The organism is Streptomyces sp. NBC_00986, from assembly GCF_045162565.1.
Lineage (GTDB): Bacteria > Actinomycetota > Actinomycetes > Streptomycetales > Streptomycetaceae > Streptomyces.
In genome coordinates this window covers 5974293-6086910 of record NZ_CP108733.1, presented here as the reverse complement: position 1 = coordinate 6086910, position 112618 = coordinate 5974293, and the positions used below count along the sequence as shown (strand labels likewise).

115 protein-coding genes and 3 tRNA genes (2 of these 118 only partly in view) are annotated in these 112618 nt (G+C 69.4%); 60 read left to right on the top strand and 58 right to left on the bottom strand.

Going from position 1 to position 112618, the window contains the following annotated elements; genetic code table 11:
- From recF to OG504_RS27040, 6 genes are all read left to right on the top strand, one after another.
- Positions 1–241 carry the final stretch of a DNA replication/repair protein RecF gene (recF, locus tag OG504_RS27065; protein ID WP_405992153.1) on the top strand. It extends 881 nt beyond the left edge of the window, so only the last 241 of its 1122 coding nucleotides appear in the window; the start codon falls outside the window, past its left edge; it ends in the stop codon at positions 239–241.
- Positions 238–786, top strand: a complete 549-nt coding sequence (locus tag OG504_RS27060; RefSeq protein ID WP_405992152.1) for a DUF721 domain-containing protein — start codon at positions 238–240, stop codon at positions 784–786. Before recF ends, OG504_RS27060 begins: the two co-directional genes overlap by 4 nt.
- A gap of 353 nt (positions 787–1139) precedes the next feature.
- Complete coding sequence (gene gyrB / locus OG504_RS27055) at positions 1140–3200, top strand: DNA topoisomerase (ATP-hydrolyzing) subunit B (RefSeq protein ID WP_405992151.1); 2061 nt, start codon at positions 1140–1142, stop codon at positions 3198–3200.
- Positions 3201–3242: 42 nt separating this feature from the next.
- Positions 3243–5834, top strand: a complete 2592-nt coding sequence (gene gyrA / locus OG504_RS27050; RefSeq protein ID WP_405992150.1) for a DNA gyrase subunit A — start codon at positions 3243–3245, stop codon at positions 5832–5834.
- 18 nt (positions 5835–5852) lie between these two features.
- A complete protein-coding gene (locus OG504_RS27045; protein WP_405992149.1) occupies positions 5853–6653 on the top strand; it encodes a DUF3566 domain-containing protein in 801 nt (266 codons plus the stop codon).
- 123 nt (positions 6654–6776) lie between these two features.
- Positions 6777–6853: transfer RNA gene (locus OG504_RS27040), tRNA-Ile, on the top strand.
- A 68-nt stretch (positions 6854–6921) separates the two neighbouring features.
- Here the strand turns inward: OG504_RS27040 and OG504_RS27035 are convergent.
- The 15 genes from OG504_RS27035 to OG504_RS26965 form a co-directional block, all read right to left on the bottom strand.
- Positions 6922–8079, bottom strand: coding sequence for a tyrosine-type recombinase/integrase (locus OG504_RS27035; protein WP_405992148.1), 1158 nt, complete (start codon positions 8077–8079; stop codon positions 6922–6924).
- Positions 8079–8267, bottom strand: a complete 189-nt coding sequence (locus OG504_RS27030) for a helix-turn-helix domain-containing protein (RefSeq protein ID WP_398845961.1) — start codon at positions 8265–8267, stop codon at positions 8079–8081. The genes OG504_RS27035 and OG504_RS27030 overlap by 1 nt, the downstream gene beginning before the upstream one ends.
- Positions 8264–9658, bottom strand: coding sequence for a replication initiator protein RepSA (gene repSA / locus OG504_RS27025; protein ID WP_405992147.1), 1395 nt, complete (start codon positions 9656–9658; stop codon positions 8264–8266). The genes OG504_RS27030 and repSA overlap by 4 nt, the downstream gene beginning before the upstream one ends.
- A complete protein-coding gene (locus tag OG504_RS27020) occupies positions 9655–10365 on the bottom strand; it encodes a DNA methylase (protein WP_405992146.1) in 711 nt (236 codons plus the stop codon). The genes repSA and OG504_RS27020 overlap by 4 nt, the downstream gene beginning before the upstream one ends.
- On the bottom strand, positions 10362–10610 hold the full coding sequence (locus OG504_RS27015) for a hypothetical protein (protein ID WP_405992145.1): 249 nt from the start codon (positions 10608–10610) through the stop codon (positions 10362–10364). The genes OG504_RS27020 and OG504_RS27015 overlap by 4 nt, the downstream gene beginning before the upstream one ends.
- 5 nt (positions 10611–10615) lie before the next feature.
- Positions 10616–10801, bottom strand: coding sequence for a hypothetical protein (locus OG504_RS27010; RefSeq protein WP_405992144.1), 186 nt, complete (start codon positions 10799–10801; stop codon positions 10616–10618).
- 93 nt (positions 10802–10894) lie between these two features.
- Positions 10895–11176 carry a hypothetical protein gene (locus tag OG504_RS27005; RefSeq protein ID WP_405992143.1) on the bottom strand — a complete coding sequence of 94 codons (282 nt, stop codon included), beginning with the start codon at positions 11174–11176 and terminating at the stop codon, positions 10895–10897.
- Positions 11177–11193: 17 nt separating this feature from the next.
- Positions 11194–11379 (bottom strand): mobile element transfer protein, encoded by a 186-nt coding sequence (locus OG504_RS27000; RefSeq protein ID WP_384870044.1) that lies wholly within the window; start codon positions 11377–11379, stop codon positions 11194–11196.
- A gap of 19 nt (positions 11380–11398) precedes the next feature.
- Entirely contained in the window at positions 11399–12037 is a 639-nt protein-coding gene (locus tag OG504_RS26995; RefSeq protein WP_405992142.1) for a DUF2637 domain-containing protein, read from the bottom strand.
- 76 nt (positions 12038–12113) lie between these two features.
- A complete protein-coding gene (locus OG504_RS26990) occupies positions 12114–12284 on the bottom strand; it encodes a hypothetical protein (protein ID WP_405992141.1) in 171 nt (56 codons plus the stop codon).
- 82 nt (positions 12285–12366) lie between these two features.
- On the bottom strand, positions 12367–13713 hold the full coding sequence (locus OG504_RS26985) for an FtsK/SpoIIIE domain-containing protein (RefSeq protein WP_405992140.1): 1347 nt from the start codon (positions 13711–13713) through the stop codon (positions 12367–12369).
- Between the two features lie 2 nt (positions 13714–13715).
- Positions 13716–14045, bottom strand: coding sequence for a hypothetical protein (locus OG504_RS26980; protein ID WP_405992139.1), 330 nt, complete (start codon positions 14043–14045; stop codon positions 13716–13718).
- Between the two features lie 165 nt (positions 14046–14210).
- The gene (locus OG504_RS26975) at positions 14211–14981 is read right to left on the bottom strand and encodes a GntR family transcriptional regulator (RefSeq protein ID WP_405992138.1); all 771 of its coding nucleotides are present in this window, start codon (positions 14979–14981) and stop codon (positions 14211–14213) included.
- A gap of 55 nt (positions 14982–15036) precedes the next feature.
- Positions 15037–15510 carry a TIGR03668 family PPOX class F420-dependent oxidoreductase gene (locus OG504_RS26970; RefSeq protein WP_405992137.1) on the bottom strand — a complete coding sequence of 158 codons (474 nt, stop codon included), beginning with the start codon at positions 15508–15510 and terminating at the stop codon, positions 15037–15039.
- Complete coding sequence (locus OG504_RS26965) at positions 15507–16118, bottom strand: nuclease-related domain-containing protein (RefSeq protein WP_405992136.1); 612 nt, start codon at positions 16116–16118, stop codon at positions 15507–15509. The genes OG504_RS26970 and OG504_RS26965 overlap by 4 nt, the downstream gene beginning before the upstream one ends.
- Before the next feature lie 1714 nt (positions 16119–17832).
- On the opposite strand from OG504_RS26965, the gene OG504_RS26960 reads away from it, so the two are divergent.
- Complete coding sequence (locus OG504_RS26960) at positions 17833–18246, top strand: hypothetical protein (protein WP_405992135.1); 414 nt, start codon at positions 17833–17835, stop codon at positions 18244–18246.
- A 295-nt stretch (positions 18247–18541) separates the two neighbouring features.
- Here OG504_RS26960 and OG504_RS26955 read toward each other — a convergent pair whose 3' ends face one another.
- Positions 18542–18889, bottom strand: a complete 348-nt coding sequence (locus OG504_RS26955; RefSeq protein ID WP_405992134.1) for a DUF6344 domain-containing protein — start codon at positions 18887–18889, stop codon at positions 18542–18544.
- 337 nt (positions 18890–19226) lie between these two features.
- On the opposite strand from OG504_RS26955, the gene OG504_RS26950 reads away from it, so the two are divergent.
- The gene (locus tag OG504_RS26950) at positions 19227–19355 is read left to right on the top strand and encodes a DLW-39 family protein (protein ID WP_003999697.1); all 129 of its coding nucleotides are present in this window, start codon (positions 19227–19229) and stop codon (positions 19353–19355) included.
- Between the two features lie 191 nt (positions 19356–19546).
- On the top strand, positions 19547–20884 hold the full coding sequence (locus tag OG504_RS26945; RefSeq protein ID WP_405992133.1) for a hypothetical protein: 1338 nt from the start codon (positions 19547–19549) through the stop codon (positions 20882–20884).
- Between the two features lie 35 nt (positions 20885–20919).
- On the opposite strand, the gene OG504_RS26940 is transcribed toward OG504_RS26945, so the two are convergent.
- Together OG504_RS26940 and OG504_RS26935 are read right to left on the bottom strand one after the other, a co-directional pair.
- Entirely contained in the window at positions 20920–22494 is a 1575-nt protein-coding gene (locus tag OG504_RS26940; RefSeq protein ID WP_405992132.1) for a protein kinase domain-containing protein, read from the bottom strand.
- Positions 22495–22698: 204 nt separating this feature from the next.
- Complete coding sequence (locus OG504_RS26935) at positions 22699–23247, bottom strand: DNA-binding protein (protein WP_289920986.1); 549 nt, start codon at positions 23245–23247, stop codon at positions 22699–22701.
- Between the two features lie 180 nt (positions 23248–23427).
- Here OG504_RS26935 and OG504_RS26930 point away from each other — a divergent pair.
- Positions 23428–23500: transfer RNA gene (locus tag OG504_RS26930), tRNA-Ala, on the top strand.
- A 437-nt stretch (positions 23501–23937) separates the two neighbouring features.
- On the opposite strand, the gene OG504_RS26925 is transcribed toward OG504_RS26930, so the two are convergent.
- Positions 23938–24639 carry a DUF5324 family protein gene (locus OG504_RS26925; protein ID WP_405992131.1) on the bottom strand — a complete coding sequence of 234 codons (702 nt, stop codon included), beginning with the start codon at positions 24637–24639 and terminating at the stop codon, positions 23938–23940.
- A gap of 317 nt (positions 24640–24956) precedes the next feature.
- Between OG504_RS26925 and OG504_RS26920 the strand changes: the two genes are divergently transcribed.
- Both OG504_RS26920 and OG504_RS26915 read left to right on the top strand, forming a co-directional pair.
- Positions 24957–25484, top strand: a complete 528-nt coding sequence (locus tag OG504_RS26920; protein ID WP_405992130.1) for a peptidylprolyl isomerase — start codon at positions 24957–24959, stop codon at positions 25482–25484.
- Positions 25485–25627: 143 nt separating this feature from the next.
- Entirely contained in the window at positions 25628–26539 is a 912-nt protein-coding gene (locus tag OG504_RS26915; RefSeq protein WP_405992129.1) for a rhomboid family intramembrane serine protease, read from the top strand.
- A gap of 294 nt (positions 26540–26833) precedes the next feature.
- On the opposite strand, the gene crgA is transcribed toward OG504_RS26915, so the two are convergent.
- A complete protein-coding gene (gene crgA / locus OG504_RS26910; protein WP_033285718.1) occupies positions 26834–27088 on the bottom strand; it encodes a cell division protein CrgA in 255 nt (84 codons plus the stop codon).
- 142 nt (positions 27089–27230) lie between these two features.
- On the opposite strand from crgA, the gene OG504_RS26905 reads away from it, so the two are divergent.
- From OG504_RS26905 to OG504_RS26880, 6 genes are read left to right on the top strand one after another with little or no spacing between them, the layout of a single operon-like run.
- Positions 27231–28010, top strand: coding sequence for a DUF881 domain-containing protein (locus OG504_RS26905; protein WP_405992128.1), 780 nt, complete (start codon positions 27231–27233; stop codon positions 28008–28010).
- 21 nt (positions 28011–28031) lie between these two features.
- The gene (locus OG504_RS26900; protein ID WP_405992127.1) at positions 28032–28724 is read left to right on the top strand and encodes a class E sortase; all 693 of its coding nucleotides are present in this window, start codon (positions 28032–28034) and stop codon (positions 28722–28724) included.
- Between the two features lie 4 nt (positions 28725–28728).
- A complete protein-coding gene (locus OG504_RS26895; RefSeq protein ID WP_405996647.1) occupies positions 28729–28938 on the top strand; it encodes a hypothetical protein in 210 nt (69 codons plus the stop codon).
- Positions 28935–29573 carry an aminodeoxychorismate/anthranilate synthase component II gene (locus OG504_RS26890; RefSeq protein WP_366494766.1) on the top strand — a complete coding sequence of 213 codons (639 nt, stop codon included), beginning with the start codon at positions 28935–28937 and terminating at the stop codon, positions 29571–29573. The genes OG504_RS26895 and OG504_RS26890 overlap by 4 nt, the downstream gene beginning before the upstream one ends.
- Positions 29570–30682, top strand: coding sequence for a class E sortase (locus OG504_RS26885; protein WP_405992126.1), 1113 nt, complete (start codon positions 29570–29572; stop codon positions 30680–30682). The genes OG504_RS26890 and OG504_RS26885 overlap by 4 nt, the downstream gene beginning before the upstream one ends.
- 6 nt (positions 30683–30688) lie before the next feature.
- Complete coding sequence (locus OG504_RS26880; protein ID WP_405992125.1) at positions 30689–31444, top strand: class E sortase; 756 nt, start codon at positions 30689–30691, stop codon at positions 31442–31444.
- Between the two features lie 102 nt (positions 31445–31546).
- On the opposite strand, the gene pknB is transcribed toward OG504_RS26880, so the two are convergent.
- From pknB to OG504_RS26850, 6 genes are all read right to left on the bottom strand, one after another.
- Positions 31547–33535 (bottom strand): Stk1 family PASTA domain-containing Ser/Thr kinase, encoded by a 1989-nt coding sequence (pknB, locus tag OG504_RS26875; protein WP_405992124.1) that lies wholly within the window; start codon positions 33533–33535, stop codon positions 31547–31549.
- A 170-nt stretch (positions 33536–33705) separates the two neighbouring features.
- The gene (locus tag OG504_RS26870) at positions 33706–35193 is read right to left on the bottom strand and encodes a peptidoglycan D,D-transpeptidase FtsI family protein (RefSeq protein ID WP_405992123.1); all 1488 of its coding nucleotides are present in this window, start codon (positions 35191–35193) and stop codon (positions 33706–33708) included.
- Positions 35190–36626 (bottom strand): FtsW/RodA/SpoVE family cell cycle protein, encoded by a 1437-nt coding sequence (locus tag OG504_RS26865; RefSeq protein ID WP_405992122.1) that lies wholly within the window; start codon positions 36624–36626, stop codon positions 35190–35192. The genes OG504_RS26870 and OG504_RS26865 overlap by 4 nt, the downstream gene beginning before the upstream one ends.
- Before the next feature lie 30 nt (positions 36627–36656).
- Positions 36657–38195 (bottom strand): Stp1/IreP family PP2C-type Ser/Thr phosphatase, encoded by a 1539-nt coding sequence (locus OG504_RS26860; RefSeq protein ID WP_405996438.1) that lies wholly within the window; start codon positions 38193–38195, stop codon positions 36657–36659.
- Between the two features lie 90 nt (positions 38196–38285).
- Positions 38286–38804 (bottom strand): FHA domain-containing protein, encoded by a 519-nt coding sequence (locus OG504_RS26855; RefSeq protein WP_405992121.1) that lies wholly within the window; start codon positions 38802–38804, stop codon positions 38286–38288.
- 10 nt (positions 38805–38814) lie between these two features.
- Positions 38815–39663 carry an FhaA domain-containing protein gene (locus tag OG504_RS26850; RefSeq protein WP_405992120.1) on the bottom strand — a complete coding sequence of 283 codons (849 nt, stop codon included), beginning with the start codon at positions 39661–39663 and terminating at the stop codon, positions 38815–38817.
- 559 nt (positions 39664–40222) lie between these two features.
- Between OG504_RS26850 and OG504_RS26845 the strand changes: the two genes are divergently transcribed.
- A tRNA-Leu gene (locus OG504_RS26845) sits at positions 40223–40306 on the top strand.
- Positions 40307–40445: 139 nt separating this feature from the next.
- Here the strand turns inward: OG504_RS26845 and OG504_RS26840 are convergent.
- A complete protein-coding gene (locus OG504_RS26840; protein WP_366494759.1) occupies positions 40446–41099 on the bottom strand; it encodes an NAD(P)H-dependent oxidoreductase in 654 nt (217 codons plus the stop codon).
- Between the two features lie 191 nt (positions 41100–41290).
- Between OG504_RS26840 and OG504_RS26835 the strand changes: the two genes are divergently transcribed.
- From OG504_RS26835 to OG504_RS26820, 4 genes are all read left to right on the top strand, one after another.
- Positions 41291–41653 carry a helix-turn-helix domain-containing protein gene (locus OG504_RS26835; RefSeq protein WP_365301254.1) on the top strand — a complete coding sequence of 121 codons (363 nt, stop codon included), beginning with the start codon at positions 41291–41293 and terminating at the stop codon, positions 41651–41653.
- 252 nt (positions 41654–41905) lie between these two features.
- The gene (locus OG504_RS26830) at positions 41906–43324 is read left to right on the top strand and encodes a DUF2252 domain-containing protein (protein WP_405992119.1); all 1419 of its coding nucleotides are present in this window, start codon (positions 41906–41908) and stop codon (positions 43322–43324) included.
- Positions 43325–43625: 301 nt separating this feature from the next.
- On the top strand, positions 43626–44672 hold the full coding sequence (locus OG504_RS26825; RefSeq protein ID WP_405992118.1) for a hypothetical protein: 1047 nt from the start codon (positions 43626–43628) through the stop codon (positions 44670–44672).
- Between the two features lie 14 nt (positions 44673–44686).
- Positions 44687–45016 carry a rhodanese-like domain-containing protein gene (locus OG504_RS26820; RefSeq protein ID WP_356061327.1) on the top strand — a complete coding sequence of 110 codons (330 nt, stop codon included), beginning with the start codon at positions 44687–44689 and terminating at the stop codon, positions 45014–45016.
- A gap of 52 nt (positions 45017–45068) precedes the next feature.
- Here the strand turns inward: OG504_RS26820 and OG504_RS26815 are convergent, their stop codons facing one another.
- Positions 45069–46202, bottom strand: a complete 1134-nt coding sequence (locus OG504_RS26815; RefSeq protein WP_405992117.1) for an acyl-CoA dehydrogenase family protein — start codon at positions 46200–46202, stop codon at positions 45069–45071.
- 439 nt (positions 46203–46641) lie between these two features.
- Here OG504_RS26815 and OG504_RS26810 point away from each other — a divergent pair, with 439 nt between their 5' ends.
- The 3 genes from OG504_RS26810 to OG504_RS26800 all read left to right on the top strand — a co-directional run bounded on the left by OG504_RS26810 (position 46642) and on the right by OG504_RS26800 (position 49937).
- Positions 46642–47634 carry a DUF5819 family protein gene (locus OG504_RS26810; protein WP_405992116.1) on the top strand — a complete coding sequence of 331 codons (993 nt, stop codon included), beginning with the start codon at positions 46642–46644 and terminating at the stop codon, positions 47632–47634.
- Positions 47631–49040, top strand: coding sequence for an HTTM domain-containing protein (locus OG504_RS26805; RefSeq protein ID WP_405992115.1), 1410 nt, complete (start codon positions 47631–47633; stop codon positions 49038–49040). The genes OG504_RS26810 and OG504_RS26805 overlap by 4 nt, the downstream gene beginning before the upstream one ends.
- Before the next feature lie 144 nt (positions 49041–49184).
- Positions 49185–49937: a TrmH family RNA methyltransferase gene (locus tag OG504_RS26800; protein WP_405992114.1), complete on the top strand. Its 753-nt coding sequence runs from the start codon at positions 49185–49187 to the stop codon at positions 49935–49937.
- A gap of 68 nt (positions 49938–50005) precedes the next feature.
- Here the strand turns inward: OG504_RS26800 and paaN are convergent, their stop codons facing one another.
- The gene (paaN, locus tag OG504_RS26795) at positions 50006–51697 is read right to left on the bottom strand and encodes a phenylacetic acid degradation protein PaaN (protein ID WP_405992113.1); all 1692 of its coding nucleotides are present in this window, start codon (positions 51695–51697) and stop codon (positions 50006–50008) included.
- Between the two features lie 160 nt (positions 51698–51857).
- Between paaN and OG504_RS26790 the strand changes: the two genes are divergently transcribed.
- Entirely contained in the window at positions 51858–53372 is a 1515-nt protein-coding gene (locus tag OG504_RS26790) for a 3-hydroxyacyl-CoA dehydrogenase (RefSeq protein WP_405992112.1), read from the top strand.
- Positions 53369–53959: a TetR/AcrR family transcriptional regulator gene (locus OG504_RS26785; protein WP_405992111.1), complete on the top strand. Its 591-nt coding sequence runs from the start codon at positions 53369–53371 to the stop codon at positions 53957–53959. Before OG504_RS26790 ends, OG504_RS26785 begins: the two co-directional genes overlap by 4 nt.
- 4 nt (positions 53960–53963) lie before the next feature.
- Here the strand turns inward: OG504_RS26785 and OG504_RS26780 are convergent, their stop codons facing one another.
- Positions 53964–54464, bottom strand: a complete 501-nt coding sequence (locus tag OG504_RS26780) for an Lrp/AsnC family transcriptional regulator (protein WP_405992110.1) — start codon at positions 54462–54464, stop codon at positions 53964–53966.
- Between the two features lie 174 nt (positions 54465–54638).
- Here OG504_RS26780 and pdhA (OG504_RS26775) point away from each other — a divergent pair, with 174 nt between their 5' ends.
- From pdhA (OG504_RS26775) to OG504_RS26745, 7 genes are all read left to right on the top strand, one after another.
- Positions 54639–55772: a pyruvate dehydrogenase (acetyl-transferring) E1 component subunit alpha gene (pdhA, locus tag OG504_RS26775; protein WP_405992109.1), complete on the top strand. Its 1134-nt coding sequence runs from the start codon at positions 54639–54641 to the stop codon at positions 55770–55772.
- On the top strand, positions 55772–56776 hold the full coding sequence (locus OG504_RS26770; RefSeq protein WP_266770371.1) for an alpha-ketoacid dehydrogenase subunit beta: 1005 nt from the start codon (positions 55772–55774) through the stop codon (positions 56774–56776). Before pdhA (OG504_RS26775) ends, OG504_RS26770 begins: the two co-directional genes overlap by 1 nt.
- Positions 56776–58128 (top strand): dihydrolipoamide acetyltransferase family protein, encoded by a 1353-nt coding sequence (locus tag OG504_RS26765; RefSeq protein ID WP_405992108.1) that lies wholly within the window; start codon positions 56776–56778, stop codon positions 58126–58128. Before OG504_RS26770 ends, OG504_RS26765 begins: the two co-directional genes overlap by 1 nt.
- A gap of 54 nt (positions 58129–58182) precedes the next feature.
- Entirely contained in the window at positions 58183–59112 is a 930-nt protein-coding gene (locus tag OG504_RS26760) for an NTP transferase domain-containing protein (RefSeq protein ID WP_405992107.1), read from the top strand.
- Entirely contained in the window at positions 59109–60494 is a 1386-nt protein-coding gene (locus OG504_RS26755) for a molybdopterin molybdotransferase MoeA (protein ID WP_405992106.1), read from the top strand. The genes OG504_RS26760 and OG504_RS26755 overlap by 4 nt, the downstream gene beginning before the upstream one ends.
- A complete protein-coding gene (locus tag OG504_RS26750; protein WP_405992105.1) occupies positions 60491–61585 on the top strand; it encodes a potassium channel family protein in 1095 nt (364 codons plus the stop codon). The genes OG504_RS26755 and OG504_RS26750 overlap by 4 nt, the downstream gene beginning before the upstream one ends.
- A gap of 72 nt (positions 61586–61657) precedes the next feature.
- On the top strand, positions 61658–62638 hold the full coding sequence (locus OG504_RS26745) for an NAD(P)H-quinone oxidoreductase (RefSeq protein WP_405992104.1): 981 nt from the start codon (positions 61658–61660) through the stop codon (positions 62636–62638).
- A 12-nt stretch (positions 62639–62650) separates the two neighbouring features.
- On the opposite strand, the gene OG504_RS26740 is transcribed toward OG504_RS26745, so the two are convergent.
- Positions 62651–63256 (bottom strand): hypothetical protein, encoded by a 606-nt coding sequence (locus OG504_RS26740; RefSeq protein ID WP_405992103.1) that lies wholly within the window; start codon positions 63254–63256, stop codon positions 62651–62653.
- A gap of 161 nt (positions 63257–63417) precedes the next feature.
- Here OG504_RS26740 and OG504_RS26735 point away from each other — a divergent pair, with 161 nt between their 5' ends.
- Positions 63418–63957: a bacterial proteasome activator family protein gene (locus OG504_RS26735; protein ID WP_366433202.1), complete on the top strand. Its 540-nt coding sequence runs from the start codon at positions 63418–63420 to the stop codon at positions 63955–63957.
- Positions 63958–64031: 74 nt separating this feature from the next.
- Here OG504_RS26735 and OG504_RS26730 read toward each other — a convergent pair whose 3' ends face one another.
- Positions 64032–65660 (bottom strand): protein kinase domain-containing protein, encoded by a 1629-nt coding sequence (locus tag OG504_RS26730; protein ID WP_405992102.1) that lies wholly within the window; start codon positions 65658–65660, stop codon positions 64032–64034.
- A gap of 375 nt (positions 65661–66035) precedes the next feature.
- Between OG504_RS26730 and OG504_RS26725 the strand changes: the two genes are divergently transcribed.
- Positions 66036–67553, top strand: coding sequence for a protein kinase domain-containing protein (locus tag OG504_RS26725; protein ID WP_405996437.1), 1518 nt, complete (start codon positions 66036–66038; stop codon positions 67551–67553).
- A gap of 89 nt (positions 67554–67642) precedes the next feature.
- On the opposite strand, the gene OG504_RS26720 is transcribed toward OG504_RS26725, so the two are convergent.
- The 3 genes from OG504_RS26720 to OG504_RS26710 form a co-directional block, all read right to left on the bottom strand.
- Positions 67643–68647 (bottom strand): phosphotransferase, encoded by a 1005-nt coding sequence (locus OG504_RS26720; protein ID WP_405992101.1) that lies wholly within the window; start codon positions 68645–68647, stop codon positions 67643–67645.
- Positions 68648–68760: 113 nt separating this feature from the next.
- The gene (locus OG504_RS26715; RefSeq protein ID WP_405992100.1) at positions 68761–69162 is read right to left on the bottom strand and encodes a pyridoxamine 5'-phosphate oxidase family protein; all 402 of its coding nucleotides are present in this window, start codon (positions 69160–69162) and stop codon (positions 68761–68763) included.
- Between the two features lie 80 nt (positions 69163–69242).
- Positions 69243–69905 carry a response regulator gene (locus OG504_RS26710; RefSeq protein ID WP_405992099.1) on the bottom strand — a complete coding sequence of 221 codons (663 nt, stop codon included), beginning with the start codon at positions 69903–69905 and terminating at the stop codon, positions 69243–69245.
- Positions 69906–70226: 321 nt separating this feature from the next.
- Between OG504_RS26710 and pdhA (OG504_RS26705) the strand changes: the two genes are divergently transcribed.
- From pdhA (OG504_RS26705) to OG504_RS26695, 3 genes are read left to right on the top strand one after another with little or no spacing between them, the layout of a single operon-like run.
- On the top strand, positions 70227–71384 hold the full coding sequence (gene pdhA, locus OG504_RS26705; protein WP_033285353.1) for a pyruvate dehydrogenase (acetyl-transferring) E1 component subunit alpha: 1158 nt from the start codon (positions 70227–70229) through the stop codon (positions 71382–71384).
- 1 nt (position 71385) lies between these two features.
- Positions 71386–72378: an alpha-ketoacid dehydrogenase subunit beta gene (locus OG504_RS26700; RefSeq protein WP_405992098.1), complete on the top strand. Its 993-nt coding sequence runs from the start codon at positions 71386–71388 to the stop codon at positions 72376–72378.
- An 11-nt stretch (positions 72379–72389) separates the two neighbouring features.
- A complete protein-coding gene (locus OG504_RS26695) occupies positions 72390–73811 on the top strand; it encodes a dihydrolipoamide acetyltransferase family protein (protein ID WP_405992097.1) in 1422 nt (473 codons plus the stop codon).
- Positions 73812–73860: 49 nt separating this feature from the next.
- Here the strand turns inward: OG504_RS26695 and OG504_RS26690 are convergent, their stop codons facing one another.
- The 7 genes from OG504_RS26690 to OG504_RS26660 form a co-directional block, all read right to left on the bottom strand.
- Positions 73861–74550, bottom strand: coding sequence for a contact-dependent growth inhibition system immunity protein (locus OG504_RS26690; RefSeq protein ID WP_405992096.1), 690 nt, complete (start codon positions 74548–74550; stop codon positions 73861–73863).
- Between the two features lie 62 nt (positions 74551–74612).
- Positions 74613–74912, bottom strand: a complete 300-nt coding sequence (locus OG504_RS26685; RefSeq protein WP_405992095.1) for an RNase A-like domain-containing protein — start codon at positions 74910–74912, stop codon at positions 74613–74615.
- A gap of 25 nt (positions 74913–74937) precedes the next feature.
- On the bottom strand, positions 74938–75453 hold the full coding sequence (locus OG504_RS26680; RefSeq protein WP_405992094.1) for a hypothetical protein: 516 nt from the start codon (positions 75451–75453) through the stop codon (positions 74938–74940).
- A gap of 21 nt (positions 75454–75474) precedes the next feature.
- Positions 75475–77337, bottom strand: a complete 1863-nt coding sequence (locus OG504_RS26675; protein WP_405992093.1) for an RNase A-like domain-containing protein — start codon at positions 77335–77337, stop codon at positions 75475–75477.
- Entirely contained in the window at positions 77337–77654 is a 318-nt protein-coding gene (locus OG504_RS26670; protein ID WP_405992092.1) for a WXG100 family type VII secretion target, read from the bottom strand. The genes OG504_RS26675 and OG504_RS26670 overlap by 1 nt, the downstream gene beginning before the upstream one ends.
- Before the next feature lie 108 nt (positions 77655–77762).
- The gene (locus OG504_RS26665) at positions 77763–78194 is read right to left on the bottom strand and encodes a WXG100 family type VII secretion target (protein ID WP_405992091.1); all 432 of its coding nucleotides are present in this window, start codon (positions 78192–78194) and stop codon (positions 77763–77765) included.
- 123 nt (positions 78195–78317) lie between these two features.
- Complete coding sequence (locus tag OG504_RS26660) at positions 78318–78773, bottom strand: ATP-binding protein (protein WP_405992090.1); 456 nt, start codon at positions 78771–78773, stop codon at positions 78318–78320.
- 258 nt (positions 78774–79031) lie between these two features.
- On the opposite strand from OG504_RS26660, the gene OG504_RS26655 reads away from it, so the two are divergent.
- The 3 genes from OG504_RS26655 to OG504_RS26645 are packed head-to-tail and all read left to right on the top strand — an operon-like array spanning position 79032 to position 80273.
- Positions 79032–79895, top strand: a complete 864-nt coding sequence (locus tag OG504_RS26655; RefSeq protein WP_405996436.1) for a DUF5753 domain-containing protein — start codon at positions 79032–79034, stop codon at positions 79893–79895.
- Positions 79896–79898: 3 nt separating this feature from the next.
- Positions 79899–80069 carry a DUF397 domain-containing protein gene (locus OG504_RS26650; RefSeq protein ID WP_405992089.1) on the top strand — a complete coding sequence of 57 codons (171 nt, stop codon included), beginning with the start codon at positions 79899–79901 and terminating at the stop codon, positions 80067–80069.
- Between the two features lie 3 nt (positions 80070–80072).
- A complete protein-coding gene (locus OG504_RS26645) occupies positions 80073–80273 on the top strand; it encodes a DUF397 domain-containing protein (protein WP_405992088.1) in 201 nt (66 codons plus the stop codon).
- Here OG504_RS26645 and OG504_RS26640 read toward each other — a convergent pair.
- Together OG504_RS26640 and OG504_RS26635 are read right to left on the bottom strand one after the other, a co-directional pair.
- Positions 80270–81007: a hypothetical protein gene (locus OG504_RS26640; RefSeq protein WP_405992087.1), complete on the bottom strand. Its 738-nt coding sequence runs from the start codon at positions 81005–81007 to the stop codon at positions 80270–80272. The two genes, OG504_RS26645 and OG504_RS26640, sit on opposite strands and share 4 nt — an antisense overlap.
- A 128-nt stretch (positions 81008–81135) precedes the next feature.
- A complete protein-coding gene (locus OG504_RS26635; protein ID WP_405992086.1) occupies positions 81136–82047 on the bottom strand; it encodes a D-alanyl-D-alanine carboxypeptidase family protein in 912 nt (303 codons plus the stop codon).
- Positions 82048–82306: 259 nt separating this feature from the next.
- Between OG504_RS26635 and OG504_RS26630 the strand changes: the two genes are divergently transcribed.
- Complete coding sequence (locus tag OG504_RS26630; RefSeq protein ID WP_405992085.1) at positions 82307–83002, top strand: GntR family transcriptional regulator; 696 nt, start codon at positions 82307–82309, stop codon at positions 83000–83002.
- Positions 82999–84318, top strand: coding sequence for a nitrate/nitrite transporter (locus OG504_RS26625; protein WP_405992084.1), 1320 nt, complete (start codon positions 82999–83001; stop codon positions 84316–84318). Before OG504_RS26630 ends, OG504_RS26625 begins: the two co-directional genes overlap by 4 nt.
- A 36-nt stretch (positions 84319–84354) precedes the next feature.
- On the opposite strand, the gene OG504_RS26620 is transcribed toward OG504_RS26625, so the two are convergent.
- Both OG504_RS26620 and OG504_RS26615 read right to left on the bottom strand, forming a co-directional pair.
- Positions 84355–85179, bottom strand: coding sequence for an SAM-dependent methyltransferase (locus OG504_RS26620; protein ID WP_405992083.1), 825 nt, complete (start codon positions 85177–85179; stop codon positions 84355–84357).
- A gap of 104 nt (positions 85180–85283) precedes the next feature.
- A complete protein-coding gene (locus OG504_RS26615; protein ID WP_405992082.1) occupies positions 85284–86108 on the bottom strand; it encodes a maleylpyruvate isomerase family mycothiol-dependent enzyme in 825 nt (274 codons plus the stop codon).
- A gap of 179 nt (positions 86109–86287) precedes the next feature.
- Between OG504_RS26615 and OG504_RS26610 the strand changes: the two genes are divergently transcribed.
- Positions 86288–87112 carry a carbon-nitrogen family hydrolase gene (locus OG504_RS26610; RefSeq protein WP_405992081.1) on the top strand — a complete coding sequence of 275 codons (825 nt, stop codon included), beginning with the start codon at positions 86288–86290 and terminating at the stop codon, positions 87110–87112.
- A 21-nt stretch (positions 87113–87133) separates the two neighbouring features.
- Here OG504_RS26610 and OG504_RS26605 read toward each other — a convergent pair whose 3' ends face one another.
- Entirely contained in the window at positions 87134–87625 is a 492-nt protein-coding gene (locus OG504_RS26605; protein ID WP_405992080.1) for an LURP-one-related/scramblase family protein, read from the bottom strand.
- The gene (locus tag OG504_RS26600) at positions 87622–88632 is read right to left on the bottom strand and encodes a GlxA family transcriptional regulator (RefSeq protein ID WP_405992079.1); all 1011 of its coding nucleotides are present in this window, start codon (positions 88630–88632) and stop codon (positions 87622–87624) included. Before OG504_RS26600 ends, OG504_RS26605 begins: the two co-directional genes overlap by 4 nt.
- Before the next feature lie 52 nt (positions 88633–88684).
- On the opposite strand from OG504_RS26600, the gene OG504_RS26595 reads away from it, so the two are divergent.
- A complete protein-coding gene (locus OG504_RS26595) occupies positions 88685–89092 on the top strand; it encodes a cupin domain-containing protein (RefSeq protein ID WP_405992078.1) in 408 nt (135 codons plus the stop codon).
- On the opposite strand, the gene OG504_RS26590 is transcribed toward OG504_RS26595, so the two are convergent.
- Together OG504_RS26590 and OG504_RS26585 are read right to left on the bottom strand one after the other, a co-directional pair.
- Positions 89077–89268 carry a DUF397 domain-containing protein gene (locus tag OG504_RS26590; protein ID WP_405992077.1) on the bottom strand — a complete coding sequence of 64 codons (192 nt, stop codon included), beginning with the start codon at positions 89266–89268 and terminating at the stop codon, positions 89077–89079. The genes OG504_RS26595 and OG504_RS26590 overlap by 16 nt on opposite strands.
- A gap of 10 nt (positions 89269–89278) precedes the next feature.
- Positions 89279–90124 (bottom strand): helix-turn-helix domain-containing protein, encoded by an 846-nt coding sequence (locus OG504_RS26585; RefSeq protein ID WP_405992076.1) that lies wholly within the window; start codon positions 90122–90124, stop codon positions 89279–89281.
- Positions 90125–90343: 219 nt separating this feature from the next.
- Here OG504_RS26585 and OG504_RS26580 point away from each other — a divergent pair, with 219 nt between their 5' ends.
- The 6 genes from OG504_RS26580 to OG504_RS26555 are packed head-to-tail and all read left to right on the top strand — an operon-like array spanning position 90344 to position 96214.
- On the top strand, positions 90344–90799 hold the full coding sequence (locus OG504_RS26580) for an ATP-binding protein (RefSeq protein WP_405992075.1): 456 nt from the start codon (positions 90344–90346) through the stop codon (positions 90797–90799).
- Positions 90796–91032: a hypothetical protein gene (locus OG504_RS26575; RefSeq protein ID WP_405992074.1), complete on the top strand. Its 237-nt coding sequence runs from the start codon at positions 90796–90798 to the stop codon at positions 91030–91032. The genes OG504_RS26580 and OG504_RS26575 overlap by 4 nt, the downstream gene beginning before the upstream one ends.
- A gap of 10 nt (positions 91033–91042) precedes the next feature.
- Positions 91043–92215, top strand: coding sequence for a DUF262 domain-containing protein (locus tag OG504_RS26570; RefSeq protein WP_390166991.1), 1173 nt, complete (start codon positions 91043–91045; stop codon positions 92213–92215).
- Positions 92212–93345: a DUF3696 domain-containing protein gene (locus OG504_RS26565; RefSeq protein WP_405992073.1), complete on the top strand. Its 1134-nt coding sequence runs from the start codon at positions 92212–92214 to the stop codon at positions 93343–93345. The genes OG504_RS26570 and OG504_RS26565 overlap by 4 nt, the downstream gene beginning before the upstream one ends.
- Entirely contained in the window at positions 93326–94321 is a 996-nt protein-coding gene (locus tag OG504_RS26560; RefSeq protein ID WP_405992072.1) for a hypothetical protein, read from the top strand. Before OG504_RS26565 ends, OG504_RS26560 begins: the two co-directional genes overlap by 20 nt.
- A gap of 45 nt (positions 94322–94366) precedes the next feature.
- Positions 94367–96214, top strand: a complete 1848-nt coding sequence (locus tag OG504_RS26555; protein ID WP_405992071.1) for a thioredoxin-like domain-containing protein — start codon at positions 94367–94369, stop codon at positions 96212–96214.
- A gap of 31 nt (positions 96215–96245) precedes the next feature.
- Here the strand turns inward: OG504_RS26555 and OG504_RS26550 are convergent, their stop codons facing one another.
- The 4 genes from OG504_RS26550 to OG504_RS26535 all read right to left on the bottom strand — a co-directional run bounded on the left by OG504_RS26550 (position 96246) and on the right by OG504_RS26535 (position 100606).
- Complete coding sequence (locus OG504_RS26550) at positions 96246–96410, bottom strand: hypothetical protein (protein WP_405992070.1); 165 nt, start codon at positions 96408–96410, stop codon at positions 96246–96248.
- 615 nt (positions 96411–97025) lie between these two features.
- Positions 97026–97265, bottom strand: coding sequence for a DUF6458 family protein (locus tag OG504_RS26545; protein WP_033285325.1), 240 nt, complete (start codon positions 97263–97265; stop codon positions 97026–97028).
- An 87-nt stretch (positions 97266–97352) separates the two neighbouring features.
- Entirely contained in the window at positions 97353–98648 is a 1296-nt protein-coding gene (locus OG504_RS26540) for a M18 family aminopeptidase (protein WP_405992069.1), read from the bottom strand.
- 131 nt (positions 98649–98779) lie between these two features.
- Positions 98780–100606 (bottom strand): acyl-CoA dehydrogenase, encoded by a 1827-nt coding sequence (locus OG504_RS26535; protein ID WP_405992068.1) that lies wholly within the window; start codon positions 100604–100606, stop codon positions 98780–98782.
- A 126-nt stretch (positions 100607–100732) separates the two neighbouring features.
- Between OG504_RS26535 and OG504_RS26530 the strand changes: the two genes are divergently transcribed.
- The 3 genes from OG504_RS26530 to OG504_RS26520 all read left to right on the top strand — a co-directional run bounded on the left by OG504_RS26530 (position 100733) and on the right by OG504_RS26520 (position 102948).
- Positions 100733–101206 (top strand): SseB family protein, encoded by a 474-nt coding sequence (locus OG504_RS26530; RefSeq protein ID WP_019073480.1) that lies wholly within the window; start codon positions 100733–100735, stop codon positions 101204–101206.
- A gap of 127 nt (positions 101207–101333) precedes the next feature.
- Positions 101334–102305, top strand: a complete 972-nt coding sequence (locus OG504_RS26525; RefSeq protein ID WP_078622785.1) for a pirin family protein — start codon at positions 101334–101336, stop codon at positions 102303–102305.
- Positions 102306–102507: 202 nt separating this feature from the next.
- Positions 102508–102948, top strand: coding sequence for a VOC family protein (locus OG504_RS26520; protein ID WP_405992067.1), 441 nt, complete (start codon positions 102508–102510; stop codon positions 102946–102948).
- A 39-nt stretch (positions 102949–102987) separates the two neighbouring features.
- Here OG504_RS26520 and OG504_RS26515 read toward each other — a convergent pair whose 3' ends face one another.
- The 3 genes from OG504_RS26515 to OG504_RS26505 form a co-directional block, all read right to left on the bottom strand.
- Positions 102988–103878, bottom strand: coding sequence for an aldo/keto reductase (locus OG504_RS26515; protein WP_405992066.1), 891 nt, complete (start codon positions 103876–103878; stop codon positions 102988–102990).
- Between the two features lie 52 nt (positions 103879–103930).
- Positions 103931–104710, bottom strand: coding sequence for an SDR family NAD(P)-dependent oxidoreductase (locus OG504_RS26510; RefSeq protein WP_405992065.1), 780 nt, complete (start codon positions 104708–104710; stop codon positions 103931–103933).
- 258 nt (positions 104711–104968) lie between these two features.
- Entirely contained in the window at positions 104969–106123 is a 1155-nt protein-coding gene (locus OG504_RS26505) for an MFS transporter (RefSeq protein WP_405996435.1), read from the bottom strand.
- A 120-nt stretch (positions 106124–106243) separates the two neighbouring features.
- Between OG504_RS26505 and OG504_RS26500 the strand changes: the two genes are divergently transcribed.
- Complete coding sequence (locus OG504_RS26500) at positions 106244–107014, top strand: AraC family transcriptional regulator (RefSeq protein ID WP_405992064.1); 771 nt, start codon at positions 106244–106246, stop codon at positions 107012–107014.
- A 73-nt stretch (positions 107015–107087) separates the two neighbouring features.
- Positions 107088–108182 (top strand): AI-2E family transporter, encoded by a 1095-nt coding sequence (locus OG504_RS26495; protein ID WP_405992063.1) that lies wholly within the window; start codon positions 107088–107090, stop codon positions 108180–108182.
- On the opposite strand, the gene OG504_RS26490 is transcribed toward OG504_RS26495, so the two are convergent.
- A complete protein-coding gene (locus tag OG504_RS26490) occupies positions 108104–110296 on the bottom strand; it encodes a SpoIIE family protein phosphatase (RefSeq protein ID WP_405992062.1) in 2193 nt (730 codons plus the stop codon). The genes OG504_RS26495 and OG504_RS26490 overlap by 79 nt on opposite strands.
- A 165-nt stretch (positions 110297–110461) precedes the next feature.
- On the opposite strand from OG504_RS26490, the gene aspS reads away from it, so the two are divergent.
- Positions 110462–112225 carry an aspartate--tRNA ligase gene (gene aspS / locus OG504_RS26485; protein ID WP_393033343.1) on the top strand — a complete coding sequence of 588 codons (1764 nt, stop codon included), beginning with the start codon at positions 110462–110464 and terminating at the stop codon, positions 112223–112225.
- A 154-nt stretch (positions 112226–112379) separates the two neighbouring features.
- On the top strand, positions 112380–112618 hold the 5' end (the start) of the coding sequence (locus OG504_RS26480) for an intradiol ring-cleavage dioxygenase (RefSeq protein ID WP_405992061.1). It continues 724 nt past the right edge of the window; 239 of the gene's 963 nt are visible here — the first part of the coding sequence; it begins with the start codon at positions 112380–112382; its stop codon lies beyond the right edge, outside the window.

Sequence of the window (112618 nt, the reverse complement as noted above, 5' to 3'; positions counted from 1 at the left end):
GTCGTACGCGCTGGCGTTGCGGCTCGCGTCGTACGACCTCCTCCGGGGCGAGGGGAATGAGCCGGTGCTCGTCCTCGACGATGTGTTCGCCGAGCTGGACACGCGCCGCCGGGAGCGGCTGGCGGAGCTGGTGGCGCCCGGTGAGCAGGTGCTGGTGACGGCCGCGGTCGACGACGACGTACCGCACGTCCTGGCGGGGACGCGGTACAGCGTGGCGGAGGGAGCGGTGGAGCGCGTATGACGACGGATCAGCCCGCGGGCGGGGAACCCGCGCCCAAGAAGGCCGCCGAGCCCTCCGGCGTCGACCTCGCGCGCGTGGCGTTGCGCGCCGCGAAGGAACAGGCACGCGCGCGTGGGGACGCGGCGCAGCAGAAGAAGCAGGCGCGGCGCGGCGGCCTGCGCTCCGGCGCGCGCGCCGACGGCCGCGACCCGATGGCCCTCGGCGCTGCGATCAACCGGCTGCTGAACGAGCGCGGCTGGGAGACGCCGGCCGCGGTGGGCGGTGTGATGGGCCGCTGGCCGCAGATCGTCGGCGAGGACCTGGCCAACCACTGCGTACCGGAGAAGTACGACGAGGACGAGCGGGTCCTGGTCGTGCGCTGCGACTCGACGGCCTGGGCGACGAACCTGCGCCTCCTCGCCCCGCAGCTGGTGGCCCGGCTGAACGAGGACCTGGGGCACGGCACGGTGAAGCTCCTCAAGGTGAACGGCCCAGCTGGGCCGCCCCGCCGCTACGGTCCCCTGCGCGCTCCCGGCAGCACGGGTCCCGGCGACACCTATGGGTGACTGACATCACAGCGCGGGCTCCGGCGGGTGAACGGACGCGGTTGCGAATACCGACCTGACCCCGGAGTAGCAAAGGGTTGACACCCGGAAGCGCTGAGTGCCTCCGTGAGCCTCTTTGAGCCCCGTTCCGCATATGGGGAGTCGGGAGAGACCGGTTGAGGGCGGCACATGAGGACTCAGGTACCGGCAAACCCCCATCCATGTCGGCGCTACCGGTAGACTGGAAGCAATCCCGCCCCACTTGTGGGACACACACCGAGCAACGCTGACTAAGGCTTACCAACGCAACACGCCGCAGCCGCTCCGGCCAACCGCCGGGAGCCTGGCTTGTGCTGTGCCAGAAAGGGCGCTTCGTGGCCGATTCCGGCAACCCCAACGAGAACATCCCGTCCACCGACGCCGGCGCCAACGGCGGGGCTCACACCTCGAACGGCGAGGTCACCGCCTCGTACGACGCCAGCGCCATCACCGTCCTCGAGGGTCTGGACGCGGTCCGCAAGCGACCCGGTATGTACATCGGCTCGACCGGCGAGCGCGGCCTGCACCACCTCGTGCAGGAAGTCGTCGACAACTCCGTCGACGAGGCGCTGGCCGGGCACGCGGACACGATCGACGTCACGATCCTTCACGACGGCGGCGTCCGCGTCATCGACAACGGCCGAGGCATCCCGGTGGGCATCGTCCCGTCCGAGGGCAAGCCGGCCGTCGAGGTCGTGCTGACGGTGCTGCACGCGGGCGGCAAGTTCGGGGGCGGCGGTTACGCGGTCTCCGGCGGTCTGCACGGCGTGGGCGTGTCCGTGGTGAACGCGCTGTCCAGCAAGGTCGCCGTCGAGGTCAGGACCGACGGATACCGCTGGACGCAGGACTACAAGCTGGGCGTTCCGACCGCCCCGCTCGCGCAGCACGAGGCCACGAGCGAGACCGGCACCTCGGTCACCTTCTGGGCCGACCCGGACATCTTCGAGACCACCGAGTACTCCTTCGAGACGCTGTCGCGGCGCTTCCAGGAGATGGCGTTCCTCAACAAGGGTTTGACGATCAAACTCACTGACGAGCGCGAGCTGGCGAAGGCCACGGCCGGTGCCGACGAGGCGGGTGCGGACGAGAAGGACGACGTCAAGACCGTCACGTACCACTACGAGGGCGGCATCGTCGACTACGTGACGTACCTCAACTCCCGCAAGGGGGACGTGGTGCACCCGACCGTCATCGACCTGGAGGCGGAGGACAAGGACAAGAGCCTGTCCCTCGAGGTCGCGATGCAGTGGAACAGTGGTTACAGCGAGGGTGTCTACTCCTTCGCCAACATCATCCACACGCATGAGGGCGGCACGCACGAAGAGGGCTTCCGGGCCGCGCTGACGTCGCTGATCAACAAGTACGCGCGCGACAAGAAGCTGCTCCGCGAGAAGGACGACAACCTCACGGGTGACGACATCCGCGAGGGTCTGACCGCGATCATCTCGGTGAAGCTGGCCGAGCCGCAGTTCGAGGGCCAGACCAAGACCAAGCTCGGCAACACCGAAGCGAAGACCTTCGTACAGAAGGCGGTCTACGAGCACCTCAACGACTGGCTCGACCGCAACCCGAACGAGGCCTCGGACATCATCCGCAAGGGCATCCAGGCGGCCACCGCGCGCGTGGCGGCCCGCAAGGCCCGTGACCTCACCCGTCGCAAGGGTCTGCTGGAGACGGCTTCGCTGCCGGGCAAGCTGTCCGACTGCCAGTCGAACGACCCCACCAAGTGCGAGATCTTCATCGTCGAGGGTGACTCCGCCGGCGGCTCGGCCAAGTCCGGCCGGAACCCGCAGTACCAGGCGATCCTCCCGATCCGGGGAAAGATCCTCAACGTCGAGAAGGCCAGGATCGACAAGATCCTGCAGAACCAGGAGATCCAGGCACTGATCTCCGCCTTCGGCACCGGAGTCCACGAGGACTTCGACATCGCCAGGCTGCGCTATCACAAGATCATCCTGATGGCGGACGCCGACGTCGACGGTCAGCACATCAGCACCCTGCTGCTGACCTTCCTGTTCCGCTTCATGCGGCCGCTGGTCGAGGCCGGGCACGTGTTCCTGTCCCGTCCCCCGCTGTACAAGATCAAGTGGGGCCGTGACGACTTCGAGTACGCGTACTCGGACCGCGAGCGCGACGCCCTGATCGAGCTGGGCCGGCAGAGCGGCAAGCGCATCAAGGAAGACTCGATCCAGCGCTTCAAGGGTCTCGGCGAGATGAACGCCGAGGAGCTGCGCATCACCACGATGGACCAGGAGCACCGCGTCCTCGGCCAGGTCACCCTGGACGACGCCGCGCAGGCCGACGACCTGTTCTCGGTCCTCATGGGCGAGGACGTCGAGGCGCGCCGCCAGTTCATCCAGCGCAACGCCAAGGACGTCCGCTTCCTCGACATCTGAGTCGGTCTCAGCTGACCGCATCAGGAAGGATCTTCACCAGCAATGGCCGACGAGAACACTCCCAGTACGCCTGAAGAGGGCGTCATCGCCCAGCGCGTCGAGCCCGTCGGGCTCGAGACGGAGATGCAGCGCTCGTACCTCGACTACGCGATGTCCGTCATCGTGTCGCGAGCCCTGCCCGACGTCCGTGACGGCCTCAAGCCCGTCCACCGCCGCGTCCTGTACGCCATGTACGACGGCGGCTACCGGCCCGAGAAGGGCTTCTACAAGTGCGCCCGTGTCGTCGGCGACGTCATGGGCAACTACCACCCGCACGGCGACTCCTCGATCTACGACGCGCTGGTCCGCCTCGCGCAGCCGTGGTCGATGCGGATGCCGCTGGTGGACTCCAACGGCAACTTCGGCTCTCCGGGCAACGACCCCGCCGCCGCCATGCGCTACACCGAGTGCAAGCTGGCGCCGCTGTCCATGGAGATGGTCCGTGACATCGACGAGGAGACCGTCGACTTCACGGACAACTACGACGGCCGCTCCCAGGAGCCGACCGTCCTGCCGGCCCGCTTCCCGAACCTGCTGATCAACGGCTCGGCGGGCATCGCGGTCGGGATGGCCACCAACATCCCGCCGCACAACCTCCGTGAGGTCGCGGCGGGCGCCCAGTGGTGCCTGGAGAACCCCGAGGCCTCGCACGAGGAGCTGCTGGACGCGCTGATCGAGCGCATCAAGGGCCCCGACTTCCCGACCGGCGCGCTCGTCGTCGGCCGCAAGGGCATCGAGGAGGCGTACCGCACCGGACGCGGCTCGATCACCATGCGCGCGGTCGTCGAGGTCGAGGAGATCCAGAACCGCCAGTGCCTGGTGGTCACCGAACTCCCCTACCAGACCAACCCCGACAACCTCGCGCAGAAGATCGCCGACCTGGTGAAGGACGGCAAGGTCGGCGGCATCGCGGACGTCCGCGACGAGACGTCGTCCCGTACCGGCCAGCGCCTCGTCATCGTCCTGAAGAGGGACGCGGTCGCCAAGGTCGTACTGAACAACCTCTACAAGCACACGGACCTTCAGTCGAACTTCAGCGCCAACATGCTGGCCCTGGTCGACGGTGTGCCGCGCACGCTCTCGCTCGACGCGTTCATCCGGCACTGGGTGGCGCACCAGATCGAGGTCATCGTCCGCCGGACGAAGTTCCGGCTGCGCAAGGCCGAGGAGCGGGCGCACATCCTGCGCGGCCTCCTGAAGGCCCTGGACGCCATCGACGAGGTCATCGCGCTGATCCGGCGCAGCGACACCGTCGACATCGCGCGCACGGGCCTGATGGGCCTCCTGGAGATCGACGAGATCCAGGCGAACGCCATTCTGGAGATGCAGCTCCGCCGACTGGCCGCCCTGGAGCGTCAGAAGATCATCCAGGAGCACGACGAACTCCAGGCGAAGATCACCGAGTACAACGCGATCCTCGCCTCCCCGGTCCGCCAGCGCGGCATCGTCAGCGAGGAACTCGCCGCGATCGTCGAGAAGTTCGGCGACGACCGCAAGACGATGCTGGTGCCCTTCGACGGCGACATGTCCATGGAGGACCTGATCGCCGAAGAGGACATCGTCGTCACCATCTCGCGCGGCGGCTACGTCAAGCGCACCAAGGCGGACGACTACCGCTCCCAGAAGCGCGGCGGCAAGGGCGTACGCGGCACGAAGCTCAAGGAAGACGACATCGTCGACCACTTCTTCGTGTCGACGACCCACCACTGGCTGCTGTTCTTCACCAACAAGGGCCGCGTCTACCGCGCGAAGGCGTACGAACTCCCCGACGCCGGACGGGACGCGCGTGGGCAGCACGTGGCGAACCTGCTGGCCTTCCAGCCGGACGAGGCGATCGCGGAGATCCTCGCGATCCGCGACTACGAAGCGGCGCCCTACCTGGTCCTCGCCACCAAGGGAGGCTTGGTGAAGAAGACGCCTCTGAAGGATTACGATTCGCCTCGCTCCGGCGGTGTCATCGCGATCAACCTCCGTGAGACGGAGGACGGTTCCGACGACGAACTGATCGGCGCCGAACTCGTCTCGTCCGAGGACGATCTGCTGCTGATCAGCAAGAAGGCACAGTCGATCCGGTTCACCGCCACGGACGACGCGCTGCGCCCCATGGGGCGTGCCACCTCCGGTGTCAAGGGCATGAGTTTCCGCGAGGGCGACCAACTTCTCTCGATGAATGTTGTTCGACCCGGTACGTTCGTGTTCACTGCCACAGACGGCGGGTACGCGAAGCGGACCGCCGTCGACGAGTACCGCGTCCAGGGTCGCGGCGGCCTGGGTATCAAGGCCGCCAAGATCGTCGAGGACCGCGGTTCTCTCGTCGGCGCGCTGGTGGTCGAGGAGACCGACGAGATCCTCGCCATCACGCTGTCCGGCGGTGTGATTCGTACGCGAGTCAACGAGGTCAGGGAGACGGGCCGTGACACCATGGGCGTCCAACTGATCAACCTGGGCAAGCGCGATGCCGTCGTCGGTATCGCTCGTAACGCCGAGGCGGGACCCGAGGCGGAGGAAGTCGTCGGCGACGATGCCGGCGACGAGACCACCGAGGGTGTCGCGACCACCGGCACGGACGAGGGTGACGCACCCTCGGACGAGTAGCACGAGGAGAGAGTCATCGTGAGCGGAGCCACGGGCGCCGGATCGACCGGTACGGACACGGACGGCGGCGGCCGTGGCTCCGCCGCGAACGCGACAGATCCGCACACGACCCAACTGCGTGCGATCGACGTGAAGAAGACGGACGCGCACTCGCCCGACTCGCATGGATCCCAGGGGGGAACTGTGACGGACACCCGAGGTCCGCAGACCCAGCAGCAGTCCGCTGGGGCGGGCCCGGCCGCGCCGGGCGCCAAGGCTCCGGCCCAGGGCCAGGCGCCGGCCCAGCCCGCCGCACCGGCCGCGCCTCCCGGTTCCCCCTTGCCGGGCGAGCGTCAGCCGCAGCAGGCCGCAGGGCCGTACCACCCGCCGCAGGCCTATCCCACGCAGTCGCCCGCCGCCCAGAGCGGTGCCGTACGGCGGCCGCGTACGGGCGCGCGTACCGCGCCGCGCACCCGTAAGGCGCGGCTGCGGGTGGCCAAGGCCGACCCGTGGTCGGTGATGAAGGTCAGCTTCCTGCTCTCCATCGCGCTGGGCATCTGCACGGTCGTGGCGTCCGCGGTGCTGTGGATGGTCATGGACGCGATGGGGGTCTTCTCGACGGTCGGCGGCACGATCTCGGAGGCGACCGGCTCGAACGAGTCGAACGGCTTCGACCTGCAGTCCTTCCTGTCCCTCCCGCACGTCCTGACGTTCTCGGGGATCATCGCGGTCATCGACGTCGTCCTGGCCACGGCCCTCGCGACGCTCGGCGCGTTCATCTACAACCTCTCCGCCGGCTTCGTCGGCGGCATCGAGCTGACGCTCGCCGAGGACGAGTGAGAGTCGGGTGAACGGGGGTTGAAACCTCCCCGGGCGGTCCTGTGACTATCGATTTTGGGACTGCCCATGTCGTGCGCTAATCTTCAGGAGTCAGCGCGCGGGACACACTCCGCAGAGCGCGGCGGGGCTATAGCTCAGTTGGTTAGAGCGCATCCCTGATAAGGATGAGGCCACAGGTTCAAATCCTGTTAGCCCCACCAGCCAGAAGACCCCCAGCCGATCAGGCTGGGGGTCTTTTGACACCACCGGTTGACACCAACGGCAGCGATCAGCCGATGAACGGATCTTCCAGCAGCTCGGCAAGCATCGTGGTGGCTTCCCGTTGGTCGGAGCCGACCACGTGGGTGTAGACGTCCATGGTCATGCTGATCTGGCTGTGGCGGAGGATCGTCTGAGCGACCTTGGGATGCACCTTCAGGAAGGCCAGCAGGGTCCCGCAGGTGTGCCGCGCGAGCCGCACGGTGATGCGACGCACGCCGGCTCGCTTCACGAGGGCGTTGAAGGTCCGAGAGAAGCCCACCGGGTCGGTCAGCCCACCTCGTTCCGACGAGAAGATCACGTCATGGTCCGGCTCTTGTCGCCACTGGTCACCGACGATCTGCCGTTCCAGGTCTTGCAGTTGCCGGCGCTCTTCCAGGGCGCGAGCGCAGAACTCAGGCAGCGGCAGCACGGCCGTCGAGGACTCCGTCTTGAGATCCTTGAGGATCAGGCCCTTGCCCTTCTCGCGCTGCACTTGCTTGATCGGCGTGAACTGCCGGTTCTCGAAGTCGATGTCCTGCCAGCGCAGGCCCAGCACCTCGCTTCGGCGGAGGCCCAGGACGAGGACCAGGACGCAGGCCGCGTAGAAGCGGTGGGCGCGTGCGGCCCGCAGGAAGATGACCGCCTCACGAGCGCTCCAGGCCCTTCCCCTGTCCTTGCTGACCTTGGGCATGTCGACCAGGAGCGCGACGTTGCGGGTCAGCAGCTCTTCGCGGATGGCCCGGTTGAGGGCGTTCCGGAGCACACGGAGCACCTCGAAGCGAGTGGGCGCCGGCACCTTGTTCCGCTTCAACGTGGCCATGAGGGCACGTAGTTGGGCAGGAGTCAGCTTGACCAGCGACTTCTTTCCGAGGTGTGGCACCAGGTACAGCCTGACCTTGGACTCGTACTTGACGTACGTGTTGTGCTCGGAGTCCGGCTCAACGATGTGCTCCAGCCAGTACGCCAGCCACTCCCCGAGCGACCAGCTACGGGAAGGCACAGGGACGCCGTTGCGCTCCTGGTCTTGGAGCTTGCCGAGTTTCTCGTCAGTTTCGTCCCACGTGGCGCCATAGACGGTCTTGCGGGTGCGGTTGCCGTCCGTGTCGGTGACGTACGCGCGGCCCATGTAGCGGCCGTCTGCGCGCTTTGAGATTGTGCCCCCGCCGTTGGGGCGCTTCTTGGTCATCAGGCGCCCTCTCCGATACGACCGTTGATGAAGTCCCGCACGGCGTCAGCCGGGATACGGCGGCACCCGTCGATCTTGATCGAGACGAGGCGATGCGTACGGATCAGGTCGTAGACCTTGGTGCGGCCGACCTTGAGCCGGGTCATGACCTCCGGCACCTTGAGCAGTTCCGGCGCTGCGGTGGTCATGTGGCGGCTCCTTCCAGGCCGAGCAGGGCGGGTAGTTCCTCGCGGGCGGTCTCGCGGCTGCGTTGGATGTCCCGGCGGATGTTGGCGGCGAGCCAGGACTCACCGGGCGTGTAGCCGTGGCCGGCGTAGGTCCAGTGCGCGAGGGTGAGCGTGGTTGCCTCCGGGTTGTCGTCGGGGTCGGGCAGGCCGAGGGCTTCGCGGTGTTGGGCTGCGCGGTAGTCGGCGCGGACCTGGCGGAGGGCGCCCAGGGTGGTCGAGTAGCTGCGGGACTTGGTGGAGAAGTGGCCGCGGAAGCCGAGCATGTGGGCCCAGTCCCGGAGCTTGCGGTCCGGGTAGAGCGCGTGCAGGTCGAGGCACGCTTCGATGAGCCGGCGGGGGTGGTCGGGCACGCCGAGCAGCACGAGGGCTTCCTTGTTGCCGATCCGGCGGTCGACCGTGCCCGTGGTCTCAGCCGCTTTCGTCGCGTACTTGGCGACGTAGGAGGCGACAGCCGCTTCGGTGATCTCCTCGCCGTGGCCGAAGGCGCCGATCGGCTGGACATCGAGCTGCGTGCCCCACCGCAGCGTGCGAGCCGGCTCGTCTCCAGCCGAGTCGACGTCGACCGCGACACGGGCAGCGGCGGCACGGATCGCGTCGTCGAGCAGGTCGAGTGTGGCCCAAGCCGGCGGGGGACTGTCGGGCCCGTCCGGTCCGTCGAAGCGGATGACGGCGTGGAAGTGGACGGCTCCGCGCTTTTGGTATTCGGCGACCTTGCCGAAGGCGACGCGGGACTGTTCGCGGGCTTCCTTCTGGGTGAGGCCGGCGCGCTTGGCGATCTCGCGGCGCAGGTAGATCGTGAAGTAGCGCCACAGGTCGGAGGCGTGGTTGTTCCACAGCACGGCGCCCGCGTAGTCGTAGGTGTCAGGGTCGAGTGGGGTGCCGAGTTCGGGTGCGTCCTCACCGTGGCGTTGTCCGCAGCGGCAGGGCCGGTTGCCGGGTCGGTTGTGGACGGGTCCGAACGAGGGGGCGGTGAGGGTGGCGAAGACGCGGGGGTGGTCGCGGATCGTGTGTGGGGTGCCCTTGGCAGGGTCTCCGACGAGGCCGGCTCGGATGAGGTGGTAGGTGTCGCCGGCGTAGGTCCAGGCACAGGCCGGGCAGCGGGAGGCGCGGCGGTTGCCGCATGCGATGCGGAGCATGCCGCCGGGCTCGTTCTCGGTCGTGTAGGCGTACAGGATCGTCTTGGTGGTCGGGTCGATGGTCTTCGTGGCGCCGGCGAGCCGGATCGGGTCGGAGCAGCCTCCGGTGCGGCGGATCTGGTCTTGCCAGCGGTCGAAGTCAGCCGAACCGGCCACCCTCAGCACGTCGCCGAGGGTGGCCGAGTCGAGACCCGCCAAGGTGGCGGTGTCAGTCACGCGAACACCTCCTGACGCACGGTCAGGAAAGCGGTGCCGAGCCACTGCGCGTAGGCGGGCGGGATCGCTTCCGTCAGCTCTTCGTGGACGTCGGTCCAGGTGATGCCCATGGCGTGCTGCATCTCGGGAGCGGTGGCCTTGCCGCCGCCCTTGCCGTACGCGGCGAGGTAGGGGCCCTCCCGGTAGACGCCGTGGCGGTAGCCGCGCACGTAGCCCTCGTGCTTGACGTGCCGGGGCTTGGGGGTGGACCAGCGGCCCAACTCGAAGTTGCGGTGCCGGAAGACGCCCAGGCCGAACATCACGCCGCACAGGGTGACGTCCTTACGGATGGCCGCACGGCCGTTGGGCTGCTCAATCACGTACGGCAGGCCGGACCTGTCGAGCAGCTCACGCGTGGGCGCCACCAGGTCCTCATGAGTGCCGCCCCAGCCCTGCGAGGCGTTGGTTCCCACCGTGAGGGCGCAGCCGGCCTGGCAGGGCGGGGAGGCGTGCACGAGGGCGTACCGCGCGATCTCGCCCGTGGTGATCAGGCGGTCGAGGTATTCGAGCGCGTCACCCCGGTGGTAGGCGAAGGGGTAGCGAGGACGTTCGACGATGTCGCAGCCGTCGACCGCGAAGCCGGCGCGGTGGTAGCCCATGGCAGCACCGCCGGCGCAGGAGAACAGATCCAGGACCCGCAGGCCGTTGAGGATGACGATGTCGCTCATTCGCCCGCCTCCCACGAGTCAGCAGCGATCGCGTCCAGGGCGCCGGCGGCTTCCGTTGCGGCCGCAGCCAGGTTGCGCAAGGCCTCGGAGGTACCAGGGCGTGCGATGAGCGCGATCTCGATGAAGTCGCCCTCGATCCGCAGGCTGACGAAGTGGTCACCGCTGCGTGGGCTGGATGCCGGGAAGATGCTGACGCGGCTGCGGGTGTCCGGCTCGATGTGGGCCGAGGTGGTGATGCTCTTCACGGCCGTCACCTCCCGGCCGGAACGAGAACGGCGGGCAGCGGCAGGGCGTGGCCGGTGCCGTCGCAGGCCGGGCAGACGACGCGGAGCAGTACGCGGGAGCCGTCGTTGTGGCGGGTGCCGGTGGTGACGGAGACGACGGGGAAGCCGTCGCAGTGGTGGCAGACCGGACGGTTCGGGAGGCGAACAGGCATGATGAGTGGAGCCCTTTCGGGTCGGAAGATCGGGAAGTGGTGGAGCCGTCCGGGACGGCGGAAACTTGGCGGTTGAGGCCGCCCCGGACGGTGCTACTTGTGCTTGCTGTTGCGGCTGATCGTGTAACTGATGCCGCCGCTGGCCGACAGGACCGCGATCGCCGCACCGGCGATGACCTGGACGACGAACGCGATGACCAGGAGCACGGCGATCGAGCCGGCGACGATGACCAGGGTCAGGACGATCGGGCCTTTGTAGGAGCGCGGGGCTTCCTGCACGATCACGACCTTGCGCGGGTCGGTGCCGTGCGGGATCTGCCGGTAGACATCGGACGGGATGTGACCGGCACGCCACTGGTCTTCGGGTAACTGCATCGGACCGTCCCTCCTGGTCAGGCGCACCTGTGGGTGTGGGCGGCGAGTTCGGCGGCCGAGCGGTCGTCGTGCTCGGTCGAGAAGCCGCAACTCGGGGCCGTGCACGCGGCGGTGTGCTTGGTCTGGCCCCGACCGTTGTTGAAGGAGCCGACCTTGACGGGGCCGATACGGATCACGTTGACGAAGCGGTTCGGGCGGGACATGGCTGAACCTCCTTATGGATCAGGCGAGTTGGGCGGCGATCGCGCCGGCGAGGTCCTCAGGGACGCCGAGCCGGGCGCGCAGGGTGGCGGTGTCGATCGCGGTACCGGTGCGGGTGCGGTGCTCGGCCGCGATCTTGCGGGCGTGGTCGACCAGCGCCGGGGGCACGGCCGGGGCCGCCTCCGGGAGAGCCGGTGCAGGCTCCGGTGAAGCGATCTCCGGCGCCGGTGCCGGGGCAGGAGTCTCGGGGCGGTCGATCACCGGCGCGGGTCGGGGCTCCGGCTGCGGTTCCGGTGTGGGGTCGGCAGGTGCGTGAGCAAGCAGGGTGCCGCCGAGGAAGGCGAGTGCGGGCCAGCCGGCGACCCCGAGCCGGAGCAGGGCGGGCGGGTGTGCGAGGTCGAGGAAGCCAGCCGTTGCGATGTTGGCGCCGAGCGAGGCGACCAGGGCGACCACGAACCAGCACCACGCCAGTCCGGAGCGGTGGGCCCGCAGCCGGCGCCACGCGGCGACCATCAGCAGGTCGACGGAGATGGGGTAGGCCCAGGCCTTCCATCCGGTCTGTCCGGCGGCTTGGGCCAGGTCGTGCAGGTGAGAGAAGGACAGAGCACCGGCGATCACGGCCTGTACGAGTACGGCGTCCATGCGGATCGGGCGAGACACGGTCTTCACCTCCTTCACAGGGGTTGGGCCAGAGGGCGGGCGGGGAGCGGTGTCCGGCCGCCCGGCCCCGGCGAGTTCAGTCGTCGGCGGGGATCTCGCCGGCACCCAGGCAGCCCAGGCAGATGCCCGTTTGCTGTCCGACCGACCGGCGCTTGCGGCCGACCAGGACCGTGCGGGAGACCTCACCGGTGCCCTTGCAGGGCGGACACGGCTTGACCTTGGGCTTTGCGGTCTTGCGCGGGGCCATGAGCGTTCTCCTTCCGGATTTGGGCATGGCGCGGGTAGGGACCTGGCGCGAGGCGGTCACGCCGACCGTGAATCGGGGGGTGTTAGTCGGTGACCGGCCGGGGCTGAACCAGCGGCGGCACGGCCGGCATCGGCGGGACGGAGAGCTGCCCGACCGGCCGGAACGGAGCCAGGAACGGCAGGTCCGGGGTGAGGTCGGCGAACTGGCGGCACACGGCCGCTGTCTCGCCGGGGGTGGTCTCGGGAGTGCGGATGCGGGACCAGCCTCCGGAGGTGTCGCCGGCCACCGCGACACCCGGGCGGTCCGGGGCGATCGCGGTCACCGCCATCACGGCATCCGGAGCGATGTCGCCGAGCCCCATCTCCGCTGTCTGCTTGTCGTTGACGCGGTGCACGACCCGGCCGGTGAGCTGAGCACGGAGCGCGGTCGCGCCCTTGCCCAGGTCGGAGCCGAAGCGCTGCCCGCACACCTCCAGGTAGACGCCGATCGCGCGGGCCATCTGACCCAGCCGCACCAGGTTCATGACCGTGTGATCGCGGGCCGCCTCATCCTTCTTCGAGGTCACGAAGAACAGTTCCGCGATCTCGTCGACCAGCACGACCAGCGGCACCGGCCGGACCTCTTCCGGCAGCTCCCACAGGTCCGAGACCCCGTACAGGGCAAGCAGGTCGAAACGCTCTTCCATCTCTGCGACCAGCGCGTCGAGCAGGTCCCCGGCCGACTGAGGATCAGTGACCAGTGCCGACAGGCGCGACGCGTACCGGCCGAGTTCGACACCGCGCTTGCAGTCGATCCCGATCAGACCGACCGGCAACTGAGCCAGCCCCTTGATCAGGTTGCGCTGATACATCGACTTCCCGGACTGGTTCGCGCCCAGCGTCAGGGCATGCGGCACCTTGCGGTAGTCCCGCACGAACACGGTGCCGTCCTCCCGCAGTGCGACCGGAACGACCAGATCACGCGGCTGAGCCTTGCGCGGCAGCTTGACCCGGCGCAGCACGTCCCACCCGGTCATGCGCAGCTCGACATAGCCGGGCTTGGTCTCCCGCACGATCACGGACCGCACGCCCCACGCGTGACGCAGGCGCTCGGAGGACGCGGCGAGATCGGCGGGCTCCAGGCCGGCCGGAAGCCGGAGAGTGACCCGCAGACCGGTCGAGGTACCCCGCACACGGCGGACCTTCGGCGGCACCGGCCGCACCTCGGCACGGGCCAGGTTCCGCTTCACGAAGGCGCGGAAGCCGGACGGCTGCACCGTCAGCCCGCACACCTCCATCGTGTCCCGGTAGGTCCAGGTGAACCGGCCCCACGTCACCGGCAGGCCCACCACCGACCAGTACACGCGCGGAGCGTTGTACTTGGCGTAGCCGAGGCCACCGGCGCCGGCCGCTATGGTCCCGGCCTCCAGCCAGGTCGCCAGGTCCGTCATGGTCAGGCCCCAGCCGTCACGGCGACCGCGCGGAACGAGATCCCGTGCCGCTTCTGGCCGTTGAACTCGTTCTCCCAGTCACGGGCCTTGAGCCCGATCACCCGCACCGGCGTACCCGGCATCAGGCCCTCGGGGATGCCCGTCTCGGGAATGGTGACCTGGTAGAGGTTGCCCTCTCCCTCGTCCGAGATCAGCAGACCCACCGTCGACAGGCCCGCACCGGTCTCCCGGTCCATGGCCCGCTCCCCGGTCTGCTTGTTGGCGAGCTTCGGCGTCGGCGCGGTCGCCACGAACACCACGGCGGTCGAAACATCGATCTTGAACGACGGCATGCGTCACTCCCTTGTACGGCGGAAGAGTTCGATCCCCTCCACTCACGGCAGCTTGTATATCCAAGCTGTGTCATCACCGTAGGACCCTCAACTTGGATATGCAAGTGGGTAGTTAAAAAAAGAGGACCCGAAGGTCCTCTAGGTGAGATCACGCACGCTGATGCATCAGGGAACGTCGATCACGTACCGGAAGACGTGTCGATCGCACGGGACGCGTGAATCGAGCACTTCGACTACCTGACCTGCGGCGGTGTGTGCGGTCCGGAAGACGCGAGCCAGGGGCACGCCTGGCGGGATACTCAGTGCGTCGATCTCGGCAGGGCTTGGCATGCCGATCTCAAGGTCTTCGACGAACTGGACGATCCGCTGCTTCACCGGCCCCTGGGGATCTTCGATCAGCCGGCTCACGCCGCCACGGATCCGGCGAGGTTCTTCAACCTCTGTGCCGCCGAACAGTGCGGCGGGGTAGTACCCGTCGACGAGCTGCATGGGTGCATCGTTCACGAAGAACGCGCGCCGGCGAACGATGACGGATGTCCCCTCTTCCACCCCGAGCCGTGATGCGATCTCGGCGGGAGCCGGCAACGTCCGGACCTCCAGGATTCGCTGCTCGGGACGAAGTCCTTGCGCGGCGGCTTCGGCGTTGAAGTTGCTGACACCGGTCTGCCGTCGCTCCCTGAAGTTCGCCCCCGTGGTGAGCATCTGGACGTTCGGGCGGGGGCGGACGAACACCCCGCGCCCTTGTTCGCTGATCAGCAAGCCGTCAGCTTTGAGCAGTGCCAGAGCCTTGCGTACCGTGACGCGCGTCGTGTCGTACTGATCTTTGAGTTCGTTCTCTGAGCGCAGCTTCTCGCCCGGAGGTAGGCCTCCAGAAAGGATCAATGCGCGAAGCTCATCCGCAATCTTCCTGTAGGTAGGAAGATCTTTCTCGGGCATTTGGGTCACCTCGACTTGGCTATGCAAGCTAGCCTACGTGACCGCACTGACAGCGTCACTCAGTGAACGCCCACCCGCTCCAGTGCTCGACACGGACGATCACGACAGGCCCCTCAGGGGGATGATCGCGGTACTGCTCGTATTTGTCTTGCAGCAGTTCAACGGCCTTTAGCCGATCGTCGCCGCTGTCCCAGACCTCCGCTTGACCGTCGCCTCTTGACCACCAGAGCGTGGACCAGTCGGGGGCGTAGTGATCGACGAGGACTGCCACGTGCGGATTCTCTCGGATGTTCCGGAGCCGCCGAAGGTTCCATGAGGTCTTGGGCTTGTGATCAATTGCGAAGAACACGGCATTGTCACTGATCGCGAACGTGATCGGTACGACGTGGGGAACACCGTCAGCGCCAGCAGTCGCCAGGCGTGCGACCGGCGACGAAGCGAACCTTGTACGAGCATCAGCAGAAGCAAGCTTCATGTGGTCACCGTATCCAGCCGGGCGGACAAAGGCGGGGCCCTTCAGCTCGATCATGAGCTGAGCCAGGTTCGGCGATCGCGAGCGACGGCGTAGACGAACTCGATCTCCTCCGGCCTCAGTACTCCTACTTGTCGCCGGAACGACGAGATCTCTCGATCCTTGATCACTTTGACATCACCCAGGGACTGGGCCACCGCGATGTTGGCGGCAGAGACGAAGACCAGCACCGGAGCCACCTTCACCGGGAAGCCGCAAGCTCTGGTCAGCACCGCTGATGCCCTGCTGCCCTCATGACGGCTGTTGCGGACGTACGGGTGCCCTCGACCGCCGTTCACCTTCACCGCGCTGTCGCCCACCCAGACACGGGCGTTGCGGAAGTACTTGGTGTTCAGGCAGAAGACGCCACCGGGTCCGATCAGTAAGTGATCGATGTCTGCTCCGCTCGGCAGGGGTATGGAGTGGAGCGGATGCCAGCCGCGCCTCTTGAGTCGATCGAGCTTGGCGCCGGCGATCCGTTCCCCAGCAACACCCTTCCGCCAAGAGTCACTGTCATCGCTCTGACGCCACAGCCGCATCATTTGCCTGTTCAGCCAGGTTGGCGCTCCCTTCAGTTGAGGGAGGAGCGAGTCACCGGGGCGGTTCGCGGCGAGATCGTCGGTCACGGGCAGGGGAGGTAGCGCGGCCGTCGAAGGCGACGCGACCGAAACAGGAGACGAAGGGCCCGCCAGATGAGGCGCCAAAGCATCCAGCACCTGATCTCGGTACGACGCCTGAAGCACTTTGAGGTGGCCGGACTTGCAGTCGTACCAGGCAACGGTGTCGCCACTCTCGGTGGCTACGTAGAGTCGATCGTGCCCATGACGCTTCCAGTGCTTGACCACTAAGCCAGGCATTCCCACCCCCGCCGACGACGCCGCATCATCGTGATGGGACCAACTCCCGCGCCGAACGGCAAGAAGGCATCCGGTCATCAACTCGCGCGCCGTCGAGGGTTGTTACAGGTTTCTCTACCTCATCAAGCCCCGCCCGTTGGGCGGGGACGGGGTGTTCCGGTCACCACGGTCCGCCGGCATCGACGGAGCCTCCAGCCGTCGCGCACTTGGGATAACAGGACTCGACAGCAACCGTAAGGTTCCTCAGCTTCCCCACGCTTCACAGCCCCTCAGGGCTACACCTCAACCCCCTTGGGGCGCAGGCCCGTAGCGGCACGGAGCAACGGCGGGGGCTCTTGGCCCTTCGGCCATCCGGTCGCGCTGTCCCTATCGGCTTTCGACCGTCGCTGCGTTGATCACACACCCCCGGCCCGCACTGCGGGCCGGCGCGCGGCTCGGGGGCGGGGGCTGCGCTCCCGCCTACGGCTGCGCGCCGCCCCCGCCCCCGGCCCCGCGCCACCTTCGATGCCCCGGGGTGATCACGCTTCACACTCCGATCCCGCCAAGGGCTGATGCACCGGACCGAGCCTGATTTCCCGCCCATGACCCACACCACCAGGCCCGACCTTGGGGAAGACGGCATTGCCCACAGGTCAACTTGCATGATCCGCCATAGACCAACAGACGCTTTGAACCCAAAAGCAGGTGCGCGACGGCTGGAGGCTCCGTCGATGCCGGCGGACCGTGATGACCGGACGGGATTGTGGAGGTCAGAGCATGCCTCCGGCGGGGGATCGGCCGGCACCGGGATGGAGGGGGCGCCGTCGCCGAGTGCGGGCCCGTAGGGGTGCGCGTGGGGTGCTTCCATCCCGACCACCATCGACCCAGGCAGAGCCGAGCAGACGAGGCCCCTGGCGTCCAGGTCGTTCGTACAGTGGCGCGCTCCACCTGGACGCCAGGAACCACGCCCGCTCCACGGTGTGTGGGTCGACGGCGGACGGGATGGAAGCTGGGGCGAGTGGTGGGTTTCAGTGGGTGTTGTGTACCGGTATTACGGACCATTAGTCAATTGCGCGGTATGCGCTCAGGTCCGTACAGGGTGCGTGAATCGGTTGGTTTCACGTGAAACATCGACCTGTCCCAACTCCCTTGTGCTGAAGTAGAGTTGGGGCTCGATCGGTCGCTACTCCTGATCGCGGAATCCGTCAAGTGAGCCACTGGCGTCTGACACCAGCGCCTGACACCAACAGCCGCGAACTGCCGCGATCGACTCCGGACCCTGGTGAACAGCTACCCAGGATGTACCGGAGGTTGGCGCAGGCGACCGGACCCCCATGATCGACCTGATAAGGATGAGGCCACAGGTTCAAATCCTGTTAGCCCCACCAGTTCGAAGACCCCCAGCCGGTTGCGGTTGGGGGTCTTCGGCGTCTCGGGGGAGGACGGTTCAGGCTCGGGAGAATTTCGATTGCCGTGCCCTCCTGGTGGCCGGTGATACTCGCTCATGAGCAGATTCGCCGAGGTCGTCGTGTTGGCCAGGGACGCAGAAAACATCATGAAACCGCTGACCGAGCGGGACGACAGCCGTCCGTGGACGGGGCAGTTCACCGACATCGGCCACGGCATGTTCGACGGCTGGGCCATCGAGTTCGTGCGACGGAGTCGATGGGCCGGACTGCTGGATCACCTTGAGTCTCTGCCCTGGCCGTCGCCGCACACCGTCCAGGTGCTGATCCACGATGAGGAAGACGACTGTTTCGGCCTGTGGATGATCCATGACGGCCGCCTTGTGGAAGTGCCGCTGCCGCGCACCCGGCGGGACTTCTGGACCGATCACTACACAGGGGTGGTCGATCCGGATTGTCCCGGGATTCTGGTCCGCACGGACGGGCCGTTCGGTGGGACCGGGGAAGGATGAGCCATGGGCACGCCAGAAGACCCCCGGCCATGGTGGGCCAGGGGTTTTTGGGGTCCTCTGTGTCGTCTCTGGAGCTTTGTACGCAAGTTCGCCGCTGTGTCAGAGAGGGCGGACGGTCGGGCAAGTCGGGCAGGTTGAGCAAGTCAGGTAAGGCCAGGGAGACTCGCGGGCCGGAGTGTCGGCGCGCAGGTCGGTACTGGATGGGCCTGAGACGGTACTGGTCGGGCCTGAGGCGGTGCTGGAAGGGCCCGGGGCGGTGCTGGAGGGGCTCAGGTTGGTGCTGGAGGCGTACGGGTCAGCGCTGGAGCGGGGCTCCCGGCTCCGCGTGGTCCGTCTCGGCCGCGTCGGCCGTCTCCGTCGTCTCGTCCGTGTCCGTCGGCGGGCGGTGGCGGCAGCTGGGGGACTTGCCGTGGGCCTCGGCGCGGATGCGTTGCTTCATCGTGGGGGGCAGTGACCTGGTGAAGGACCAGGGGGAGATCGCCGGTGTCGTCGTCTCGGCGACCGCGCTGCTGCTCGCCGCTTCGGGCCGCTCAGTCGCGGCGGCGACCGTCGCGGTGACCGTGATGAGTCCGAGTGCCGTGCACAGTGCCAGGAAGCCGGTGACGAAGGCGTTCCACAACTTCATGACCTTGATCTGGGCCATGGCCCCTCACTTTCAGGTTGGGCGATTTGCGTACTTTCCTCATGATGTGTATGGGGGCTGCGAAGTGGTGGACCGACGCCCATGGCGCGTCGATGTTCTGATGAACACCACTCGGATGGGTGCAAGAGGCCATAAAACGGTCGAAGATGCGCGAAAGGTGGGCGAAGTAACCGTCCGTGGGGATGTGATCACCCTCAGATCGGAGCGGTCGCGTCCGCTCCTACTGCGCTGTACCGGGCGGGAGTTGACCCTGGACGCAGGTCACTGATCGGTCTCGGTCGGTGTGTATAGTCGGGCGACAGAGGTCCCCTACGTCAAGGAAAGACGAGGTCGCGCGGTGAAGAAGCTTCTCCTGGTCGCACTGGCCGCCATCGGCGGGCTCCTCGTGTACCGCCAGATCCAGGCGGATCGCGCCGAGCAGGATCTGTGGACGGAGGCGACCGACTCCGTGCCCACGGGTTCCTGAGTACCGAGAACCAGTTCTGATCAAGCCCCGGCCGCCTGGCGGTCGGGGCTTTGTGTTGCGCCCCTGCCCTGGTGCGGGTACGACCGCCACGACCCCGGCGTTTCGGACACTCGTCCGCATTGCCGGGATGCCACGCGCGCGTGCGGGGCAGGATGGGCCACGTCCGGAGCAACGACGAGGGGTGGCGCGTGATGGGGCGGCGTACGGCGTGGTGGCGGACGCGGGCACAGGGCGGCCGCACGCCCGTCGCTGGGGCCGTACGACGTGTCGTGGTCCTCGCCGCGGTCCTGTGCGCGACGGCCGCCCTCACGGACCGGCCCGCCATGGCGGCCGGGTCGTCCAGCTCCTACGGCTACGACAAGGGCGACCGGGTTGTCGACGGAGCGAGCAGTACTGCTGACGCCGAAGACCTGGAGCCCGGTGCGACGTACCGGAGTTCCCTCTCGAAGGGGGCCAGTGTCTACTACGGCCTTGATCTCGACGCCACGTCGAACGCCTATGTCTCCGTGACCGCCGTGCCTCCGGCGGGCACCACCGTGGCCGCCACCGACGGCATCAAGGTGTCGATGCGGAACGCCAAGGGCTCCGGCTGCACGTACCGGAGCGCCACCTTCGGGGCCGGCCGGAGTCCGCACCCCGTGGCCGCCTGGGCCGTGCGGGAGGCGGGCAAGGCGCTGTGCAAGGGGAGCGGCAAGTACTACGTCCTCGTCGAGCGCGTCGACGCGTCGGATTCCTCGTCGGACACCTGGGGTCTTGAACTCACCGCGGTGTCGGAACCCGCGCTCGCCCAGGCCGGCGCGACCGACGCGCCCCAGGTCTGGGACTCCGCGTCGCCCGAGGCCGTCACGGGAGAGGCCCGGCGCCGTGCGGGCGGTACGGGGTTCGCCGGGGCGGTCGCCGTCGGGCAGGGCGTGTGGCGGGACGACATCGGGCCCGGCCGGACCCTCTTCTACAAGGTGCCGGTCGACTGGGGCCAACAGCTTTCCGTCACTGCCGAGTTGGGCGCTTCGGACGGCGGTAGCGGCTATGTGAGCCGTGCGCTGGACCTGGCGCTCTACAACCCCGTACGCGCCTCCGTCGACGAGGCCGGCCTCGGTTACCGGGGCAGCGAGAGGTCGGTGGCACTGGAGCCCCTGCCGCCCGTCGAGTACCGCAACCGCTACTCCGTCGTCGACCACGAGAACGGGATGCGTTTCGCCGGGTCGTACTACCTCGTCGTGCACCTCGACGCGCAGCTGGCCGACGGCTTCGGCCAGGGACCGTTCCCGGTGACGTTGCGCGTGCGCGTCGCCGGTACGGCGCACGGCGGTCCCGGGTACGCGGGCCGGCCTGAGCCCCGGAACATCTTCGATGTCACCACACAGGACCGCGCGGCGGCCGTGACGGGGAGCGCCGGGGGAGGCGGCGACACCGCGATGAAGGTGCTCGCGGTGGCCGGGATCGGCGCGGGCACCGTGCTGCTGGCGACGCTCGGCGTGTGGACGGTGTCGGCCAGGCGCCGGGACCGGGCCTCGACGGCGGCCCTGTAACCGCCCCGCCCCTTCCTCGGTTCAGATCCCACGGTTCAGATCTGGGTCAGTGCCCAGAACCCCACCGCATAGCAGGCCAGCGCGAGCAGCAGGACCGGGATCGCCACCTTCGCGGGCGGCCCGGGCCGGCGCTTGGCCCGCCTGCCGCGGTGCTGCGGAACCGACGGCGCCGACGGTGGAACCTGCGGGACCTGAGCGGTGTATGAAGCAGTAGAGGGATCAGCACGCGGCTGGGGGGAGGACAGGACATGCGTGAGGTCGTGAGGGGAGGAGTGCTGAGGGGAGGAGTACTGGGGGGAGGGGTACATGGGCGGCTGGTACTGGCCGCCCTGGTGGGCCTCGGCTATCTGCTGTGCCTGGTCCGCGTGGTCGGCCTGGCCCGCCTGTTGTCCGTACGGGGCCTGCGGAGGCGGCAGATGGAAGCTGCCGGTGTCCGACATCGGGGACGGCGACGGAACCGGGGGCGGGGAAGTCGGCGGGGCCGGAGTCGGAGTGGGAGTTGGGCCGGCAGCTGGGGGTGGGGCCGGCCGGGAGGCGATGCCCTGCCGTGGATCCACGGGTACGGAGTCCGTGCCGGGCCAGGCCGAGTCACGGTCCTCGACACCGAGATCACCGAGATCGCCGACACCGCTGACGCCGCTGACGCCGGCGCCCATGTCGTTCTCGGGTTCGGGAGGCCCGGCCGACGAGGGAGTCGTCGTCGACCCCGTGTCCACCCCGGAAGCCCGCTTCAGCGGACCCTCGGGCGCGAACTCCGAGGGCAGCGGCCCGATTTGGTCGAAGATCTCGATCAGCTCGTCGTCGGGGCCGGGCTCGGGCAACAGCTCCGCGGCCGCGGCGAGCGCCTTGCGTGCCCCTGTGGCGGTGCGGAAGCGGGCCTGTGGATCGGGCTGCAGCAGCATCGCCACGACCTGCCACAGCGCCTCGGGAATGCCCTTGGGCGCCCCCGGAGTCCCATGCTCCGCGAAGTACTGCACCAGCGCCTTGGAGTCCGGCTTGGCCCCCTCCAGCAGATACAGCGCCACCAGCCCTACGGCGAACAGGTCGGCGGGGAAGTCCGGCTCCGCGCCCATCATCTGCTCGGGCGCGAGATAACCCGGCGTCCCCACCACGAGGTTGGTCTCCGTCAGGCGCGCCTCGCCCAGCCGCATCGCGATGCCGAAGTCGGACAGACGCAGCCGGGGGCGAGCGGTGCCGGTGGCTTCGAGGAGCAGGTTGGCGGGTTTGATGTCCCGGTGCACGACACCTTCCGCGTGCACCGCGGCGAGACCGGAGAGGAGCTGGTCGAGCAGCGTGCAGACGAAGGCGGGGGGCAGGGGACCGTAGTCCCCGATGAGATGGACGAGGGAGCCGCCCGCCACCAGGTCCATGGTGAACAGGACCTTGTCGTCGTCGGCGGCCCAGCTGGCCGGCGCGAGCACATGGGGGTGGTCGATCCGCAGCGCCTGTTCCCGGACGAAGCGCAGCAGCGAGTGCGCGTCGCTCTGCTGCAGGACCTTGGCGGCCACATAGCGGCGACGCCGGTGGTCCCAGGCGCGCCAGACCGCGCCGACACCGCCGCGCCCGATCGGGTCGACCAGTTCGTACCGGCCGGCGAAGACCTCACCCATGGCTGTGCGTCGCTCCTCCCCCTTCGGCTACCTCCGTTGCTTCCCCCGAGACGAGCGATACGACTCCCCTTCACGGCAGTTCCTCATGGCACTCCCTCGCGGCTGTCCCGCACGTGCTCCCGGTGAGCGGCACGACCCCCTCGTGCCCCTCGCCGGCCGCGTGCCCGGCTGCCGAACCCCCGATCGGCAGCCGGGCCGTGAGGTTCAGTTCTGGTGGGACTGGTAGTGCGCGACCGCGTCGGAGGTGCGGCCTGCGCCGTACACCCGGAGGAACTCTGCCAGTTCGGGGTGGGTCGGGGCGAGGGTGTCCGCCGCGTCGATGATGTCGCCCGCGGCGGCCACCGAGCGCAGCAGCGACTGGATCTCGCGGACGACCCGCTTGACCGTGGGCGCTCCCGAACTGCTCGTCGTGGTCGTGGTGTTGCTGAGCACCGAGCCCCCCTGGGACTTCTTGATCTCGTCCATGCGCTCGGTCGCCTCGGCCGCGCTCACGCTGCCGTCCGCGACCTGTCCCGCCAGGTCCTGCAGCAACTGCACCCGCTGGACCACCGCGGGATTGCCGATCTTCGCCCGCTGACCGCTCATCAGCTGGGACAACATCGGCGCGGACAGCCCCAACACCCCCGCGAGACGAGCCTGGTTGAGCCCAAGATCGTCGATGAGCTTACGGAAGAGCGCCCCCAAAGGCTCCCCGTACCAATTCCGCTGCAGCTCCCGCGCTCTGGCGGTGGCTTCCTGCTGTGCGGCGTCCATTGCGTCTCCCCATCGCTTCCCCAAAACCGCGGTTCGCTCTAGCGAACCACGCCGAGCATCTTACGGAGAGTGGTCGTTCACCGGGACCCCCAAATTTTTGCGAGATACCCGGGGTGACCCGGTACGCTGGTCTCCGAAGCTCGCCGGTGTGTGGTTCTGCCGGTCGAACGCTTCTCTAGCGGGGCCTTAGCTCAGTTGGTAGAGCGCTGTCTTTGCATGGCAGATGTCAGGGGTTCGACTCCCCTAGGCTCCACATCCCGCACCGGCCGGTCGCCCTCAGTGGCGTCCGGCCGGTGTTTCTTTGCGCCCGGGGGGTGACGTGCGTCACGTAAAGGGCAACTCTTCGTTGCAGTTGTTTGCGCAAATATCGGCGCCGGGTGGAGCCCGCGGGGCGCCATGTCGACCGTCGGCGCGATGTGGGGATGATGTGCCCGCGTGTGCGGGAGGTGTGTGAGCTGGTGTGAATACGGACGCGTAATCGAGGGTGTGCGGTCCGTTAAGGGAGTCTGTGCGCTGCTTGTACACCCGGGGCGTTGCAAACGTCATCGCAGGCAACTTGCGTACATCAAGAAATCAAGGCGTTCAGCGACGCCGGTGATGCGTCGGCGACTGTTCCACGTGAAACATCGCTGCGGGGCAGGAGACCCTCAAGTCTCCTGCCCCGCGGCGATGTTGAAAGTGCGTCGGACGTCAGCGGTGTTCGTCGTTCTCGACGGCTTCGTCCTCGGCCTGCTTGGCCTCGACCTCGGGGTCGAGCACGGCCTCGGGGCTGCCGTCCACCGAAGTGAGGTGTCCCGTCTCGGGCACCTCGGTCGCGGCGGGCGGCTCGACCAGCCAGTCGGGGTTGGCCTGCTTGTCCCACCACTTCCAGGCGGCGAAAGCGCCGCCCGCCAGGATGCCCAGAACCGCCAGCCCCTTCGCGAGCCGGCCGGCCCTCGCCCGCCGCTCGTGCTTGCGGACCAGCTTCTGGATCTCCTTGGGCGAGACCTGGCCGCGCAGCGCGGCGAACGCTGCCGCACCGCGCGCGGCGGCCTCGTCCTTGACCGGGCCCGCGGCGGCGACCGCCTGCTCGATCCTCGGCCGTGAGTACTCGGCGGCCTGCTGGGCAGCCTTGCGGGTACGGACGGCGGCTTCCTGGGCGGCCTGGTCGACCTTCGGCGGTACATGAGTGCGGGCCTGCTCCAGGCGCGGCACGACATGGGCGTCGTACTGGACGCGGGCCTGGTCCGCGGCCAGCGACACCTTGGGCGCGAGTCGTACGCGTGCCTCATGGGCGTAGTACGAGGCCCTGTCCTTGGCCGTGTCGGCGTAGGGCGCCACCACTTCCGCGGCGTGCAGCACGCTGTCCTTCGCCGATCCGGTCGCGGAGCGCACGCTGTCGATGCGGGTCACGAGTTCCTCCTCCTCGGTGGCGTACGGTTCTTCGTCTATCCACCCAATTACGGATCATGCCTGTCAGAGAGCGACGAGGCATGTGAGGGCGGGCATCCGGGTCACGATCACGTGCAATAACGGATGAATACGCGGGAACGGGGGGTTGTCGTCGACAATGCCACGGATCCCGGTGCCGTGCCCCTGTCCCGGACCCACTCGGCCGGATTTCCGCAAGCGGATCCTGTGGAAATGCCCCGAGAGAAGGCCGTCGGGCGACGGGGTTCAGCGAGCGTGCGAGGATCTGGGGGTCACAGGAAGACAACGGAAGGCAGATCGTGGCCGAGCAGCTCTACGCCACCCTCAAGACCAGCCTCGGCGACATCGAAGTCCGGCTTCTGCCGAACCACGCGCCCAAGACGGTCAAGAACTTCGTCGAGCTCGCCACGGGTGAGCGGGAGTGGACCAACCCCACCACCGGTGAGAAGTCCGCGGCCAGGCTCTACGACGGTACGGTCTTCCACCGGGTGATCAAGGGCTTCATGATTCAGGGCGGGGACCCGCTGGGCAACGGCACGGGTGGCCCGGGCTACCAGTTCGAGGACGAGTTCCACCCTGACCTGCGTTTCGACAAGCCCTACCTGCTGGCCATGGCCAACGCCGGGCCGGGCACCAACGGCTCGCAGTTCTTCGTCACCGTCTCCCCGACGGCCTGGCTGACCCGCAAGCACACCATCTTCGGTGAGGTCACCGACGCGGCGAGCCAGAAGGTCGTGGACACCATCGCGGCCACCGACACCAACCCGCGCACCGACCGCCCGGTCAACGACGTCGTCATCGAGTCGGTCGTCGTCGAGACCCGCTAGGGCCGGACAGATCTCAGGGCCGGGCCGTACAGGCCCCGGGTCCCAGGGTTGACACCAGTACTTACCGCCGGGAACCAAACGCCCCGCTCGTCCGTAAGGATGGGCGGGGCGGTGCATTGCGTACGAAGGATTGAGGGGACCCCATGGACCAGGCGCCAGGCAGCCCGCAGGGCCCGGAGGAACAGCGGCCCCAGGATGCCCAGAGTCTGCCGGTCTGCTACCGGCACCCGGACCGCGAGACCGGCGTCCGCTGCACCCGCTGCGAGCGCCCGATCTGCCCCGAGTGCATGGTCAGCGCCTCCGTCGGTTTCCAGTGCCCCGAGTGCGTCCGCGGCGGCTCCGGTACCGGGCACGCCCCGACCGCGGCCCAGCCCCGCACGATCGCGGGCGGCACGGTGGCGGCGGATCCGCGGCTCGCGACCAAGATCCTGATCGGTCTCTGTGTCGCCGCGTATCTGGTGCAGCGGGTGGTGGGCGACCGCTTCACCGAGCACTTCGAACTCCTCGGCCAGGCGTACGTCCCGCTCTTCGGCTCCGTCGAGGGCGTCGCCGAGGGGCAGCCGTACCGACTGCTGACCGCGATGTTCCTGCACGCCAGTCCGATCCACATCATCTTCAACATGATGAGCCTGTGGTGGATCGGCGGTCCGCTGGAGGCGGCCCTCGGCCGTGCCCGCTATCTCGCCCTGTACTTCGTCTCGGGCCTCGCGGGCAGCGCGCTCACCTATCTGATCGCCGCCCCGAACCAGCCCTCGCTCGGTGCCTCCGGCGCCATCTTCGGGCTCTTCGGCGCGACCGCGGTTCTGATGCGCCGGCTCCGCTACGACATGCGGCCGGTCATCGCCCTGCTGGTGATCAACCTCATCTTCACCTTCGGCTGGGCCAACATCGCCTGGCAGGCCCACATCGGCGGCCTGGTCGCCGGTGTGATCACCGGGTACGCGATGGTGCACGCGCCGCGGGAGCGGCGGGCCCTGATCCAGTACGGCACCTGTGCGGTCGTACTGGTCGTCGTCGTGGTGTTGACGCTGATCAGGACGGCTCAGCTCAGCTGATATCAAACCGTTGTCCACAGTGCGTGGCGGATCTTGTGCATACCGTGGAGAACAGCTGTGCCCCCTGTCACTGACCCGTGTTTATGCAGGTCAGGCAGGGGGCGAACAGGCTTGCGGTTGCCGGTGTGTCAGTCACACCAGCGTCAACACCCGGTGGGTTATCCACAGATCGTCGTTCTTTTTCCCCAGGCCCGCTGTGGATACTTCTCTGGCCTGTGGATAACTCAGCGGAAAGCCGTGGGCAGAGCTGCGTTCACCGTGCGGTGGCCGCAGCTTCGACCGCTGCTTGTGCCGCTACTTCCACTGCGTGGAGACGCCGAACCCGGCGGCGATGAAGCCGAAGCCCACCACGATGTTCCAGTTGTCCAGGCTGTCGATGGGCATGGAGCCGTCGGTGACGTAGAAGACGACGATCCACGCCAGCCCGATGACGAACATGGCCAGCATGACCGGAGCGACCCAGGCACGGCTGTTCAACTTGATGGCGGTCGCCGCTTTCGCCGGCGGCGGCGTGTAGTCGGCCTTCTTGCGGATACGTGACTTCGGCACGAGGGTCTCTCCTGTCGATGCGCTGCGTGGCCGCGCAGGGAACTGGGGCGGGCTCCGGGGCAGCGTACAAGGGGACACTGAGTGCTCCCCCGGGCGTCCGTTAGCGTAGTGCTTCCGCGGCGCCGAAGGAGATAAGGGTACGTTGAGCAATTCTGCCGACTCCCCCGGGACGGGTACCAGTCCCGCCCGTATCCGCCGTTTCCGTCCCGTGCGGATTCTCACGGTGGCCGTCTTCGCCCTCGCGGGGCTCATCTTCTTCACCAGTTTCAACACGGCCAAGGGCACCAACATCCGCACGGACGCCTCCTTGCTGAAGCTGTCCGACCTGATCCAGACCCGCAGCCAGAAGAACGGCCGGCTGAACGACGCCAACGGAGTCCTGCGCGACGAGGTCGACGCCCTCCGCAAGGAGGACGACGGCAGCACGGGTGCCGACGACACGAAGCTCACGGCACTGGAGCGGACCGCGGGCGCGCAGCAGCTCAAGGGCAAGGCCGTCACCGTCACGCTCAACGACGCCCCGCCCAACGCCACCGCCAAGCTCCCCGGCTACCCCGAGCCGCAGCCCGACTACCTGGTCATCCACCAGCAGGACCTCCAGGCCGTCGTGAACGCCCTCTGGCAGGGCGGCGCCAAGGGCATCAAGGTCATGGACCAGCGGCTGATCGCGACCAGCGCCGTGCGCTGCGTGGGCAACACCCTGATCCTCCAGGGCCGGGTCTACTCACCGCCGTACAAGATCACGGCGGTCGGGGACCCGGGGAAGCTGCAGGCGGCGCTGACGGCGTCCAAGGCGATCCAGAACTACAAGGTGTACGTCGACGTCTACGGGCTCGGCTGGAAAGTGACCGACGACGGGACGGTGACTCTTCCTGGGTACTCGGGCACAGTGGATCTGCACTACGCGAAGCCAGTGGAGTGAGCGGCCGTACGGGAGCTGCCGGTGCGCGTGATCGTCAGGAGCGTCAGCGAACTCTGCATCACCGTGGGCACCCTGATCGTCCTCTTCGTGGTCTACGTGCTGTTCTGGACCGGTGTGAAGGCCGACCGCACGATGAGCGACCAGATCCACCAGCTGCAGAACCAGTGGTCGCAGCAGACCGCGCACCCGAAGGCGTCCCCCGCGCCCGCCGCCTCGCCCGCTCCGGCGAAACCGGCCGCGTACAAGGACGGCAGGCCCTTCGCGATCATGTACATCCCGCGGCTTGGTTTCACGTGGAACAAGCCGGTTCTCGAGGACACCGCCGTGAACACCCTGAAGAAGGGGCTCGGGCACTACGCCGGCACCGCGCAGCTGGGGCAGGTCGGCAACTTCGCGGTGGCGGGGCACAGGCGGACGTACGGCAACCCCTTCGTGAACTTTCCGGATCTGCGTGCGGGCGACGCGGTGGTGCTGACGGACGGGACCACCTGGTTCACGTATCGGATCGACAAAGGGCCTTACAAAACAGTGCCCACCGACATTGAGGTGATCGATCCTGTGCCACGTAAGTCCGGGTACACGGCCTCGGGCCGCTATCTCACGCTGACCACGTGCGATCCGGAGTGGGGGCACAGCCACCGGCTGATCGTCTGGGCACACCTGGACTCCACACAGCCTGTGGAGGCCGGGAAACCAGCCGCGCTGCGCCGTTAGTCTGGTGACGTACGGCGTGAGTCTGGTGCCGTGGCGCTACGGAAGGGACGGCATGTACGGCTGGATCTGGCGGCATCTGCCGGGCAACGCCTGGGTCAAGGCGATCATTTCGCTCGTCCTTGCCCTGGCCGTGGTCTACATCCTGTTCCAGTACGTCTTCCCGTGGGCCGAACCGCTGCTGCCCTTCAACGATGTGACGGTGGACAACCAGTGAGTGCACGGATTCTCGTCGTCGACAACTACGACAGCTTCGTCTTCAACCTGGTCCAGTACCTGTACCAGCTGGGCGCCGAGTGCGAGGTGCTGCGCAACGACGAGGTGTCGACCGCGCACGCCCAGGACGGCTTCGACGGCGTCCTCCTCTCGCCCGGCCCCGGCACCCCCGAGGAGGCCGGCGTCTGCATCGAGATGGTGCGGCACTGCGCCTCGACCGGGGTGCCCGTCTTCGGCGTCTGCCTCGGCATGCAGTCGATGCAGGTGGCCTACGGCGGCGTCGTGGACCGCGCCCCCGAACTGCTGCACGGCAAGACCTCGCTCGTCGAGCACGAGGGCAAGGGCGTCTTCGCCGGACTGCCCTCGCCCTTCACGGCGACCCGCTACCACTCGCTGGCGGCCGAGCCGGGGACCGTCCCGGCCGAGCTGGACGTCACCGCCAGAACGCACGACGGCATCATCATGGGCCTGCGCCACCGCGAACTGCCCGTCGAGGGCGTCCAGTTCCACCCGGAGTCGGTGCTCACCGAGCACGGCCACCGGATGCTGGCCAACTGGCTGGTGGAGTGCGGCGACCAGGGTGCCGTGGCGAGGTCGGCGGGGCTCGCCCCGGTGGTGGGCAGGGCCACGGCGTGACCGCGCTGCGCCCCGAGCGCGAGTCCGAGGCCGCGTACGGGGAGCAGGCGTACGCGGAGCCGTCGTACGGGGAACAGGGCGGGTTCGACCAGTGGCACGGCGCGCAGGCGCAGGGTGCGCCCGGGGTGCCGTACGGTCCGATCGACGAAGAGACCGTCGCGCTGCGGATAGCGGACCTCCCGCCGGAGCGGACGGGCCACGGGCGGTCCATATCGGCGTCTGACGCCTCATCCGCCTCCTCCGCCACAGGAACCCCCACGGGCGGGCGTGCGGCCCGCAGAAAGGCCGCCAAGGGGCGGCACGGGCGTCATGGGGGCGCCGGGGCGGCGGAGGAGACCACCGAGGCCCCGGAATCCGGTGTCGGCGCGGGTGTCGGCGCGGGTGCCGGCGCGCCCCTCTCGCGGGTCGAGGCGCGGCGGCGGCAGCGGGCGAACAAGCCGGGTGCCGCGGTCGTCGCGAGCCGGGCGATCGGCGAGGTGTTCATCACCACCGGCGTGCTGATGCTGCTGTTCGTCACCTACCAGCTGTGGTGGACTAACGTACGGGCGCACGCGCAGGCCGGCAGCGAGGCGAGCCAGCTGCAGAACGACTGGGCGAGCGGCAAGCGCGCCCCCGGAGAGTTCTCGCCGGGGCAGGGCTTCGCCATCCTGCACATCCCCAAGCTGGACGTGGTGGCACCGATCGCCGAGGGCGTCAGCAACAAGAAGGTGCTCGACAAGGGCATGGTCGGCCACTACAGCGAGGGCGCCCTCAAGACCGCGATGCCGGACGCGAAGACCGGCAACTTCGCGCTCGCCGCGCACCGCAACACCCATGGCGAACCGTTCCGGTACATCAACCAGCTCAAGCCGGGCGACGAGGTCGTGGTGGAGACCCAGGACACCTACTACGTCTACAAGATGACGAAGACGCTGCCCGTGACGGCGCCGAGCAACACCAGTGTCATCGACCCCATCCCCAAGGGCTCGGGCTTCACCAAGCCCGGCCGCTACATCACGCTGACGACCTGTACGCCGGAGTTCACCAGCAAGTACCGGCTGATCGTCTGGGGCAAGATGGTCGAGGTACGGCCGCGCAGCAAGGGCAAGCCGGATGCGCTCATCGAGTAAGGGCAGATGAACGTGGCAGCGACCACCGACGACACCGAAGAGCAGACCGACACGCCCGCTTCCCCACCGGACCGCCCCCGCGGCTCCGGCCCGGTCGCGACGGCGGTCAGCGTCTTCGGTGAACTCCTCATCACGGCGGGCCTGATCCTCGGCCTGTTCGTCGTCTACTCCCTGTGGTGGACGAACGTCGTCGCCGACCGCACGGCCGACAAACAGGGCGACAAGGTCCGCAACAACTGGTCCAAGGACAAGGACACCGGTCCCGGCGCGCTCGACACCAAGGACGGCATCGGCTTCCTGCACGTGCCCGCGATGAAGAACGGCGAGGTGCTGGTCGAGAAGGGCACCGAGACGAGCGTCCTCAACGACGGCGTCGCCGGCTACTACACGGACCCCGTCAAGGCCGCCCTCCCGACCACCGGCAAGACCGGCAACTTCACCCTCGCCGCCCACCGCGACGGCCACGGCGCCAAGTTCCACAACATCGACAAGCTCAAGAAGGGCGACCCGATCGTCTTCGAGACGAAGGACGAGTGGTACGTCTACAAGGTCTACGACATCCTTCCCGAGACCTCGAAGTACAACGTCAAGACCCTCGCCCAGATCCCCGTGGAGTCCGGCAAGAAGAAGGCCGGCCACTACATCACCCTGACGACCTGCACGCCGGTGTACACGTCCCGGTACCGGTACGTGGTGTGGGGCGAGCTGGTCCGCGTCGACAAGGTGGACAGCGCGCGGACACCGCCGAAGGAACTGCAGTGAAGGAACTGCGCTGACGGCAGGGTCGTAGCGCACCGCACGGACGAAAGAGCCCCGGCACCCTTCTCAGGGTGCCGGGGCTCCGTCATGCCGTACCGGTAACGCCTATCCGGAGTTGCCCCCGAAGAAGCCGCCGCCACCGTTGTTGTTGCCGTTTCCGGTGCCCACGCTGGTGAGGGTGATCTGCGTGTTGCCGGGGTCGTCCACCTGGTTGCCCGAGCCCGGGTCCTGCTGGGTCACGATCGCGTTGTCGCCCTGATCGCTGTTGTCGGCGAACTGGATGTTGGTGAAGCCGTTCTGCTGCAGGATCTGCTTGGCGTTCGCCACCGTCTGGCCGACGACGTTCGGGACCTGGGTCTGGGAGACCTTGCCGATCTGGATGTTGACCGACGAGTTCTTGTCGACCTGCGTCCCGGTCGCGGGCGAGGTCGAGACGACCTTGCCGTTCAGGTTCGTGTCGGTGGTCGCCACCTCGGTGCAGTTGCCGACGAGGTTGTTCTGCTGCATCTGCGCCTTGGCGTCGTCACAGCTCTTGCCGCTGACGTCCGGGACCGTGGACTTCTCCTCGGCCTTCGCGACGGTCAGGGTGATGGTGGTGCCCTTCTGGACCTCCGTGCCGAGGACGGGGTCCTGCTCCAGGACCGTGCCGGGGTCCTCGCCGGACACCTTCTCCTTCTTCTCCACCTTGAACTGGTACTTGTCGCCGGAGAGGGTCTCGGAGGCGTCGTCGAAGCTCTGGCCCACGACACTCGGTACGACGACCTTCGGCGCCCCGGTCGAGACGACCAGGTTGATGGTGTCGCCCTTGTTGACGTCGGTGTTCGCCTTCGGGTCCTGTGAGCAGACGCTGCCCTTCGGCGCGTTCTCGCAGGCCTTGCGGGTGGGTTCCGCCAGCTTCAGGCCGGAGTTGACGGCCATGCTCTGCGCGCTGGCATAGGTCTGGCCGACGAAGTTCGGCGCCGCGAACGGCTTGTCCGCGCCCCCGTTCCCGCTGAACGCCCACTTCCCGATCAGGATCGCGCCCACCAGCACCAGGACCGCCGCCACGACCAGCAGGATCGTCGAGGTGTTCGACTTCTTCTTCTGCTGGCGGCGCCGGTCGGGGCGGTCGTCGTAGCCGAAGCCGCCGTCGTCCGGGTTCATGGGGGGCAGCATCGTCGTGGCGCCCGCGTCGGAACGCAGGGCCGTCGTCGCCTGGTCGTTGCCGTAGCCGCCGTAGCCGACCGAACCCATCGCCGCCGTCGCCGCGACCGGCTGGCCGTCGAGGCAGGCCTCGATGTCCATGCGCATCTCGTCGGCGGACTGGTAGCGGTAGTTGGGGTCCTTGGTGAGCGCCTTCAGGACGATCGCGTCCATCTCCGGCGTGATCTCCGCGTCGAAGACGCTCGGCGGCTGCGGCTCCTCGCGTACGTGCTGGTACGCCACCGCGACCGGGGAGTCGCCCACGAAGGGCGGCCGTACCGTCAGCAGTTCGTAGAGGAGGCAGCCCGTCGAGTAGAGGTCCGAGCGGGCGTCGACCTGCTCGCCCTTCGCCTGCTCCGGGGAGAGGTACTGGGCGGTACCGATCACCGCGGACGTCTGCGTCATCGTCATGCCGGAGTCGCCCATCGCGCGGGCGATGCCGAAGTCCATCACCTTGACCTGGCCGGTGCGCGTCAGCATGACGTTGGCCGGCTTGATGTCGCGGTGGACGATGCCGTTGCGGTGCGAGTACTCCAGCGCCTGGAGGATGCCGATGGTCATCTCCATGGCCCGCTCCGGCAGCAGCTTGCGACCGCTGTGGAGCAGCTCACGGAGCGTGGAGCCGTCGACGTACTCCATGACGATGTACGGGATCGAGACCCCGTCGACGTAGTCCTCGCCCGTGTCGTAGACCGCGACGATCGCGGGATGGTTGAGCGAGGCGGCCGACTGGGCCTCCCGGCGGAACCGGGCCTGGAAGGAAGGGTCGCGCGCAAGGTCGACGCGCAGCGTCTTCACCGCCACCGTGCGGCCGAGGCGTGTGTCATGGGCGAGGTAGACCTCCGCCATGCCACCACGGCCGAGCACCTGGCCCAGCTCGTACCGGCCGCCGAGGCGACGCGGCTCTTCCATAGTTCCCTACCAGCCCTCTCCGTCGGTCCCGACCCGCACGGATGTGCGGTCGGAGGCTAGCCGTCCGGGCCTACCGTACCCGGCTGGCTTTGTGTGACCTGGCCAAGCCCGTCACCCGATACAGGACCGGTATCGCAACGTGCACCGATGTGAAGGGGACGTGAGCGGAGTCACTTCTTGCTGTCGATGACCGCCTCCATGACGCTCTTCGCGATCGGGGCCGCGAGACCGCCGCCGGAGATGTCGTCGCGGTTGGCCTTGTCGTCCTCGATGACCACGGCCACGGCGACCGGCGAACTGCCGTCGGCGTTCTTGGCGTAGGAGAGGAACCAGGCGTACGGGTTCTCGCTGTTGTTCTCGCCGTGCTGGGCGGTACCGGTCTTGCCGCCGACGGTCACGCCGGGGATCTTGGCGCTGGTGCCGGTGCCCTTCTCGACGACCGTCTCCATCATCGACTGCAGGATCTGCGCGTTCTTCGAGGAGAGCGGCTGGCTGAGCTCTTCCGGCTCGGTCTGCGCGATGGTGTCGACGCCCGACGACTGGAGCTTGTCGACCATGTACGGCTTCATCAGCTTGCCGTCGTTGGCGACCGCGGAGGCGACCATGGCCATCTGCAGCGGGGTCGCTGCGGTGTTGTACTGGCCGATCGAGGACAGCGCGGTCTGCGACTGGTTCATGTTGTCCGAGAAGACCGAGGAGCTGGAGCGGATCGGCGTGAACTGCTCGGAGTCGAAGCCGAACTTCTTCGCCTCTGCCAGCATCTTGGCGTTGCCGAGGTCGGCGCCGACCTTGCCGAAGACGGTGTTGCAGGAGTACTGCAGCGCGACGCGCAGGGTCGCGTTCTTGCAGGGGATGCTGCCCTCGTTCTTCAGCTGGGTCGTGGTGCCCGGCATGACCCACGGCAGCGGCGAGTTCGTGGCCTCGTCGGCCGACGAGTACAGGTTGTTCTCCAGCGCCGCTGACGCGGTGACCACCTTGAAGGTGGAGCCCGGCGGGTAGGTCTCGCGCAGCGCCCGGTTCAGCATCGGGTCGTCCGGGTCGTACTTCTTCTGGAGCTTCTGCCAGGCCTTGGCGTCCGTGGTGGTGGAGTTGCCCGCGAACGACGAGGGGTCGTACGACGGGTAGGACGCCAGCGCCAGGATCTTGCCGGTGGACGGGTCGAGGGCGACGACCGCGCCCTTGCCGCCCTGCTTCTGCAGTCCGTTCCACGCGGCTTTCTGCGCGGCCTGGTTGAGGGTGGTGACGACGTTGCCGCCCGACTTCGTCTTGCCGGTGATCATGTCGAGGGTGTTGCGGAAGAAGAGCCGGTCGTCGGTGCCGGAGAGGATGCCGTCCTCGATGGACTCCAGCTGGTTGGCGCCGAAGGCCTGCGAGGCGTATCCCGTGACCGGCGCCCACATCGCGCCGTTCTTGTACGTGCGCTTGTACTTCAGGTCGTTCAGGCCGCTGGTGCTGGTCTCCGTGGAGCCGGTGATGGGGCTGCCGTCGACGATGATGTCGCCGCGCGGGGTGGAGTAGCGCGCGATGGTGACACGGCGGTTGTTCGGGTCGTCCTTGAGGCCGTCGGCCTTGACGTACTGGAGCCAGTTGTCGCGCAGCAACAGCGTCAGGACCAGGAGGCCGCAGAAGAGCGCGATCCGGCGCAGGGGCTTGTTCATGACGGGCGGACCACCTGGGTCATCTCGGCGTCGGGGCTGGGGGCCGGCGCGGGGGCCGGGCGGCGGGCGGTGTCGCTGATGCGGATCAGGATGCCGATCAGCGCCCAGTTGGCGATGACGGAGGAACCGCCGTACGCCACGAAGGGCATCGTCATACCGGTCAGCGGGATCAGGCCCATCACGCCGCCCGCGACGACGAACACCTGCAGGGCCATACCGCCGGAGAGGCCGACGGCGAGGAGCTTGCCGAAGGGGTCGCGGGCGGCGAGGGCGGTGCGGACACCGCGCTCCACGATCAGGCCGTAGATGAGCAGGATCGCCATGATGCCGGCGAGGCCCAGTTCCTCGCCGAAGGTGGCGAGGATGAAGTCGGAGTTGGCGGCGAACCGGATGAGGTCGGAGTGGCCCTGGCCGAGACCGGTGCCGAGCGTGCCGCCGGAGCCGAAGGCCCACAGGGCCTCCATCGACTGCGCGGAGTGGCCGAGGACGGTCTTGCTGAGCGTGTACTCCTTCATCGGGTGGAGCCAGGCCTGGACGCGCTGCTGGACGTGCGACTCGAAGCTGGCCACGCCGACGGCGCCGGCCGCGGACATCAGCAGACCGAAGACGATCCAGCTGGTCCGCTCGGTGGCGACGTACAGCATGATGATGAACATGCCGAAGAACAGCAGCGAGGTTCCGAGGTCGGTCTCGAAGACCAGGATCAGGATCGAGATGAACCAGACGACCAGGATCGGTCCGAGGTCGCGGCCGCGCGGCAGGTACAGGCCCATGAAGCGGCGGCTGGCCAGCGCGAGCGCGTCGCGCTTCACCATCAGGTAGCCGGCGAAGAAGATCGCGAGGACGATCTTCGCGAACTCACCGGGCTGGATGGAGAATCCGCCGACCGAGATCCAGATCTTCGCGCCGTAGATGTTGGCGCCGAGGCCCGGCACCAGCGGCAGCAGCAGCAGGACGAGCGCGCCGACCATGGAGATGTACGTGTAGCGCTGCAGGGCGCGGTGGTCCTTGAGGAAGATCAGGACGACGGCGAACAGCCCGATGCCCATCGCGGTGTACAGCAGCTGCCGCGGCGCCGCGTTGCCCGCCTGGTTGATGGACTGCAGCAGCTTCGACTGGTCGAGCCGCCAGATGATGACGAGTCCCATGCCGTTCAGCAGCGTCGCCAGCGGCAGCAGCAGCGGGTCCGCGTACGGCGCGAACTTGCGTACGGCCAGGTGCGCGACGCCGGCCAGCAGGCCGAGGCCCAGGCCGTAGCTCAGCAGCCCGGACGGCACCTGGTCGTTGATGGCCAGGCCCACGTTGGCGTAGGCGAACACCGGGATGGCGACGGCGAAGATCAGGAGCGCCAGCTCGGTGTTGCGTCGGCTCGGTGCGCCGATGGAGCCGATCGTGGACGTGTGGTGCGACGGCGTGTTGGTAGAACTGCTCATCGTGTGACGGGGCCTCTCACGGCTTGCCTATTACTTGCTGCACTGCGAGACGACCTGCTGCTCTTCCTCCGAAAGACTGGGACCGGGGCTGGGAGTCGCAGACGGGGTCGGGGACGGGGACGTCGAAGTCGTGGTCGAAGGAGACGGCTTCGGCGTGGCCTTGGACGTGAGCGAGGTGCTGGTGGTTCCCGTGGTGCCACTGGGCTTGGTCGCGGCACTCTCGCGCTCGGACTCCTTCTTGCACGCGGAGGCCTGCACGGCGAGGTCGGCGATCTTCTTCTGGGCGTCCTGGAGACCGCCCTCGGCGATCGTCGCCTTGACCTGCTTCTGCTGGTAGGGCGGGAGGTACTTGAGTTCGATGTCGGGGTGGTCCTTCTCCACCTTCGACAGCGAGACCCAGGCGAGGTCCTGGCTGATGCCCCGGTACAGCGCGACGTGTTCGCCGTTGGCGCCGACGAAGTACTGCGTCTGCGTCCAGCGCCAGCCCCCGTAGAGGCCGCCGCCGATGACCGCGAGCGCGAGCACCGTGTAGAAGGATCTCTTGAACCACCTGCGGCCCTTGGAGGGCTTCACGAAGTCGTCGTCGGTGTAGTCCCCGAAGCTGCCCTCGGGGACGTAACCGGTGGTGTCGCCGGAGCCGGGCGGGCCGAACTCGCCGCCCCCGCCGTTCTGTCCGGGCACCTGGCGGCCGAGCCCGGAGGCGCGGCCCGCCGGGGTCTGCATGATGTTGTTGTCGTGCTGGTGGAGCTGGTTCTCGGCGACCGCGCCGACGATGACCGGGGTGTCCGACAGCTGCGCGGCGAGGGTGTCGCCGGTGTCGAGGTCCAGGACGTCGGCGATGATCACCGTGATGTTGTCGGGGCCGCCGCCGCGCAGGGCGAGCTGGATCAGCTCCTGCACGGTCTCCTGCGGGCCCTGGTAGCTGGCGAGGGTGTCCTCCATCGTCTGGTGGGAGACGACTCCTGACAGCCCGTCGGAACAGATCAAGTACCGGTCGCCGGCGCGCACTTCACGGATCGACAGGTCCGGCTCGACGTGGTCGCCACTGCCGAGCGCGCGCATGAGCAGCGCGCGCTGCGGGTGGGTGGTGGCCTCTTCCTCGGTGATCCGGCCCTCGTCGACCAGCCGCTGCACCCAGGTGTGGTCCTGGGTGATCTGGGTCAGCACGCCGTCGCGCAGCAGGTAGGCGCGGGAGTCGCCGACATGGACGAGGCCGAGCCGCTGCCCGGTCCACAGCAGGGCGGTGAGCGTGGTGCCCATGCCCTCCAGCTGGGGATCCTCCTCGACCATCATCCGCAACTGGTCGTTGGCCCGCTGCACGGCGGTGCCGAGCGAGGTGAGGATGTCGGAGCCCGGCACGTCGTCGTCGAGCGAGACGATGGTCGAGATCACCTCGGAGGAGGCGACCTCACCGGCGGCCTGGCCGCCCATCCCGTCGGCGATCGCGAGGAGACGTGGACCGGCGTAGCCGGAGTCCTCGTTGCCCTCGCGGATCATGCCTTTGTGCGATCCGGCGGCGAAGCGCAGTGACAGACTCATGCGCACCTCGCCCGTCGGCTCCGGGTACATCCGCACGGTGCCCACCCTCCGGTCGGGAGCGCGCCGGGGTCCGCCAGGCGGTCCGCCGCTGCGTGCTCGCTCCGCTCGCTCATTTTCGTACTACTTCCGCAGCTCGATGACGGTCTTGCCGATGCGGATCGGCGCGCCCAGCGGAATCGGTGTGGGGGTCGTCAGCCGGGACCGGTCCAGGTACGTGCCGTTCGTGGATCCGAGGTCCTCGACGATCCACTGGCCGTCGCGGTCCGGGTAGATCCTGGCATGACGGCTGGACGCGTAGTCGTCGTCCAGCACGATCGTCGAATCGTGCGCCCGGCCCAGGGTGATGGTCTGGCCCTGGAGGGCGACGGTGGTGCCGGTGAGGATTCCCTCACTGACGACGAGTTTGGTGGGGGCGTTACGGCCCCGCCGGCCGCCCCCGCTCGGCTGTTGCTGGCGCTGCTGCGGAGGCGCCGCCTGCCGGGCGGCCTGCTGCGGTCGTCCGGCTTCCCGTCGCGAGCCGCGCTGTGTGACACGCGTTCCGAACAGGTCGCTGCGGATGACCTGCACGGCCACGATCACGAACAGCCACAGTACGGCCAGGAAACCCAGCCGCATGACCGTGAGGGTCAGCTCTGACATTGCCCCCGCTTCACCCTTCGGCTTGCCGGTAAATGATGGTGGTGCTGCCCACGACGATCCGCGAGCCGTCGCGGAGCGTAGCGCGGGTGGTGTGCTGCCCGTCCACCACGATGCCGTTGGTGGACCCGAGATCCTGGATCGTCGAGGGCGTTCCGGTCCGGATCTCACAGTGCCGGCGGGATACGCCGGGGTCGTCGATCCGCACGTCGGCTTCGGTGCTGCGGCCCATCACCAACGTCGCGCGGGAGATCTGATGGCGGGCGCCGTTGATCTCCACCCAGTACCGCATCCGCGTGCCGGCCGCCGGGGCGGCGGGCGCGGGCTGGAGGTACGGCGCCGAGCCGCGGCCGCCGGGCGGCGGTGCGGCCGGCATGGGCGGCGGGGCGCTCGCGGGCGCGGCGGCGGGCGGATAGCCGTAGCCGCCGGGCCGGCCCGCTGCCGGCGGTGCCGCCGGAGCGGGGGTGCCGGGAGCCTGCTGGTTGGTGGAGGAGGCGAGCGTACGGCTGCGCACCCGGTACAGACCGGTGTCGAGGTCGTCCGCCTTCTCCAGGTGGACCTTGATGGGTCCCATGAAGGTGTAGCGCTGCTGCTTGGCGTAGTCGCGCACCATGCCGGCGAGCTCGTCACCGAGCTGGCCGGAGTAGGGGCTGAGCCGCTCGAAGTCCGGCGTGCTCAGCTCCACGATGAAGTCGTTGGGTACGACGGTCCGGTCGCGGTTCCAGATCGTCGCGTTGTTGTCGCACTCCCGCTGGAGCGCGCCGGCGATCTCGACCGGCTGGACCTCGGACTTGAACACCTTGGCGAAGGTGCCGTTGACCAGACCTTCGAGGCGTTGCTCGAACTTCTTCAGGACTCCCATGGGGCACCTCCTCCGTCGTTGCCGCACTGGCTGTCGTACCGACCGCCTTGCCGGCTGTCGTGGTGATTGTCGTGCTGACTGCCCTGGTACTGCTTACTGATCGTATCCACGCGCCGGTAAATCGGCTGGTTCCCCCTTGTCGGCCCGGTCGAACTCCTTCTGCCACTACTCCTGTCAGTACTCCTGCCCAGGATCGTAGAGGGGGCCGCAGACAAGTGTCCCGCACCTGACTGTGGACCTTGCCCGCCTCCTGGGGAGATGGCGGTTACCGGTACGAGGTTGATACGTGAACCGGTCCACGTTGATACGTGGGTTGATACGTGGCCGGGGGTGGGGGCTGTTCGGAGGGCGAGGTCGGAGGGGGTGGCGGGGGTCGGCGGGAGGGACGGGTGCGAGCCGGTGACCGCTGATGGGGGCCTCGCGCGGGGCGTCCTGCTCGCGGGAACGGGGGGTCCTGCCCAGGGGAAAGGGATGTGAATCCACCCCGTGCACCGTGCTAATCTTCTGCATGTCGGAAGGCGCCAGCCCCCCAGGGGAACAGCCCGAGGACACACCCAATGCGCGGGTGGCGGAATAGGCAGACGCGCTGGATTCAGGTTCCAGTGCCCGAAAGGGCGTGGGGGTTCAACTCCCCCCTCGCGCACAGACAGAAGCCCCTCAGGTCTCAGACCTGAGGGGCTTCTTCGTGTGCTGTACCAGCTCCGGTGATGCTTCGGTGATCTCTGCCTCAGGTGAGGACAATCACACGCTGTCCTTACCTGAGGCAGTGGCCGGGCGTCCGGTCAGGCCGCGAGGCGTTCCGCCAGGGTCTTGGCCTTGGTGGCCGCGTCACCGAGGGCGCGCTCGCGGGACGCCTCGTAGAGCGGGACCAGGTCGGCCATCGCGGGGTTCTGCGGGGCCATGGTGAGCTCCGGGACGATGAACTCGGCGTCCAGGCCGAGGGCGTCGACGAGTACCGCCTTCAGATAGTTCTGGACGTAGTCGTAGCCCTCGCGCGGGGTGCCCGGCCCGTAGGCGCCGCCGCGGCTGGCGATCACGACGGTCGGGATGCCCTTGACCTTCGAGTCCTCGGTCCCCGCGGTGCGGCCCATCAGGATCACGTTGTCCAGCCAGGCCTTCAGGGTCGAGGGGATCGTGGCGTTGTACATCGGGGCGCCGATCAGCACCGCGTCCGCCTGCTCCAGCTCCTCTATGAGCCGCACGCGCTCGGCGAAGGCCGCCGCCTGCTCGGGCGTGTGCGTGGCCGGGTCGGCGAAGCCGGCGGTGTGGGCGTCCACGGTGATGTGCGGGACGGGGTTCGCGGCGAGGTCGCGGTGGATCACCGTGCCCTCCGGGTGCTGTTCCTCCCAGGACGTGCGGAAGGCGTCGGCGACGGCGCGGGAGGCGGAGGCGCCGGCGGGGAACACGGACGAGTCGATGTGCAGGAGCGTGGCCATGGGGGTCTCCAAGAGGTGTCGAGCGAGGTGCCGAACGAGGTGGCGAACGAGGTGCTGAGCGGGTGCCGGGCGCGTGCTGGGCGCAGCGGTCCCGTCGCGTTGTTCAGTAGCTAAGTTTTCGTACTCGACTATGAATAACACAGGTACTTACTTTTTTTCATCCCCGCACGGGAGGGCAGTACCCTGAGGGCATGGCGGTCGAGCAGAGTCACGGCACGGATCAGTGCAAGAAGGTGGACGACGGCATCACCCGTGTGTTCCAGCTGTTCGGAAAGCGCTGGACCGGGCCGATCGTGGCCGTCCTGATGGCACAGCCCGTCCACTTCGCCGACCTGCGCCGGGCGATCCCGGGCATCAGCGAACGCATGCTCTCCGACCGGCTCACGGAACTCGGCGCCGCCGGGCTGCTCGTCCGCGAGGTCGACGAGGGCCCGCCGCTGCGCGTCTCGTACCGGCTGACGGAGTCGGGGAAGGCGCTGGGACCGGCACTACGGGAACTGGGCGCGTGGGCGCAGGTGCATCTGCGCGAGGGGTGGCAGTCGGGCGGGTGCTAGGCCGAGGTAGGTAGGCGGGTCCGGGTAGGTCGGGGTGGGCCGTCGGGGTGGGCCGTCGGGTTGGGCAGGGGTGCCGATCGCTGAGGCCTCGATCGGTACCGGCGAGGCCTCGATCGGCACCGGTTTTCCACAGCCGCGGAGTTGTCCACAGGGTCTGACGTGTTTTCGCCGTCGGTTGTACGGTCGTCGCGAGTTGATGTTCGGGCGAGCGCACGTGTGAGCGTGGGTGTGTGGACGGGGGAGGCGGTCGGTATGACCGAGGCCGGTATCGGTGTGAGCGGTGTGGGGCGCAGGCTTCCCGGGGTGCGGGGCTTCGCCACGTGGCCCGTGGAGGGGTCGCCCAAGGAGGAGGGGAAGGCGCTGCGGGCGAGCGTTCCGCGCAGCGCGCACGCCGTTCTCGACCTGGACGGTTCCCGCCCCGACGCGGTGACCGCGGTCGAGGAGTCCGGCCGAGGCCGCATCCCGGGGCTCACGCCGATACGGGTGGGCAGGATGGCGGCCACCCCCTTCGCGTTCCTGCGCGGTTCGGCGGGACTCATGGCCTACGACCTCGCCCGCACCCCCATGACCCGGATCGGCGCCCAGATCTGCGGCGACGCCCACGCGGCCAACTTCGGCCTGTACGGCGACGCCCGCGGCGGCCTGGTCATCGACCTCAACGACTTCGACGAGACCGTGCGCGGCCCCTGGGAATGGGACCTCAAGCGGCTCGCCGCCTCGCTGGTCCTCGCAGGCCGGGAGGCCGGCGCCGACGAGGACACCTGCCGTACGGCGGCACACGGCGCGGTGGGTTCCTATCGCCGCACCATGCGGCTGCTGGCCAGGCTCCCGGTGCTGGACGCGTGGAACGCCATCGCGGACGAGGAGTTGGTCTCCCACGCCGACGCCCGCGACCTGCTCGGCACGCTGGAGCGGGTCTCCGAGAAGGCGCGGGGCAACACCAGCGGACGGTTCGCGGCCAGGTCTACCGAGCCCGCCGAGGACGGCGGGCGACGCTTCGTCGACGCCTCGCCGGTGCTGCGGCGGATCCCGGACGCGGAGGCCGCGGCGGTGGCGGCGTCCCTGGAGGAGTATCTGGACACGCTCTCCGAGGACCGCCTCCCGCTGCTCGCCCGGCACACGGTGCACGACGTCGCCTTCCGCGTCGTCGGCACGGGCAGCGTGGGCACGCGGTCGTACGTCGTGCTGCTCCTGGACCACCGCGGCGAACCGCTCGTCCTCCAGGTGAAGGAGGCCCGCCCCTCCGCGCTGGTGCCGCATCTGCTGACCGCCGGGTTCGACGCGCCGTCCGTCGCGCACGAGGGCCGGCGGGTGGTGCTCGGGCAGAAGCGGATGCAGGTCGTCAGCGACATCCTGCTGGGCTGGACGACGGTCGACGGACTCCCGTTCCAGGTACGGCAGTTCCGCAACCGCAAGGGCAGTGTCGACCCCGCCGCCCTCGCCGCCGACCAGATCGACGACTACGGCCGTATGACCGGCGCCCTCCTGGCCCGGGCCCACGCCCACAGCGCCGACCCGCGCCTGGTCGCCGGGTACTGCGGCAAGAAGGACGAACTGGACGAGGCGATAGCGACGTTCGCCGTGGCCTACGCCGACCGGACCGAGGCGGACCACGCGGAGTTGGTGGGGGCGGTGCGGGCAGGGCGGATCGCGGCGGAGATGGGGGTGTAGGCGGTTGGGAGCGGGGAGCGGGGGGTGGTGAGTGAGAAGCGGCGGGCAGGGTGCGGGTGCCGGCTGTGATCGCGGACGGGGGAGTTGGTCACGGCGAGGCACGTCGGACCGCCTGTCCGCGAGGCGGGACCCGCACCGGCGGCGACATGACCCGTCGTTCACAAGGCACCGCCGGCACAGCCGGCATAAGCCACTGCCGGCACAGCCGGTGCGCCACCGTCGGCGAGGTCACCCGTGGTCCACAAGGCCCCAGCCCAACCGACGCCCCATCGCCCGTCGGGCCGTGGCCTACGCTGGGCGGGTGACGACCCCGGAAGCTGAGCAGTCCCAGTCCGTGCCCGTTGGTGAACCGGTGCCGGAGCAGACGGGTGCCGAGGTGCCGTCCGCCGCCGGAGCCGTGGCGGGTGACGGTTCCGTGAGCGAGGGCACCGAGGGCGGTGCGGCCGACACCCCTGAGGCCGACTCCCGCGACGCCGACGCCCCCCCGACCGACGCCCACCAGGCCGACTCCCACCCCGTCGACGGTGCCGCCCCCCGCCCCGAAGAACGGCTGGAGCGCGCCGTACGCGCCGCCGAGCAGGCGTTGATCGAGTACGAGATCGCGGTGGACACCTTCCGCATCGAGGTCGAGAACTTCTCCCGGCTGCATCACCAGAAGCTCGGCCCGATGTACACCCGCCTCGACGAGCTGGACGCCCGGATCGCCGAGGCACTGGCCGCACGCACCGGCAACCCCGAGGACATTCGCAAGGCGGACGAGGCGCGGGCCCGGGTGATGCCGATGCCCGCGGTCGAGGAGCTGTTCCACGGCTGGATGGACGGCGACGGCCTGTTCCCGGAGGCCGCGGCGATGCTCACGGACCAGCCGGTCCGGCCCCCGCAGCGGGTGCGCCCCAGCGAGGAGGCCCGCAAGCTCTACCGCGAGCTGGCCCGCAAGGCCCACCCCGACCTGGCGCAGGACGAGGAAGAGCGCAAGCGGCGTGAGGAGTTCATCACCCGGGTCAACGCCGCCTACAGCCGCGGTGACGCCCCGCTGCTGCGCGAGCTGGGCGAGGAGTGGGCGGCGGGACCGGCCCCGGCCGAGCGCGGCCCGAGCCCCAGCGAGGAGCTCTACGCCCGCCTCGAATGGCTCGCCCACCGCAAGGAACTCCTCACCCTCGTCGCCCGGGAGCTGGAGGAGGGCGCCATCGGCTCCATGCTCCGGATCGCCCCGGACGACCCGGACCGCCTGCTCGACGAGATCGCCGAGCAGTTGCTCGCCCAGGTCGCCGAGCGGGAGGCCGAGTTGGCCAACCTGCTCGCACAGCCGCACGCGTCGGAAGGCCCGTCGGGTAGCGTCGGGCCATGAGTTTCGGAACTGGTGTGCCCACGGTCGAGGTCGGAGACCTCAAGGACGGCGACTTCCTGCTGGACGTCCGTGAGGACGACGAGTGGCAGGCGGGTCACGCCACGGGGGCGCTGCACATCCCCATCAGTGAATTCGTGGCCCGGTACGGCGAGTTGACCGAGGCGGCGCCGCAGGACGGCAGGGTCCATGTGATCTGCCGCTCCGGCGGGCGTTCGGCCCAGGTCACGATGTACCTGACCCAGCAGGGCATCGACGCCGTGAACGTCGACGGCGGCATGCAGGTGTGGGCCGCCGCGGGCCGACCCGTCGTCACGGACGAGGGCCAGCCGGGTTTCGTGCTGTAGCCACAGCCACAGCCACAGCCACAGCCACAACTGCGGTGGGTGCGGGCGGGGTTCAGCTCAGCGGATGGGCCGCCAGCAGATCCCCCAGCGCCTCCTCGTGTGCCGCCGCCGGGCCGAGCGACAGCTCCAGGTGCTTGGCCCAGGCGTGGTACCGGTGCAGGGGGTATTCCGTGTCGGCGCCGAACCCGCCGTGCAGATGCTGCGCGGTCTGCACGACCCGTCGTACCCCCTCGGCCGCCCAGATCTTGGCCACGGCCAGGTCCGCGGCGGCGGGCAGCGCGCCCGACGCTCCTGAGGCGATGCGCCACGCGGCCTGCCACAGAGTGGCCTCCATCGCGCGCAGGTCGATGTAGCGGTCGGCGGCCTGTACGGCGACGGCCTGGAAGGTCGCGACGGGGAACCCGAACTGCTCGCGCCTGCTGGTGTATTCGCCGGTCATGCGCAGGACGGCGGTACCGAGTCCGAGGGACAGCGCGCAGGTGCCGGCGGTCAGCAGGTCCCGCAGCCACTCCCAGGCGCCCTCGGCGTCGATGACGTCGACCCTCGCGATCGGCACGGATTCCAGGCGCAGTTCGCCGAGCCGCTCGCCCGTGGTGGAGATCTGCTCGGCGAGGACGACGCCCTCGCGGTCCGGGGCGACCAGCGCGAGGACGGTCCGGCCGGCGTCCGTGTGCGCCGGTACGACGACCAGGTCCGCGTTCTGCGCCCACGGCACCGCGGTCTGCACCCCGTCCAGCACCCACCGGTCACCGTCCCGCCGTGCCGTCACGGCGAGTTCGGCCGGGTCGTGGCCGGTGCGGCCGTGCGCGGCGACGGTCAGCACGAGGTCGCCGCGGCCGGCCCGGGTGAGCAGGGCGGACCTCAACTCCTCGCCGCCGTAGGCCTGTACGGTCGCCGCGGCCGCGCTGCTCTCCAGGAGCGGCACCCTGGCCAGCACCTTCGCCGACTCCCGCAGCACCAGGCACAGGGCGATCGCGTCCAGGCCCGCGCCGCCGTACGCCTCGTCGAGCAGCAGGCTCAGCAGGTCCGCCTCGGCGAGCCTGGCCCACAGCGCGCGGTCGAAGTCGTCGGCCACGGCGCCCGTGGTGTCGGCCGGACTGGGCACACCGTCCGGCGCGACATCGGCGAACACCCCCGCCGCCGCCTCGGCCGCCGCCTGCTGCTCCTCGCTGAAGGTGAAGTCCACGGTCCCTGCCCTCCCGCACGCACGCACCGGCCAACAGCCGGACGTCCGACCAGATCTGACGGAGCGTCAAGATAGAACAGGTTCTAGAAGAAGGGAACGGGCGCACCTCCTGGGTATGCACTACGGGGTGTGTACCGGCGGTCGAGGGGTCGTTCGGCATCCGGTCGCGGGGATCGCTGGGCGACCGATCGTTCGGTTCGGGGATCCAATGGTGGGATGCGCCGAGGAGAGGTGTCAACGGCTGTGGATAACCTGCGGGCAGCCGCTGTGGACAACCTGTGTGGCCGGTGAGGCAGGGGGCTGTGCCCGGGGCGTGCCCCTGAGTACCGTTCCGTGCGGCGCCGGGGAGTGATAGGCGTGGAGCGCCGCCGGGCCCCGCGGCCGGGCGGGCGCGGTGGACGGTGGCCGATGGACGGACGGGACTCGGAAACGGGGCGGAATGGACGCGAACGACGGAGGCTCGAACGCCCCCGAGGAGGGCGAGCGGACGCCTGCCTCCGACGAGGGGCCAGGCACGCCGGTCGTACCTGAGGGCCCGCCTCCGCCTGCCGTACCCGAGGGCTCGCCTCTGCCTGCCGTACCCGAGGGCTCGCCTCTGCCTGCCGTACCTGAGGGCCCGCGCCCGCCTGTCGCCCCGGAGGGCCCACACAGGGGCACCGCCTCCGGGTGGCCGCACGTGCCCGCCCAGCAGCCCCCTCACCCGCCGCCGCCCGAGCCACCGGCGCATCCGCGACCGGAGCCGCAGCCGGGGTCTTCGTACGATCCCGCCGCTCCCGCGGACGCCCGTATCGGCGTCGCCGCACTGTCCCTGCGCTATCAGGTCGGTGCCGCGCTCGCGGTCGCGGTCGTCGCGGTGGCCGCGCTCGTCCATCTCGGGATGGTGTTCCTGCACGTCGCGCCGTCGAACACGGTGACGAAGCAGCACGGCAAGGCGATCGACGAGTGGATCTACCCGGAGTTCGAGCAGAACTGGAAACTCTTCGCGCCGAACCCGCTCCAGCAGAACATCGAGGTCCAGGTGCGGGCCGACGTCCGGAGCGCGGACGGCACGACCCGTACGACCGGCTGGTACGACCTGTCGGCCGAGGACGGCGCGGCCATCGACGGCAATCCGCTGCCGAGCCACACCGAGCAGAACGAACTGCGCCGGGCCTGGGACTTCCTCACCGCCACGCACGACAACTCCAACCGTCCGATCGGCCTGCGCGGCACGCTCGCGGAGACGTATCTGCGGCGCATCGTCGTGCTGCGCCTGGACCGGGACGACGCGGCCGGGAAGGGCGGCGCCGTCCAGCGCGTCCAGGTCCGCTCCCGCACCACCAACGTGCCCCCGCCCGAGTGGAGTGACGAGCAGGTGTCGACCACCCCCCAGTACCGCCTGCTGCCCTGGTGGGCGGTTCCGGCGGACGAGGCCGCGGGAGGCGTCCGGTGAACGGTTTCGCCCTGTCGGTGTCCCGAGGCATCGCCCGCGTCACCGAGTCGGCCCTGGGCTCCTACCAGAGCGCCGTGATCCGCATCGGCTTCGCCGGCACCTGGCTGCTGTTCCTGCTCCGCGAACTGCCCCACCGCCAGGAGCTGTACGGCCCCGACGGACCGTGGAGCTGGGACCTCGCCCGCCAACTGATCGCGGACAACGGCGCGTTCACCGCCCTGATGTGGTGGGACGGGCAGTTCTGGTTCGAGGCGGTGTACGCGCTGGCCGTGCTGGCGAGCGTCCTGCTGCTCCTGGGCTGGCGCACCCGCACGATGTCCGTGCTCTTCATGATCGGTGTGCTCTCCCTCCAGAACCGCAGCGTCTTCATGGGCGACGGCGGCGACAACGTCCTGCACCTGATGTCCCTGTACCTGGTGTTCACCCGCTGCGGCCAGGTCTGGTCCCTCGACGCACGCCGGGCCGCGCGTACGCGGGAGGCACGCGCGCGTGGGGAGTGGATTCCCGACCGGGCCGGGCCCGTCCTGTGGGTCGTCCTCGGCGCCGCGCTCGTCGCGGTGACCGCGGGGGGCCGGTTCGACAGCGACTGGTTCGTGCCCGCGCTCCTGTGGGGAGTCTGGCTGGCGCAGGCCCTGTGGTGGGCCATCGGGCGGTACGCGAGGTCGTACGAGCCCCGGGTGCTGCTCGACATCGTCGCGAACGTCATCCACAACGGCGCCCTGTTCGTGATCGCGAGCGAGGCCTGTCTGATCTACGCGACGGCCGGCTGGTACAAGATCCAGGGTTCCCGCTGGCAGGACGGCACCGCCGTCTACTACCCGCTCCACCTCGACTACTTCTCCCCCTGGCCCGCCCTCGCCGACCTGCTGGCGGGCAACGGCACCATGGTCATGCTCGTGACCTACGGGACCGTGATCGTCCAGGTCGCCTTCCCGTTCACCCTCTTCAACCGCCGCGTCAAGAACGTCCTGCTGGCCCTGATGATGGCCGAGCACGCCGCGATCGCCGTCCTCCTGGGCCTGCCGTTCTTCTCCCTGGCGATGATCGCGACGGACGCGGTCTTCCTGCCGACGTCGTTCCTGCGGAGGCTGGGCGGGTGGGTGGCACGCGCGCGTGGACGGGTGTTTTCCGCAGGCGACCCAGCGCTGCTCCCCGAAGGGGGCGTCCCCGCCCCACCACCGGCCGGCGGCCCTACGCCGTCGCACTTCGGGGCAGGCCCCGCGCCGCTCACCGAAAGCGGTTCTACGGTGGCCTCCGCGTCCGGTTCTTCGACGCGTCCCGAGGACGGCCACGAAGACGCCTCCACGCCGCCGCGTCGGCGCCCCGAGGGTTCGGGCGCAGCCCCGGAGGACCCTGACACCCAGGGGAGCCCCGCGCCCCGGACGACCCCGAGCACGCCCACGTAGGTCAGAGGGCCACGGCACGCCCAACGAGGCCAGGCACGCGCCCACGGGGCCGCGCAGCGCACCCGCAGAGGTCGCATCGCACCCCCGGAAGGCCGGGCGCACGCACCCGCCTTGGCCGCGCCGCACCCACGTAGGCTGCACCTCATGACCGCCCCCGCCGCAGCCACCTGGCACCGGCTCGCCGAGACCTCCGTGCTGCTCGACGGTTTCCACGCCCTGAAGCACGCGCTGCGCTTCGGCGCAGAGGTCCCGGTGGCGGTCGCCACGGACCGACGGGCGACCCTCGCCCTCGCCGACGAACTGGCTCCGGACGTACGAGCCACCCTGGACGCGCTGCTGACGGAGGTCCCGGAGGACACGTACCGCTCCTTCGTGTCGCGCCCGCACCCCACCGGGGTGGCCGCATTGGCCGTACGCCCCGCGCGCGAGGCCAACCTCCGGCAACTCGCGCACACCCCCCGCACCGCGCCCGTGATCGTTCTCGACAACCCCCGCAACCTGGGCAACGCCGGTGCCGTGATCCGGCTCGCCGCCGGTTTCGGGGCGACCGGGGTGGTCACCACCGGGACGCTCGACCCATGGCACCCGACGGTCGTACGCGCCGGGGCGGGCCTGCACTACGCGACCGCCGTCGAGCGTCTGACGGTTGACGAACTTCCGCCCGGCCCGGTGTTCGCCCTCGACCCCGAGGGCGACGACATCCGGGCCCTCAAGCTCCCGGACGACGCCGTCCTCGCCTTCGGCTCCGAGCGCAGCGGCCTGTCCCCCGAACTACGCGCCCGCACCGACCACTTGGTGTCCCTACCGATGCGCCCCCAGGTCTCCAGCTACAACCTGGCGACGAGCGTGGCAATGACCCTGTACCACTGGAGCACGTCCACTGCAGCGCCCCTTTAGGGGTGCGGGGAACGGCGCGACCAGCCACAACGGACCGCCACTCGCGCAGCTACCGCACCCCCCGGCTCTTAGGCGTCCCGACGAACCTCAACAACCCTGAACCGGTTGGCGACAAATGCCCCATCACACAGGGCGGCGTTGGCAGCCGGGTTGCCACCAGAACCGTGGAAGTCGGAGAACGCGGCGGTCTGGTTGACGAACACTCCACCGGTCAGGTTCAGCGACAACTGGGCGGCCTCCTCAAGGCAGACCTCCTCCACAGCCCGCTCGACCTCCTCGTCGGTGGTGTACGCGCCGACCGTCATCGCGCCCTTCTCACGGACCGTGCGCCGCAGCAGCTCGACCGCGTCGGAGGCCGAATCGACCGCGACGGCGAAGGAGACCGGCCCGAAGCACTCACTCATGTACGCGGCCTCGTCGTCCGGCTTCGCACCGTCCAGCTTCACGATCACCGGGGTCCGGACAACCGCGTCCGGGAACTCCGGGTTGGTGATCTCCCGTGAGGCGAGGGCGACTTCACCCAGGCCGGCGGCAGCCTCCAGGCGGGCCTTCACGTCCGGGTTGACGAGCGCGCCGAGCAGACCGTTCGCGCGGGCGTCGTCACCGAGGAGGCCGTCCACGGACCGCGCGAGGTCGGCGACGACCTCGTCGAAGGACTTGGGCCCCTGGTCGGTGCCGATGCCGTCCCGGGGGATCAGCAGGTTCTGCGGGGTCGTGCACATCTGGCCGCTGTACAGCGACAGCGAGAACGCCAGGTTCGACAGCATCCCCTTGTAGTCGTCGGTCGACTCCACGACGACCGTGTTGACGCCGGCCTTCTCCGTGTAGACCTGCGCCTGGCGGGCGTTGGTCTCCAGCCAGTCGCCGAAGCCCGTCGACCCCGTGTAGTCGATGATCCGGATCTCGGGGCGGGTGGCCAGCGTCTTGGCGATGCCCTCACCGGGACGCTCGGCGGCCAGCGCCACCAGGTTCGGGTCGAAGCCCGCCTCGGTGAGCACCTCGCGCGCGATCCGCACCGTGAGCGCGAGCGGCAGCACCGCGCGCGGGTGGGGCTTCACCAGGACCGCGTTGCCGGTGGCGAGGGAGGCGAAGAGGCCCGGATAGCCGTTCCACGTCGGGAAGGTGTTGCAGCCGATGACCAGCGCGGTCCCGCGCGGCACGGGCTTGAACTGCTTGTTCATCACCAGGGGGTCGCGCTTGCCCTGGGGCTTGGTCCACTCCGCGACGGCGGGCGTGCGGACCTGCTCCGCGTACGCGTACGCCACCGCCTCCAGGCCGCGGTCCTGGGCGTGCGGGCCGCCCGCCTGGAACGCCATCATGAAGGCCTGGCCGCTGGTGTGCATGACCGCGTGCGCGAACTCGTGCGTCCGGTCGCTGATCCGCTTGAGGATCTCGATGGAGACCACGGCACGCGTCTCCGCGCCCGCGTCCCGCCACGCCCGCTGCCCGGCGCGCATGGCCGGCAGCAGGACGTCGAGGTCCGCGTGCGGGTACGTCACGCCCAACTCGACGCCGTACGGCGACACTTCGCCGCCCACCCAGTCGTCCGTGCCGGGCTGGCCGAGGTCGAGGCGGGTGCCCAGGAGGGCGTCGAAGGCGGCCTTGCCCGCCGCCGCGTCCAGGCTGCCGTGCTCGCCGTAGGCCTTGGGGTGTTCGGGGTGCGGGGACCAGTACGCGCGGGTGCGGATCGCTTCGAGCGCCTGGTCGAGTGTCGGCCGGTGCCGGGCGATCAGCTCGGGCGCGGTCAGTTCGGCGGCCATGCGGGACCAACTCCTCGTTTCAAGAACTCGTCTGCGAGCTCATGACCTGGGCAGAGACTTGGGCGGGAACAGGCAGTCAGAGTTAGAGTAACCGAACGATCGGTCGGGACAAGGGGGTCCGCCGCATCTGTGGAAAACCCTGTGCGGGAGGATCGCGCACATGACAGCACTCGACCTCAGCAGCCCCGTGGCCGTCGTCGGCACCGGCACCATGGGCCAGGGCATCGCCCAGGTCGCGCTGACCGCGGGCCACGTCGTACGGCTGTACGACGCCGTCCCGGGGCGGGCCCGGGAAGCGACCGACGCGATCGGCGCGCGGCTCGACCGGCTGGTCGAGAAGGACCGGCTCACCGCCGCCGACCGGGACGCCGCGCGGGCCCGGCTGCTGCCCGCCGAGGCCCTCACCGACCTCGCGGACTGCACCCTGGTCGTCGAGGCGGTTCTGGAGCGGCTGGACGTCAAGCAGCAGCTGATGCGGGACCTGGAGGACATCGTCGGCGAGGACTGTCTGCTCGCCACCAACACCTCGTCCTTGTCGGTGACGGCCATCGGCGCCGCCCTGCGCAACCCCGGCCGTTTCGTCGGCCTGCACTTCTTCAACCCGGCGCCGCTGCTGCCGCTCGTCGAGGTCGTCTCCGGGTTCGCCACCGACGTCACGTCGGCCACGCGCGCGTACGAGATGTCCCGCGCCTGGGGCAAGACGCCCGTGGCCTGCGCGGACACCCCCGGTTTCATCGTCAACCGCATCGCCCGGCCCTTCTACGCCGAGGCCTTCGCGGTCTACGAGGCGCAGGCCGCCGACCCGGCCACCATCGACGCCGTCCTGCGCGAGTCCGGCGGCTTCAGGATGGGCGCCTTCGAACTGACCGACCTCATCGGGCAGGACGTCAACGAGTCCGTCACCCACTCCGTGTGGCAGTCCTTCTTCCAGGACGTGCGCTTCACGCCCTCCCTCGCGCAGCGCCGCCTGGTCGAGTCCGGCCGCCTCGGCCGCAAGACCGGGCAGGGCTGGTACGACCACGGGGACGACGCCGAACTGCCCGAGCCGCACACCGCCGAACCGGCCCAGGCGCCCGCGTACGTCGTCGTGGAGGGCGACCTGGGCCCCGCGGCCGAGCTGGCCACGCTGATCCGCGAGGCGGGCATCGTCGTCCGCGAGGAGGAAGAGGACCACGGCACCCGGATGGTGCTGCCGGGCGGCGGTCAGCTGGCGCTCGCCGACGGGCAGACCTCCGTGGAGTTCCGTGACGTCGTCTACTTCGACCTCGCCCTCGACTACCGCAGGGCCGGCCGCATCGCCCTGTCCGCCTCCCAGGACACCGCGTCACAGACCCTCTCCGAGGCGATCGGCCTCTTCCAGGCGCTCGGCAAGAACGTCAGCGTCGTAGGAGACGCCCCCGGCATGATCGTCGCCCGCACGGTGGCCCGGATCGTCGACCTGGCGCACGACGCCGTCGCCAAGGGCGTCGCCACCGAGGAGGACATCGACACCGCGATGCGCCTGGGTGTCAACTACCCTCTGGGTCCGTTCGAATGGAGCCGCAGGCTCGGCCGCAGCTGGGCCTACGACCTCCTGGACGACCTGCACCTGCGTGATCCGTCGGGACGGTACGCGCCGTCCCTCGCGCTCTACCGCCACGCGTACGCCACCGAGAAGCGGGAGGGCACCCCATGACCACCGCCAAGCGCGACACCTACACCCCGGAGACGCTGCTCTCCGTAGCCGTCCAGGTCTTCATCGAGCGCGGCTACGACGGCACCTCCATGGAGCACCTCGCCAAGGCGGCCGGTATCTCGAAGTCGTCGATCTACCACCACGTCACCGGCAAGGAGGAGCTGCTGCGCCGCGCGGTCAGCCGCGCCCTGGACGGCCTCTTCGGAATCCTCGACGAGGAGCACGCACGCGTGGGGCGCGCCGTGGAACGGCTGGAGTACGTCGTACGGCGGATGGTCGAGGTGCTGACCTCCGAGCTGCCGTACGTGACGCTGCTGCTGCGGGTGCGCGGCAACACCGACACCGAGCGGTGGGCCCTGGAACGGCGCCGCGACTTCGACCACCGGGTGGCCGATCTGCTGAAGGCCGCGGCGGCCGACGGCGATCTCCGCGGTGACGTGGAGGTGCGGCTCGCGACCCGGCTCGTCTTCGGGATGATCAACTCCGTCGTGGAGTGGTACCGGCCCGACGCGCGGGGGATGGGCGAGCGCGAAGTGACCGACGCGGTGGCCCAGTTGGTCTTCTCCGGGCTGCGCAACCCGGCCTAGCGGGTCAGCTCTGGGGCTCCAGGTCCTCCTCCTCGAAGACCAAAAGCGTGCGCGAGCTCAGCACCTCGGGAATCGCCTGGAGCCGGGTGAGGACCAGCTCGCGCAGCGCCCGGTTGTCCGGCGTGTGCACCAGCAGCAGGACGTCGAAGTCGCCGCCCACCAGCGCGATGTGCGAGGCCCCCGGGAGCAGTCTCAGCTGCTCCCGGACCGTGCGCCAGGAGTTCTGCACGATCTTCAGGGTGATGTACGCCGACGTGCCCTGACCCGCGCGTTCATGGTCGACCCGGGCACCGAAGCCGCGGATGACGCCGTCCTCGATGAGCCGGTTGATCCGCGCGTAGGCGTTGGCGCGCGAGACGTGCACCCGTTCGGCGACCGACCTTATCGACGCGCGGCCGTCCGCCTGGAGCATCTGCAGGATGTCCTGATCAATGGCGTCGAGCGGGCGCGGGGGCGGCAGGGCGTTGCCCGCCTCCGGACCGTCGGCCATTTGTTCAGGTGCCATGTCCCCCCGCCTCCCTACCATGGACGTACTGCGTTCATTTCAGGTTGTGGAGAACCGTTTGTCCACAGCCTGGAGGTGCCTGTAGCCAAAATGTGCCGACGACCGAACAATCGGTAGGGAGGCGCGGCACGTCCGACGCGTCTCTTCGAGCCACTCCCACGAGGAGGTGCCGTCATGACGGTCATGGAGCAGCGGGGCGCGTACCGGCCCACACCGCCGCCCGCCTGGCAGCCGCGCACGGACCCCGCGCCGCTGCTGCCCGACGCCGCGCCGTACCGCGTGCTCGGCACCGAGGCGGCCGCGCAGGCCGACCCCGATCTGCTGCGCCGGCTCTACGCCGAGCTGGTGCGCGGCCGCCGGTACAACGCGCAGGCCACCGCCCTCACCAAGCAGGGCAGGCTCGCCGTGTACCCCTCCACCACCGGCCAGGAGGCCTGCGAGGTCGCGGCCGCGCTGGTCCTCCAGGAGCAGGACTGGCTCTTCCCCAGCTACCGCGACACCCTCGCCGCCGTCGCCCGCGGCCTCGACCCCGTGCAGGCCCTCACCCTGCTGCGCGGCGACTGGCACACCGGCTACGACCCGCGCGAGCACCGCATCGCCCCCCTGAGCACACCGCTCGCCACGCAACTCCCGCACGCGGTCGGCCTTGCCCACGCGGCCCGCCTCAAGGGCGACGACGTGGTCGCGCTCGCCCTGGTCGGCGACGGCGGCACCAGCGAGGGCGACTTCCACGAGGCGCTGAACTTCGCCGCCGTCTGGCAGGCCCCGGTCGTCTTCCTCGTCCAGAACAACGGCTTCGCGATCTCCGTCCCCCTCGCCAAGCAGACCGCCGCCCCGTCCCTGGCCCACAAGGCCGTCGGCTACGGCATGCCCGGCCGCCTGGTCGACGGCAACGACGCGGCCGCCGTGCACGAGGTCCTCGCCGACGCCGTACGGCACGCGCGCGAGGGCGGTGGTCCCACGCTCGTCGAGGCCATCACGTACCGCATCGAGGCCCACACCAACGCCGACGACGCGACCCGCTACCGCGGCGACACCGAGGTCGAGGCCTGGCGCGCCCACGACCCGATCGCCCTCCTGGAGCACGAACTCACCGAGCGCGGGCTCATCGACGAGGACGGCATCAAGGCCGCGCGCGACGCCGCCGAGACCATGGCGGCCGAGCTGCGCGCCCACATGAACCAGGACCCGGTGCTCGACCCCATGGACCTGTTCGCCGATGTGTATGCCGAGCCCACCCCTCAACTGCGCGAACAGCGCGAACAGTTGGCGGCGGAGCTGGCGGCCGAGCGCGAGGGGACGCACTGATGACCACAGTCGCCCTCAAACCCGCCACCATGGCGCAGGCCCTCACGCGCGCGTTGCGCGACGCCATGACCGAAGACCCCACCGTGCACGTCATGGGCGAGGACGTCGGCACCCTCGGCGGCGTCTTCCGTGTCACCGACGGCCTCGCCAAGGAGTTCGGCGAGGACCGCTGCACGGACACCCCGCTCGCCGAGGCGGGCATCCTCGGCACGGCCGTCGGCATGGCGATGTACGGCCTGCGCCCGGTCGTGGAGATGCAGTTCGACGCCTTCGCCTACCCGGCGTTCGAGCAGCTGATCAGCCACGTCTCCCGCATGCGCAACCGCACCCGCGGCGCCATGCCCCTCCCGATCACCATCCGCGTCCCCTACGGCGGCGGCATCGGCGGCGTCGAGCACCACAGCGACTCCTCCGAGGCCTACTACATGGCCACCCCGGGCCTCCACGTCGTCACCCCCGCGACGGTCGCCGACGCCTACGGCCTCCTGCGCGCCTCGATCGCCTCCGACGACCCGGTCGTCTTCCTGGAGCCCAAGCGCCTGTACTGGTCGAAGGACACCTGGAACCCCGACGAGCCGACCCCCGTCGACCCCATCGGCCGCGCGGTCGTCCGCCGCCCCGGCCGCAGCGCCACGCTGATCACCTACGGCCCGTCCCTGCCCGTCTGTCTCGAAGCCGCCGAGGCGGCCCGGGCCGAGGGCTGGGACCTCGAGGTCGTAGACGTGCGCTCCCTGGTGCCGTTCGACGACGAGACGGTCTGCGCCTCCGTACGGCGGACCGGCCGCGCCCTCGTCGTGCACGAGTCGGGCGGCTACGGCGGCCCGGGCGGCGAGATCGCGGCCCGCGTCACCGAGCGCTGCTTCCACCACCTGGAGGCGCCGGTGCTGCGCGTCGCCGGGTTCGACATCCCGTATCCGCCGCCGATGCTGGAGCGGCACCATCTGCCCGGCGTCGACCGGATCCTGGACGCCGTGGGCCGGCTCCAGTGGGAGGCGGACAACTGATGGCACAGGTACTGGAGTTCAAGCTACCCGACCTCGGCGAGGGCCTCACCGAGGCGGAGATCGTGCGCTGGCTGGTCGAGGTCGGCGACGTCGTCGCCATCGACCAGCCGGTCGTCGAGGTCGAGACGGCCAAGGCGATGGTCGAGGTGCCGTGTCCTTACGGCGGTGTCGTCACCGCCCGCTTCGGCGAGGAGGGCACCGAACTGCCCGTGGGTTCCCCGCTGTTGACGGTCGCGGTAGGTACGCCGGCGTCCGATGCCGGGGCTGAGACCGAGACCGAGGGCTCCGGGAACGTGCTGGTGGGCTACGGCACGGGGGCGCCTCCGGCGCGGCGGCGGAGAGTACGGCGGATGGCGGCGGACGTCGTGACGTCGGTGGCGGACGCCCCGGCCCCCGCCGCCGGGACCGGCGGTCGCGACGACGGTCCCGTACCCGTGATCTCGCCTCTCGTACGACGACTCGCGCGCGAGAACGGCCTGGAACTGCGGGAGTTGACGGGTTCCGGACGCGACGGCCTGATCCTGCGGGCGGACGTCGAGCAGGCGCTCCGCGCGGCGGCGGCCCAAGAGGCGACCGCCCAGGAAGCGACACTCCTGCCCCCGGCCGCACTCCCCCCGACCACATTCGCCACCCCCGCGACCATGACGGCCCCCGCGACCGACGGAGTCACCCGCACCCCCCTCCGAGGCATCCGGGGCGCAGTCGCCGACAAGCTCTCCCGCAGCCGCCGCGAGATCCCCGACGCGACCTGCTGGGTGGACGCCGACGCGACGGAGTTGATGCGTGCCCGCGCGGCCATGAACGCCGCCGGTGGGCCCAAGATCTCCGTGCTCGCCCTCCTCGCCAGGATCTGCACGGCCGCGCTGGCCCGGTTCCCCGAGCTCAACTCCACCGTGGACATGGACGCGAGGGAGATCGTCCGGTTCGACCGGGTGCACCTCGGCTTCGCCGCGCAGACCGAGCGCGGGCTGGTCGTGCCCGTCGTACGGGACGCGCAGGCAAGGGACGCGGAGGCGCTGAGCGCGGAGTTCGGGCGGCTGACCGAGGCCGCCCGGACCGGAACACTCACGCCCGGGGACCTCACCGGCGGGACCTTCACGCTCAACAACTACGGGGTGTTCGGCGTCGACGGTTCCACACCGATCATCAACCACCCCGAGGCGGCCATGCTCGGCGTCGGCCGTATCGTCCCCAAACCCTGGGTGCACGAGGGCGAGTTGGCGGTCCGGCAGGTCGTCCAGCTCTCGCTCACCTTCGACCACCGGGTGTGCGACGGCGGCACGGCGGGCGGTTTCCTGCGATATGTGGCGGACTGCGTGGAACAGCCGGCGGTACTGCTGCGCAACCTGTGATCACGGCGGCGCGGGCGAGTTCCCTGTGATCAGGGTGGCACGCATACTCGGGGGGTGACCGCGCACGAGCCCCCCGACGCCGCGCCCGCCGTCGCCCACGACGCCGTCGTGCTCGCCGGTGGTGCCGCCCGGCGGCTCGGGGGTGCCGACAAGCCCGGGTTGCGGGTGGGCGGACGGGCCCTGCTCGACCGGGTGCTCGGTGCCTGTGCCGATGCCGGGACCACGGTCGTCGTGGCCGACCCGAGGCCCACCGTCCGGCCGGTGCGCTGGGCGCGGGAGGAACCGCCCGGTGCGGGTCCGGTCGCCGCGCTCGATGCCGGGCTTCGGCACATCACCGCCGAGGCCGTCGTGGTCCTCTCGGCCGACCTGCCGTTCCTCGAAGTGGCCACCGTACGGCGGCTGTTGACCGCCCTGCGGAGCAGTGACGCCGAAGGGGTGCTGCTCACCGACGCCGACGGGCGTGACCAGCCGCTCGTGGCCGCGTACCGCGCGTCGGCGCTCCGCCGGGAGCTGACCGCACTCACCGCAGAGCACGGCAGTCTCACCGGGCTGCCTCTGCGTCGGCTCACCGCCGCGCTCGACCTCACCCGCGTCCCCGACCCCGTCGCGTCCTTCGACTGCGACACCTGGGACGACCTCGCCACCGCCAGGGCACGCATCAGGGAGCATGGGCACGTGTTGGATGAATGGATTTCCGCAGTCAAGGACGAACTGGGCATCGACCTGGACGTCGACACCGGCACCCTGCTCGACCTCGCCCGCGACGCAGCCCACGGGGTGGCCAGGCCCGCCGCACCGCTGACCACCTTCCTGGTCGGCTACGCGGCGGCGCAGGGCAAGGGCGGCCCCGACGCCGTCGCCGAGGCCGCCCGCAAGGCCGCCGCCCTCGCGCTGCGCTGGGCCGGCGAGAACACCCCGGAAGCCCCCTCCGACGCCAAGCCCGACGCCCCGTCGTCCGCGCCGGGTCCGGACGCCGCCGGATGACCGCGCGCGGTATTCACGTCGGCGAGCACGCCCGGGACGCCGAGGACCTCGACGTCGAGGAGGTACTCGCCCTTGTGAACGAAGGCAGCACCGGCTCCGGCGACCCCGCCGTGTCCCCGCCCTCGACCTCCCCCGCGCGCTCACCGCAGGGCACCCCCCGCAAGCCCGACACCGGCCAGCACAGGGCCACCCCCTGGCCCGAGGCCCGCGCGATCGCCGGCCGCGCCGCACGCACCGGTTCCCGCCGCGCCCCCGTCTCCGTGGCCCTCGACTCCGCCCTCGGTCTCGTCCTGGCCGCGCCGCTCGTCGCCCTGAGCGACCTGCCCTCGTTCGACACCTCGGCGATGGACGGTTGGGCGGTCGCGGGCCCCGGCCCCTGGGCCGTACGCGAGGACGGGGTGCTCGCCGGGCACGCGCAGTCCGAACCGCTCAGCGACGGCGAGGCCGTACGGATCGCGACCGGTGCCCGGGTCCCCGCCGACGCCACCGCCGTCATCCGCAGCGAACACGGCCGTACCGACGACAAGGGCCGGCTCCACGCGGCCCGGGACGTCGGGCACGGCCAGGACATCCGACCGCGCGGCCAGGAGTGCCGTAGCGGCGACCATCTGCTGCCCGGCGGCACCCTGGTGACCCCCGCGGTGCTCGGCCTCGCCGCGGCCGCCGGGTACGACACGCTCACCGTCGTGCCCCGCCCCCGGGTCGAAGTCCTCATCCTGGGCGACGAGTTGCTCACCGAGGGGCTGCCCCGGGACGGGCTCATCCGGGACGCGCTCGGGCCGATGCTGCCGTCCTGGCTGCGCGCGCTCGGCGCCGAGGTCACCGCGGTCCGCCGGCTCCGCGACGACGCGAAGGCGCTGCACAAGGCCATCACGGGCAGCTCCGCCGACGTCATCGTCACCACCGGCGGCACCGCCTCCGGCCCGGTCGACCACGTCCACCCCACCCTGCGCGCCATCGGCGCCGAGCTCCTCGTGGACGGCGTGAAGGTACGCCCCGGCCACCCCATGCTGCTGGCCCGCATCAAGGACGACCAGCACCTCGTCGGCCTGCCCGGCAACCCCCTTGCCGCGATCTCCGGCCTGCTCACCCTCGCCGAACCGCTGCTGCGGACCCTGTCGGCACACCCCGCCCCGGAGCAGTACGAGCTGCCCCTCCAGGACGCGGTGCACGGGCATCCGTACGACACCCGGCTCATCCCCGCCGTGCTGCGCGGCGACTCTGCCGTGCCGCTGCATTACAACGGCCCGGCCATGCTGCGCGGGATCGCGGCCGCCGACGCGCTCGCGGTCGTACCGCCGGGTGGTGCGCGGCAGGGGCAGCACGCGGAACTGATCGATCTGCCCTGGGCGGCCGCCGGGATCGGGGTGTGTTTCACGTGAAACAGTCGGGCCATGATGCGATCGCCCGCCAGGCGGACGAACATCTCGTGACCCATCGGGTGGAACTCCCGAAGAAAGTGGTCGAGCACCCCTTCCAGCAGGTCGCGAAACGGCTGTCCATCGCGCTGTTCCTGCTCGTCGCGACCGCGTTGATCGTCTACGCCGATCACGAGGGCTACAACGACAACTCGGACGGCTCGGTCGACCTGCTCGACGCCTTCTACTACGCCACGGTCACCCTCTCGACCACCGGCTACGGCGACATCACCCCGGTCAGTGACGGCGCCCGGCTCACCAACATCCTGGTCGTCACGCCCCTGCGCGTGCTGTTCCTGATCGTCCTGGTCGGCACCACCCTCGAAGTCCTCACCGAACGCACGCGGGAGGAATGGCGTCTCAACCGCTGGAGGTCCACGTTGCGGGATCACACCGTCGTCATCGGCTTCGGGACGAAGGGGCGGTCCGCGATCCAGACCGTGTGCGCGACCGGACTGAAGAAGGAACAGGTCGTCGTGGTCGACCCCAGTGGCAAGGCGATCGAGGCGGCGAGCAGCCAGGGATACGTCGGAGTCGTCGGGGACGCCACCCGCAGCGAGGTCCTCAAGCGGGCCGAGGTGCACAAGGCGCGGCAGATCATCATCGCGACCCAGCGCGACGACACGGCGGTCCTGGTGACCCTCACGGCACGGCAGCTCAACCGGAGCGCGAAGATCGTCGCCGCGGTCCGCGAGGAGGAGAACGCGCCGCTGCTCAAGCAGTCCGGCGCCGACGCCGTCATCACCAGCGCCAGCGCGGCCGGCCGGCTGCTCGGCCTGTCCGTGCTCAGCCCCGCCGCCGGCATGGTCATGGAAGACCTCATCCAGCAGGGCAGCGGCCTCGACATGACCGAACGCCCGGTCATAAAGGCCGAGGTCGGCAAGTCCCCGCGCGACACGGACGACCTGGTGGTGAGTGTCGTACGCGGGCACCGGGTCCTCGGCTACGACGACCCGGCCATCGGGACCCTTCAGCTGACGGACCGGCTCATCACGATCGTGCGGGTGTCGCCGGGTTCGCAGGTCGCGCCGGACACCCGGCCCCTGCCGGAGTGACACGCCTTCGACCGCTGCCTCAGTGACCCTCCTTCGGCGGTCGGCCGTATGACGAGGAGTAGCGTCGGCCCCATGCATGCGATCACGATTTCCGAACCTGGTGGGCCCGAGGCACTGGTGTGGGGCGAGGTCCCCGATCCGGTCGCCGGCGAGGGCGAGGTCCTGGTCGAGGTGGTGGCCAGCGCGGTCAACCGCGCCGACATCATGCAGCGCCAGGGCTTCTACGACCCGCCGCCCGGCGCGTCCTCCTACCCCGGCCTCGAATGCTCCGGCCGGATCGTCGAGATCGGCCCCGGGGTGTCCGGCTGGTCGGTCGGCGACGAGGTGTGCGCGCTGCTCGCGGGCGGCGGTTACGCCGAGAAGGTGGCCGTTCCGGCCGGGCAGTTGCTGCCCGTGCCCGCCGGCCTCGACCTGAAGCAGGCCGCCGCGCTGCCCGAGGTGGTCTGCACGGTCTGGTCGAACGTCTTCATGGTCGCCCACCTCCGCCCCGCCGAGACGCTCCTCGTGCACGGCGGCTCCAGCGGCATCGGCACCATGGCGATCCAGCTCGCGAAGGCCGTAGGCGCCAAGGTCGCCGTCACCGCCGGCACGAAGGAAAAGCTGGACTACTGCGCCGAGCTGGGCGCCGACATCCTCATCAACTACCGCGAGCAGGACTTCGTCGCCGAGCTCCAGCGGGCCACCGACGGTGCGGGCGCCGACGTCATCCTCGACAACATGGGCGCCAAGTACCTGGACCGCAACGTCCAGGCCCTCGCCGTCAACGGGCGGCTCGCGATCATCGGGATGCAGGGCGGCATCAAGGCCGAGCTGAACATCGCCGCGCTCCTCGGCAAGCGGGCCGCCATCAGCGCGACCTCGCTGCGGGCCCGCCCGCTCGGCGAGAAGGCGGCCATCGTCGCCGCCGTACGCGAACACGTGTGGCCGCTGATCGAGGCCGGGCAGATCCGGCCCGTCGTCGACCGGGAACTGCCGATGAGCGAGGCCGGGACCGCGCACCAGGTGCTGGAGGACAGCGGGCACATCGGCAAGGTGCTGCTCGTCGCGCCGTAGGGCCGGCAGCTCCTAGCTCCGGCGCACCCGGAGTGCGATGAAGGCGAGGCCCAGGCCGAGCCCGATGAGGATCAGGCCGCTGCCCAGCGGCAGGATCCGCAGCACGGGCTCGGCGGGGTCCTCGGCGTGGGTGACGGTCCGGTGCAGGGGCTGGAGGGGCGGGGAGGTCGGCACGGGGGCGGCGTTCTGGGAGGACGCGGAATCGGCGGGGGCGGGGGTGGCCCTGGGGCTTCCGTCGTCGTCACCGTCCGCTGTCAGGCCGGCCGTGTCGTCGCCGTCTCCTCCGCCGCCTTCGTCCTCGTCCTCGTCGGTGGTCGGCTCCGCGGTACGTCCCGGCCGTTTCCGCCCTTCGCCCGCCTGACTTCCGGCCCTGGAGGGATCGGGGGAGGCATGGGCGGCGTCGGGGCCCGAAGCAGGTCTCAAGGCGGACGCAGAGTCGGAAGCGGAGGCCGAGGCGGATGCGGGCGTCGTGACCGCGACGCGACCACTCCCGGCACCACCGGTGCCCGCACCGCTCCCCGCCTCCACCCCGTACGCCGGAACACCCCCGCACGGATTCACCACCGCACCCGTGCCCAGCACGAGCAGCAGTCCCGTTGTACGCAGCCATGGAGTCACGTCCGTGACCCCCTCCCGAGCCGAGGCGGCAAGATCGACGCACCCAGCGTCACACCGGGCGGACGCTCCGGCACTCCGGGTTCGGCCATGCGGAAACGGTGGATCACCTTTCGAGGGGGGCGCCACGATCGTGAGGTGTGCGAGTGCGAGAGAATGGCGGCATGGAGATGCCGAGGAACGAAAGGTCACCGGAGAAGCCTCAGATCCTGGTCGTGGGACAGGACGGGATGGCGCTCGGTGGCACCGGGGACGAGGACTCCCGCGAGATCCCGGTGACGGAGATGGTGGAGCAGCCGGCCAAGGTCATGCGGATCGGCAGCATGATCAAACAGCTTCTCGAGGAGGTGCGTGCGGCTCCCCTCGACGAAGCCAGCCGGGCCCGGCTCAAGGAGATCCACCGCAGCTCCGTGAAGGAGCTGGAGGACGGTCTGGCGCCCGAGCTGGTGGAGGAACTGGAGCGGTTGTCGCTGCCGTTCACGGACGACGTGACGCCGAGCGACGCGGAACTGCGCATCTCGCAGGCCCAGTTGGTGGGCTGGCTGGAGGGGCTCTTCCACGGGATCCAGACCACGCTGTTCGCCCAGCAGATGGCCGCGCGGGCCCAGCTGGAGCAGATGCGCCGGGCGCTGCCGCCGGGCGTCGGCGACGGCACCGAGGAAGGGCAGCCGGGCGGCGGCCGCGTGGGCGGCCCGTACCTGTAGGAGCCGCACCCTTACCGTCCACCGTCAAAAGGGCCCGGCAGCCGATGCTGCCGGGCCCTTCCACATGATCGACGTCAGGACGGGTTGCCCGTGGACACGCCCAGCTGGATCTGGGGCATGTCCTTGGGATCCACGTCCGTGCCGGCCGCCGGGAACTGCTCCATGACCGTGCCCTGGCCGTAGGTGTTCTCGTCCTCGGACTTGACCTTCACCTTCCAGCCCGCCTCGCGGAGGCAGGCCTTGACCGAGGCGATGTACTTGAACTGGAAGTCCGGGACCTGGATCTTGCTGGGGTCGTTGTACGACTCCTCGGGCTCCGTGCACGCGGTCGTCGCGATCGTCTTCGACGTGTCGCCGTCGCGGTGACCCTCGACCGCGGTCGCCGAGGTGCTCGCGCTCGCGCTGCTGCCACCGCCCTTCGCGTCGTCATCGCCGCCGCCGTTCATCGACAGGGCGACGATCAGCGCGCCGACCGCGACCAGGGCGACGACCACGGAACCGATGATCACCGGCTTGTTGCTCTTCCCGCCGCCTCCCCCGGACGCCGGCGTCGGGTGCTGCGGGGTCAGGTTGTACGGCGGCGGGGTCGAGATGCCCTGCTGCCCGAACCCGACCGAGGGCTGCGGCTGGTAGCCCGCCTGCTGCGGATAGCCGTAGGCCGGGGCGGGCGCGGGTGTGCCGCCGTAGGGACCCGGCTGGTACGGCGTGTGGACGGGGCCGGTGGGGGCCGGGGCCGCCTGGTCGACCGGCGGGAAGACCGCGGAGCCGACGCCCGCGCCGCTCTGCGCGGGTGCGCCCGGCACGATGCTCGGGGCGGCCGCGTGCAGCGAGGACGCGACGCGCAGGCACTCGTCGCGCATGGACTCGGCGTTCGGGAAGCGCTCGTTCGGGTTCTTCTTCAGCGCGCGGGTGATCAGCGCGTCCACGGCCGGCGGCAGGGAGCGGTTGATCGAGGAGGCCGCGACCGGTTCCTCCTGCACATGCGCGTACGCGATGGCCAGCGGCGAGTCCGCGTCGAACGGCAGCCGCCCGGTGACCAGTTGGAACAGCATGATGCCGACCGAGTACAGGTCGCTGCGCGCGTCCACGCCCCGGCCGAGCGCCTGCTCCGGCGAGAGGTACTGCGGGGTGCCGACGACCATGCCGGTCTGCGTCATCGAGGTGACACCGGACTGCATGGCGCGGGCGATGCCGAAGTCCATGACCTTGACGACACCGCGCTTGGTCATCATCACGTTGCCCGGCTTGATGTCCCGGTGGACCAGGCCCATCTCGTGGCTGATGTCCAGCGCGGCCAGCACGTCCGCGGTGATCTTCAGCGCCTTGTCGGCGGGCATCGCGCCGAACTGCCGTACGTCCTCGTCGAGCACGGAGCCGAGCGGGCGGCCCTCGACGTACTCCATGACGATGTACGGCATCGTCGTGCCGTCGAGGGCGTCCTCGCCGGTGTCGAAGACCGAGACGATGTTGGTGTGGGTGAGCTTGGCCACGGCCTGGGCCTCGCGGCGGAAGCGCTCGCGGAAGGCCTGTTCCCGGCCGAGTTCGGTGTGGAGTGTCTTGATCGCGACCTGGCGGTCGAGCACCGAGTCGTACGCCAGGTGCACCGAGGCCATGCCGCCCTCGCCGAGCAGGTCGCGCAGTTGATAGCGGCCACCTGCGAGCGCGCGCCCCGCATACCGGCCCTGTGCGCCGTCCTGGCTCATGTCCCGTGTCCCCCATCGGCGCCGGCTCAGTGATCGAAAGTGCCATTCCCGGCCAAGTCTGCCGGAGGGCACTGACACGTCAAGCGCGGTGCCCGATCCGTGACCGTACGCGAAAGAAGAGTCGTGGAAGCGTTACAGGTGCTGTACCGGCGGTACACAGAATTTGCACGACGGCCCGTGATACCGATTTGATGGCCGGTCCGTCTCCGGACGATTCCGGCACTGATCCCGGACCGGAGGCTTGCGCCGAGCCTGTAGCGTGGCCGACGGAGACCGTAACAACACCGCGCGCACCGCGGGCAGAAACGACGGCGAGGACTGATGGCACAGCAGCACGCTCAGGGCCCGTCCGACCCCGAGGCGGCTGGCGGCGGAATGTCGGACGCACCGGAGCTGTGGGGTAACGGCGGACTGGTCGGCGACGGCCGGTACCGGCTCACCCACAGACTGGGCCGGGGCGGTATGGCCGAGGTTTTCGCGGCCGAGGACGTACGGCTCGGGCGCACGGTCGCGGTCAAGCTGCTGCGCTCGGACCTGGCCGAGGACCCGACGTCGAAGGCCCGCTTCACGCGCGAGGCCCAGTCGGTGGCCGGCCTCAACCACCACGCGATCGTCGCCGTGTACGACTCCGGCGAGGACTACGTGGGCGGCATGTCGGTGCCGTACATCGTCATGGAGATCGTCGAGGGCCGCACGATCCGCGACCTCCTCCTCAACGCCGAGGCGCCCGGGCCCGAGCAGGCCCTGATCATCGTCTCCGGCGTCCTGGAGGCGCTCGCCTACTCGCACCAGCACGGCATCGTGCACCGCGACATCAAGCCCGCGAACGTGATCATCACGCACAACGGCGCCGTGAAGGTCATGGACTTCGGCATCGCGCGCGCCCTGCACGGGGCGTCCACGACGATGACGCAGACCGGCATGGTCATGGGCACCCCGCAGTACCTCTCCCCGGAGCAGGCGCTCGGCAAGGCCGTCGACCACCGCTCCGACCTGTACGCGACGGGCTGCCTCCTCTACGAACTCCTCGCGCTGCGGCCCCCGTTCACCGGCGAGACGCCCCTGTCGGTGGTCTACCAGCACGTCCAGGACATCCCCGTCCCGCCGTCCCAGACGTCGAACGGCGTCTGCCCGCCCGAGCTCGACGGCCTCGTCATGCGCTCGCTGGCGAAGGACCCGGACGACCGCTTCCAGACGGCCGAGGAGATGCGCGGGCTCGTCCAGTACGGCCTGCAGATGCTCTACGACCAGGGCGGCCACACCGGGACCTGGAACACCGGGCCCGTGACCGTCGCGAACGGGCAGGGCACCCCTCCGGGGGGCTTCGCCGGTACGACCGTGATGCCCCAGGGCGACTCCTCCGGGACCACGCAGATCCCGCAGCCGATCCTGCCGGGCGGTTACGGCAACGGCGACGACGGCGGCTTCGAGGGGCACGGCAACCACGGCAGCGGCCGCGGCAAGCTGTGGATCCTCGCGGTACTCGCGGTGATCGCCATCGCGGCGGGCGTCGCGCTGGCGCTGAACAACACCGGTAACGGCAGCGGCGGTTCGGGCACCACCCAGTCGCCGACCACCTCGCAGTCCGCGACCGACGACACGGCCACCGAGACACCGAGCGACGACACGACGGCGTCCCCGTCCGAGACGGACACGGACGACAGCGGCACGACGTCCGGTTCGCAGTACACGCCGACGTCGAAGCCCTCGTACACCCCGACCGAGACGGCCACCGAGAAGCCTTCGAGCACCCCGTCCGCGACGGTGTCCGAGGAGCCGTCGGACACCCCGTCCGCGACGACCTCGGTGGACCCGACGGGTACGGGCGGCACCGGTGACGACGGCGGGGACGACGGGGGCAACGCCGTCGCGGGCGCCCTCGGCGGCGGCTGACCCGGCCCGGATCACCGGTACCAAAGAAGTTCACGCGCGCGTGCACCCCGTAGCAGGGGTCCACGCGCGCGTGCTGTTTTTCGCTGCCCCTACGGGGCGCCCTCCGCGAACGCCTCGCACACCGCGTCGTACTCCCGCGTCCACCACACGGCGAGCGCCGACGCGGCCGGGAACTGGGGGTCCGCGCGGGTGTCGCCCCGCTCGTAGTGCCAGCGCAGCATCCAGAAGTCGTTGAGCCGTTCCCACCACACCCGGTGCACGGCGGCGGCCAGTTCGGCGGGGCCGGCGCCCGCGGAACGCCGGTACGCGTGCGCGTACGCCCGTACCTTCGGCAGGTCCAGGGCTCCGTCGGGCCGTACGAAGAAGATCGCGGCGGCGCGTACGGCCTCCTCCGCGCGGGGCTGTACGCCGAGCCGGTCCCAGTCGACGATCGCGGCGGGGGCGTCGCCCTTGTAGAGCAGGTTGAACGGGTGGAAGTCCCCGTGCACCCACCCCACGGAGGCACCGCGCGGCGGCCGTCGGTCCGCGTGCCGCTCCAGCAGCTCGCGCCGCTCCAGGAGCCGGTGGCGGGCCAGTTCGTCGAAGGCGTCGGCCGGTTGGTGCCGGCGGACGTGCCCGAGGAGGTCGTCGATGAGGGCGAAGGTGTCGACGGGGTCGGCCCCCGGCGCGCACTCCTCCCGGCGCCCCGGCATGACCCGCTCCAGGCTCGCGTGGACGACCCCCAGGAGCGCGCCGAGGCGTCCGCACTGATCGGTGGTCAACTGGCCGCCGTGGCGGTGCCTGCCGTCGATCCAGGGGTGCAGGGCGTAGGCGTGACCGCCGACGACGGCGACCGTACGGCCGTCGCGGGCGGGCAGCGGGGGAGCCACGGGGACGCCGAGGTCGGCCAGGCGCCGGGTCGCGGTGTGCTGGCGGGCGATCGCCGCCGGGTCCGCGGTCTCGGGGTCGAAGTGGTGCTTGAGGAAGTAGCGGCCCCGGGTCGTGCGGAGCCGGTAGCCGCGGTTCAGCAGGCCCTGCTCGACGGGTTCGCAGGTGACGGCGGACCCGGCGGCGTACTGGCGGAGGAGGGCGCCCAGCGGGGGCGCGTGGGGCACGGGGGGTGGTACACGTAAGGGCGGCACGCGGCCGATGCTAGGGCACGCGGCGGGCCCTTGAGCTGCGGTTTGTCACAGAAAGTCACCGCTCGGTCGTCGGTGGTCGCTTTCGGTCACAGGGTGGGCCCGAAGCGCCGTTCCAGGCCGCCGTCCGCCGAGTGCACGGTGCCCAGCCGCGGCTCGATGCGCAGGTACACCATCGCGCCCCGGGTCGGGCCGAAACGTTCGACCTGGTCGGCCGTCGGCTCATGCGGCTCGCACGTGCCGATCACCTGTACGGACCACAGGTCGTCGTCCGGTCCGGCCGAGTCCAGGTTGTCGGCGCCGTACGCGACGACACGGTCCACGCACGCGTGGTGATGGCCGTTGTTCCGGGGCATCCGCAGCAGCAGCCGCTCGTCCGCCACGATGTGACGGGCGGGCGCCAGGAAGGGCAGCGCTCCCAGGGTGGTGGCCACCCGGCCGTGGTCGGTACGCGCGAGCAGATCGACGGCGAGCCGTTCGTCGGTGGGCATGCACTTACTGTCGGGCGAGCAGGCCCTCCGGGGGAGGGGTCTTTGGTCCCTAATGACGCCGAATCGGTCCCCCGGGGCGCTCAATGACGCTGCTGCTCGGCCTGTCTCCGCGCCACGTAGGCCGCCGCCTGGGAGCGCCGCTCCATACCGAGTTTGGAAAGCAGACTCGACACGTAGTTCTTGATGGTCTTCTCCGCGAGGTGCAGCCGCTCGCCGATCGCCCGGTTGGTGAGCCCCTCCCCGATCAGGTCCAGGATCCTGCGCTCCTGGTCGGTGAGCCGGTCGAACTTCTCGTCCTGCTGGGGGCCGCCGTTGCGCAGTCGCTCCAGGACCCGGGCGGTCGCCACCGGGTCGAGCAGGGACTTGCCGGCCGCGACGTCCCGTACGGCGGAGAGCAGTTCGTTGCCCCGGATGGCCTTCAGGACGTACCCGGAGGCGCCCGCCATGATCGCGTCGAAGAGAGCCTCGTCGTCCGAGAAGGAGGTCAGCATCAGGCACTTCACGGACTCGTCCCGCGCGCGGATCTCGCGGCACACCTCGACCCCGCTGCCGTCCGGGAGCCGTACGTCCAGGATCGCCACATCGGGGCGCACAGCCGGGATCCGCACCAGCGCGTCGGCCGCCGTACCGGCCTCGCCGACCACCTCGATGTCGTCCTCGACCGAGAGCATCTCGTGGACACCCCGGCGGACCACTTCGTGGTCATCGAGGAGAAATACGCTGATTTTTCCGACTCCGGGCACGCGGTAAGTCTCACATACGGGCTCTTCCCGTGCCTGAGGTGAGCGGGATAACGTGCCGTTGTTCCGGCCCCCTGCAAGGCTGTGACCAGGACTTGTTCCCGACTTTCGCGATTTACTTGGAAATCCAAGCAAAATCGCAGGTCAGGAGGGGTTTCACAGAATTGTGGAGCACTGGGTAACGTGCCTGTTGCAGGGCGCTCGCCGGGGCACCTGTCACGCCTGTTCCCGACGAACCGCACCCACCCTGTGCGTCCGTGGGGCGCAGGTGAGCCGCACTGGCACCCGGCGAACCCGGGGAGCCGGACCGACGGAGGAGCACACGTGACCGTGGAGAGCACTGCCCCGCGCAAGCCGCGACGCAGCGCCGGAAGCAAGGCCAAGGGCGCCGACCCGGACCTCGTCCAGCTGCTGACGCCCGAGGGCAAGCGAGTCAAGAACGCGAAGACCGCCCCGTACGACAAGTACGTCGCCGGCATCACCCCCGATGAGCTCCGCGGCCTGTACCGCGACATGGTGCTCACCCGCCGCTTCGACGCCGAGGCCACCGCCCTGCAGCGTCAGGGCGAGCTGGGCCTGTGGGCGTCGCTGCTGGGCCAGGAGGCCGCCCAGATCGGCTCCGGGCGGGCCACCCGGGAGGACGACTACGTCTTCCCGACCTACCGCGAGCACGGCGTCGCCTGGTGCCGCGGCGTCGACCCGACCAACCTGCTGGGCATGTTCCGGGGCGTCAACCACGGCGGCTGGGACCCGAACACGAACAACTTCCACCTGTACACGATCGTCATCGGCTCGCAGACGCTGCACGCCACGGGCTACGCGATGGGCGTGACGATGGACGGCGCCGACAGCGCCGTGATCGCGTACTTCGGGGACGGCGCCTCCAGCCAGGGCGACGTCGCCGAGTCGTTCACCTTCTCCGCGGTCTACAACGCGCCGGTCGTGTTCTTCTGCCAGAACAACCAGTGGGCCATCTCCGAGCCCACCGAGAAGCAGACCCGCGTCCCGCTCTACCAGCGCGCACAGGGCTACGGCTTCCCGGGCGTCCGCGTCGACGGCAACGACGTCCTGGCCTGCCTCGCGGTCACCAAGTGGGCGCTGGAGCGGGCCCGCAACGGCGAGGGCCCGACGCTCGTCGAGGCGTACACGTACCGCATGGGCGCGCACACCACCTCCGACGACCCGACCAAGTACCGGGCCGACGAGGAGCGCGAGTCCTGGGAGGCGAAGGACCCGATCCTGCGCCTGCGCACGTATCTCGAGGCCGCGCATCACGCGGATGAGGGATTTTTCGCGGAACTCGAGACGGAGAGCGAGGCGTTGGGCAGGCGAGTGCGCGAAGCGGTCCGTGCCATGCCGGACCCGGACCGGTTCGCCATCTTCGAGCACGTGTACGCGGACGGGCACGCGCTCGTCGACGAGGAGAGGGCCCAGTTCGCCGCCTACCAGGCGTCGTTCGCGGACGAAGAGGGGGGTAAGTGACATGGCGGAGACCACGACGTTCAAGAACCTGCCGCTGGCCAAGGCGATCAACGAATCGCTGCGTGCCGCCCTGGAGTCCGACCCCAAGGTCCTCATCATGGGCGAGGACGTCGGCAAGCTCGGCGGCGTCTTCCGCGTCACGGACGGCCTCCAGAAGGACTTCGGCGAGCGCAGAGTGGTGGACACCCCGCTCGCCGAGTCCGGCATCGTAGGCACGGCCATCGGCCTCGCGCTCCGCGGCTACCGCCCTGTCGTGGAGATCCAGTTCGACGGCTTCGTCTTCCCGGCCTACGACCAGATCGTCACCCAGCTCGCCAAGATGCACGCGCGCTCCTTGGGCAAGGTCAAGCTCCCGGTCGTCGTCCGCATCCCCTACGGCGGCGGCATCGGTGCGGTGGAACACCACTCGGAGTCCCCCGAGGCGCTGTTCGCGCACGTCCCGGGCCTGAAGATCGTCAGCCCGTCGAACTCGTCGGACGCCTACTGGATGATGCAGCAGGCCATCCAGAGCGACGACCCGGTGATCTTCTTCGAGCCGAAGCGGCGTTACTGGGACAAGGGCGAGGTCAACACGGAGTCGATCCCCGACCCCCTCCACAAGGCCCGCGTGGTCCGGGAGGGCACAGACCTCACCCTCGCCGCGTACGGCCCGATGGTGAAGCTCTGCCAGGAGGTCGCCGACGCGGCCGCCGAGGAGGGCAGGTCGCTGGAGATCCTGGACCTGCGCTCGGTGTCCCCGCTGGACTTCGACGCGATCCAGACCTCGGTGGAGAAGACCCGCCGCCTGGTCGTGGTCCACGAGGCCCCGGTGTTCTTCGGCTCCGGCGGCGAGATCGCGGCCCGCATCACGGAGCGCTGCTTCTACCACCTGGAGGCCCCGGTGCTGCGCGTGGGCGGCTATCACGCCCCGTACCCGCCGGCCCGCCTGGAGGAGGAGTACCTGCCGAGCCTGGACCGGGTGCTCGACGCCGTCGACCGCGCTCTGGCGTACTGAGGAGAGGGGCCGTGACGACGATGACTGAAGTTGAGGCGTCCGTACGCGAGTTCAAGATGCCGGACGTGGGCGAGGGTCTCACCGAGGCCGAGATCCTCAAGTGGTACGTCCAGGTCGGCGACACCGTCACCGACGGCCAGGTCGTCTGCGAGGTGGAGACGGCGAAGGCCGCGGTGGAGCTGCCCATCCCGTACGACGGGGTGGTGCGCGAACTCCGCTTCCCGGAGGGCACGACGGTGGACGTGGGCACGTCCATCATCGCGGTGGATGTGTCCGGGGGCGCGGCTGCTCCCGTTCAGACCCCGGCCGAGGCTGCTCCCGAGCCTCCGGCGGAGGAGAAGCCGGCGGCCCGTACGCCGGTGCTGGTGGGCTATGGCGTGGCCACGTCCTCCACGAAGCGCCGGCCGCGCAAGGGGGTGGAGATCCCGGCGCAGGAGGCGTCGACGGTGTCGGCGGGGGTGGCGGCCGTACAGGCGGAGCTGAACGGCCACGCGACGGCCACGCCGACCGAGACCGGGGCCGCTGCACCGCAGTCCCGCCCACTGGCGAAGCCGCCGGTGCGGAAGCTGGCGAAGGACCTCGGCGTCGACCTGGCGGCGGTGACCCCGTCGGGCCCGGACGGCGTCATCACGCGCGAGGACGTGCACGCGGCGGTGGCACCGGTGACGGTGCAGGCACCCGAGCCGGTCGCGCCTTCGGCGCTTTCGGTGCCTTCCGCGACGTACGACTCGACCCGGGAGACCCGTGTCCCGGTGAAGGGCGTGCGCAAGGCGACGGCGGCGGCGATGGTCGGTTCGGCGTTCACGGCGCCGCATGTCACGGAGTTCGTGACGGTGGACGTGACCCGGACGATGAAGCTGGTCGAGGAGCTCAAGCAGGGCAAGGACATGGAGGGCCTACGGGTCAACCCGCTCCTGCTGATCGCCAAGGCCCTGCTGGTGGCCATCAAGCGCAACCCGGACATCAACGCGTCCTGGGACGAGGCCGCCCAGGAGATCGTCCTCAAGCACTACGTCAACCTCGGCATCGCGGCGGCGACCCCGCGCGGCCTGATCGTGCCGAACATCAAGGACGCCCACGCGAAGACGCTGCCCCAACTGGCGGAGTCGCTGGGTGAGTTGGTGTCCACGGCGAGGGAAGGCAAGACCTCCCCGGCGGCGATGCAGGGCGGCACGGTGACCATCACCAACGTCGGCGTCTTCGGCATCGACACCGGCACGCCGATCCTCAACCCCGGCGAGTCCGCGATCCTCGCGGTCGGCACGATCAAGCTCCAACCCTGGGTCCACAAGGGCAAGGTGAAGCCCCGCCAGGTGACGACGCTCGCGCTGAGCTTCGATCACCGGTTGGTGGACGGGGAGTTGGGGTCGAAGGTGCTGGCGGATGTGGCGGCGATCCTGGAGCAGCCGAAGCGGTTGATCACCTGGGGGTAGTGGTCCAGGGATCAGGGGCTGCGCATCTCTGCGAGTGGGGGTGCGCGGCTCAGCTCTGGTCCGCCGAGGGCCCGTAGTCGGCGCGCGGCGCGGTCAGCCTGTCGGCGACCAGGGCGAGCCAGCCGCTCGGTGAGTACGGCGTCGGTGGGTCGACCTCCATGCCCAACTCGGCGACGGCGAGGGCGTAGTCGGACTCGTCGATGTCCAGGGCGAGGAGTTCGTGCAGCTCGCCGGCGAGGCGGGCGACCAGCTGCGGATCGGTCGAGGTCCGGTAGTCGTCGATCGCCGCGTCGTGGTCGTCGAACTCGTCCGGCATGTCCTGGGAGAACCAGCCGCCGAGGAACTGGCCGAGTTCGGGGAAACGCGCGTGCCATTCCCAGTGGGTGCCGGGGGTCGCCGGGGGCGGGACCTCGCCTTCCTCGACGCTGTGTTTGATGTGGTCGGCGAGGCAGTACAGCCATTGCTGGATCTCGGCCTCGGGGAGTCCCACGTCCGGGATCGCGTAGAACTCGCCGAGCCGCAGGCGGAGTCGGCCCGGCGGATTGTCGGCGTACTCCCGTAGCTGCCGCTCCGCGACGGCCAGGGCCCACGGTCGGCTGTGCCAGGTGTGGCGCAGGTAGGCGACCAGTGCCTCGCTCGGTTTGTCCGGGGTGTCGTCGGCCGGCTGACCGGCGTAGGCGCGGATCACCTGGTCCAACTCGCCGTAGCGGCGGTCGTGTTCGAGGGGGCTCAGGGGCACGGGGATCAGCCTCTACGGATCGGGTCGCTACGGGTGGATCGCTACGGGCTACGGGCTACGGGCTACAGGTAGACGGGGAACGTGGCGTGGACGGCGAAGCCGTGCGGCCGGGACTCGTCCCGCTTCAGGATCACCCGGGCCGCGTGGACATCGACAGGCTCTCGACCGGCCAGCATCATCGCCTGGAGCAGGACCCGGCCGACCGGTTCGGGGCGGGAGGGCCAGGATGCCTCGATGGTCAGGCGGGGGCGGGTGGACTGGGCCAGCCAGCGGTGGATTGCCTGCTCGTTGGCGGTGACGGTCTGTTGGGTGGCCCATTGGGCGGTTTCGTGGTCGGGATAGGTGGCGGAACGGGTGCGCATGATGGACCGGTCCTCTCGTCGCGATCTAGGCGTCTTCGAACCGCCAGGCAATGAGAAGGCGGTCCGCTGTCACTGCGATCAGGCATACATCGTAAAGAGTGGTGGCCAGGGAATTCCAGTGGAAACTGCGTGTAAGGAAGTCTGCCGTATCACCGTATTCAGCATGGCCGTGATTGGTGAACAAGTCGGATCCCTTGCCAACCGAATCGAGAACCTCGCGCACGCAACTGTCCCTGGCCTCGTCAGCTTCCAGAAGTGACTGATTCGGACCTGAATCGAATGATCCGACGGCCAGTAGCTTCAGCAATTCATCCGCGCCTTTCCGGGATACTGGAAGGAGGCTTGCCGTGGCCACGTCGTGCGTCACGGAATCGAACATTTCTGACGGTTTGACTCCGATGCGATCTCCGTTGTTCTTGCCCTGAGTGAAATCCAGCAGATCGGCGATCCAATCCTCGTGCTGTCTCTGCAGCAGGCATAGACACGTCCAACGAGTGTCGAACAGTCGAGTCGCGCACTTGGGCAGAATACCTGTGGTCACGGACAATCACTCACTCGGACGTTAGGGGTTGCTCGGCATCGAAGTGTAGACGACGTATGGAGGAACGATGCCGGACTTGTATTTGAGTACGACCTTGGCTCCGTACGTTTCATGAGCCGATGTCGATCCATTGGGTATACTTCTTCCGGTCGCGTAGTCGAATTTCACGGGATCCAGGTTCAGCATCGATCCGTCATGACGCGGACCGGCCAGCCATTTCTCGATCTTTTCTGGATTGTTCACGCCAACATTCGGCTTTCCGGCATTTGTCGGGTTGTTTGCCGGTCCGATCTCATCCATCGCATCTTGCGTTGCCTTCTGCGCGACGGTCAGATCTGGGAACGTGGACGCGGCATTAATGGTCGGCTGGTCCCTGAGTCTGTTCAGGAGCTGTGCGTCGGTCTGTCCGACATGTTTATCGATGATGTGGCTCTTGTGCACACCTTCCTGGTTCGCCAGGTCGACCGGATAGAAGTGATTTGCCTTGTCCTCGCCCGCAACCGTATAGAGCGGCTGCTCTCTGAACTCATTGAGCGAGCGAGTACCGAAAGCCTCCGCGCGACCCTCTTCGGCGGCGTAGGTGGGGACACTGTTCCTCGCCTCTTCCAGCGCGGGCTTGAGTTTGCCCAGGTCGACGGCAAGACCATGTATCTCGTGGTTGTAGGAGTCCACAGCGTGGTTCAGGCGCCCGGTGTCGATGTTGGAGATGAACTCCGCCGCCAGCTCGGGAAGTTCACCGAGCTTCTCCAGGGCGTCCAGGACTCCTTTCACGGCGAAGGTCTTCGCCGCAGCGTCCTTGTAGACGTCGGTGATCGTGGACCGGATCGTTGTCACTTGGGTGCTGACCTGGTCACATGCCACTGCGACGGCGCTCGCGGTGTCCTGGACGACATCCAGTGCGGGTTGTTGACCGTCCTTGTGGGCCCACTTGTAGCCTTGGTGCTCCTTTCCCCACTCGGACGTCCCCCAGATCGCCGAGCAGAACTGCTTCATCGCGCTCTGCCACTCGTCGTTCCCCGGCGAGGGATTCGTGATGTAGCCGATGGCGTCGTCGAACGTTCCCGCGGACTTCTTGGCGTCCGTGCCTGCCTGCCGCCAGGCCTGCGCGATCTTCGGAAGGTCGACGTCGTCGCCGCCCGGCGTGATGTCCGCGACCTTCCCGTGCCGCAGGGCGTGCTTGAGGACGGGGCGGATCACCTGGTCGCCGACCCAGCTCAGCGCGCCGGAGACTTCGTCGATGATCGCGTTGCCCCAGCCGTCCTCGCCGGAGGCGTCTCCCCAGCCGAGCTCGGCGACCGGGCCGCCCGCGCCGGCTTTCTTGAGCACAGCCGGTGGGCTCTTCTTCACCACCGCCGGTGTCAGGATATTGGTGGCGTGCTCTGCCTCCGCGTAGTTGTTGGCGGTCACCGTCAGGCCGACCGCCGCACCGCCGACGCCCTCAGTGGCCCTGTCCCAGACGTCGAGGAAGAGGGCCGCGACTTCCGCGTATGCCTTGGCGAAGGCCTTCGGTCCCGAGCCGCAGCCCACCGCGTGTTCGTATCCGTCGAGCGTGTCGACGAGGCTCTTGGCCCGGTCGGCGAAGTCGTACTGGGCGTTCCGCAGCATGAAGGACGCGTAGTACACGTGCGGCGGCTGGACGTCGAACCCCGTGACCACGCTGCTGCCCGGCGCGGCGGGCTTCATCGCGGCCAGTTCGTCGGAGCGTTGCTGCCGCGCCGAGACCGTGTCCTGCTGGGAGATGTCCTTGCCCTGCGGGTCCTGGAGGGAACCGGGAGAGGGGGCAGGGGTGGTCGTGCCTCCGGAGCCGGACGAGGGGGCGGGCAGTGAGCCGCTGCCTGTGGTGGCCGGAGGCGTGGTCGACGGTGAAGGGGCGGGTGTTGTCATCAGACGGCCCCCCAGCCGCGCAGCACCGCCCGGTGCGCCGCGGCATAGTTCGCGTGACCGGTGGTGACATACGCGTGCAGCCACTTCTGCGCTGCCTGCAGATCCTGCGCCGACCGGTCCCACTCGTCGAGCTTCTGCACGAAGACCTCGCGGGCCTCGCCCTTCCACGACAGGACGACCGGTTCGGCACGGTCGTAGAGGTCGTCGAGTCTGCCGTTGAGCTGCTTGAGGATGTCCTCCAGCTCGGCGGTGAGGTCGTGGAGCGTGGCGAAGGAGACGGATATGTGGCTGTCGTCGGCGGAAGCCCCGGTCGACATGATCCCCCTGGATATCGGTCGGTAACTATGGCCGGCTGATGGGCACTTGGTGGCCCGTGTTCAGAAAGGCCAGAAGGGCCAGAAGGGCCAGAAGGGTGGTCAGCAGGATCAGAAGGAGTCGAGGCTGCTGCGCGGGGGCGCCCCATCGACTCCCGTCGCCGCGTCCGTGTTGGGCGTCGACAGCTTGTCGACCTCGCTGCCGACGTCCACCTGGATCCTCCGCATCTGCTCCAACACCTCGATGTCGTGCGCGGAGAAACCGTCCCGGCTCATCCGCACGGCCTGCTCCAGCAGCTTCATCACTTCGCGGATGCGTACGGCGTCCTCGGTCGCCGCGCGGTGGAACTCGCGGTACGCCGTCGCCGCCGGGCCGCGCCAGCCGGCCTCGACGCGGTCGACGATCGCGTCCATGCGTTTGACCTGCTTGTCGAGGTGGTCCTGCATGTCGTCGAGGTCGCCGGCGAGTTTGGTGAGGTCCTTGGACGACACGTGCAGGTCAGGGTTGCCGCCCTGGCCCGTGCCGGTTCCGGGCACTGTCATGCCGTATCTCCGCCCCCGTCGCGTCGACATCACACGTCACTTGCTGTTGCAATAATCCTACGGTTCGCGGTGACCTCGAAGCGAGGCGGCCAGGTCGCCGGATGGCCTTGACGGGTCACGGAGTTACGTCTCGCGGCGCCCCGCGATGTTCAGCTCGGCCCACACGGTTTTCCCGACGGTGAGTCTCTCCACGGCCCAACGGGCGGCCAATGTACGGACGATGAGCAGGTCTCGGCCGAACTGGTCGCCGGGAGTGGAGGTTTGGGGGAACGGAAGCCGCGGCCGCTCTTCCCTCGGGTCGGTGACCGCGACGCGCAGGGCGTTGCCGGTGAGGGACGTCTCCACGCGGAACAGACGGTCCCGGAGGCACCCGTGCAGTAACGCGTTCGTGCACAACTCGCTTGCCAGTAGCGCCGCGTCGCCGGCGGAGTGGGGGTGTCCCCAGATGGCGGTGAGGTGAGCGACCTGTCTGCGGGCGCGGGGGATGTTGATCGGGTACGGGGTGTAGGTGACGGCGTCGTAGTGGTCGTAGCGGCGGTTGTGGGGGTTGGGGGGTCCGGGAGGACAGGAGTCGGTCACCGGGGGCACCTCCTTGTGCGGGGTGGGGACGGGGGCCAGGTGGGGTGGCTCTGCCGTGCTGTGTGAGGGCAGCGCGGTGCACTTCCGCCAACTGGTGTCGCTGGGTGGGCGATTGAGTACTGAAGGTAGCGAGTTCCCTGAAGCGTGTGCAAGCAGTCTCGGGGAAATCTGTCCCCAAATTTGCTTGCGGTGCTGCTTCGGCGAACTGCACACTGGCCGCGACCCGGGAGGTAATCCGACGTGACCGCAGGCCAGTTCATGCGCGGGAATCGCGTATCCACCGTTCTCGCCCGCAAGTTGGGCGGTGAGCTGCTGAGGCTGCGTGACGACGCGCGGCTCACCCAGCCGCAGGCCGCCGAGGCTCTGTCGGCGACGGCGGCAAAGGTCGCCAAGATGGAGCGCGGGTGGGTGCCGTTCCGGGATCCCGACATCCGGATCCTGTGCGATCTGTACGGCGTGACCGACCCGAAGGCCGTGGAGCGGTTGCTGAGCCTCGCCAGGACGGACCGTGAGCGCCGTAAGGCCAAGGGGTGGTGGAACCAGTACCCGGAGTTGCGCGCCCTGGTGGAGTACGTGGCCCTGGAGGACATCGCGACCGGGGTCCGCACATGGCAAGGCGCCTTTGTCCCGGGCCTGTTGCAGACCCCGGACTATGCCCGTGCTCTCGCGATCGGCAACGCCGACTGGGACGACCCGGACGACGTCGAGCGCTTCGTCGAGGCGAAGATCGCGCGACAGGCACGGCTGACGGACGCAAGCCCTCTCAACCTGTGGGCGGTGGTGGGCGAAGGGGCGTTGCGCCAACTCGTCGGTGGCCGTGAGGTGATGCGGGTACAACTGGCGCATCTGTCGGAGGTGGCCCGCCGGCCGAACGTCCGGCTTCAGGTGGTTCCGTTCCTCGCGGGTTCCCATCCCGGCATGACCAGCGCCTTCAGCGTCGTGTCCTTCGCGGAACCCGGCGCGATGGACGTGGTCTACATGGACACCACCTCATCTACCCTGTGGCTGGAGAGCGAGGCCGACGCCGCACGCCACAACACCACGTTCGAGCGGATCGCCCGCAGCGGACTCGCCCTTCGCGATTCCACTGCCCTGATCGAACGCATCCGCAAGGAGCTGTGAGCCGTGCCCCCCTTCGAGTTCACCAAGTCCACGTACAGCAGCGGTAACGGCGAGTGTGTCGAGGTCGCTCGCAACGTCCCCGGCACGATCGCTGTCCGTGACTCGAAGGACGTGGACGGGGCGATACTCCGACTCACCCGCACCGCATGGGCAGCATTCACCAGGGACCTGTAAACCGTGCCCCGCTTCGTGTTCGTCAAGTCCAGTCACAGCGGCGGAGATGCCGGTCAGGAATGCGTGGAAGTCGCCCGCAACAACCCCACCACCATCGCCGTCCGCGACTCCAAGAAACCGAACGGCCCCCTTCTCCACCTAACCCCCTCCGCTTGGACCATGTTCACCACGCACCTACGCCAAGCGAACCCCAACCCGGCCTAGCCGCCCCGCACCCACATCCCCGCGTGTGCTTCCCTCAGGTGCTCCGTGAACGCGTCGACGACGATCGGGAAGAAGTCGCTGAACCGTTCGCCGGCCGACCCTCCTCCCATCCCGCCCCCGCCGAAGAACGCGTCCAACTGCTCCTCGGTGTGGAACACCGCGCGTGCCTCCGCGCACTCGGCGATCAGTCCCGGCAGCTGCCAGGGGCACCATGGGTGGGTGTCCGAGATGACCAGGTGGAGGCCCTCCTCCAACGTGGCGTCCATCATGTCGTCGTCGACGGCGAGTCCGTCCTGGCCGAAGTAGTTCACCAGGAACTGCTTCAACCGGGGGAAACGCAGGGCGAGTTCAGGGGCGGTCAGGGGTGTGCCGAAGAGTGTTTCCCGGTCGAACGGCGCCTTCCAGCGCTCCACATACGCTGCCACCGCCCGATAGACCTCGGGTGTGCGGGCCGCCGACTCGGCCCTCGGGAAGTTCCTGAGGGAGGGGTGTCCGCCGGCCGGGTCGTGCGCGAACAGATCGGCCGCCAGGTGGAGTTGGGCCGCGATCTCGTACAGATCCCGGCCGCCGTCCTCCCCGGCGTTCCACAGTCCCCGGATCACCGGGAACAGGTCCCGCCGCCACACTTCGGCGTCGTCGGGGACGGGATTGCCGTAGTCCCTGTACTGGCTGAGCAGAGTTCGGGCGCCCTCAAGAGCGAAGTACTGCGCCAGCTCCCGGTCGTTCGCCGACATCGCCGACTCAACTCCTCACGTGACGATCGTACGAGAAAGCCGTACGACAAGCCGCCGTACGACAAAGGGACCCGCCGCTGGCATGCGGCAGGTCCCTCGGAGTCAATGCGCGGATGGATGACCAGACGTCAGCCGAGCTTCGCGAAGCCGTAGTTGAGCAGCTTCTTCGCGTCCGTCTCGCGCTGGGCGACCGACGTCGACGCGAGGACCGTGCCGATGACCGTCTTGCCGTTGCGGGTGGCGGCGAAGACGAGGCAGTACTTTGCCTCGGGGCCGGAGCCGGTCTTCACGCCGATCGTGCCGCTGTAGCTGTTGAGCAGGGTGTTCGTGTTGGTCCAGGCAGCCATCGTGCGGGTGCTGCCGGTCTTCGTGATGGTCTTCGCCTTGTACGACTTGGTCTTGACGACCGTCTTGAACGTGGCGTTCTTCATCACGTTGCTGGCGAGCTTCGTCAGGTCGCGCGGCGTCGAGTAGTTGTTGCCGTTGCCGATGCCGTCGAACGAGTCGAACTTCGTGTTCGTCAGGCCGAGGGTCTTCGCCGTCGAGTTCATCTTCGCGATGAACGACTTCACGCGCGCGGCCCGGGTCGAGCCGGCGCCGTACTTGTCGGCCAGCGCGTACGCCGCGTCGCAGCCCGACGGCAGCATCAGACCGTAGAGGAGCTGGCGGACGGTGACCTTGTCGCCGACGATCAGGTGGGCCTGCGAGGCGTTCTTGGCGACCACGTAGTCGCTGTACGCCTTCTGGATGGTGACCTTCGCGTCGAGGTTCAGGTTCGACTGGGAGAGCACGACCTTGGCGGTCATGATCTTCGTGGTCGAGCCGGTGGACAGCTTGGTGTCCGCCTTCTTGTTGAACAACGACGACGCGTTGGCGTTGTTCATCAGGTAGCCGCCCTTGGCCACGATCGTGGGCGTCGTGACAGCCTGCGCGGGTGCCGCGGTCAGGGCGCCGGTCGCGAGCACAGCGCCTGCGGTCACGGTGACCGCGGCGGCTCTGCGGAAGCGGCTGCCCTTGATGCCGGTAATGGCAGTAATCAACTGAGGTACCCCGAATACGTTGAATGCCCCTGAGGAACGGCCCAGTTGGAGGGGGGAAAGAAAGGGCCGTACGTGTGTGACACGTAAGTAGCACAGAAGGTTGTGCGGTTGCTGCGCCGGGTTCCCCGAATGTGTGAAACGCCCCCGAGAACCGGCCGCGGAAATGCACCTCCCTAGACGCACGCCCGACCCCATTCGGTTCCGTCCGCATCCTGGACCGCCCGTCCTCATGCGTACGTGTTGTATCTATGCTGTCCTCATGCCGTCCCCGTCCCTCGCTCCGTCCCCCGCCGCCACCGGTTCCGCCCCTCCCGCCGTCAAGCAACCCCCCGCCGCCGACCGCGTCTACACCCACGTCAAACAGGGTGTCCTGGACCGGCGTTACGAAGGCGGAACCCTGCTCACCGAGGGCGAGTTGGCCGAGGCCGTCGGAGTGTCACGGACACCCGTGCGCGAGGCACTGCTGCGCCTGGAGGTCGAGGGGCTGATCAAGCTCTACCCCAAGAAGGGCGCCCTGGTCCTGCCCGTCTCCTCGCAGGAGATCGCGGACGTGGTCGAGACCCGGATGCTCGTGGAGCAGCACGCGGTCCGCAAGGTCGTACCGGCGTCACCGACCCTCATCGCCCGGCTCGAAGAACTCCTCGACCGGCAGAAGGAACAGGCCGCCGCGGGCGACCTGGCCGGCGCCGCCGTCACCGACCGCTGCTTCCACGCCGAGATCGTCCGCGGCGGCGGCAACGAGATCCTCTCCCGCCTCTACGACCAACTCCGCGACCGGCAGCTGCGGATGGGCGTCGCCATCATGCACTCGCACCCCGACCGCATCGCCAAGACCCTCACCGAGCACGCGGCGATCCTCGACGCGCTGCGCACCGGCGACGCCGAGGCGGCCGCCGGGATCGTCCACCAGCACGTCGACTGGTTCTCCCACCTGGCGCGGGGCGAGGTCCGATGAGCAGCAGCAGTAGCAGTTCCAGTGCGGCGATGTCCCTGCCCGGTGATCCGCCCGGCGGCCGCCGCGCCCTCGCCGTGTGGGGCATCGGCGTCTCCGTCTACTTCGTCGCCGTCATCTTCCGTACGTCCCTCGGTGTCGCCGGCCTCGACGCGGCCGAGCGTTTCCACGTCAACGCCTCGGCGCTGTCGACGTTCTCGATCCTCCAACTGCTGGTCTACGCGGGCATGCAGATACCCGTCGGCCTCCTCGTCGACAGCCTCGGCACCAAGAAGGTGCTGACCATCGGAGTGGTCCTCTTCACCGCCGGCCAGCTCGGCTTCGCCTTCTCGCCCTCCTACGGCACCGCTCTCGCCTCGCGCGCGCTGCTCGGCTGCGGTGACGCGATGACGTTCATCAGCGTGCTGCGGCTCGGCACCCGCTGGTTCCCGGCCCGTCGCGGCCCGATGGTCGCCCAGCTCGCGGGCCTCGCGGGAATGGCCGGAAATCTCGTCTCCACCCTGGTGATCGCGCGTCTGCTGCACGGCATCGGCTGGACGGCCGCCTTCGCGGGCAGCGCGCTCGCAGGGGTCGTGGTCCTCGTCCTGCTTCTTCTGTTCCTGAAGGACCACCCGGAGGGCCACGAACCGGCCCCCTTCCCGCACCGCGGCGCCGCCTACGTCCGCCGTCAGATCGCCGCCTCCTGGCGCGAACCGGGCACCCGCCTCGGCCTCTGGGTGCACTTCACCACCCAGTTCCCGGCGATGGTGTTCCTGCTCCTGTGGGGCCTGCCGTTCCTGGTCCAGGCGCAAGGACTGTCCCGGGCCACCGCCGGTGAACTCCTCACCCTCGTCGTCCTGTCCAACATGCTCGTCGGCCTGGTCTACGGCCAGATCGTCGCCCGGCACCACACCGCGCGGCTGCCGCTGGCGCTCGGCACGGTCGGCGCCACGGCCCTCGTGTGGGCGGTCACGCTCCTCTACCCCGGTGACCACGCGCCGATGTGGCTGCTGATCGTGCTCTGCACGGTGCTCGGCTCCTGCGGCCCCGCCTCGATGCTCGGCTTCGACTTCGCCCGCCCGGCGAACCCGCCGGAGCGTCAGGGCACCGCCTCCGGAATCACCAACATGGGTGGTTTCGTGGCCTCGATGACGACCCTGTTCCTGGTCGGCGTGCTCCTCGACGCGACCGGCGACAACTACTCGATCGCCTTCTCGGTGATCTTCGTCCTCCAGGCGGTCGGCGTCAGCCAGATCCTCCGGCTGCGGAGCCGGGCGGCCCGCCGCGAGAGCGAACGCCTCGTGGCGAGCCGGGTGGAGACGGTCCACGTGCCCGCGTGAACCCGTCCCTTCTCACACCGCTCTCCTACGACTTTCTTACGCCGGTACGACGGGTACGACGGGTACCAGCGTGAGGTAGGCGAGCCCCAACACGCCCCGGTAGCTCATCCATTGGGCCCGGTGCCGGTCGAGGCGTTCGCGGGTCGCGGCGGCCAGCGGATGGTCGCCGTGCCCGGCGAGCCACACCTCCGCGTCCGCCTGGTACGCCGACTCGAACTCCTCCCACTCGTCCGCGTTCGCCGTCTCGGTCCACTCGGGCCGGAACCCGGCCGCCACCGCGCGATCGACGAGCGTCCCCAGGTCGTAGTGCTCGTCGGCACGCGCCTCCGGCCACATGCCGGCCAACTCGGCCGTCGTGGGCGGGCGTTGCCAGAACCCCTCACCGAGCAGCACCCGTCCGCCGTCGGCGACGAGCCGCCGCAACTCCCGCAGGGCTTCGGTGGTGTGCTCGGGAGGCTCCGCGTCACTGAGGGCCTGACTCGCACCCAGACACAGCACGAGATCGGCCGGCCCGCGCCCTGTCCCCACGGCCGACTCCTCGACGAACTCGACCCGCTCCGCGAGCCCCCGCGCCTCGGCATCACGCCGCCCTCGCGCCAGATCCCGCGCGTTCACGTCGATTCCGACACCCCGCGCATCCGGTACGACGGCCAGCACCCGGAGCATGAACTCGCCCCAGCCACAGCCGATGTCGAGCACCGTGCGCGGCCCCGCACCGGCCAGCCGCCGCACGATCCCGTCGGCGCGTGCCTCGGAGAGCGGGCTGTGGAAGGCGAGCCGGGTGAGCCGGGGAGGCCCGTCGTCGGGCTGGGTCTTCCGGGTGTTCTGGGGCTTCTCGGTTTTGGACGTCACGTCAGACATGCGGCGGAGGCTAGCCGCGGACGGCAGACCACCGACAACGAATTTCCCGCCCGCGGCGAGCGAATTCCCGCACCCGGCGACCGACTTGGGCGGGTTGCCTCGTGCTACTTGGTGACGGTGAAGTTCCGCAGTATCGAAGCCGACAGCTCCGGATCGCCGTCCGCCTTGACCTTGTCCGACACAGAGTCGACGGTGACCCGCCCGCAGGCCAGCCGTACGTACGTCTCCCAGTCGAGGATCAGGGTCGCGGCGGGGCCGAGCGCGGGGGCCGTCTCCAGGGTGCCGCGGCCCTGGATGTCGACGCGGATCGTACGGAGGAACTCGATCGGGCCGTGCACGTCGAAGACGACCGCCGAACTGCGCGGGGCGCCCGAGTCGTCGGCGACGACCTTCGGGAGCGCGGCGAGGAGCACGTCACGGGCGATGTGCGCGCCGGGCGAGTCCAGGTTGCCGGGGCGGCCGAGGGCGGTGCGCAGGTCCTGTTCGTGCACCCACACGTTGAACGCGTGGTTCCGCATGGACTCTTCGAGGGTGACCTCGGTGCTGACATGGCCGCGGACCTTTGTGCCGGGGTCGCGCGACTCGTTCCGCAGCTGACGGTTGCGGCGGATGATCGTGTACTCCAGCTCCGACGTCATCTCCGGCGCCGTGTGGTGGCGTCGTACGTCGACCTGCATCTCCATGTACCGCTGGTGCTCGTTGGTGACGTGGTAGAGGTCGCGGGGGAGGGTGTGGATGGGGCGCGGGTCGCCGAGCATCTCGTTGTCCAGCCCGATGACATGGGAGACCACGTCACGCACCGACCAGCCCGGGCACGGCGTTCGCCGGTTCCACTCTCCCTCCGCGAGCGGGGTGACCAGCTCGGATATCGCGTCGATGGAGTGGGTCCAGGCGTCGGCGTAGGGCTGGAGAGTGGGATGCAGACTCACGGAACGGGACCCCTCGGCGGTCGGTACAGGTCGGGTGGCGGGCGGCGTTGCCAGCGGGAGGTGGCTGTCGGCGGGTGTCTTGGAACGCTAAGTTACGCTGCTGTGAGGCACCCCGGCAGTGCTTTCGTGTGACGATCGTAGGCCCGTGTGAACGGCTCGAATGCCAGGACGGTGGTAGTGTGCGCGCCTCCCTCATCCAGATCGCCGTAGAAGAGGGCGAATCGGTCGAATCCCGCCGGGTTCGGATGGTGTCCCTCGTCCGCGAGCAGGCCGGTGCGGATCTGGTGGTCCTGCCGGAGCTGTGGACGACGGGTGCGTTCGCCTACGAGCGGTTCGCCGAGGAGGCGGAGCCGTTGGAAGGCCCGACCTACGAGGCGATGGCCAAGGCGGCGAGCGACGCGGGCGTGTGGTTGCACGCGGGCTCGATCCCCGAACGCACAGCATCTGACAGCGGCTCCGCCGCGGGCTCCGGCCCCCTCTACAACACGTCCCTAGTCTTCTCCCCCTCCGGTGAACTGGTCGCCGCCTACCGCAAGATCCACCGCTTCGGCTTCGACAAGGGCGAGGCCGTACTGATGGGCGCGGGCGGCGAACTGGTGACGGTCCGTCTCCCCGACACGACTCTCGGTCTCGCCACCTGCTACGACCTCCGTTTCCCCGAACTCTTCCGCGGCCTCGTCGACGCCGGCGCCGAGACCCTCGTCCTCCCCGCCGGCTGGCCCGAACGCCGCCGCTCCCACTGGACCCTCCTCGCCCAGGCCCGAGCGGTCGAGAACCAGTCCTTCGTCCTCGCCTGTGGAACGGCCGGTACCCACGCCGGAGTTCCCCAGGCCGGTCACTCGATCGTGGTCGACCCCTGGGGCGAGGTCCTCGCGGAGGCGGGCGCGGGCGAGGAGACCCTCACGGTGGACTTCGACCCGGGGAAGGTCGCCGTGACGCGGGAACAGTTCCCGGCGCTCAAGGACCGGGTGCTGGGGCTGGAGACTCCGCGGCGAGTCGGATGAGGAGCGGATTCCGGTAGGGCGTCAGTCCTCCCGTTCCTTCTCCGCGAGGTGGATCACGCAGACCGCCACCGCGATCAGCAGCGGCGCGTCCGCGTCCTCGCGGACGATGTCGACGCCGTAGGTCTCGCGGATGTGCAGCCAGCGCCGGGAGATCTGCGCGAGCAGCTCACCGTCGTAGTCGACGCCGAACTCGCGGTCGAGGATCTTGCCGCTGACGTCGAGTTCGGTGCCGTCGACCAGGGACACCTTGTAGTGGTTGCGTAGCAGGGAGAAGCGCTTGTGCTTGATGGTCGCCAGGGGCTCACCGTCCCGTTCGATGACCATCGTGTCGCGCAGGGCGAGCATCTTCTTGTGGATGTCGATGAGCACGCGCCCGTGCGTGTCCTTCAACTCGAAGGTGTCCCGGATGCGCATGGCCTTGCCGTCGACCAGGAACACCTTGTTGCCGTTCTGGTCCTCGATCCAGTAATCCTCACCGAAGCCGAGGATCCGATCGCGTACGAGGAATCTCATGACATTACGGCTTCCCCGGCAGCCGGTCCGAAACGCCGCCGATAGGCCGACGGGCTCAATCCGGTCTCCCTCCGGAGCCGCACCCGCAGGTTCGCGCCGGTCCCCAGACCGCACCTCGCCGCGACCACGTCGAGCCGTTCCTCCCCGCGTTCGATCAGCCGGCACGCCAGCGCCACCCGCTCCCCGGTCAGCCAGGCGAGCGGCGTCGTCCCGAGCTGCGCACGGAAGCGCCGGTGCAGGGTCGCCGGACTGACCGCCGCCCGGCCCGCCAGCTCGGCCACCGTCAGCGGCTCGCCCAGCCGCTCCTGCGCCCACGCAAGCAGCGGCGCGAGCGACTCGTCGGGCACGTCGGGCAACGGCCGCTCCACGAACTGCCGTTGCCCGCCGTCCCGGTGGGCCGCGAAAACGAGCCTCCTGGACACCGCGTTGGCGATCTCGGCGCCATGGTCCCGCCGTACGACATGCAGCCCCAGGTCGAGCGCGGCGGCGCTGCCGGAGGCGGTGAGGATGTCCCCGTCGTCCACGAAGAGAACGTCCGGTTCGAGCCGCACGCGCGGGTGCAGGGTGCGGAAACGGTCGGCCCACATCCAGTGCGTGGTCGCCCGGCGCCCGTCCAGCAACCCCGCCTCCGCGAGCGCGAAGCTCCCGGTGCACAGGCTCATGACACGGGCCCCGCGCGCGTGGGTGCGCCGGATGGCGTCGAGAACGGCGGCCCCGCGCGGTACGACGTTGTCGGGCCGGCCCGGCACGACGAGGGTGTCCGCCGAGTCCACCGCGTCGAGACCGTGCGCCCCGCTGAGGGTGAAGAAGCCGTGGTTCATCCGCACCTCACGCGCGGGCGTGCACACCAGCACCTCGTACAGCGGCCCGGGCAGCCCGAGTTCGGGCCGCGGCAGCCCGAACAGCTCGGTGGCGACGCCCACTTCGAAGGGGTTGGTGCCCTCGTCGACGATGACGGCGACACGATGAGGCTTCGAAGGGAAACGCTGAGAGGATCCTTGCGGCATGTGCGATTCCTAGCACTCGTGAGGCCACCCCGACACCCCGCAGGCTGACCCCATGACAGCCACGGAACCCATCTCCCTCCCTGCCGCCCTCGCCTCCTTCACGGACCGGTGGAGCCCCCGCATCGTCACCACCGTCAACGACTACGACGTCCGCGTCGCCAAGGTCGAGGGCGAACACCTCTGGCACACCCACGACCACACCGACGAGTTCTTCCTGGTTCTGGAGGGCGAGTTGCACATCGCGCTAAGGGAGTCGGCAGGCTCGGGCTCCGGCGAACGCACGGTCGTCCTCCCCAAGGGCTCTGTCTTCACGGTCCCACGCGGCACGGAACACAAGCCGTACGCCCCGGTCCCGTCGGAGATCCTCGTCCTCGAACCGACCGGCACGCTCACGGTCGGCGACCACCATGACGAGATCCCGGACCACGTGGACGCGACGACGGGTCACACCCTGAACTGACCCTTCATGGCGGTGAGTAGGGCGTTCAGGGCGGTGGGGGTGGGTGAGAGGAGCGTGGCGGGCTCGTCGCTCTCGCGGAGGTGGAGCGTGGTGGGGGCGGTGGCTATCTCCAGGCAGTTGGTGTCATCGTCTCCTCCTGAGAACGACGATTTCTGCCAGCGGAGAGACTGAGACACGGCATACCTTTCACAGTTGCTGAGCGATACGGCGGATGAAGCCGAGGGACGCCTCCGGCGGGAGGGCGGCACCTTCGACTCGTTCAAGGCGGGCTCGGTAGCGGTTCAGTTGGGCGGGGGCATCGATGAACTCGGCGCCGTGCGTTGTGTCGATCTGCGCGGTGTCCAGTAGGGGGACCACCCCGCCAACGTACTGCAGAGGAAATCCCGCACCAGCGAAGCCGTCGGCCACGAACGGAATGACGCGAATCGTCACGTTCGCCTGCTCGGATGCTTGGAGAAGGTGCTCCAACTGGGCGCAGGTGACTTTGGGTCCGCCGACGCGCATTCGTAGCGCGGCCTCGTGGATGATCACGTCATACGGCGTTCCGGTCTTGAGTACCTGCTGGCGTCGTATCCGGAAGGCGATGCGAGCCTCGCGGTCGTCCTCGGGAAGATGCGGCTGCGCAAATACCGAGGCGCTGCGCACATGGTCCTCGGTCTGCAGGATTCCCGGAATGTGTACAACCTCGAAGGTGCGGACGTACGACGCGTGGTGCTCCAACTCGGCGAGATCCAGAGCCTGGAGAGGCACCACGCCCCGGAATTCCTCCCACCAGCCCTTGTCCCGCTCGTTGGCCATGTCGACCAGTGCGTCGATGACCCGGGCGTCATCGCAGGCGTAGTGCTCGGCGAGCCTTCGCAGCCGCTCCTCGCTGATGCCGTGCTTCCCCGACTCGATGTTGCTGATCTGCGCCTGGTTCGTCCCCAGCCAGGCCGCGACGTCACGGGATACCAGCCCCGCCGCCTCGCGCAACCTGCGCAACTCCGCGCCAAGGCGTACCTGACGTGCGGTGGGGATGACCCTCGGCGGCATGACATCTCCTCAGTTCCACTGACCCGGTTGCGGCGTTGCAAATATACCGAGTACCTTCGTGACGTACTCACGGAGGGTGCCCGCATGGTCACCCATCCGCAACTCCCGCACGCCCACCGCCCGTTGGAAGCGCCACCCCGACCGTCGACACCGGGGCGCCGGACAGCAACGAGCCCGGGATCACGCAAACCCCCATCACCTCACCGGAGTTGATGCCCCATGCCCTCATACACCCTCATCTGTCCACCCCTTGACACCTCCCCCCACATCGCCCGCGACTTCGTCGCCACTGTCCTGCGCACGCTGGAGCTGGACCGCGCCCTGGTCGACGACGCGATCCTCTGCACCTCGGAACTCGTCACCAACGCCTGCGTCCACGCGAAGGGCGGTGACGGCACGGTGCTGTGGCTGGCGGTGGAGGAGGAGCGGTTGCGGGTCGTGGTGTACGACGGGGACGAGAACCCGCCGGTGATAAGGGAGTTGACGGCTGAACCGGATGAGCGAGGCGGTGGCCGGGGTCTGTACCTGGTGGACGCCGTCACCGAGGGCCGTTGGGGGCACGGCCCGGACATCCCGTACGGCGGGCAACCGCACCCGGAGGGCAAGGGCGTGTGGTTCGACCTGCCCGCAGGGCCGGCCGCGGAGCCGCCCGTACGACGCCCGGTATCACCATGATCGACCAGCGACGCGGGCAACTCGAAACAGCGGCCGTCATCCTGGGCCTCGCCCGGCCGATGGTGGACGACGACGCACCTCTGACAGCCGACGAACTCCGCTGGATCGCCCGCCGCCTGGTCGAGTCCCTGACAGACGTCCTGGGCATCGCCGCCAGCCAGCACCACGCACCGCCGAAGCACGTCGGGGGAGATCGGCGCAACGCCCCCATCCCCTCGATCACCCGCCCCTAGGATGGCGCGCATGGCAATCGAAGGTGCGCAGACGACCCCGGACGTCGTGGAGGACGTGTTCGAAGGACACGCCACGGACATCGAGGTCGAGGACTCCGGCGGGGACACCGAGCGGATCCAACGGCCGTGGAACCCCGACCAGATCCGGGTGAACACCAGCCAGTTCTCCCTGCGAAACATCCTCGACCAGATCGACGAGGGTTCCATCGAACTCGCTCCGGACTTCCAGCGGTTGCAGGTGTGGCGCGCCGACCAGAAGTCCCTGCTCGTCGAGTCCCTGCTGCTTCAGATCCCGCTGCCGGCCTTCTATTTCGCGGAGGACACGGACGGGTCGTTCCGGGTCGTCGACGGGCTGCAACGGCTGTCCACGCTGCACGCCTTCGTCCGGGGAGGAGAGAAGACCGGGTTCGCCCTTGGGAAGCTGGAGCACCTGGACGACCTGAAGGACCTGCGCTTCAGCGATCTCCCCGTACCGTTCCAACGGCGGATCAACAACACCCAACTGATCGTCAACGTGATCGACCCGACGACCCCGCGCGGAGTGACGTACGAGATCTTCAAGCGGATCAACACCGGTGGGACCCCGCTGAACGCGCAGGAGATCCGGCACTGCATGAGCAGCCCGCGCAGCAGGGACATCCTGCACCGGATGACCCACACGGACGCCTTCGCCAAGGCCACCGGCGGCCGCCTCACCAACCACATCCGGATGAACGACCGGGAGATGGCGCTGAGGTTCGCCGCGTTCTGGCTGAAGGGCGTTGAGGCGTACCAGGAGCGTCCCATGATGGAACTGTTCCTGATGGACGCCACCGAGCTGCTCGACGATCCGAAGCAGGTCCCGGACGAGCGGGTGTCCGCGCTGGAGGCCGCCTTCGAGCGTGCGATGACCCATGCGTACCTCGTCTTCGGGGAGCATGCCTTCCGCAAGTGGCCCAAGGGCGACGACTACCGCCGTCCGATCAACCGCGCCATGTTCGAGAGCTGGTCACTCGCCCTGGCCGACCCCGAACACACCACCGCCGATCTGCGCGCGCGCCGCACGGCGGTCGTACAGGCCGCGCGGACGCGGATGACCGTCGACTTCGTCTACCTCAACGCCATCACCTCCTCCACAGCTGACCGGTTCCGCGTCGACTACCGTTTCAAGGCCGCCGTCGAGGACGCGGGAGCCGGCCGGTGATCACCTCCCTGGAGATCAGGGGCTTCAAACGATTCGAGTCGGAGTCGTTCGAAGTGCGCCCCCTGACCGTCCTCACCGGCGTCAACGGCGGCGGCAAGAGCACGGTGATCCAGTCCCTGCTGCTGGCCCGGCTGGCGGCCATGTCCGGCGGCGGCAAGGCGGGCGGCACGGTCCGGCTGAACGGGCCGCTCGGTCTGGCCCTCGGCGAGGCCCGCGACGTACTCAACTGGACATCCGGTGCGACGGAGATCACGGTACGACTCGGCGGACCGGGCGGTGAGTCATGGGTGTTTGGCTTCGGCCTGCCCGATGCCGAACAGGCCCTGCATCTAGACGTACGGCGGCTCCCGGTGCCGGTCGTACCCGGTATCGGACCGGGTGTCGCCGATCCCGCCTTCACCTATCTGTGTGCGGAGCGCCTCGGCCCGCGCGACACCCTGGCCCTGTCCGCCGACGAACCCGACCGGATCGGGGTGGGTGTGCGCGGCGAGTTCACGGCACAGGTGTTGGCGCTGCGCGAGACCCGTGCGATCGGCCCCCGCAGCCCGCGCGGGGAGGTGCGGGGTCCGCTGCATCACCCTGACGGCGCCGGTCCGCAGCTGAGGGCCCAGGCCGAGGCGTGGGCATCGGAGATCATCCGGCCACTACGCATCACCGCCCGCTTGGCCGCAGGCATCATGGCCGGGACTATCCGCTTCGGTGAGACGAGCCTCATCGGCGAGGAGATCCGCCCCGCCAACACCGGCTTCGGCGTCTCCTACGCCCTGCCTGTCATCGTCGCTGGTCTGCTCACCGAGCCGGGCGACCTGTTGATCGTCGAGAATCCAGAGGCCCATCTGCATCCGGCAGGACAGTCCCGTCTGGGCCGCTTCCTCGCGCGTGTGGCGGGCAGCGGGGTGCAGGTACTCGTGGAGACGCACAGCGACCACGTCCTCAACGGCGCCCGGCTCGCCGTAGCGCAGGACGGCTCGCTCCCCGCGAAGGACATGGTCACGCACTACTTCGACCACGACCGCACCCTGCCCATCGGCATCAACGACAAGGGCGAGCTCAGTCACTGGCCGAGCGGCTTCTTCGACCAGATCGAGACCGACCTGGGGAGGCTCGCCCGTGCTCGACGTGACAGGTGATGCCACGGCTGGGGACGACTACCGCGTCGTCGTCGGCGAGGAGTGCTTCGACTGGCGGGAGCTGACGGACGCGGATCTTCAGGACGCGCTCGACCTGCTCGCGGAGTTATTGGAGCCGTTGGCGGACGGCCGCACGGCAGCTCTCATGGAACCCGCGTACGAAACCGAGTGCCGCCCGTCCGTCGCGCTGTTCGACGTCCTCTACTCACCGGATGGCGGACTGCCCCGCGACAAGCGGGTCCGGCTGCAGAAGCTGCTGGGTAAGTGCAAGCGCGTGGAACCCGGCGAGGCGGATGTGCCCCAGCCGGTCCGCGTGGCCGACGGCCCCTGGCGCGAGCCCTCTTGGGGCACGGCACACGCCCTGGCCAGGGCGGCGGACGGCCGGGCCATGTCCTGCCTCCTCGCGCCGTACGCCAAGGAACCCGACTGGCCGTCCGGCTGGCTCACCGTCACGCGAACGACGGAGACGGGCTACGACGAGGTGAAGGCGCACGTCCTGCGGACACCGGAGGACGCTCCGGGCTTCTGGCGAGGCCTGTTCACCCAGGAACCCGTCCCGGCCGAGCACTTCTTCGCCTTCACCGAGGACGCCTTCCCCCGGCTGCTCTTCGCCGACTCCCTGCGCCTGCACCACTTCAAGGGCTCCTACGCCGAGGTACTGTCCTGGCTGGTCAGGCTCCTCGGTGCGCTCAACGACCACTTCACCCAGACATTGGCCGACTGCGGCGGCGACCTGAGCCAGGTCATGCGCAGGTTTGACGCGATGGATCTGAAGATCTCCGCAGAGAGCGCCAACACAAAGAAAAACGCGAAGGCGTGGGAGCAACGGAACGTCGAGCACGATGGCGTCACCTACCGCTGCGACTGGCACGGCAAACGCCTTTATGACCGCGACCGCGTGCACTTCTCCCTGCCGATCCCCGAGCGGGACGGCCGGATACTCATCGGGATCTTCGTGGAGCATCTCGCGACGTGACTGCCCGGCGAGGTGACTGTCAGTGGCGAGTGGCACTCTTGATCCATGACCGATGCATCCCAGGCACCCACTCCCCGCCGCGCCCGCATCCGCGCCCCCCAGCTCACCGGCAAGGGCGGCTGGCTGAACACGGGTGAGAAGCAGTACAGCCTCGCCGACCTGCGGGGACGCATCGTCATCCTGGATTTCTGGACCTTCTGCTGCATCAACTGCCTGCACGTCCTGGACGAACTCCGTGAGCTGGAGGAGAAGCACCGGGACACGGTCGTGATCATCGGCGTGCACTCGCCGAAGTTCGTGCACGAGGCCGAGCACCAGGCCGTCGTGGACGCGGTCGAGCGGTACGGCGTCGAGCATCCGGTGCTGGACGACCCGGAGTTGGCGACCTGGAAGCAGTACGCCGTCCGCGCGTGGCCCACGCTCGTCGTCATCGACCCGGAGGGCTACGTCGTCGCGCAGCACGCGGGCGAGGGCCACGCGCACGCCATCGAGCGCCTGGTGGAGGAACTGGAGACCGAGCACACGGCGAAGGGCACACTCCGGCGCGGCGACGGCCCGTACGTGGCACCCGAACCGGAGCCGACGGTCCTGCGCTTCCCGGGCAAGGCACTGGCCCTGCCCTCCGGCACCTTCCTCGTCAGCGACACCACCCGGCACCAGCTCGTCGAGCTGGCGGCGGACGGCGAGACGGTCGTACGGCGGATCGGTTCCGGGGCACGCGGCCTGCACGACGGTTCGGCCGACTCCGCCACCTTCAACGAACCGCAGGGACTCGCCCTCCTCGACGACGGCTCCGTCGTCGTCGCCGACACCGTGAACCACGCCCTACGACGGCTCGACCTCACCACCGGCGCCGTCACCACCCTCGCGGGGACCGGCCGCCAGTGGATGCAGGGCGAGCCCACCTCCGGCCCCGCGCGCGAGGTCAGCCTCTCGTCCCCCTGGGACGTGGCCTGGTGGCAGGGCAAGGTGTGGATCGCCATGGCCGGCGTGCATCAGCTCTGGGCCTACGATCCGAACGACAACACCGTCGCCGTGACCGCCGGTACCACCAACGAAGGTCTCGTCGACGGGTCCGGACCCGAGGCCTGGTTCGCTCAGCCCTCCGGGCTCGCCGCGACCGCCGACCGGCTGTGGCTGGCCGACTCCGAGACGTCCGCCCTGCGCTGGGTGGACCTCGACGGTGCCGTCCACACCGCCGTCGGCACCGGACTCTTCGACTTCGGGCATCGTGACGGATCCGCCGAACAGGCGCTGCTCCAGCACCCGTTGGGCGTCACCGCGCTCCCGGACGGCTCGGTCGCGATCAGCGACACGTACAACCACGCCCTGCGCCGTTACGACCCCGCGACCGGCGAAGTCACCACGCTGGCAACGGACTTGAGGGAGCCGAGCGACGCCGTCCTCGTCGGCGACGACATCCTGGTCGTCGAGTCCGCCCGGCACCGGCTGACCCGGCTGCGGCTGCCCGAAGAGGCCGTACGCGTCGAGTCCGTCGCCCATCGCACCCAGCGCGCGGCCACCGAAGTCGCCCCCGGCGAGCTGAAGTTGGACGTCATCTTCCAGGCCCCGGCCGGGCAGAAGCTCGACACGCGCTACGGCCCCTCGACCCGGCTGCTCGTCTCCGCGACCCCGCCCGAACTGCTCGTCGGCGGCGAGGGCGCGGGCACGGACCTCAACCGCACTCTCGCCCTCAACCCGGCCGTGGCGGAAGGTGTGTTGCACGTCTCCGCGATGGCCGCCTCCTGCGACGACGACCCCTCCAACGAGTACCCCGCCTGCCATGTCCACCAGCAGGACTGGGGTGTTCCGGTCCGCCTCACCGAGGGCGGGGCGGACCGGCTCCCCCTCGTGCTGGCAGGCATGGACGACCGGGCCGACCAGGACGCCTGAAACGGGGGATCAGCAACGGGGACAGACAGGTTCAGCGGCGGCGCGCCCGCGGTGCCAGCTTGTACAGCGCCATTCCAGCCGCCACCAGCGTCGTCGCCGCCACCATCATCGCCTTGCTGTTCAGCCACAGGCCCGTCGCGGTCAGCGTGGCACCTCCGGCGCCGGTGGTGCCGACGCCGACGACTCTTCCGTACATGAACGTTTCTCCTGAAGGGTTCCGACAGAGCCGAAGGGCTCCGGTGAAGCGTTCCGGTGCGTGAGGGGTGGGGCTCAGGGCCTGTCCGGCGGATCATGCCGCAGACGTGGGGCCTGGCACGCACTCCCCCATTGCCTTAGACGTGGGGGGACCCCCAGCGGCGTTGTCGTCGGTTGCCGACGCTCCGCGTCGCCGCCCTCCTCCGCCTTGCAGCTGCACGCACCAGGCCCCGCTCACCGGTACTGATCAGGTGCCGTTGCTCTCCTGCGGCCTGATCCGCCGGACAGGCCCTGCGGGTCTGCCGCCACAGGCCCTCGATCGCGGCGCCGATGCGGTCCGCCTCGTTGTGGGCCGGGATGAGGACCACCAGCCGTGGTTCGAGCACGGCAGCGGCCCCCCTCGTGAAGATCGCGAGACGGGCCCGGGGCTGCCTCTCCCCGGGCCCTCAACTGCACGAAGTCTTCACGAGGTTCACACAACCGCACAATGCACACCGCGTCACGGAATGCTCGCGTTTGGCTTTGTATGTCCTGTTCGGGCGATTCGGCCCGAGTGTGGGATACGCCCACATAACCGCGCTGGATTACGTGGATCGGGCCCCCGCCGGCTGTCCGCTCAGGCGCCGTAGCCACCGCGGTAGCCGCGCGTCTCGTCGTCCTCGACGACGGTCGTCTGACCCGGTATCACCACGCGCCGGCGCCGCGCCATGCTGCTGAACGTCACGACCCCGATCAGCCCGACGACCATGAGAATGACGCCGACCAGGTCGAGGTTGACCCCCTGCATGTGCCAGTCGGTCGCGAACGTCAGGATCGCGCCGACGGCGATGAGAATGATGCATCCGCCCAGGCCCATGAGTGTTGCCTCCCTGTCCGGTCCGGTCGGCCCGGTCCGCCTCCGGGTACCCGGGAAGGCAACACCCATGCTCCAGGCGGGAGTTGGCTAGCCCTCCAGGAACGCCACCAGCGCGTTGGCCAGCAGGAACGGGTCGCGGTCGCCGCAGAGTTCGCGGGCGCTGTGCATCGAGAGGATCGCCACGCCGATGTCCACGGTCTTGATGCCGTGCCGGGCCGCGGTGATCGGGCCGATCGTCGTGCCGCAGGGCATGGAGTTGTTGGAGACGAAGGTCTGGAACGGCACACCGGCCTTCTCGCAGGCGGCGGCGAACACCGCGCGGCCCGAACCGTCCGTGGCATAGCGGTTGTTGACGTTGACCTTGAGGATCGGTCCGCCGTTGACCCGCGGGTGGTGCGTCGGGTCGTGCCGCTCCGCGTAGTTCGGGTGCACCGCGTGACCCGTGTCGGAGGACAGGCAGACGGTGCCGGCGAAGGCCCGCGCCCGGTCCTCGTAGGATCCGCCGCGCGCGAACACCGAGCGTTCCAGGACCCCGCCGAGCAGCGGCCCGTCCGCGCCCGTGTCCGACTGCGAGCCGTTCTCCTCGTGGTCGAAACCGGCGAGCACGGGGATGTACGGCAGGTTCTCGCGGGCGGCGGCGGAGGTGAGGGCCGCCAGACCGGCATGCACGGAGAGCAGGTTGTCCATGCGCGGGGCGGCGACCAGCTCCTGGTCGCGGCCCAGGTAGGAGGGCGCCTCGACGGAGTGCGTCATCAGGTCCCAGCCGGTGACCTCGCCCGGCGCGAGCCCCGACTCCTCCTCCAGGAAGGCGATCAGGTCGCCGTCGCGGACGTCGTCACCGAGGCCCCAGATCGGCTGGAGGTGCCGCTGCTTGTCCAGCTTGAGCCCGTCCGCCGACACGGAACGGTCCAGGTGGATGGCGAGTTGGGGCACCCTGAGCAGCGGCCGGTCCACGTTCACCAGGCGGGTCGAACCGTCCCGCAGGGTCAGCCGGCCGGCCAGACCGAGATCCCGGTCCAGCCAGGAGTTGAGCAGCGGGCCGCCGTAGATCTCGACGGCGACCTGGCGGAAGCCGTGCCCGCCGGTGTCGGGGCGCGGCTTGACCCGCAGGTTCGGGGAGTCGGTGTGCGCGCCGACGATGCGGAAGGGGGTGTGGGGGGCCGCACCTTCGGGGACGAACCAGGCCACGATCGCGCCACCGCGCAGCACGTACTTGCCGCCGCTCGTGCCGTCCCAGGCGTCCGTCTCGGCGACCTGCCTGAATCCGGCCTTCTCCAGCCGCTCGGCGGTGTTCGCCACGGCGTGGTACGGCGTGGGACTCGCCGCCAGGAAGGACATCAGGTCGTCGGTGTGGCCGCGGTCGAAGCGGGAGGGTTCGCTCATGGGGTTCACCTTAACGACGTACGAGGGCCCGCTCCCGGCGCCGGGAGCGGGCCCTCGCAAGGGCGATGTGGGGTTTCGCGAAGCTGTTCCGGTCTGTCCCGGAACGTGGTGCGGGGCTGGTGCGAGGCTGTCTAGAAGGCTGCCTCGTCCAGCTCCATCAGGTCCAGTTCTACGCCCTCGGCCACCTTGCGGGCGAGGGTCAGACCGGGCAGGACATTGGCCGCGAAGAACTTCGCAGCCGCGATCTTGCCGGTGTAGAACGGCCTGTCCTTCGCGGACGCGGTCTCCAGCTTCTCGGCGGCGATCGCCGCGCCCTTGAGGAGCAGGTAGCCGACGACGACGTCACCGGAGGCGAGCAGCAGGCGGGTGGTGTTGAGGCCCACCTTGTAGATGTTCTTGACGTCCTGCTCGGTCGCCGCGAGGTCGGTCAGCATCAGGCCGACGATGGCTTCCAGCTCGACGGCCGCCTTGGCGAGGTGCTCGCGGGCGCCCGCCAGGTCCTCGCCGCCCGTGCCCAGCGCGAGGAACTTCTTGATGTCCTCGGCGAGGGAGTTGAGGGCCGCGCCCTGGTTGCGGACGATCTTCCGGAAGAAGAAGTCCTGGCCCTGGATCGCGGTGGTGCCCTCGTACAGGGTGTCGATCTTGGCGTCCCGGATGTACTGCTCGATCGGGTACTCCTGGAGGAACCCGGAGCCGCCGAAGGTCTGCAGCGACTGGGCGAGCTGCTCGTAGCCCTTCTCGGAGCCGTAGCCCTTGACGATCGGCAGGAGCAGGTCGTTGAGGGCCTCCAGGGCGGCGGTGTCCTCGCCGGAGGCCTCCTTGACCTGGATCTCGTCCTGGATCGCGGCGGTGTACAGGACCAGGGCGCGCATGCCCTCGGCGTAGGCCTTCTGCGTCATGAGCGAGCGGCGCACGTCGGGGTGGTGCGTGATGGTGACCTTGGGCGCGGTCTTGTCCATGAAGTTCGCCAGGTCGGGGCCCTGGACGCGCTCCTTGGCGTACTCCAGCGCGTTCAGGTAGCCCGTCGACAGGGTGGAGATCGCCTTCGTGCCGACCATCATGCGGGCGAACTCGATGATGCGGAACATCTGCCGGATGCCGTCGTGCTTGTCGCCGATCAGCCAGCCCTTGGCGGGGTGGCGGTCGCCGAAGGTCATCTCGCAGGTGTTGGAGGCCTTGAGGCCCATCTTGTGCTCGACGTTCGTCGCGTAGGCGCCGTTGCGCTCGCCCAGCTCGCCGGTCTCGAAGTCGAACTCGTACTTCGGGACGAGGAACAGGGACAGGCCCTTGGTGCCCGGTCCGGCGCCCTCGGGGCGGGCGAGGACGTAGTGGAGGATGTTCTCCGACATGTCGTGCTCACCGGACGTGATGAAGCGCTTCACGCCCTCGATGTGCCAGGAGCCGTCGTCCTGCTGGACGGCCTTGGTGCGGCCGGCGCCGACGTCCGAGCCCGCGTCGGGCTCGGTGAGGACCATGGTGGAGCCCCACTGCCTGTCGACGGCGATCTTCGCGATGTGCTTCTGGACGTCGTTGCCCTCCTCGAAGAGGATGCCCGCGAACGCGGGACCCGAGGAGTACATCCAGACGGCCGGGTTCGCGCCGAGCACCAGCTCCGCGTAGGCCCAGATGAGGGAGCGGGGCGCGGTGGAGCCGCCGATCTCCTCGGGCAGGCCCAGACGCCAGTACTCGGAGTCCATGAACGCCTTGTACGACTTCTTGAAGGAGGCCGGGACGGGCGCGGTGTTGGTCTCGGGGTCGAAGACGGGAGGGTTGCGGTCGGCGTCCGCGAAGGACTCGGCCAGCTCGTTCTCCGAGAGGCGCGTCAGCTCCGCCAGGACGCTCTTCGCGGTGTCCGTGTCCATCTCCGCGAACGGACCGGTGCCGTACAGCTTGTCGCGCCCGAGGACCTCGAAGAGGTTGAACTCGATGTCGCGGAGATTCGACTTGTAGTGCCCCATGGCGACGACTCCGTAGAAAGATATGTACAGCGAGACGTGTACTAAGCAGTAGCTACGATGATGCTACCCGTCGGTAATAAGACGCAACCCCAAGCCGTCCATCTGTGACTCGTTACTCTTGCGGGCATGTACGGCTACGACCAGAACGTGGGCGCTCAGCAGGGGTACGTCCCGCCCCAGCAGCAGATGGCCGGCGGCGTGGGCGGCTACGGCCAGCAGCCGCCGCTCTACCCCGAGCCGTCCCCGCCCTCGCTCGCGGACGCGGTGCGCGCGTTCACCACCGGGCAGATGGCGGCCGAGGACTTCCAGCAGGTCTTCGCGACCTCCAAGGTGTACTGCCCGCGCGGCGACAACCCGGGCTTCCTCGCGCTCCACAACACCCAGCAGCCGGTGATCCCGATGTTCACCTCGCTCAAGGAACTGCGCCGCTACGCCGGCAAGGAGTCCAAGTACTTCGTGATCACCGGCGCCGAGGTCATCGACCTGCTGCCGACGGGGTACGGCTTCGTCGTCGACATGGAGGGCGAGCACCGGATGGTGTTCGACGCCAAGGCGGTCGAGCAGATGGTGGAGTTCGCGATGCGGAGGATGTACGGCTGATCGCGACCCCGTACCGGTCGCTTCGTCCCGGTCCGAGCCCGGAGGGAATGCCCTCCGGGCTTCTTCTGTTGTGGGGTAGCAGAAAGTTCAACGCTCAACTAAACTCGACGCACAAGGAGGTCCCGACATGCCTGCAGTGACCGTAGAGAACCCGCTGACCCTGCCCCGCGTGGCCGCGCCGGCCGACGCCGTGGCACGTCCCGTGCTCGCCGTCTCGACCGCGCCCAGCGGTTTCGAGGGTGAGGGCTTCCCGGTGCGCCGCGCGTTCGCCGGGATCAACTACCGCCACCTCGACCCGTTCATCATGATGGACCAGATGGGCGAGGTGGAGTACGCGCCGGGCGAGCCCAAGGGCACCCCCTGGCACCCGCACCGCGGCTTCGAGACCGTCACCTACATCATCGACGGCGTCTTCGACCACCAGGACTCCAACGGCGGTGGCGGCACCATCACCAACGGCGACACGCAGTGGATGACGGCGGGCGCGGGCCTGCTGCACATCGAGGCGCCGCCGGAGTCGCTCGTCGTGTCCGGCGGGCTCTTCCACGGCCTGCAGCTGTGGGTGAACCTGCCGGCCAAGGACAAGATGATGCCCCCGCGCTACCAGGACATCCGCGGTGGCCAGGTGCAGCTGCTGACGACCCCGGACGGCGGCGCGCTCCTGCGCGTCATCGCCGGTGAGCTGGACGGCCACCAGGGCCCCGGCATCACGCACACGCCGATCACGATGATCCACGCGACGGTGGCGCCGGGTGCGGAGGTCACGCTGCCCTGGCGCGAGGACTTCAACGGTGTCGCGTACGTCCTGGCCGGCAAGGGCTCGGTCGGTGCGGAGCGGCGGGCGATCCACATGGGCCAGACCGCAGTCTTCGGCGCGGGTTCGTCCCTGACGGTCCGCGCGGACGAGCAGCAGGACGGGAACACCCCGGACCTGGAGGTCGCGATCCTGGGCGGCCAGCCGATCCGCGAGCCGATGGCGCACTACGGCCCGTTCGTCATGAACACCCGCGAGGAGCTGCAGCAGGCGTTCGAGGACTTCCAGAAGGGTCGGCTGGGCACGATCCCGGCCGTGCACGGAATGGGTGAGGGCGGCCTGTAGGCCTCACCCGAGCGGAAGCAACCGAAGCCCCGTCCATGTGTGGACGGGGCTTCAGCCGTGTCGGCTCGGCGCCGGGAGCCAGTTTTTTCGGAGTTCGGTGGTCGGCGGATGTCGAGAACGTGCCGCCGGCTCCGTCCCAGGGACGTCGGCGGCCACCACCGGCCGCACGAGGAAGCCGTACGGGGAAGAAGGAGAGATCACCATGGCGATCCAGCGGATGGACAACGTCGGCATCGTCGTCGAGGACCTGGACGCCGCCGTCGCGTTCTTCGTGGAACTCGGCATGGAGGTGGAGGGCAGGGCGCAGGTCGAGGGCCTCGTCGCCGACCGGTGCACCGGGCTCGACGGTGTCCGCTGCGACATCGCGATGGTCCGGACCCCGGACGGTCACAGCCGGCTGGAGCTGGCGAAGTACCGCAGCCCCGAGGCGATCAGCGGCGGGCCGCGCGACCGGCCGCACAACATCCTGGGCACGCACCGCGTCATGTTCGCCGTCGACGACATCGAGGACACCGTTGCGCGCCTGCGCCCTCACGGTGCCGAACTCCTCGGTGAGATCGCCCGGTTCGAGGACAGCTATCTGCTCTGTTACGTCCGCGGCCCGGAGGGCATCATCGTTGGACTGGCCGAGCAACTGGGCTGACGGTCGCCGACGGTGGCCGGAGCCGGTCCGCGGGGTCGCTCAGGCGTCGGGGGTCAGGGCGTCGATCCTCGCGACCTCTTCGGCGGTCAGGTGGATCGCCCCGGCGGCGAGGTTCTCCCGGAGGTGGACGGGGCTGGTGGTGCCGGGGATCGGCAGGGTCGCCGGTGAGTGGTGCAGGTGCCAGGCCAGGGCGGTCTGCTGGACCGTGGCGCCGTGGCGGCGTGCGATGGGTTCCAGGACCTCGCGGATGCGATCCCCCTGGCCGGTTTCGTTCAGGGTGACCGGGTGCCAGGGCGAGAACACCGCGCCGTTGGCCTCGGCGGCCTTCAGCAGGCCCGCCCCGGTGCGCACGGCGATGTTGTAGTGCGCCGTCACGGCGGCGATGTCGACGATGGCACGGGCGGCCTCGAACTGTTCGACGGTGACGTTGGACAGGCCGATACTGCCGATCACGCCCTCGTCGCGCAGTTCGGCGAGCGTGGCGACCTGCTCCTCGAAGGGGGCGTCGGTGGCCCGGCCGCTGTGCAGGTAGTACAGGTCGATCCGCTCCACGCCCAGGCGCCGGGCGCTCAGGTGGGCGCTCTGCCGCAGGTAGTTGCGGTTGCCCACCGCGTCCAGGGTCGCGTAGTCGAAGCCGCCGCGTACGAAGCCGCCCTTGGTCGCGATCACCAGGTGGTCCGGGTAGGGGTACAGCGCGTCGTGGACCAAGGTCTCGTTGGTGTGCGGGCCGTACACGTCGGCGGTGTCGATGAAGCCGACGCCGGAGTCCACCGCCTGCCGCAGCAGGGCGATGCCGCCCTCGCGGTCCGGGTACTCGCCCCAGACCTGCTTGCCGGTCAACTGCATCGCGCCGTAGCCGATGCGGTTCACCGAACGGTTCCCACCGATGCTGACCTGGGCCTTCGCCACGCCGGAGATGTTGTCACCCATGGTTTTCTCCAACCTTTCGTTTCTGCGGACCTCAAGGAAGTGGTGGGGAGGTTCAGCGGGCCGTGTAGCCGCCGTCGACGGGGAGCGCGATGCCGGTGACATAGCTGGACCGCTCCGAGCACAGCCACACGACGGCGTCGGCGATCTCCTCCGGTTCCGCGATCCGGCCGAGCGGGTGGGCGGCCGCCAGTTCGGCGTGCAGGGCGGGATTCTCGTCGACCATGCCGGCGACGAGCGGGGTGTCGACCAGGCCGGGGCACACGGCGTTGACGCGGATGCCCGCGCCGGCGTAGTCGAGCGCGGCGCTCCTGGTCAGGCCGATCTCGGCGTGCTTGGAGGCGACGTAGCCCGCGTACCCGCCGACGCCGACCAGCCCGGCGCCCGAGGAGATGTTCACGATGGCGCCGCTGGAGTACGGCACCATGCGGGCCAGTTCGTGCTTCAGGGAGAAGAACATCCCGCGCACGTTGGTCGCGAGCATCAGGTCGAGGGTCTCGACGGGGTGGTCGGCCAGCGCGGAGGCGCTGTTGCCGCCGTCGACGCCGGCGCTGTTGACGGCCACGTGGAGTTGTCCCCCGGGCGACGCGGCGGCCTTCACCGCCTGTTCCACGGCGTCCTCGTCGTGGACGTCGGCGACGACGTACCGGGCGGTTCCGCCCGCGTCGGTGATGAGCTTGACGGTCTGCTCCAGGGTCGCGGCGGTGCGGCCGGCCACCGTGACGGTGCAGCCCTGCGCGGCCAGCGCCACGGCGGCCGCGCGGCCGATTCCGCTGCCGCCTCCCGTGACGAGCGCGTACGCGCCGTCGAACGTCCTGTCGGTCCTCGCTGCCATGGTGCTGTCCTCACGTGAGTGGTCGAATCGCTGCCCGTCGCGTCGCTCGCGGACACTGCTCCAGCAGACGCCGTTCTGCCTGGTCGGGCCGTCTGTCCTGGTGCGGTCCGCCGGGAATCGGCTGCTTCTCGTCGAGTCAAACACCGCGGGTGGCGGGGGCGGGAGACCCGTCTGGTCCGGGGGTCCGGCAGACCCCCTTTCGCGCACCCGCGACGCGAGGAGGCCGCCCCTAGTGGCGGGTGTCCGTGCGGACCAACGTCAGGGGGTGGTGAGGGCCGTGTCCTCGGCGGGCACCGCTTCCTCCTGGACCGGTTCGCGCAGGAACGCGGAGAGCAGCATCGCGAGCACCGGCGCCGTGGCGAGTACCGCGAGGGCGCCGCGGGGACCGTAGTGGGTCGCGATGACGCCCAGCAGCGGCATGAACAGTCCGCCCGCGCTCATCGCGAGGCCGAGGGTGACGCCGGCGGCGGTGCCGGGGCGGCTGGGCAGGTAGTCCTGGCCGAGCTTGATGAGGACGGCGAACGGGATGTTCGAGATCAGGCCGACCAGCAGCGCGAGGGGCAGCGCGGCGTACTTGTCGTCGCAGATCAGCATGAGCCACAGGGCGGGCAGCATCGCCGCGTTGCCGATCTGCACGGTGCGCACCATGCCGATGCGGTCCGCCAGCCGCCCGCCGAGCAGTGTGCCGGCGACACCGCCGCCGAGTTCGAGGGTCAGGGCGAGGCCGCCGAGGGCGCTGCTCGCCTCCAGGTGGCGGATCCAGTACAGCGAGATGAAGGTGTTCAGTCCGGTCGAGATGGTGGACCGTACGATCTCGACGGCGGTCAGTGCCGCGAACCGGCCCGGCCGGTCCGTGCCCCGGCGCCGGACCGCCCTGACCGCCGTGGCGGATGTGCGGTTGTGGTGGCGGAGCAGGACGAAGCCCATGAGGACGGCGGGCGGGATGAAGAGGGCCGTCGCGCTCATCCCGAGGGTGTCCAGGGCCGGTGTGACCAGGGCCGGGGCGATGAAGAAGCCGACGCTGCCGCCCGCGGCGAAGTAGCTCATCGCGGTGGCGCTGCCCCCGGCCGCGCGGCGGGCGTCGCGCCCCGCGGGCGGATGGAACATCGCGATGCCGACGCCCGCCATCAGCAGCAGGGCGAAGACCAGCGGGTAGGAGGGCGTCAGTCCGGACAGGCCCGCCCCGATCCCCGCCAGGGCGATCCCCAGCGGCGACATCCAGCGCAGCCGGAACCGGTCGGCGAGCAGTCCGATCGGCACCTGCGGCAACGCGCTGCCGAGGGTCGCGGCAAGGGCCAGCCCCGAGGCCTGCACGTAACTGAAGTCGCGCTGCAGCACGAAGTAGGGGACTGCGGCGGGCACGAGTCCCTGGTAGAAGTCGTCGACGGCGTGGGCGCTCGCCCAGATCCGCATCCGGCGCCAGTGCCCGGGCGGACCACCCGCCTCACGGGGAGTGCTTGATTCCTGGATGGTCGTCACCCACTCACGATGGGCGGGAACACCTCGGGCGCGCTTCCCGTATTCTGCCTATCCATGTCGCAGACCCGCCACGAGCCCGTCGCGCCGACCACCACCCGGTTCCTCGACGGCGGCGAGACCATCGCCCGGCACCGCCACGACGACCACCAGCTGATCTACGTCAGCTCGGGCGTCCTCGCGATCACCACGGAGCACGGCTCCTGGATCGCCTCCGACGACCGCGCCGTGTGGATTCCGGCGAACACCTGGCACGAACACCGCTTCCACGGCCGGAGCCGCTTCCACACCATCGGTTTCCCCGCCCACGGCAGGGCGCCCCTGCCCGACACCGGACGCCCCACGGTCATCGCCGTCGACAGCCTGGTGCGCGAACTGCTGATCGCGCTCGCCGGCACCACCCTCACGCAGACCGAGACCCGGCACATCGAGACAGTGCTGCGCGACCGGCTGCGCCGCGTGACCGCCGAGCCCGTCGCCCTGCCCGCGGCCCGCGACCAACGGCTGGCCGACGCCTGCCGCCTCGTCGAGGAGGACCTGCACCGGCCCTGCACCCTCGCCCAGCTCGCCGCCCGCGTGCACACCAGCGAGCGCACCCTCTCCCGCCTCTACCGCGACGAGTTCGGCCTGACCTTCCCTCAGTGGCGCACCCGGGTCCGGATCTTCACCGCGATGGTCAGGCTCGCCGAGGGCGCCACCGTCACCGACACCGCGCACGCCTGCGGCTGGGCGACGACCAGCGCCTTCGTCCAGACCTTCGCCCAGACGGTGGGCATCACCCCCGGCACCTACCGCGCGGGCATGGACAGACCGCGGCAGGAGCGGTGAAAGCCTGACCCCCCGTCACCCGGGCGGCCCGTCCCGCCGGGCCCGCCCGCGCGATGCGTGATCCGGTGGGACCGTGCAGCTCCTCCCCGTTCCGGTACGACGCCTCGCCGCCTGGTGTGCCGTCATGCTGCTCGTGTCAGGGGTCGGCTACGTCGGGATCCGGCTCTGTGCCGAGCTGAAGACCGCCGTGACGCCCGTGCTGCTCGCGTTGCTCGGGACCGCGCTGCTCGGGCCGTTGTACCGGCGGCTGGTGAAGGCGCACGTGAACCGGTCCGTGGCCGCGATGATCACCTGTGTCGCGGTCGTCGCCGTCGTCGGCGGGGCCGTGTACATCGTCGTGGCCGCGCTGATCGACACCGGGGACCAGATCGTGTCCTCGCTCAAGGACGCGGGGAACTCCCTCGCCGACCACTTCGGCGCCGCCGGCACCTCGGTGGACGACCTCGCCTCCAACGCCAAGGAACTGCTCACCAAGTTCGGCGGGACGGCCGCCTCGAACGTCATCAGCGGGGTCAGCGTCGTCGGCGAGACCATCGCCATGGCCGTACTGGCACTGCTGCTCGTCTTCTTCTTCCTCCGGGACTCCGACCGCGCCGCGGGGCTGCTGCGTTCGCTCGCCCCGCACGACAACGCCGATCTCGTCGAGGCCATGGCCCGCCGTGCCTTCGAGGGCGTCGAGGGATTCATGCGGGGGACCACCGTCATCGCCCTCATCGACGCCCTCTGCATCGGCGTCGGCCTGCTCGTCCTGGACGTGCCGGGGGCGTTCGGCCTGGCCGCGCTTGTCTTCGTCGGCGCCTACATCCCCTACCTCGGCGCGTTCCTCTCCGGCGCGGTCGCCGTGCTGGTCGCGCTCGCCGACCGGGGTTTCGTGATCGCGCTGTGGGCCCTCGGGGTCGTCCTCGCCGTGCAGGTCCTCGAGGGGCACGTGCTCCAGCCGATGATCCAGAGCCGGACCGTGCAGATGCACCCGGCGGTCGTGATGATCGCGATCACCGCCGGCGCGTCCGTGGCCGGAATTCTCGGCATGCTGCTCGCGGTACCGCTGACCGCGGCCGCCTTCGGAGTCGTACACGAGCTGCGGGAGCGTTACGCGTCCCAGGACCCGAACTCCGAGACGCCGCCCGGACCGTCGCCCGCGGGGTCCCCGGTGCCGTCGGACTCGTAGAGCTCGAACCAGATGCTCTTGCCCTCGCCCCTCGGGTCGACGCCCCAGGTCTCGGCGAGGAGTTCGATGAGGAGCAACCCCCGCCCGGAGGACGCCAGTTCACCGGGGTGCCGCTTGTGCGGGAGGTCGTCGCCGGCGTCCGTGACCTCGACCCGCATCCGCCGCTCACCGGACTCGCCGGTCACCTCGGCGGTCAGCAGGGCGTCGGCGTCGGTGTGGACGAGGACGTTGGTGAGCATCTCGGAGACGAGCAGGACCGCCGAGTCGACCTGGTCGGCGCCGGTCCAGTCGTGGAGGAGTTCGCGCAGCTGCTGCCGGGCCACCGCGATCCGCTCGGGCTCGGCCTGCGCGACGGTGAGCACCGTACGGCGGATCTTCGGAGGGACGGTCGTCGTGTCGCCGCAGCCGCAGGCCTCGCCCTCGCGGGACAGCAGGAGTACGGCGATGTCGTCCTCGCGGCGGTCCGCGAGCGGGCCGGTGGTGTGGTGCGAGGAAGGCCCGTGGACGGCCTGGACGAGCGCGTCGGCGAGTTCCTCCAGGTCGCCCTTGTGCTCCTCCAGGATCGTCCGGATGCGCTGCCAGCCCGTCTCCAGGTCGTGGCCGCCGGTCTCGATCAGCCCGTCGGTGCACATCAGCATGGTCTCGCCGGGCTCCAGGGCGAGCGTGCTCGTCGGGTAGTCGGCGTCCGGGTCGATGCCGAGCGGCAGTCCGCCCGCCGTGGGCCGCATCAGCACCGTGCCGTCCGCCATGCGTATCGCCGGGTCGGGATGGCCGGCGCGGGCGATCTCCAGCACCCCGGTCGCCGGGTCGGCCTCGACGTACAGGCAGGTCGCGAAGCGCGGGTCGGCCTTCTCCGCGTCGCCGTTGGTGATGCCGTGCAGGAAGCGGGAGGCGCGGGAGAGGACGGCGTCCGGGCGGTGTCCTTCGGAGGCGTAGGCGCGCAGGGCGATGCGGAGTTGGCCCATCAGCCCGGCGGCCCGCACGTCATGGCCCTGTACGTCACCGATGACCAGCGCGATCCGTCCTCCCCCGGAGGGGGTGCCTCCGGGCAGCGGGATCATGTCGTACCAGTCGCCGCCGACCTGCAGCCCGCCCCCGGTCGGTATGTAGCGGGCCGCGACGCTCATGCCGGGGATCTCCGGGCCCAGCGTGGGCAGCATCGAGCGCTGGAGGCCGTCGGTCAGCTCGCGCTCGGACTCGGCGACCCCGGCGCGGGAGAGGGCCTGCGCGAGCATCCGGGCGACCGTGGTGAGGACGGACCGCTCGTCGGGCGTGAAGGCGACCGGGTAGGTGAAGGCGGCCATCCAGGCGCCCATCGTCCGCCCGGCGACGGTCAATGGCAGGAACGCCCACGACTGCCGGTGGAAGTGCTGGGCCAGCGGCCAGGTGACCGGGTAGCGCTCCTTGTACTGCTCGGGCGTGGACAGATAGACGGCACGGCCCGTCCGTACGACCTCGGCGGCCGGGTAGTCCGTCACCATCGACATGTGCGAGAACGGGTCCTCGTCACCCGGCTGATGCCCGTGATGGCCCACGATCGTCAGACGGTCGCCCGAGACCCCGAACACCGCGAGGCCGTCCGGTGAGAAGCCCGGCATCGACAGGCCCGCCGCGACCCGCAGCACCTCCGCCGTGGACCGTGCCTCCGCGAGCGCCCGGCCCGCGTCCAGCAGGAACGCCTCGCGGGAACGCCGCCAGTCACCGGTGACCGCGGTCCGCCCGGCCGGTGTGCCCGGCGTGGGCTCGGCGACCTCCTGGAGGGTGCCGATCAGCTCGTACGACCGTTTCTCGGGGTTGTAGGACGGTTTGGAGCGGCTGCGGACGACGCGGATGACCCGGCCCCGCTCGTCCATGATCCGGATGCGGACCTCGGCGAGGGTGCCCTCGGCGACGGCCAGCCCGACGACCCCCGTGATCTCGTTCCAGTCCACGGGGTGGAGTCGGGCCCGTGTCTGGGCCTCCGTGAGGGTGGTCTGTTCGGGAGGCAGCCCGAGCAGCCGTGCGGCCTCGGCGTCCACCGTGACCAGCTCCGAGGCGGTGTCCCAATGCCACAGACCGGTCGCGAGGGCGGCGAGTACCTCCCCCACGGCGGGCAGGGGCTCACCAGTGCGCATTGCCCCACTGTAAGAAGAGGAGATCGAAACCTGCCACCGAGGGAGCCCTGAGGTAATGGTGGGGAGGCGCTCCATGGGTGGCCGGTACCCTTGGGACGTCCGGGCTCCGGCCCCGGACGTTTCACGTGAAACACTCCCCGATCCGCGAAGGCTGGATGAACGACGATGCATCGGTACAGGTCCCACACCTGCGGCGAGCTCCGCGCCTCTGACGTCGGCACCGACGTCCGGCTGAGCGGCTGGCTGCACAATCGCCGAGACCTGGGTGGCATCCTCTTCATCGATCTGCGCGATCACTACGGCATCACGCAGCTCGTCGCCCGCCCCGGCACGCCCGCGTACGAGGCCCTCGACAAGGTGACCAAGGAGTCGACGGTCCGCGTCGACGGCAAGGTCGTCTCCCGCGGCACGGACAACGTGAACCCGGATCTGCCGACCGGTGAGGTCGAGGTCGAGGTCGGCGAGGTCGAGCTGCTGGGCGCCGCCGCCCCGCTCCCCTTCACGATCAACACCGAGGACGGGGTCAACGAGGAGCGGCGCCTGGAGTACCGCTTCCTGGACCTGCGCCGCGAGCGCATGCACCGCAACATCATGCTGCGCTCCTCGGTGATCGCCTCGATCCGCTCGAAGATGGTCGCCCTCGGCTTCAACGAGATGGCCACCCCGATCCTCTCGGCGACTTCCCCCGAGGGCGCGCGCGACTTCGTGGTCCCGTCCCGCCTCAACCCGGGCAAGTTCTACGCCCTTCCGCAGGCGCCGCAGCAGTTCAAGCAGCTGCTGATGATCTCCGGCTTCGACCGCTACTTCCAGATCGCGCCCTGCTTCCGCGACGAGGACGCCCGCGCGGACCGCTCGCCGGGCGAGTTCTACCAGCTCGACGTCGAGATGAGCTTCGTGGAGCAGGAAGACGTCTTCCAGCCCATCGAGAAGCTGATGACGGAGCTGTTCGAGGAGTTCGGCGGCGGCCAGCCGGTCACCTCCCCCTTCCCCCGCATCCCGTTCCGCGAGTCGATGGTGAAGTACGGCTCCGACAAGCCGGACCTGCGCGCGAAGCTCGAACTCACCGACATCACGGACGTGTTCGAGGGCTCGGAGTTCAAGGCGTTCGCCGGCAAGCACGTGCGCGCGCTGCCGGTGCCGGACGTGGCGGCGCAGTCCCGCAAGTTCTTCGACCAGCTCGGCGACTTCGCGGTCACCCTCGGCGCGAAGGGCCTGGCCTGGGTCCGCGTGACCGAGGACGGCTCGCTGACGGGTCCGATCGCGAAGTTCCTCACCGAGGAGAACATCGCGGAGCTGACCAAGCGCCTGTCGCTGGCGCCCGGTCACGCCGTGTTCTTCGGCGCGGGCGAGTTCGAAGAGGTCTCGAAGATCATGGGCGCGGTCCGCGTCGAGGCCGCCAAGCGTGCCGGCCACTTCGAGGAGGGTGTCTTCCGCTTCTGCTGGATCGTCGACTTCCCGATGTACGAGAAGGACGAGGAGACCGGGAAGATCGACTTCTCGCACAACCCGTTCTCGATGCCGCAAGGCGGTCTGGAGGCCCTGGAGACCCAGGACCCGCTGGACATCCTGGGCTGGCAGTACGACATCGTCTGCAACGGCGTGGAGCTGTCCTCCGGCGCGATCCGGAACCACGAGCCCGACATCATGCTCAAGGCCTTCGAGATCGCGGGCTACGACCGTGACACCGTCGAGGAGCAGTTCGCCGGCATGCTGCGCGCGTTCCGCTTCGGCGCTCCGCCGCACGGGGGGATCGCCCCCGGCGTCGACCGCATCGTCATGCTGCTCGCGGAGGAGCCGAACATCCGCGAGACGATCGCGTTCCCGCTCAACGGCAACGCGCAGGACCTGATGATGGGCGCGCCGACGGAGCTGGACGAGACGCGGCTGCGCGAGCTGCACCTGTCGGTGCGGAAGCCGCAGCCGAAGTAGTACGCGGCCGACGGGAGTTGAAGCGTTGGGGCTCGGAACCGGCATCGGTTTCGAGCCCTTTCGCTTGTGCACAGGATTCACAGCGCATTCTCATGTTCATGTCATGTCGGGCGCCCCTAGCGTCCCGGGCATGACGGATTCCCCAGTACCCCCCATGGATTCTCGACCCCCCACGGACTCCGAAGTCCCCGAGGACAAGGGGCAGTTGGCCCGCCGTACGGTCCTGGTGGCCGGTGGTGTGGCGGTGACGGCGGTCGGCGTAGGCGGAGTGCTGTCGGCGAACGCCTCCGCGCAGGAGGCCACCCCGGCGACCGCGGCGGCGACCTCGACCGAGGACACCTGCTACACGCTCACCTCGGAACTGGTCGAGGGCCCGTACTACATCGACGCGGA

Coding starts and splice junctions, on each gene's coding strand:
- OG504_RS26545 (WP_033285325.1), bottom strand. CDS start 97,265: ATGGGCCTGGGCGGATGCATCATTCTCATCGCCGTCGGCGCGATCCTG.
- OG504_RS26880 (WP_405992125.1), top strand. CDS start 30,689: ATGAACGTGGCAGCGACCACCGACGACACCGAAGAGCAGACCGACACG.
- OG504_RS26520 (WP_405992067.1), top strand. CDS start 102,508: ATGGCGATCCAGCGGATGGACAACGTCGGCATCGTCGTCGAGGACCTG.
- OG504_RS26530 (WP_019073480.1), top strand. CDS start 100,733: ATGTACGGCTACGACCAGAACGTGGGCGCTCAGCAGGGGTACGTCCCG.
- OG504_RS26630 (WP_405992085.1), top strand. CDS start 82,307: ATGCCGTCCCCGTCCCTCGCTCCGTCCCCCGCCGCCACCGGTTCCGCC.
- OG504_RS26970 (WP_405992137.1), bottom strand. CDS start 15,510: ATGATCGAGCTGAAGGGCCCCGCCTTTGTCCGCCCGGCTGGATACGGT.
- OG504_RS26640 (WP_405992087.1), bottom strand. CDS start 81,007: ATGTCGGCGAACGACCGGGAGCTGGCGCAGTACTTCGCTCTTGAGGGC.
- OG504_RS26575 (WP_405992074.1), top strand. CDS start 90,796: ATGATCGACCAGCGACGCGGGCAACTCGAAACAGCGGCCGTCATCCTG.
- OG504_RS26735 (WP_366433202.1), top strand. CDS start 63,418: ATGGAGATGCCGAGGAACGAAAGGTCACCGGAGAAGCCTCAGATCCTG.
- OG504_RS26600 (WP_405992079.1), bottom strand. CDS start 88,632: ATGCCGCAAGGATCCTCTCAGCGTTTCCCTTCGAAGCCTCATCGTGTC.
- OG504_RS27005 (WP_405992143.1), bottom strand. CDS start 11,176: ATGCAGTTACCCGAAGACCAGTGGCGTGCCGGTCACATCCCGTCCGAT.
- OG504_RS26945 (WP_405992133.1), top strand. CDS start 19,547: ATGGGGCGGCGTACGGCGTGGTGGCGGACGCGGGCACAGGGCGGCCGC.
- OG504_RS26605 (WP_405992080.1), bottom strand. CDS start 87,625: ATGAGATTCCTCGTACGCGATCGGATCCTCGGCTTCGGTGAGGATTAC.
- OG504_RS26725 (WP_405996437.1), top strand. CDS start 66,036: ATGTCGGACGCACCGGAGCTGTGGGGTAACGGCGGACTGGTCGGCGAC.
- OG504_RS26985 (WP_405992140.1), bottom strand. CDS start 13,713: ATGACGGACCTGGCGACCTGGCTGGAGGCCGGGACCATAGCGGCCGGC.
- aspS (WP_393033343.1), top strand. CDS start 110,462: ATGCATCGGTACAGGTCCCACACCTGCGGCGAGCTCCGCGCCTCTGAC.
- OG504_RS26555 (WP_405992071.1), top strand. CDS start 94,367: ATGACCGATGCATCCCAGGCACCCACTCCCCGCCGCGCCCGCATCCGC.
- pdhA (WP_405992109.1), top strand. CDS start 54,639: ATGACGGTCATGGAGCAGCGGGGCGCGTACCGGCCCACACCGCCGCCC.
- OG504_RS26780 (WP_405992110.1), bottom strand. CDS start 54,464: ATGGCACCTGAACAAATGGCCGACGGTCCGGAGGCGGGCAACGCCCTG.
- OG504_RS26535 (WP_405992068.1), bottom strand. CDS start 100,606: ATGGGGCACTACAAGTCGAATCTCCGCGACATCGAGTTCAACCTCTTC.
- OG504_RS27035 (WP_405992148.1), bottom strand. CDS start 8,079: ATGACCAAGAAGCGCCCCAACGGCGGGGGCACAATCTCAAAGCGCGCA.
- OG504_RS26490 (WP_405992062.1), bottom strand. CDS start 110,296: ATGCGCACTGGTGAGCCCCTGCCCGCCGTGGGGGAGGTACTCGCCGCC.
- OG504_RS26935 (WP_289920986.1), bottom strand. CDS start 23,247: ATGGACGCCGCACAGCAGGAAGCCACCGCCAGAGCGCGGGAGCTGCAG.
- OG504_RS27030 (WP_398845961.1), bottom strand. CDS start 8,267: ATGACCACCGCAGCGCCGGAACTGCTCAAGGTGCCGGAGGTCATGACC.
- OG504_RS26800 (WP_405992114.1), top strand. CDS start 49,185: ATGACCGCCCCCGCCGCAGCCACCTGGCACCGGCTCGCCGAGACCTCC.
- OG504_RS26525 (WP_078622785.1), top strand. CDS start 101,334: ATGCCTGCAGTGACCGTAGAGAACCCGCTGACCCTGCCCCGCGTGGCC.
- OG504_RS26765 (WP_405992108.1), top strand. CDS start 56,776: ATGGCACAGGTACTGGAGTTCAAGCTACCCGACCTCGGCGAGGGCCTC.
- OG504_RS26870 (WP_405992123.1), bottom strand. CDS start 35,193: ATGAACAAGCCCCTGCGCCGGATCGCGCTCTTCTGCGGCCTCCTGGTC.
- OG504_RS26745 (WP_405992104.1), top strand. CDS start 61,658: ATGCATGCGATCACGATTTCCGAACCTGGTGGGCCCGAGGCACTGGTG.
- OG504_RS26655 (WP_405996436.1), top strand. CDS start 79,032: ATGCGCGGGAATCGCGTATCCACCGTTCTCGCCCGCAAGTTGGGCGGT.
- OG504_RS26770 (WP_266770371.1), top strand. CDS start 55,772: ATGACCACAGTCGCCCTCAAACCCGCCACCATGGCGCAGGCCCTCACG.
- OG504_RS26980 (WP_405992139.1), bottom strand. CDS start 14,045: ATGCCGTCGTTCAAGATCGATGTTTCGACCGCCGTGGTGTTCGTGGCG.
- OG504_RS27060 (WP_405992152.1), top strand. CDS start 238: ATGACGACGGATCAGCCCGCGGGCGGGGAACCCGCGCCCAAGAAGGCC.
- OG504_RS26510 (WP_405992065.1), bottom strand. CDS start 104,710: ATGGCAGCGAGGACCGACAGGACGTTCGACGGCGCGTACGCGCTCGTC.
- OG504_RS26940 (WP_405992132.1), bottom strand. CDS start 22,494: ATGGGTGAGGTCTTCGCCGGCCGGTACGAACTGGTCGACCCGATCGGG.
- OG504_RS26515 (WP_405992066.1), bottom strand. CDS start 103,878: ATGGGTGACAACATCTCCGGCGTGGCGAAGGCCCAGGTCAGCATCGGT.
- OG504_RS26810 (WP_405992116.1), top strand. CDS start 46,642: ATGGACGCGAACGACGGAGGCTCGAACGCCCCCGAGGAGGGCGAGCGG.
- OG504_RS26835 (WP_365301254.1), top strand. CDS start 41,291: ATGGCGGTCGAGCAGAGTCACGGCACGGATCAGTGCAAGAAGGTGGAC.
- OG504_RS26700 (WP_405992098.1), top strand. CDS start 71,386: ATGGCGGAGACCACGACGTTCAAGAACCTGCCGCTGGCCAAGGCGATC.
- paaN (WP_405992113.1), bottom strand. CDS start 51,697: ATGGCCGCCGAACTGACCGCGCCCGAGCTGATCGCCCGGCACCGGCCG.
- OG504_RS26685 (WP_405992095.1), bottom strand. CDS start 74,912: ATGCGCACCCGTTCCGCCACCTATCCCGACCACGAAACCGCCCAATGG.
- OG504_RS27000 (WP_384870044.1), bottom strand. CDS start 11,379: ATGTCCCGCCCGAACCGCTTCGTCAACGTGATCCGTATCGGCCCCGTC.
- OG504_RS26585 (WP_405992076.1), bottom strand. CDS start 90,124: ATGCCGCCGAGGGTCATCCCCACCGCACGTCAGGTACGCCTTGGCGCG.
- OG504_RS26990 (WP_405992141.1), bottom strand. CDS start 12,284: ATGGCCCCGCGCAAGACCGCAAAGCCCAAGGTCAAGCCGTGTCCGCCC.
- OG504_RS26620 (WP_405992083.1), bottom strand. CDS start 85,179: ATGTCTGACGTGACGTCCAAAACCGAGAAGCCCCAGAACACCCGGAAG.
- OG504_RS26595 (WP_405992078.1), top strand. CDS start 88,685: ATGACAGCCACGGAACCCATCTCCCTCCCTGCCGCCCTCGCCTCCTTC.
- OG504_RS26955 (WP_405992134.1), bottom strand. CDS start 18,889: ATGGCCCAGATCAAGGTCATGAAGTTGTGGAACGCCTTCGTCACCGGC.
- OG504_RS26790 (WP_405992112.1), top strand. CDS start 51,858: ATGACAGCACTCGACCTCAGCAGCCCCGTGGCCGTCGTCGGCACCGGC.
- OG504_RS26675 (WP_405992093.1), bottom strand. CDS start 77,337: ATGACAACACCCGCCCCTTCACCGTCGACCACGCCTCCGGCCACCACA.
- OG504_RS26840 (WP_366494759.1), bottom strand. CDS start 41,099: ATGGCCACGCTCCTGCACATCGACTCGTCCGTGTTCCCCGCCGGCGCC.
- OG504_RS26580 (WP_405992075.1), top strand. CDS start 90,344: ATGCCCTCATACACCCTCATCTGTCCACCCCTTGACACCTCCCCCCAC.
- OG504_RS27010 (WP_405992144.1), bottom strand. CDS start 10,801: ATGCCTGTTCGCCTCCCGAACCGTCCGGTCTGCCACCACTGCGACGGC.
- OG504_RS26730 (WP_405992102.1), bottom strand. CDS start 65,660: ATGAGCCAGGACGGCGCACAGGGCCGGTATGCGGGGCGCGCGCTCGCA.
- OG504_RS26855 (WP_405992121.1), bottom strand. CDS start 38,804: ATGTCAGAGCTGACCCTCACGGTCATGCGGCTGGGTTTCCTGGCCGTA.
- OG504_RS26570 (WP_390166991.1), top strand. CDS start 91,043: ATGGCAATCGAAGGTGCGCAGACGACCCCGGACGTCGTGGAGGACGTG.
- OG504_RS26670 (WP_405992092.1), bottom strand. CDS start 77,654: ATGTCGACCGGGGCTTCCGCCGACGACAGCCACATATCCGTCTCCTTC.
- OG504_RS26830 (WP_405992119.1), top strand. CDS start 41,906: ATGACCGAGGCCGGTATCGGTGTGAGCGGTGTGGGGCGCAGGCTTCCC.
- OG504_RS26625 (WP_405992084.1), top strand. CDS start 82,999: ATGAGCAGCAGCAGTAGCAGTTCCAGTGCGGCGATGTCCCTGCCCGGT.
- OG504_RS26865 (WP_405992122.1), bottom strand. CDS start 36,626: ATGAGCAGTTCTACCAACACGCCGTCGCACCACACGTCCACGATCGGC.
- pknB (WP_405992124.1), bottom strand. CDS start 33,535: ATGGAAGAGCCGCGTCGCCTCGGCGGCCGGTACGAGCTGGGCCAGGTG.
- gyrA (WP_405992150.1), top strand. CDS start 3,243: ATGGCCGACGAGAACACTCCCAGTACGCCTGAAGAGGGCGTCATCGCC.
- OG504_RS26550 (WP_405992070.1), bottom strand. CDS start 96,410: ATGTACGGAAGAGTCGTCGGCGTCGGCACCACCGGCGCCGGAGGTGCC.
- OG504_RS26755 (WP_405992106.1), top strand. CDS start 59,109: ATGACCGCGCGCGGTATTCACGTCGGCGAGCACGCCCGGGACGCCGAG.
- OG504_RS26785 (WP_405992111.1), top strand. CDS start 53,369: ATGACCACCGCCAAGCGCGACACCTACACCCCGGAGACGCTGCTCTCC.
- OG504_RS26540 (WP_405992069.1), bottom strand. CDS start 98,648: ATGAGCGAACCCTCCCGCTTCGACCGCGGCCACACCGACGACCTGATG.
- OG504_RS26665 (WP_405992091.1), bottom strand. CDS start 78,194: ATGACAGTGCCCGGAACCGGCACGGGCCAGGGCGGCAACCCTGACCTG.
- OG504_RS26715 (WP_405992100.1), bottom strand. CDS start 69,162: ATGCCCACCGACGAACGGCTCGCCGTCGATCTGCTCGCGCGTACCGAC.
- OG504_RS26915 (WP_405992129.1), top strand. CDS start 25,628: ATGGACCAGGCGCCAGGCAGCCCGCAGGGCCCGGAGGAACAGCGGCCC.
- OG504_RS26850 (WP_405992120.1), bottom strand. CDS start 39,663: ATGGGAGTCCTGAAGAAGTTCGAGCAACGCCTCGAAGGTCTGGTCAAC.
- OG504_RS26500 (WP_405992064.1), top strand. CDS start 106,244: ATGTCGCAGACCCGCCACGAGCCCGTCGCGCCGACCACCACCCGGTTC.
- OG504_RS26860 (WP_405996438.1), bottom strand. CDS start 38,195: ATGTACCCGGAGCCGACGGGCGAGGTGCGCATGAGTCTGTCACTGCGC.
- OG504_RS27020 (WP_405992146.1), bottom strand. CDS start 10,365: ATGAGCGACATCGTCATCCTCAACGGCCTGCGGGTCCTGGATCTGTTC.
- OG504_RS26975 (WP_405992138.1), bottom strand. CDS start 14,981: ATGCCCGAGAAAGATCTTCCTACCTACAGGAAGATTGCGGATGAGCTT.
- OG504_RS26505 (WP_405996435.1), bottom strand. CDS start 106,123: ATGCGGATCTGGGCGAGCGCCCACGCCGTCGACGACTTCTACCAGGGA.
- OG504_RS26960 (WP_405992135.1), top strand. CDS start 17,833: ATGAGCAGATTCGCCGAGGTCGTCGTGTTGGCCAGGGACGCAGAAAAC.